This window comes from Dechloromonas aromatica RCB (genome assembly GCF_000012425.1).
This window is the reverse complement of the sequence record NC_007298.1, coordinates 1105687-1219229: the sequence shown is the minus strand read 5'-3', so window position 1 is coordinate 1219229 and position 113543 is coordinate 1105687. Positions and strand designations below refer to the sequence as shown.

General features: G+C 59.9%; 108 protein-coding genes, 3 tRNA genes and 1 pseudogene (1 of these 112 running past the window's edge). 60 read left to right on the top strand and 52 right to left on the bottom strand.

The genetic code is table 11. From position 1 onward, the window contains the following. Positions 1–88: 88 nt before the first annotated feature. From DARO_RS05795 to DARO_RS22175, 10 genes are all read left to right on the top strand, one after another. Positions 89–727: an energy transducer TonB gene (locus DARO_RS05795; RefSeq protein ID WP_011286881.1), complete on the top strand. Its 639-nt coding sequence runs from the start codon at positions 89–91 to the stop codon at positions 725–727. Positions 728–730: 3 nt separating this feature from the next. Then, positions 731–1474, top strand: a complete 744-nt coding sequence (locus DARO_RS05790; protein ID WP_011286880.1) for a MotA/TolQ/ExbB proton channel family protein — start codon at positions 731–733, stop codon at positions 1472–1474. 1 nt (position 1475) lies between these two features. Then, positions 1476–1901, top strand: coding sequence for an ExbD/TolR family protein (locus tag DARO_RS05785; protein WP_011286879.1), 426 nt, complete (start codon positions 1476–1478; stop codon positions 1899–1901). 121 nt (positions 1902–2022) lie between these two features. Beyond that, the gene (locus DARO_RS05780; RefSeq protein WP_011286878.1) at positions 2023–2568 is read left to right on the top strand and encodes an iron transporter; all 546 of its coding nucleotides are present in this window, start codon (positions 2023–2025) and stop codon (positions 2566–2568) included. Positions 2569–2570: 2 nt separating this feature from the next. After that, complete coding sequence (locus tag DARO_RS05775; RefSeq protein WP_011286877.1) at positions 2571–4043, top strand: carbohydrate porin; 1473 nt, start codon at positions 2571–2573, stop codon at positions 4041–4043. A 9-nt stretch (positions 4044–4052) separates the two neighbouring features. Next, the gene (locus tag DARO_RS05770; RefSeq protein WP_011286876.1) at positions 4053–4385 is read left to right on the top strand and encodes a cupredoxin domain-containing protein; all 333 of its coding nucleotides are present in this window, start codon (positions 4053–4055) and stop codon (positions 4383–4385) included. Between the two features lie 27 nt (positions 4386–4412). After that, entirely contained in the window at positions 4413–5216 is an 804-nt protein-coding gene (locus tag DARO_RS05765) for an FTR1 family protein (RefSeq protein ID WP_011286875.1), read from the top strand. Further along, on the top strand, positions 5209–6600 hold the full coding sequence (locus tag DARO_RS05760) for a 4Fe-4S binding protein (RefSeq protein ID WP_011286874.1): 1392 nt from the start codon (positions 5209–5211) through the stop codon (positions 6598–6600). The genes DARO_RS05765 and DARO_RS05760 overlap by 8 nt, the downstream gene beginning before the upstream one ends. Positions 6601–6683: 83 nt before the next feature. Then, the gene (locus tag DARO_RS05755; protein ID WP_011286873.1) at positions 6684–8465 is read left to right on the top strand and encodes a nuclease-related domain-containing DEAD/DEAH box helicase; all 1782 of its coding nucleotides are present in this window, start codon (positions 6684–6686) and stop codon (positions 8463–8465) included. A 50-nt stretch (positions 8466–8515) separates the two neighbouring features. Beyond that, entirely contained in the window at positions 8516–10291 is a 1776-nt protein-coding gene (locus tag DARO_RS22175) for an AAA family ATPase (protein WP_011286872.1), read from the top strand. Positions 10292–10375: 84 nt separating this feature from the next. On the opposite strand, the gene DARO_RS05745 is transcribed toward DARO_RS22175, so the two are convergent. Next, positions 10376–10624 carry a hypothetical protein gene (locus tag DARO_RS05745; protein WP_011286871.1) on the bottom strand — a complete coding sequence of 83 codons (249 nt, stop codon included), beginning with the start codon at positions 10622–10624 and terminating at the stop codon, positions 10376–10378. 63 nt (positions 10625–10687) lie between these two features. Here DARO_RS05745 and DARO_RS05740 point away from each other — a divergent pair, with 63 nt between their 5' ends. Together DARO_RS05740 and fliD are read left to right on the top strand one after the other, a co-directional pair. After that, a complete protein-coding gene (locus DARO_RS05740) occupies positions 10688–11632 on the top strand; it encodes a leucine-rich repeat domain-containing protein (RefSeq protein ID WP_011286870.1) in 945 nt (314 codons plus the stop codon). 964 nt (positions 11633–12596) lie between these two features. Continuing rightward, positions 12597–13595, top strand: a complete 999-nt coding sequence (fliD, locus tag DARO_RS05735) for a flagellar filament capping protein FliD (protein ID WP_011286869.1) — start codon at positions 12597–12599, stop codon at positions 13593–13595. Between the two features lies 1 nt (position 13596). Here fliD and DARO_RS05730 read toward each other — a convergent pair whose 3' ends face one another. From DARO_RS05730 to DARO_RS22740, 3 genes are all read right to left on the bottom strand, one after another. Then, positions 13597–13989: a glutathione S-transferase N-terminal domain-containing protein gene (locus DARO_RS05730; protein WP_011286868.1), complete on the bottom strand. Its 393-nt coding sequence runs from the start codon at positions 13987–13989 to the stop codon at positions 13597–13599. An 88-nt stretch (positions 13990–14077) separates the two neighbouring features. After that, a complete protein-coding gene (locus DARO_RS05725; RefSeq protein WP_041224236.1) occupies positions 14078–14725 on the bottom strand; it encodes an HD domain-containing protein in 648 nt (215 codons plus the stop codon). A 444-nt stretch (positions 14726–15169) separates the two neighbouring features. After that, positions 15170–15346: a hypothetical protein gene (locus tag DARO_RS22740; protein ID WP_157037146.1), complete on the bottom strand. Its 177-nt coding sequence runs from the start codon at positions 15344–15346 to the stop codon at positions 15170–15172. Positions 15347–15514: 168 nt separating this feature from the next. Here DARO_RS22740 and curR point away from each other — a divergent pair, with 168 nt between their 5' ends. The 5 genes from curR (at position 15515) to DARO_RS05695 (ending at position 20480) form a co-directional block, all read left to right on the top strand. After that, positions 15515–16099 carry a TetR family transcriptional repressor CurR gene (gene curR / locus DARO_RS05715; protein ID WP_011286865.1) on the top strand — a complete coding sequence of 195 codons (585 nt, stop codon included), beginning with the start codon at positions 15515–15517 and terminating at the stop codon, positions 16097–16099. 100 nt (positions 16100–16199) lie between these two features. After that, entirely contained in the window at positions 16200–17282 is a 1083-nt protein-coding gene (locus DARO_RS05710) for an alkene reductase (RefSeq protein ID WP_011286864.1), read from the top strand. A 64-nt stretch (positions 17283–17346) separates the two neighbouring features. Further along, positions 17347–18264, top strand: coding sequence for an EamA family transporter (locus tag DARO_RS05705; protein WP_011286863.1), 918 nt, complete (start codon positions 17347–17349; stop codon positions 18262–18264). Next, a complete protein-coding gene (locus DARO_RS05700) occupies positions 18261–19265 on the top strand; it encodes an LLM class flavin-dependent oxidoreductase (protein WP_011286862.1) in 1005 nt (334 codons plus the stop codon). Before DARO_RS05705 ends, DARO_RS05700 begins: the two co-directional genes overlap by 4 nt. Positions 19266–19280: 15 nt before the next feature. Further along, on the top strand, positions 19281–20480 hold the full coding sequence (locus tag DARO_RS05695) for an MFS transporter (protein WP_011286861.1): 1200 nt from the start codon (positions 19281–19283) through the stop codon (positions 20478–20480). Between the two features lie 168 nt (positions 20481–20648). On the opposite strand, the gene DARO_RS21580 is transcribed toward DARO_RS05695, so the two are convergent. Both DARO_RS21580 and DARO_RS05685 read right to left on the bottom strand, forming a co-directional pair. After that, positions 20649–21389: a dienelactone hydrolase family protein gene (locus DARO_RS21580; protein ID WP_049758540.1), complete on the bottom strand. Its 741-nt coding sequence runs from the start codon at positions 21387–21389 to the stop codon at positions 20649–20651. A 218-nt stretch (positions 21390–21607) separates the two neighbouring features. Then, on the bottom strand, positions 21608–22255 hold the full coding sequence (locus DARO_RS05685) for an HD domain-containing protein (protein WP_011286859.1): 648 nt from the start codon (positions 22253–22255) through the stop codon (positions 21608–21610). A gap of 173 nt (positions 22256–22428) precedes the next feature. On the opposite strand from DARO_RS05685, the gene DARO_RS05680 reads away from it, so the two are divergent. Together DARO_RS05680 and DARO_RS05675 are read left to right on the top strand one after the other, a co-directional pair. Continuing rightward, positions 22429–22737, top strand: coding sequence for a hotdog family protein (locus DARO_RS05680; protein WP_497463031.1), 309 nt, complete (start codon positions 22429–22431; stop codon positions 22735–22737). A gap of 256 nt (positions 22738–22993) precedes the next feature. Next, the gene (locus DARO_RS05675) at positions 22994–23374 is read left to right on the top strand and encodes a hypothetical protein (protein ID WP_011286857.1); all 381 of its coding nucleotides are present in this window, start codon (positions 22994–22996) and stop codon (positions 23372–23374) included. Between the two features lie 36 nt (positions 23375–23410). On the opposite strand, the gene DARO_RS05670 is transcribed toward DARO_RS05675, so the two are convergent. Beyond that, entirely contained in the window at positions 23411–23641 is a 231-nt protein-coding gene (locus DARO_RS05670; protein WP_011286856.1) for a DUF2789 domain-containing protein, read from the bottom strand. A gap of 54 nt (positions 23642–23695) precedes the next feature. Then, positions 23696–24178 carry a glutathione peroxidase gene (locus DARO_RS05665; protein ID WP_011286855.1) on the bottom strand — a complete coding sequence of 161 codons (483 nt, stop codon included), beginning with the start codon at positions 24176–24178 and terminating at the stop codon, positions 23696–23698. A gap of 213 nt (positions 24179–24391) precedes the next feature. Here DARO_RS05665 and DARO_RS05660 point away from each other — a divergent pair, with 213 nt between their 5' ends. From DARO_RS05660 to DARO_RS05575, 18 genes are all read left to right on the top strand, one after another. Further along, the gene (locus tag DARO_RS05660; protein ID WP_011286854.1) at positions 24392–25048 is read left to right on the top strand and encodes a Crp/Fnr family transcriptional regulator; all 657 of its coding nucleotides are present in this window, start codon (positions 24392–24394) and stop codon (positions 25046–25048) included. A gap of 79 nt (positions 25049–25127) precedes the next feature. Continuing rightward, on the top strand, positions 25128–25424 hold the full coding sequence (cowN, locus tag DARO_RS05655) for a N(2)-fixation sustaining protein CowN (protein WP_011286853.1): 297 nt from the start codon (positions 25128–25130) through the stop codon (positions 25422–25424). Positions 25425–25947: 523 nt separating this feature from the next. After that, positions 25948–26040 carry a K(+)-transporting ATPase subunit F gene (gene kdpF, locus DARO_RS22735; RefSeq protein WP_041224234.1) on the top strand — a complete coding sequence of 31 codons (93 nt, stop codon included), beginning with the start codon at positions 25948–25950 and terminating at the stop codon, positions 26038–26040. Next, on the top strand, positions 26037–27815 hold the full coding sequence (kdpA, locus tag DARO_RS05645; RefSeq protein ID WP_011286852.1) for a potassium-transporting ATPase subunit KdpA: 1779 nt from the start codon (positions 26037–26039) through the stop codon (positions 27813–27815). The genes kdpF and kdpA overlap by 4 nt, the downstream gene beginning before the upstream one ends. A gap of 18 nt (positions 27816–27833) precedes the next feature. Continuing rightward, a complete protein-coding gene (gene kdpB, locus DARO_RS05640; RefSeq protein ID WP_011286851.1) occupies positions 27834–29900 on the top strand; it encodes a potassium-transporting ATPase subunit KdpB in 2067 nt (688 codons plus the stop codon). A gap of 11 nt (positions 29901–29911) precedes the next feature. Continuing rightward, positions 29912–30487, top strand: a complete 576-nt coding sequence (gene kdpC, locus DARO_RS05635) for a potassium-transporting ATPase subunit KdpC (protein ID WP_011286850.1) — start codon at positions 29912–29914, stop codon at positions 30485–30487. A 17-nt stretch (positions 30488–30504) separates the two neighbouring features. After that, entirely contained in the window at positions 30505–31323 is an 819-nt protein-coding gene (locus tag DARO_RS05630; protein ID WP_011286849.1) for a TorF family putative porin, read from the top strand. A gap of 115 nt (positions 31324–31438) precedes the next feature. Further along, positions 31439–31900, top strand: a complete 462-nt coding sequence (locus tag DARO_RS05625) for a PTS sugar transporter subunit IIA (protein ID WP_041224233.1) — start codon at positions 31439–31441, stop codon at positions 31898–31900. A gap of 207 nt (positions 31901–32107) precedes the next feature. Further along, on the top strand, positions 32108–32407 hold the full coding sequence (locus tag DARO_RS05620) for a hypothetical protein (protein WP_157037143.1): 300 nt from the start codon (positions 32108–32110) through the stop codon (positions 32405–32407). 203 nt (positions 32408–32610) lie between these two features. Continuing rightward, entirely contained in the window at positions 32611–33576 is a 966-nt protein-coding gene (gene corA / locus DARO_RS05615; RefSeq protein ID WP_011286846.1) for a magnesium/cobalt transporter CorA, read from the top strand. A 10-nt stretch (positions 33577–33586) separates the two neighbouring features. Next, positions 33587–36295, top strand: coding sequence for a two-component system sensor histidine kinase KdpD (gene kdpD / locus DARO_RS05610; RefSeq protein WP_011286845.1), 2709 nt, complete (start codon positions 33587–33589; stop codon positions 36293–36295). Further along, on the top strand, positions 36296–36988 hold the full coding sequence (gene kdpE, locus DARO_RS05605) for a two-component system response regulator KdpE (RefSeq protein WP_011286844.1): 693 nt from the start codon (positions 36296–36298) through the stop codon (positions 36986–36988). It begins immediately after the preceding gene. Between the two features lie 319 nt (positions 36989–37307). Next, positions 37308–37772, top strand: a complete 465-nt coding sequence (locus DARO_RS05600; protein ID WP_011286843.1) for a PaaI family thioesterase — start codon at positions 37308–37310, stop codon at positions 37770–37772. A 271-nt stretch (positions 37773–38043) separates the two neighbouring features. Further along, positions 38044–39255 (top strand): MFS transporter, encoded by a 1212-nt coding sequence (locus DARO_RS05595; RefSeq protein WP_011286842.1) that lies wholly within the window; start codon positions 38044–38046, stop codon positions 39253–39255. Between the two features lie 88 nt (positions 39256–39343). Further along, on the top strand, positions 39344–39988 hold the full coding sequence (locus DARO_RS21575; RefSeq protein WP_011286841.1) for an SOS response-associated peptidase family protein: 645 nt from the start codon (positions 39344–39346) through the stop codon (positions 39986–39988). A gap of 52 nt (positions 39989–40040) precedes the next feature. Next, positions 40041–40451: a phage holin family protein gene (locus DARO_RS05585; RefSeq protein ID WP_011286840.1), complete on the top strand. Its 411-nt coding sequence runs from the start codon at positions 40041–40043 to the stop codon at positions 40449–40451. An 11-nt stretch (positions 40452–40462) separates the two neighbouring features. After that, positions 40463–41248: an NAD(+) diphosphatase gene (gene nudC, locus DARO_RS05580; RefSeq protein WP_011286839.1), complete on the top strand. Its 786-nt coding sequence runs from the start codon at positions 40463–40465 to the stop codon at positions 41246–41248. 15 nt (positions 41249–41263) lie between these two features. Beyond that, entirely contained in the window at positions 41264–42073 is an 810-nt protein-coding gene (locus DARO_RS05575) for an alpha/beta fold hydrolase (protein WP_011286838.1), read from the top strand. Between the two features lie 160 nt (positions 42074–42233). Here DARO_RS05575 and DARO_RS23270 read toward each other — a convergent pair whose 3' ends face one another. Next, positions 42234–42338: a hypothetical protein gene (locus tag DARO_RS23270; RefSeq protein ID WP_497463030.1), complete on the bottom strand. Its 105-nt coding sequence runs from the start codon at positions 42336–42338 to the stop codon at positions 42234–42236. On the opposite strand from DARO_RS23270, the gene DARO_RS05570 reads away from it, so the two are divergent. Further along, a complete protein-coding gene (locus tag DARO_RS05570; RefSeq protein WP_041224232.1) occupies positions 42333–42767 on the top strand; it encodes a hypothetical protein in 435 nt (144 codons plus the stop codon). The genes DARO_RS23270 and DARO_RS05570 overlap by 6 nt on opposite strands. Positions 42768–43013: 246 nt before the next feature. Continuing rightward, positions 43014–45689: a chemotaxis protein CheW gene (locus DARO_RS05565; RefSeq protein WP_011286836.1), complete on the top strand. Its 2676-nt coding sequence runs from the start codon at positions 43014–43016 to the stop codon at positions 45687–45689. 87 nt (positions 45690–45776) lie between these two features. Here the strand turns inward: DARO_RS05565 and DARO_RS05560 are convergent, their stop codons facing one another. Beyond that, entirely contained in the window at positions 45777–46721 is a 945-nt protein-coding gene (locus DARO_RS05560) for a GlxA family transcriptional regulator (protein ID WP_041224231.1), read from the bottom strand. A gap of 91 nt (positions 46722–46812) precedes the next feature. Between DARO_RS05560 and DARO_RS05555 the strand changes: the two genes are divergently transcribed. From DARO_RS05555 to DARO_RS05545, 3 genes are all read left to right on the top strand, one after another. After that, positions 46813–48021, top strand: a complete 1209-nt coding sequence (locus DARO_RS05555; RefSeq protein WP_011286834.1) for an MFS transporter — start codon at positions 46813–46815, stop codon at positions 48019–48021. Positions 48022–48185: 164 nt separating this feature from the next. Further along, complete coding sequence (gene feoB, locus DARO_RS05550; protein WP_011286833.1) at positions 48186–50135, top strand: ferrous iron transport protein B; 1950 nt, start codon at positions 48186–48188, stop codon at positions 50133–50135. Next, a complete protein-coding gene (locus DARO_RS05545) occupies positions 50132–50389 on the top strand; it encodes a FeoA family protein (protein ID WP_011286832.1) in 258 nt (85 codons plus the stop codon). Before feoB ends, DARO_RS05545 begins: the two co-directional genes overlap by 4 nt. Positions 50390–50405: 16 nt before the next feature. On the opposite strand, the gene ccoG is transcribed toward DARO_RS05545, so the two are convergent. Then, positions 50406–51761 carry a cytochrome c oxidase accessory protein CcoG gene (gene ccoG / locus DARO_RS05540; RefSeq protein WP_011286831.1) on the bottom strand — a complete coding sequence of 452 codons (1356 nt, stop codon included), beginning with the start codon at positions 51759–51761 and terminating at the stop codon, positions 50406–50408. Positions 51762–51965: 204 nt separating this feature from the next. Here ccoG and DARO_RS05535 point away from each other — a divergent pair, with 204 nt between their 5' ends. Together DARO_RS05535 and DARO_RS05530 are read left to right on the top strand one after the other, a co-directional pair. Next, complete coding sequence (locus tag DARO_RS05535; RefSeq protein ID WP_011286830.1) at positions 51966–52571, top strand: cytochrome c oxidase subunit 3 family protein; 606 nt, start codon at positions 51966–51968, stop codon at positions 52569–52571. 3 nt (positions 52572–52574) lie between these two features. Further along, positions 52575–52883 carry a hypothetical protein gene (locus tag DARO_RS05530; RefSeq protein ID WP_011286829.1) on the top strand — a complete coding sequence of 103 codons (309 nt, stop codon included), beginning with the start codon at positions 52575–52577 and terminating at the stop codon, positions 52881–52883. Here DARO_RS05530 and DARO_RS05525 read toward each other — a convergent pair. Continuing rightward, positions 52878–54290: an aminotransferase-like domain-containing protein gene (locus DARO_RS05525; protein ID WP_011286828.1), complete on the bottom strand. Its 1413-nt coding sequence runs from the start codon at positions 54288–54290 to the stop codon at positions 52878–52880. The two genes, DARO_RS05530 and DARO_RS05525, sit on opposite strands and share 6 nt — an antisense overlap. A 143-nt stretch (positions 54291–54433) precedes the next feature. Here DARO_RS05525 and bfr (DARO_RS05520) point away from each other — a divergent pair, with 143 nt between their 5' ends. Both bfr (DARO_RS05520) and bfr (DARO_RS05515) read left to right on the top strand, forming a co-directional pair. Further along, complete coding sequence (bfr, locus tag DARO_RS05520; RefSeq protein WP_011286827.1) at positions 54434–54919, top strand: bacterioferritin; 486 nt, start codon at positions 54434–54436, stop codon at positions 54917–54919. 9 nt (positions 54920–54928) lie between these two features. After that, entirely contained in the window at positions 54929–55411 is a 483-nt protein-coding gene (bfr, locus tag DARO_RS05515; RefSeq protein WP_011286826.1) for a bacterioferritin, read from the top strand. Between the two features lie 57 nt (positions 55412–55468). Here bfr (DARO_RS05515) and DARO_RS05510 read toward each other — a convergent pair whose 3' ends face one another. Further along, a complete protein-coding gene (locus tag DARO_RS05510) occupies positions 55469–56542 on the bottom strand; it encodes a Ppx/GppA phosphatase family protein (RefSeq protein ID WP_011286825.1) in 1074 nt (357 codons plus the stop codon). Then, positions 56539–57114, bottom strand: coding sequence for a DUF4337 domain-containing protein (locus DARO_RS05505; protein WP_011286824.1), 576 nt, complete (start codon positions 57112–57114; stop codon positions 56539–56541). Before DARO_RS05505 ends, DARO_RS05510 begins: the two co-directional genes overlap by 4 nt. Before the next feature lie 165 nt (positions 57115–57279). Here DARO_RS05505 and DARO_RS05500 point away from each other — a divergent pair, with 165 nt between their 5' ends. Then, positions 57280–57483 (top strand): (2Fe-2S)-binding protein, encoded by a 204-nt coding sequence (locus DARO_RS05500; protein WP_011286823.1) that lies wholly within the window; start codon positions 57280–57282, stop codon positions 57481–57483. 74 nt (positions 57484–57557) lie between these two features. Here DARO_RS05500 and DARO_RS05495 read toward each other — a convergent pair whose 3' ends face one another. The 10 genes from DARO_RS05495 to hemN all read right to left on the bottom strand — a co-directional run bounded on the left by DARO_RS05495 (position 57558) and on the right by hemN (position 69965). Next, on the bottom strand, positions 57558–58697 hold the full coding sequence (locus tag DARO_RS05495) for a DUF1513 domain-containing protein (RefSeq protein ID WP_198134105.1): 1140 nt from the start codon (positions 58695–58697) through the stop codon (positions 57558–57560). Positions 58698–58710: 13 nt separating this feature from the next. After that, positions 58711–59724, bottom strand: a complete 1014-nt coding sequence (locus DARO_RS05490; protein ID WP_011286821.1) for a Fe(3+) ABC transporter substrate-binding protein — start codon at positions 59722–59724, stop codon at positions 58711–58713. 19 nt (positions 59725–59743) lie between these two features. Beyond that, positions 59744–61912, bottom strand: coding sequence for a TonB-dependent receptor (locus tag DARO_RS05485; protein WP_497463029.1), 2169 nt, complete (start codon positions 61910–61912; stop codon positions 59744–59746). Positions 61913–62134: 222 nt separating this feature from the next. Further along, the gene (gene selD, locus DARO_RS05480) at positions 62135–63181 is read right to left on the bottom strand and encodes a selenide, water dikinase SelD (protein WP_011286819.1); all 1047 of its coding nucleotides are present in this window, start codon (positions 63179–63181) and stop codon (positions 62135–62137) included. A gap of 35 nt (positions 63182–63216) precedes the next feature. Beyond that, a complete protein-coding gene (locus tag DARO_RS05475) occupies positions 63217–63423 on the bottom strand; it encodes a cation transporter (RefSeq protein ID WP_011286818.1) in 207 nt (68 codons plus the stop codon). A 4-nt stretch (positions 63424–63427) separates the two neighbouring features. Next, positions 63428–65086, bottom strand: a complete 1659-nt coding sequence (locus DARO_RS05470) for an EAL domain-containing protein (RefSeq protein WP_198134104.1) — start codon at positions 65084–65086, stop codon at positions 63428–63430. 95 nt (positions 65087–65181) lie between these two features. Continuing rightward, a complete protein-coding gene (locus DARO_RS05465) occupies positions 65182–67389 on the bottom strand; it encodes a heavy metal translocating P-type ATPase (protein ID WP_011286816.1) in 2208 nt (735 codons plus the stop codon). Then, complete coding sequence (locus DARO_RS05460; protein ID WP_011286815.1) at positions 67386–67811, bottom strand: universal stress protein; 426 nt, start codon at positions 67809–67811, stop codon at positions 67386–67388. Before DARO_RS05460 ends, DARO_RS05465 begins: the two co-directional genes overlap by 4 nt. A gap of 14 nt (positions 67812–67825) precedes the next feature. After that, positions 67826–68497, bottom strand: coding sequence for a sulfite exporter TauE/SafE family protein (locus DARO_RS05455; protein ID WP_011286814.1), 672 nt, complete (start codon positions 68495–68497; stop codon positions 67826–67828). Between the two features lie 64 nt (positions 68498–68561). Beyond that, the gene (gene hemN, locus DARO_RS05450; RefSeq protein WP_041224228.1) at positions 68562–69965 is read right to left on the bottom strand and encodes an oxygen-independent coproporphyrinogen III oxidase; all 1404 of its coding nucleotides are present in this window, start codon (positions 69963–69965) and stop codon (positions 68562–68564) included. An 85-nt stretch (positions 69966–70050) separates the two neighbouring features. Between hemN and fnr the strand changes: the two genes are divergently transcribed. Continuing rightward, positions 70051–70794 carry a fumarate/nitrate reduction transcriptional regulator Fnr gene (gene fnr, locus DARO_RS05445; RefSeq protein WP_011286812.1) on the top strand — a complete coding sequence of 248 codons (744 nt, stop codon included), beginning with the start codon at positions 70051–70053 and terminating at the stop codon, positions 70792–70794. Positions 70795–70798: 4 nt separating this feature from the next. On the opposite strand, the gene DARO_RS05440 is transcribed toward fnr, so the two are convergent. The 5 genes from DARO_RS05440 to DARO_RS05420 all read right to left on the bottom strand — a co-directional run bounded on the left by DARO_RS05440 (position 70799) and on the right by DARO_RS05420 (position 76518). Then, complete coding sequence (locus DARO_RS05440; RefSeq protein WP_198134103.1) at positions 70799–71236, bottom strand: DUF302 domain-containing protein; 438 nt, start codon at positions 71234–71236, stop codon at positions 70799–70801. Between the two features lie 105 nt (positions 71237–71341). Then, positions 71342–72592: a porin gene (locus tag DARO_RS05435; protein WP_011286810.1), complete on the bottom strand. Its 1251-nt coding sequence runs from the start codon at positions 72590–72592 to the stop codon at positions 71342–71344. A gap of 336 nt (positions 72593–72928) precedes the next feature. Then, positions 72929–75109 carry a TonB-dependent receptor gene (locus DARO_RS05430; protein WP_011286809.1) on the bottom strand — a complete coding sequence of 727 codons (2181 nt, stop codon included), beginning with the start codon at positions 75107–75109 and terminating at the stop codon, positions 72929–72931. A 171-nt stretch (positions 75110–75280) separates the two neighbouring features. After that, the gene (locus tag DARO_RS05425) at positions 75281–76198 is read right to left on the bottom strand and encodes a cation diffusion facilitator family transporter (protein ID WP_497463028.1); all 918 of its coding nucleotides are present in this window, start codon (positions 76196–76198) and stop codon (positions 75281–75283) included. 244 nt (positions 76199–76442) lie between these two features. Then, positions 76443–76518, bottom strand: a tRNA-Gly gene (locus DARO_RS05420). Positions 76519–76809: 291 nt separating this feature from the next. Here DARO_RS05420 and DARO_RS22730 point away from each other — a divergent pair. From DARO_RS22730 to DARO_RS05400, 6 genes and pseudogenes are all read left to right on the top strand, one after another. Continuing rightward, positions 76810–77112 (top strand): hypothetical protein, encoded by a 303-nt coding sequence (locus DARO_RS22730; RefSeq protein ID WP_011286807.1) that lies wholly within the window; start codon positions 76810–76812, stop codon positions 77110–77112. An 84-nt stretch (positions 77113–77196) separates the two neighbouring features. Continuing rightward, entirely contained in the window at positions 77197–77820 is a 624-nt protein-coding gene (locus DARO_RS05415) for a hypothetical protein (RefSeq protein WP_041224227.1), read from the top strand. Between the two features lie 63 nt (positions 77821–77883). Continuing rightward, positions 77884–78672, top strand: coding sequence for a hypothetical protein (locus DARO_RS05410; protein WP_011286805.1), 789 nt, complete (start codon positions 77884–77886; stop codon positions 78670–78672). Positions 78673–78765: 93 nt separating this feature from the next. After that, positions 78766–80142 (top strand): replication initiation factor, encoded by a 1377-nt coding sequence (locus DARO_RS05405; RefSeq protein ID WP_198134102.1) that lies wholly within the window; start codon positions 78766–78768, stop codon positions 80140–80142. Next, a pseudogene (locus tag DARO_RS23265) lies at positions 80060–80287 on the top strand (helix-turn-helix domain-containing protein); the annotation flags it as partial. The gene DARO_RS05405 and the pseudogene DARO_RS23265, both read left to right, overlap by 83 nt. Positions 80288–80343: 56 nt before the next feature. After that, positions 80344–81360 (top strand): site-specific integrase, encoded by a 1017-nt coding sequence (locus tag DARO_RS05400; RefSeq protein ID WP_011286802.1) that lies wholly within the window; start codon positions 80344–80346, stop codon positions 81358–81360. 79 nt (positions 81361–81439) lie between these two features. Here the strand turns inward: DARO_RS05400 and DARO_RS05395 are convergent. The 14 genes from DARO_RS05395 to DARO_RS05330 form a co-directional block, all read right to left on the bottom strand. Beyond that, positions 81440–81515 (bottom strand) — tRNA-Gly (locus DARO_RS05395). A 6-nt stretch (positions 81516–81521) separates the two neighbouring features. After that, positions 81522–81597, bottom strand: a tRNA-Asn gene (locus DARO_RS05390). Positions 81598–81699: 102 nt separating this feature from the next. Further along, positions 81700–82437 carry a Crp/Fnr family transcriptional regulator gene (locus DARO_RS05385; RefSeq protein ID WP_011286801.1) on the bottom strand — a complete coding sequence of 246 codons (738 nt, stop codon included), beginning with the start codon at positions 82435–82437 and terminating at the stop codon, positions 81700–81702. Between the two features lie 154 nt (positions 82438–82591). Next, on the bottom strand, positions 82592–83068 hold the full coding sequence (locus tag DARO_RS05380) for a hypothetical protein (protein WP_011286800.1): 477 nt from the start codon (positions 83066–83068) through the stop codon (positions 82592–82594). Positions 83069–83216: 148 nt separating this feature from the next. Then, on the bottom strand, positions 83217–83864 hold the full coding sequence (locus DARO_RS05375) for a DsbA family oxidoreductase (protein WP_011286799.1): 648 nt from the start codon (positions 83862–83864) through the stop codon (positions 83217–83219). A 5-nt stretch (positions 83865–83869) separates the two neighbouring features. Then, the gene (locus tag DARO_RS05370; protein ID WP_011286798.1) at positions 83870–84973 is read right to left on the bottom strand and encodes an FUSC family protein; all 1104 of its coding nucleotides are present in this window, start codon (positions 84971–84973) and stop codon (positions 83870–83872) included. 409 nt (positions 84974–85382) lie between these two features. After that, positions 85383–86060 (bottom strand): phospholipase D family protein, encoded by a 678-nt coding sequence (locus DARO_RS05365; protein WP_011286797.1) that lies wholly within the window; start codon positions 86058–86060, stop codon positions 85383–85385. A 300-nt stretch (positions 86061–86360) separates the two neighbouring features. Continuing rightward, positions 86361–87257 (bottom strand): alpha/beta fold hydrolase, encoded by an 897-nt coding sequence (locus DARO_RS05360; RefSeq protein WP_011286796.1) that lies wholly within the window; start codon positions 87255–87257, stop codon positions 86361–86363. A gap of 51 nt (positions 87258–87308) precedes the next feature. Beyond that, entirely contained in the window at positions 87309–87956 is a 648-nt protein-coding gene (locus DARO_RS05355; protein WP_011286795.1) for a response regulator, read from the bottom strand. Next, a complete protein-coding gene (locus DARO_RS05350; RefSeq protein WP_198134101.1) occupies positions 87953–89380 on the bottom strand; it encodes a histidine kinase in 1428 nt (475 codons plus the stop codon). The genes DARO_RS05355 and DARO_RS05350 overlap by 4 nt, the downstream gene beginning before the upstream one ends. A 2-nt stretch (positions 89381–89382) precedes the next feature. Further along, positions 89383–91692, bottom strand: a complete 2310-nt coding sequence (locus DARO_RS05345) for a TonB-dependent receptor domain-containing protein (protein ID WP_011286793.1) — start codon at positions 91690–91692, stop codon at positions 89383–89385. Further along, positions 91689–92396: an energy transducer TonB gene (locus DARO_RS21570; protein ID WP_011286792.1), complete on the bottom strand. Its 708-nt coding sequence runs from the start codon at positions 92394–92396 to the stop codon at positions 91689–91691. Before DARO_RS21570 ends, DARO_RS05345 begins: the two co-directional genes overlap by 4 nt. Next, complete coding sequence (locus tag DARO_RS05335; protein ID WP_011286791.1) at positions 92393–93331, bottom strand: quinoprotein relay system zinc metallohydrolase 1; 939 nt, start codon at positions 93329–93331, stop codon at positions 92393–92395. The genes DARO_RS21570 and DARO_RS05335 overlap by 4 nt, the downstream gene beginning before the upstream one ends. After that, complete coding sequence (locus DARO_RS05330) at positions 93328–94098, bottom strand: quinoprotein dehydrogenase-associated SoxYZ-like carrier (protein WP_011286790.1); 771 nt, start codon at positions 94096–94098, stop codon at positions 93328–93330. Before DARO_RS05330 ends, DARO_RS05335 begins: the two co-directional genes overlap by 4 nt. Before the next feature lie 171 nt (positions 94099–94269). Here DARO_RS05330 and DARO_RS05325 point away from each other — a divergent pair, with 171 nt between their 5' ends. The 3 genes from DARO_RS05325 (at position 94270) to DARO_RS05315 (ending at position 96757) form a co-directional block, all read left to right on the top strand. Next, positions 94270–94506, top strand: a complete 237-nt coding sequence (locus tag DARO_RS05325; protein WP_041224223.1) for a hypothetical protein — start codon at positions 94270–94272, stop codon at positions 94504–94506. Between the two features lie 16 nt (positions 94507–94522). Further along, on the top strand, positions 94523–96304 hold the full coding sequence (locus DARO_RS05320) for a PQQ-dependent methanol/ethanol family dehydrogenase (RefSeq protein WP_011286788.1): 1782 nt from the start codon (positions 94523–94525) through the stop codon (positions 96302–96304). A gap of 75 nt (positions 96305–96379) precedes the next feature. Further along, positions 96380–96757 (top strand): c-type cytochrome, encoded by a 378-nt coding sequence (locus tag DARO_RS05315; protein ID WP_011286787.1) that lies wholly within the window; start codon positions 96380–96382, stop codon positions 96755–96757. A gap of 239 nt (positions 96758–96996) precedes the next feature. Here the strand turns inward: DARO_RS05315 and DARO_RS05310 are convergent, their stop codons facing one another. The 4 genes from DARO_RS05310 to DARO_RS05295 form a co-directional block, all read right to left on the bottom strand. After that, positions 96997–98388, bottom strand: coding sequence for a 3-oxoacid CoA-transferase (locus tag DARO_RS05310; RefSeq protein WP_011286786.1), 1392 nt, complete (start codon positions 98386–98388; stop codon positions 96997–96999). A gap of 72 nt (positions 98389–98460) precedes the next feature. Beyond that, entirely contained in the window at positions 98461–98964 is a 504-nt protein-coding gene (locus DARO_RS05305) for an acetone carboxylase subunit gamma (RefSeq protein ID WP_011286785.1), read from the bottom strand. A 36-nt stretch (positions 98965–99000) separates the two neighbouring features. Beyond that, entirely contained in the window at positions 99001–101325 is a 2325-nt protein-coding gene (locus tag DARO_RS05300) for a hydantoinase B/oxoprolinase family protein (protein ID WP_011286784.1), read from the bottom strand. Positions 101326–101336: 11 nt separating this feature from the next. Next, complete coding sequence (locus tag DARO_RS05295; RefSeq protein ID WP_011286783.1) at positions 101337–103484, bottom strand: hydantoinase/oxoprolinase family protein; 2148 nt, start codon at positions 103482–103484, stop codon at positions 101337–101339. 356 nt (positions 103485–103840) lie between these two features. On the opposite strand from DARO_RS05295, the gene DARO_RS05290 reads away from it, so the two are divergent. After that, complete coding sequence (locus tag DARO_RS05290; RefSeq protein WP_041224222.1) at positions 103841–105838, top strand: sigma-54-dependent Fis family transcriptional regulator; 1998 nt, start codon at positions 103841–103843, stop codon at positions 105836–105838. A gap of 200 nt (positions 105839–106038) precedes the next feature. Here DARO_RS05290 and DARO_RS05285 read toward each other — a convergent pair whose 3' ends face one another. Next, on the bottom strand, positions 106039–108375 hold the full coding sequence (locus DARO_RS05285; protein WP_011286781.1) for a PBP1A family penicillin-binding protein: 2337 nt from the start codon (positions 108373–108375) through the stop codon (positions 106039–106041). A 271-nt stretch (positions 108376–108646) separates the two neighbouring features. Between DARO_RS05285 and DARO_RS05280 the strand changes: the two genes are divergently transcribed. Further along, positions 108647–110080 carry a DHA2 family efflux MFS transporter permease subunit gene (locus DARO_RS05280; RefSeq protein WP_041224221.1) on the top strand — a complete coding sequence of 478 codons (1434 nt, stop codon included), beginning with the start codon at positions 108647–108649 and terminating at the stop codon, positions 110078–110080. A gap of 64 nt (positions 110081–110144) precedes the next feature. Here the strand turns inward: DARO_RS05280 and DARO_RS05275 are convergent, their stop codons facing one another. Then, complete coding sequence (locus tag DARO_RS05275) at positions 110145–110705, bottom strand: 3'-5' exoribonuclease domain-containing protein (protein ID WP_011286779.1); 561 nt, start codon at positions 110703–110705, stop codon at positions 110145–110147. 213 nt (positions 110706–110918) lie between these two features. On the opposite strand from DARO_RS05275, the gene DARO_RS05270 reads away from it, so the two are divergent. Then, positions 110919–111176 (top strand): hypothetical protein, encoded by a 258-nt coding sequence (locus DARO_RS05270; protein ID WP_011286778.1) that lies wholly within the window; start codon positions 110919–110921, stop codon positions 111174–111176. Between the two features lie 32 nt (positions 111177–111208). On the opposite strand, the gene DARO_RS05265 is transcribed toward DARO_RS05270, so the two are convergent. The 3 genes from DARO_RS05265 to DARO_RS05255 form a co-directional block, all read right to left on the bottom strand. Further along, complete coding sequence (locus DARO_RS05265) at positions 111209–112213, bottom strand: hypothetical protein (RefSeq protein ID WP_011286777.1); 1005 nt, start codon at positions 112211–112213, stop codon at positions 111209–111211. Then, positions 112180–112494: a DUF5710 domain-containing protein gene (locus tag DARO_RS05260; RefSeq protein ID WP_011286776.1), complete on the bottom strand. Its 315-nt coding sequence runs from the start codon at positions 112492–112494 to the stop codon at positions 112180–112182. Before DARO_RS05260 ends, DARO_RS05265 begins: the two co-directional genes overlap by 34 nt. A gap of 235 nt (positions 112495–112729) precedes the next feature. After that, positions 112730–113543, bottom strand: the end of a protein-coding gene (locus tag DARO_RS05255; protein ID WP_011286775.1) for an immunoglobulin-like. It continues 980 nt past the right edge of the window; only the last 814 of its 1794 coding nucleotides appear in the window; its start codon lies beyond the right edge, outside the window; its stop codon occupies positions 112730–112732.

Genomic DNA, 113543 nt, shown 5'->3' with positions numbered 1-113543 from the left:
AAATCTCTCGTTCCCATAGCCAGCCAGTGAAACGCCAGCCAGCCAAGGTTTTTTTGCCGAACGTTCGGAAGAAACTGAATATAAATTGATGAGCTACGTCCTTTCCCGACCTTCTTCAGCCCAGCGCAGCGGCTTGCTCGGCATTGTGATCGGTGCTCACATTGCGGTCTTCCTGCTGGTTATCGCGGCCAGAACGGTCGTGCCACAGATCATGGAAATACCGCTGGTTGTCGATCTGCTTGAACCGGCTCCGGTCGCCCAGAAACAACCTGAAGCAAAAGCGCCGCCCATTGCCAAGCCACAGCCGATCCGTCAGTCAGCGCCAAAGATACCGGCACCAGTGATCGAAGCCACCCAGAGCAATGCTCCAGCCCCGTCGGCCCCTGTAGCAACGCTGCCCGACGTCAAACCAGCCCCGCCAGTCGCACCGGTTGCCGAGGCAATCAGCCAGGCACGTTTCGATGCCGACTACCTGCGCAACCCTGCCCCACCCTACCCGCCACTCTCCCGCCGCATGGGCGAAGAAGGCAAGGTCATCTTGCGCGTCTCGGTCAATCCGCAAGGTGCCGCCGACAGCGTTGAGGTCAAGACCTCCTCCGGCAGCCAGCGCCTTGACGATTCGGCCCAGAAGACCGTGCGCAACTGGAAATTTGTGCCAGCCAAACGAGGCGACACCGCCATCCAGAGCTGGGTACTGGTGCCCATCATTTTCAAATTGGAGCAATAACAAATGCAGGAAACAGCACAAAATGCCTTCGGCTTTGCCCACCTTTGGGCCAGCGGTGACCTGATCTCCCATGCCATTGCCTGCATTCTTGCCGTCATGTCGATCGCCAGCTGGTATCTGATTCTGGCCAAAGCCTGGGACTGGTTCCGGGCCCGCCGCGCCGCCAAGGCCATGGCCGCTTTCTGGGCCGCCAGCAGTGTCAGCGAAGGCATCGAACAACTGCGCAAGGCAGGTGAAGACAGCCCGTACGCCCAGTTGGCCACCCAGGCGAATTGCTGCAACCATGACTGCGAAGCGGTTACCGGCCGCCTGGCTTCCCGTTTCGACCCAGCCGAGCAGATGGAACGCGCCCTGCGCCAGCAACTTTCCGCCACCCAGGCCCGGATGGAAAACGGCCTGACCCTGCTCGCGACCACCGGTGCGACATCACCGTTCGTCGGTCTGTTCGGCACCGTCTGGGGCATTTATCACGCCTTGGTCGCCATCGGCATTTCCGGCCAGGCCGCGCTGGAAAAAATCGCCGGCCCGGTCGGCGAAGCGCTGATCATGACCGCTGCCGGCCTCGCCGTTGCGTTGCCTGCCGTCTTTGCCTACAACGCCTTCACCCGCGCCAACCGTGTCCTATTGGCGGATCTCGACGCCTTCGCCCACGATCTGCACGCCTTCTTCACGGTCGGCAAGCCATTTGTCGCCAACAGTGCGCAGATTCACCCGATGCGCGCCCGCGCCGCCACGGAGGCTGCATAACATGGCCATTGGTAGCTTCAGTTCGCAAAATCACCAGATGCCGACCGCCGAAATCAACATGACGCCGCTGGTGGACGTGATGTTGGTACTACTGATCATCTTCATGATCACCGCACCGCTGATGACGCATTCGGTCAAGGTCGAACTGCCGCGTGCCTCCAGCACGCCGACGCCGGAAAAGCCGATGACGCTGCAGGTCTCGATCAATGCCGAAAACACGGTTTTTGTCGGCACGCAGGCGGTCGACCGCAACAGCCTCGAAGCCAGGTTCGGCGAAGCGGTGGCCCAGGATGCCAATGTCGAAATGCACTTGAAAGCCGACCGCGCCACCCGGTACGAAGCCGTCGCCGAAACGATGAGTGCCGCCCGCCGCGCCGGGCTGACCAAGATCGGCTTCGTCACGCAACCGGGAAGCGACAAGCCTTAACCCTTTTTTCCTTTATTCAAATTTAACCATCCTCAAGCCAGCCAGCCCGACGCCAGCCAGCTATTTCGGATAGCCCACCGCGTTGTGGTCAGCGAGCCAGAGACTTTCAGGAGTCAATGCCATGTTGTCCACCAAAAAACTTATCTCCGCTCTGGCGCTTTCTGCAGCCCTGGCCGGCCCCGCCCTGGCCATCGAATACCCGATCGGCGTGCCGCAGCAGCGCAACGGCATGGAGATCGCCGCCGTCTATCTGCAACCGGTTGAAATGGAACCGGAAGGCATGATGAAGAAAGCGAGCGATTCCGACATCCACCTCGAAGCCGACATTCACGCCCTGGCCAACAACCCGAACGGTTTCGAGGAAGGGGCCTGGATGCCCTACCTGGCGATCAAGTTCGAAGTTTCCAAGATCGGCGGCGACTTCAAGGTGAGCGGCGATTTCATGCCGATGGTCGCCAACGACGGTCCGCACTACGGCGACAACGTCAAACTGGCCGGCCCCGGCAAGTACAAGGTGAAGTACACCATCCTGCCGCCGTCGGCCAACCCGCACTCCCATTTCGGCCGCCACACCGACCGCGCCACCGGCGTTCGCCCGTGGTTCAAGCCGTTTGAAGTCGAGTACGAATTCACCTACGTCGGCATCGGCAAAAAGGGCGGTTACTAAGCATGCAACTTGCCAAACTGACCGCTGCGCTGGTCGCGGCGGGGCTGGCCCTGCCTGCCCTCGCCGCACCTGACGCAGCAACGCTGCAAAAACTGGTCGAGCGCATGGAAAAGCTCGAAGCCCGCAACGCCGAGCTGGAAAAGGAAGTACAGAGCCTCAAGGGCGAAAGCACCAAGCTCAGCCAGGCACTGGAAAGCCCGCGCCTGTCCGAAGATGAGCCGGAACTGACGGTGCGCCTGAAAGCCGTCGAAAAAGACGCGCTGAACATGAAAAAGGCCGCAAAGATTGCCGAAGGCCTGGACGGCATCAAGGTCGGCGCCGCGCTGGCGACTGTTGCCCAGCAGGCACGCGGCCTGCCGGACGGCATCGAAAACGGCCGCAGCCAGCTGAATTACCGCGCCGATGTGTCGGTCGAACTGCCACTCAAGCCGCTCGGCGACATTGAACACAAGCTGTTCGCCCACTTGCGCATGGGCCAGGGCCTTGGCCTGAACGCCGCTTTCTCCAACCTCGGCCACTTCGCCAGCGCCCCCAATGCCCTGGCCTTCCGCGCCTCGGGCAGCAGTCCGGACGACTCGGTGACCATCCTCGGCGAAGCTTGGTACCAGGCCAACATTCCGCTGCCTTTCCTCGGCTTCAAGCCCTATTCGCGCGAAACCCTGCAACTGACCTTCGGCAAGATGGACATCTTCGGCTTCTTCGACCAGAACGCAGCCGCCGGCGACGAAGCCAAGCAGTTCCTGAATTCCGTTTTCGTCCACAACCCGCTGCTTGATGCCGGCCGGGAAGTCGGCGTCGATGCCAACGGTTTCCAGCCAGGCTTCGTTGCCTCCTACCTGAACTATTTCGACAAGACCCAGCCGTGGCGTCTGTCGGTTGGCATGTTCGGGGCTGGCGACCGGGGCTCGAACTATCAGCACAGCCTGTCTTCACCCTTGCTGATGGTTCAGGCCGAAAAGCAGCTGAAACTATTCGGCGGCCTGACCGGCAATTACCGGATCTATGGCTGGAACCGCAGCCAGGCCGCCGATTACACCGGCGAATTGCACAAGCACACCGGTATCGGCGCTTCGATCGACCAGCGCGTTGGGGATGGCATCAAGCTCTTCGCCCGTTACGGCAAGCTGGTCAGTGGCGAGTTGCCGTTCAACCAGGCGATGACAGCCGGCGCCGAGTTCTCGGGCAGCTACTGGAATCGTGGTGCTGACTCGATCGGCATTGCCGGCGCCTGGCTGCAGTCGGGCAAGGGCTACCGGACCAGCACGGCGACGGCTTATCTCGACGATGCCCAATCGCAGATCGCCTACAGCTTCACCCCGCAAGGCGCCGAGAAACTGACAGAAATTTATTACCGTTACCGCCTGTCGCCGCAATTCGAGTTGTCGCCTGACTTCCAGTACGTCACCAATGGCGGTGGCAATAGCGATGCCAAGTCGGTCAAGGTCTTCGCCCTGCGCGCCAACATCGCCTACTAAGGAAATTGTATGAAACACGCTCTCTATTCCGCAGCTTTTGGCCTTTTCCTGGCGTCGACCACCGCCGTGGCCGATGACATGCCGACTTTCAAGCTGTTGATGAAGGAAGGCCGACTCTTGCCCGAAACGATTGAAGTTCCCGCCGGCAGCCGTTTCCGGCTGGAGGTGAAGAACGAAGGGCCGGGCGCTGCGGAATTCGAGAGCCTGGAATTGAAGAAGGAACTGGTGCTCGCCCCCGGCGTCACCCGCAGTCTGGTGTTTTTCCCGATGAAACCCGGCAGCTACAAGTTCTTTGACGATTTCCACCCGGAAACCGGGCAAGGCAAGATCGTCGCCAAATAACGATAACGAACCGCAACGGAGCACAGCATGGGTAACGCATTTTTTGTCGTCTGGCGCGAGAGCCTCGAAGCCTTCCTGATCGCCGGCATCCTTTACGCTTGGCTCAAGGCCAATGACGACAGCGGCAGCGGCAAGCGCGCACTGTTTCTCGGACTGGCAGCCGGTGTCGGGCTGGCGCTGCTTCTCGGCTGGGCGCTGCTCGGCGTGCAGGACGGACTGAGCGGCGATGCGCTGGAAATCTTCCAGACTGCAACGCTGTTCGTCGCCGCCGGACTGATTACCCAGATGGTGCTGTGGATGAAGAAAAATGGCCGGCAGATGAAGGCCATGCTGCATGCCGAACTGAGCAGCGCGGCCGAACGTTCCGGTCACCTCGGCGTCGCCGTGGTGGCGGCACTGGCCGTGGCCCGCGAAGGGGCCGAAACGGTCATCTTCCTCTACGGACTGGCCCAGGGCGGCGAAATGCAGGCGCTGGCCTTTGGCTGCTTCTTCGGCCTTGCCGCCGCCGGGCTGACCGCCTGGCTGGCGGCACGCAGCCTGGCCAAACTCAACATTGCCCTGCTGCTCCGCCTGTCGTCCATCCTGCTGCTCGTCCTGGCTTCAGCCCTGCTCCTTTCCGGCATCGACCGGATGATCGGTGCCGGCTGGCTGCCGCCACTGCTCGACCCGGTGTGGGATACCTCCATGCTGCTCGACGACACCACCAAGGGCGGCAAGATTCTGGCCGATTTCACCGGCTACCGCGCCCGCCCGGCCCTCAGCGATCTGCTCGCCTGGGCCTGCTACTGGGGGGTTGTCATCGTCGCCCAACGGAGAATCGCCCGTGGCTGAACACGTCATCCAGTTCCACGCCAAGGCCGAGACTAGCCGCATTGCGCGGATCGGTCTCTTTCTGCGTAAAAACCGCCGACTGATCATCGCCATTCAATGGGTGATCGTCGTTCTCTACGCGGCGATGGTCATCATCCCCGCCTTCATCCCCCTGCCGGCCGAAGACGCTCATATCTGGGACAACCTGCGCCTGTTCGCCCAATTCTGTTTCTGGGGTCTGTGGTGGCCGGGCGTGATGATCGCCACAGTCACCATGGGCCGCGTCTGGTGCGGCCTGTTCTGCCCGGAAGGCGCCATTTCCGAATGGGTCAGCCAGTACGGCCGGGGCAAGGCGCTGCCGCGCTGGCTCAAATGGACCGGCTGGCCCTTCGTCGCCTTCGTCTGCACCACGGTTTACGGACAGCTGGTCAGCGTTTACGAATACCCGCAAGCCGCCCTGCTGGTGCTGGGCGGCTCGACCGTTGCTGCCATCGGCATCGGCCTGCTCTATGGCCGCGAGAAGCGCATCTGGTGCCGCTACCTGTGCCCGGCCTCCGGCGTCTTCGCCGTGCTGGCCAAAATCGCCCCGCTCCACTACAAGGTCGACCGCGACGCCTGGGACAAGCATCAAGGCGATTTCGAGCCGGTCAATTGCGCCCCGCTGCTCGACGTCCGCCGCATGACCAGTGCCTCGGAATGCCATAGCTGCGGCCGCTGCGCCGGCCAGCGCGATGCCGTCACCTACTCCACCCGCTCGCCGTTCAGCGAAATCCTCGATTTCAACAACCCGGCCAAGACGCCGGATGCGCTGACACTGGTCTACGGCGTGCTCGGCGTTGCCACCGCCGCCTTCCAATGGACGCTCAGCCCCTGGCTCCTCAGCGCCAAACTGGCTGCCGCCGAATGGCTGGTCGACCACGACCACTTCGCCCTGCTCGACAACGACGTACCGTGGTGGCTGCTCACCCACTACCCGGAAGCCAGCGACCTGTTTACCTGGCTCGACGGCGCGCTGATCCTCGCCTACCTGCTCGGCGGCGGCTTCCTGCTCGGCAGCCTGCTGCTGATCGGCCCGGCCATCGCCGCCCGCGTACTCAAAACCGAACACCTGACCTGGCAACGCTTCACTCTGGCACTGACGCCACTGGCCGCCGCCAGCGTCATCCTCGGCCTGTCGATGCTGACCGTCACGCATTTGAAAGCCGAACACCTGTGGCTGGGCTGGTTACCGTATTTCCGTATCGCCCTGCTGACGTTAGGTTGCCTCGGTAGCCTGTGGCTGGCCTTCCAACTCGTGTTGCGATCAACCGGGAATGTCGGCCAAAAACTGCTTGCTGGAATCGCGATGCTGTCACCGGTCGGGCTGATGGCGATGGTTTGGACGCTCGTTTTCTTTGTCTGGTAATTCACGAACAAGGCAAATTAGCAAAACTTGCTATAGCTTTTGAATGGCATAATCGGCCAAATACAAAAGCATAGGGGGCGGCCTTGGCTGCGCTGATACCGGCAATCGGCACCTGCGTCTCGCGCATGACAGGCGGTGAGCGCCGCCTGGCATACCGCCTCGAACAAAAGCTCGAAGACGACTGGCTGCTCTGGTACGACGTACCGCTCGGCCCGCGCAATGTGCATCCCGACTTTGTGGTCTTCAATCCGCGCCGGGGCGTGCTGGTGCTTGAGGTCAAGGACTGGAAGCTCGACACCATCCGCGACATCGACCGCCAGAGCGCCAGCATCCTCACCAGCACCGGCCTCAAGCGCGTCTCCAACCCGCTCGAACAAGCTCGACAATACGCCCACGAAGTCAGCAATCTGCTGCAACGCGACCCGCAATTGACCATCAACAGCGGACGCATGCAGGGAACGCTACTCTTCCCGTGGAGCTACGGCGTCGTGCTCGCCAACATCAGCCGCAAGCAATTTGACAGCACCAACCTCGCCGACGTCATCGAGCCTCACCGGGTTATCTGTCAGGACGAAATGACCGAAAGCGTCGATGCCGAAGCCTTTCAGGAACGGCTGTGGGGCATGCTCCCCTTTGCCCGCAGCGTGCCGCTCTCACTGCCGCAGATCGACCGCATCCGCTGGCACCTGTTTCCCGAAATCCGCATCGCCGCGCCAACCCAAAACGGCCTGTTCGATGATCAGGAACCGGAAATCCCCGACATCGTCCACGTCATGGACCTGCAGCAGGAGCAACTCGCCCGCAGCCTCGGCGAAGGCCACCGCGTCATCCACGGCGTGGCCGGCAGCGGCAAGACGCTGATCCTCGGCTACCGGGCCGAACACCTGGCCAAAGTCTGCGCCCGGCCGATCCTTGTACTCTGCTACAACCGCACCCTCGCCAAACGGCTCACCCGCACCATGGCTAGCAAGGGGCTGGCCGACAAGGTGCACGTCCACACCTTCCACCAATGGTGCCGGGCGCAACTCGTTGCCTATAACGCCGACCTGCCGGAAAGCGGAAAAGGCAGCGATATCTACGCCGCCGAACTGGTCGACCGCCTGATCCGCGCCGTGGACGCCAACATCATCCCGGCCGGCCAGTACGACGCTGTGCTGATCGACGAAGGCCACGATTTTCAGCCCGAATGGCTCAAGCTCGTCGCCCAGATGGTCAACCCGAGCACCAACTCGCTGCTCGTCCTCTACGACGACGCCCAATCCATCTACGGCAATGGGCGTCACAACAAATTCAGCTTCAAGAGCCTCGGCATCCAGGCCCAGGGCCGCACCACCATCCTCAAGATCAACTACCGCAACACCCAGGAAGTCCTCGAACTGGCCAGTGGCATCGCCAGCGATCTGCTCAAACCCAGCGCCTCGGACGAAGACGGCGTACCGCTCGTCGCCCCCATCAGCGCCGGCCGTCACGGCCCCAAACCGCTACTGATCAAGCTACCCAGCATCCAGGAAGAAGCCGACTACATCGCCAAACACCTCAAGGAAGCCCACAAAACCGGCACCCCGTGGAGCGACATGGCCGTCATCTACCGCGACTACGGCATCGGCAAACCGGTCCTCGCCACGCTAAGAAAAGCCGGCATCCCGGTGACCTACCAGGACGACATCACCTTTGCGGAGAAGGAAGACACCGTGAAGTTCCTGACCATGCATAGCTGCAAGGGGCTGGAATTTCCGCTGGTGGCGATACCGGGGGCTGGTCGGGCGGTGGATGAAGGGCGGAAGGATGAGGAGGCGCGGTTGTTGTATGTGGCGATGACTAGGGCGACTAGGGAGTTGGTGGTGGTTGGCGGTGAAACCAGTTAACTCTGGCCCTATTTATATTAACTTGAAAATTTCATGAATAAGGTTATTAAATGGCTGTCCTTCGTATAACCAGTGTTCGATTTAGTAGATATAAGGCTTTCGATGATTTTCAAATAGCCCTGCAGGATTTTAATGTCTTGGTTGGGCCAAATAACGCAGGGAAGTCCACGATTATCAGTGCATTTCGTATTTTGGCAGAGGGGATGCGGCGTGCAAGAGCAAGAAGTCCGGAGCGAATTGATGTACCCACCTTTTCCGGCTTGGGTTACAGGATAAACATAAATGAACTCCCGATTGCTTCGGAAAACATCTTCTTTGATTATGACGATAGCACCCCAGCTCAGATCAAGTTCCGACTTTCAAATGGAAACCATCTAAGGCTTTTATTTCCAGAGCAGCGGTCATGTATTTTGATTGCTGAGTCCAATGGAAAACTTCCTCGCACCCCTTCTCAATTTAAGGCTGATTTTGACTTTGAGATTGGTTTTGTCCCAATTCTAGGCCCTGTGGATCAGAAAGAGTCGCTATATGCGAAAGAAGCTGCCCGTTTGGCGCTATTAACATCAGGTGCCTCCAGAAATTTCAGAAACATTTGGTATCATTACCCTGAAGGTTTTGACTCATTTCGCCAACTGATAAAAACAACTTGGCCAGGGATGGATATTGAACCTCCTGAGCTATCTCCAAATCATCGTGATCTTGCTATGTTTTGCCCAGAAGATCGCCACCCTCGTGAAATATGTTGGGCAGGCTACGGATTTCAAGTTTGGTGTCAGATGCTGACTCACGTCGTAAAAGCGTCAAAAGCATCTTTACTAGTTATCGATGAACCAGATATTTACCTTCACTCTGACCTCCAGCGTCAATTGGTTTCACTGCTGCGTGAATTAGGGCCAGATATTCTAATTGCCACTCATTCAACAGAAATAATTGTTGAATGCGAACCAAACAATCTCGTTAATATTAGCAAGAAAAACAAGAGCGCTCAGCGCGTAAAGGACATCTCACAGCTTAAGCTTGTATTCTCAGCCCTTGGTTCTAATCTGAATCCAATTCTTACTCAGCTCTCCAAAACAAAACGTGTGGTTTTTGTTGAAGGGCTTGATTTTCAAATTATTAGCGTCTTTGCAAGGGTACTTGGTTATCAAAGAGTGGCCAATCGTTCAGATTTTGCAGTTGTAAAAATTGAAGGATTCAATCCAAAGAGAGCTGTTGACCTTACTTCCGGCATTGAAGCTACTGTAGGTAGTAACATTGCGCGCGCTGTTATTCTTGATCGAGACTATAGACCAGAGTCAGAAATTATTGACGTAACGAAAGAACTGCAAAAACATGGATTTATGGCTCATATCCACAAACGCAAGGAAATTGAAAATTATCTTCTGGATAAAAATGCATTGGAACGTGCAATTGATTCCCGTTTGATCGAACGAGCTCGACGATCTGGAACAGCAAAACAAGAATTGCCAGATGTCGAAAAAATTATCGAAGATGCGATGAAAACGTGCAAGCATTCAGTATTTGGACAAATTCAAGCTAGAGCAGTAGAGTTTTCTCGGAAGAAAACACCTCATATTGATCAAGCCACAATTACTGAGGAAATTTCTAGAGAATTTGAAGAACAGTGGTCCTCTAGTGCAGGCCGCTTAGCCTTGGTACCGGGAAAAGAAGTATTAGCATCAATTAATGCTGCGCTTCAGTCATCTGTCGGAATTTCGGTATCTGATGGTCAGATCGTGGGAAGTTTCAAGCCGACTGAGGTACACCAAGACATTAAGAACCTTATCGATGAATTAGGAAAATTCTCAACATCCAATAACCAATAGCTAAAGGGGTCAGAACGAATTGGTTTTTCTGACTCCCACGGTCAACCGCAACAATAGGGGTCAGACCCCTGTCGTTTAACTAGCTCAGCCTTCGATCAGCTTACCTGCGTCAGCGATCAGTCCAGTCACCAGCGCGCACAGTTCGGCGATGGCGGATTCTTCGATCTCCAGAAACCCCTCGTATTCGGCAAGATTCCTTTTCTGGTGGGCGTTATCCAGAATGCGCCATTGGACGGCGGACCAACCCAGCGTGTGGGGCAGGCATTGAAATACCGTGTAGCGGTTTTCGCTGCGGAAAGCGAACCAAAGGGGTCGGAGACAATTTATTTTCAATAACGATAGGGTTCATACCCCAATTGTTTTTTGGCCGCAGCCTGCAATGAACCGGGAGATTTCATGAGCCTGTCGATGGACGAATTCCGCAAGCAGCTTCAGGAAGCCGTTCTTGCCGCGCAGGAGCAGGCAAGGCGGGCCGGCCCACAGCCCTGGCACGGCTTCTGGCATCACCGGCCGGACGAGAATTTTCCGCCCCGCAGCGTGCGCCGGCCGGAGGACTATACGGGCGGCGAAAACCTGGCCATTGCCTGCACCCAGACCGAACTGCCGGCCAAGGCCCAGAAGGCGCTGGTACACAGTTGGTGCGAGTTCCTGCCGACCCTGAATGGCGTCCGCTATCTGTGGTTCCAGTCGCGCACGCCGCAGGAGCTTTTCGACGCTGCCTGCCACATACCGTCGCTCGAAGGCCTTTACGTCAAATGGAGCGGCATCACGTCACTGACCGCCCTGCCGGCGCTGGGCGGGCTCCAGGCGCTGCATCTCGGCAGTTCGCCGGGTGTGACGAACATCGACGTACTTGGCGAAATGCACTCGCTGCGCTGGCTGGAACTGGACAATCTCAAGGCCATCACCGACCTCTCGCCACTGGCCTCCCTGACTGATCTTGAAGGTCTCGGCTTTTCCGGCGCCGAAGGCAAGCGCCAGACGCTGGCCACGCTGGCTCCGCTCGCCAACCTGACCCGGCTGCGCTGGCTGCATCTCGGCGCGATTCATGTTGCCGATGGTTCGTTGCACCCACTCGGCAAGCTGAAGGCGTTGCGCTGGATAGGACTGGGCAATTTCTTCGACGTCAGTGAATTTGCCTGGCTGGCCGCCGCGCTGCCTGAAGTGACGTCGGACTGGACGAAACCCTATCTCGACTTGAGCCACCTCGGCATCCGCTGCAAGAAGTGCCGCACGCACGCCATGGTGATGCTGTCCGGCAAGGGGCGCGGCACGATCTGCCCGGAATGCGATTCCGCGAAGCTGCAAAAGCAACTGGCTGCCTTTCTTCCGGCCCCATAGGCACCGCGAAAAGAAGCTTGCGTTATGCAGTGAATGCTTCTTTTTGTTGCATCTGAAAACTTACAAAGTCATGGTTTTCCGGCTTTACCGAAGAGGCAACTTCAATTGAACAGCCTCTGCTACAGGGTCAATAGAGGTTAGAGCGGTAGTATTTGCAGATCGGATATGCGGCTGGCGCGGCGAATTTTCTGACGATCAGCCTGCCCTGCCTCGAGGCAGCAGCGTGATTCAAATTCACGTATACAACATCAGTTTAACCAGCGATAATCTAGCTCCCCTTGGGCGCCTGGCGTCCGACCGAACATGATTGATTCGGGTGGAGGAGACAAATCATCCGAGAGCCCGCACTAGACGGGCTTCTTTTTTGTCCTTGCGAATGGCGCAAAAGCCCATCTGTTCGCCTGCGTGTGATTCATCCGGACAAAAAAATGCCCGCTCTAGGCGGGCATAAATCCATTTCTTGGAGGAGATGGAGGAGACAGCCGCTATTGTCTCAGAAAAATGCTGCATTGCAACAAATGATGTGTATCGTTTTGTAATTGGCACGTAGCGGCGTGCGTATCGGGGATTTTTCCCCTTTCATTTTTCACGCTTTTTGCCGCTTGACCAAGGAAGCCTCCATTCGGAAAGCTCTGGGTCAGCTCCCCATTACTATTCAGTCAGCTGCCAAAAATAGCCCAAAAATCGGCCCGTTTCTTCCTGCTTGGTCTTGCCGCTTAGCCGGCAAAAATCACCTGCTTGCCAGGAACGTGTCGGCTGGTTTCAGGTCTGTCATTGACCATGGAAGTTTTGCCCGGCACGTTCCGTTGCCTTCGGGTTCCTTGTGCTGCAAGCGGGCCGACAGGAAGGTTCTGCTTTGCGCCGCTACGCCCCAAGGCCGTGCGGAAGATCGGTGTGATTGTTGCTTGTAACTGGACATGAAGCAGGACGAGGGCCTTTGGCCTTCGAAACAGTTGGAGGCGTTATGTCGGTTAATGGAATTAACAGCAATAGTTTCGATTTTTCAAAACTTCTGGGCGGCAAGGCGACGACGCCGGCGGCTGGTTCAGCGGGGGCGGTGGATTTCTCGTCCGCGCTGAAGTTGCAGATAGCCAGTATTGAATCGCAAACGGTTGGTTCGCTGGTTTCGGCTGCGCTGGGTTCTGGCAAGGTGTCGGGCGGGGTGAACTTTGCCGATATTCTCGGGGCCGGCAAAACGGCGGGTGCTTCGCCTCTAGATGCCCTGCTGGCCAGCGCCGCCAGCATGAGTGGCACGAATGGCGTTTCGGCGGCGGGGCGCAACATGGCGCTGTTCGATCCGGAGTCGGCCTACCGGATGATGACGAATATCAACGCCAAGGCCGTCGCCTACAAGGCCGAAGCGTCCGAAATGGGCGATATGAAATCCTACGTCTCGACGCTGCAGCAGGAGGCTAGCAAGCTGGGCAGCACCGATGTATCGACCGGCGGCGAAGAAATCCGGTCCCGCGTGCAGGCATTTGCTGATGCCTACAATGGCTGGATACAGCGCTTCGGCAGTGAGTTGCAGGATGGCGGCATGCTGGCGGACACGCAGGCGGCCAGGGTGTCGCAGTGGGAACTGGAGCAGAGCATCGCCAATCCATTCAATGGTGCCAAGGACGGGCTGCACGGCATGGCTGACCTTGGCCTGAGCATTGATCCGGTAACCAAGCTGGCGACCGTGGATAACGCTCGGCTGGATGCCGCGCTGGCCAACGACAAGAAGGCTGCGGTTGGTGCGCTGCACGAATTCACCGCCAAATTCGCCAAGTCGGCTGAGCTGTTGAATTCAGCCGGCAACTTCATTGCCAACCGGTTGGACAATCTATCGCGCGCGATTAGCTACATCGACACCAACATGACGTCCTTGCAGGCCGAATTCGGCCTGGGTGACCCGGCGAGCCCGACCGGGCAGGTGGCCAAGGCTTTGGCCAAATACAACGCGACTCACGGCATGGGGTGAATCAGGCTGTGGCGAATCGGCTGCGCAAATACTTGATGATCTCGCCGGATTCGTAGAGCCACTGCGTCTTGCCGGCCGGATCGGTGATTTTCAGGCAAGGCACTTTGGCCTTGCCGCCACCGCTCACCAGATCCTCACGGTTTGCCCCCGGTTGTTGCGCATCAAGCTTTTGCACGGTGAGGGCCAGACGCCGCATTTCCTGGCGCACCTTGATGCAAAACGGGCAGGTTTTGTACTGATAGAGGACGATGCTGGCGCACTGTTGATCGACTTCGGCCTGACTGGCGGCTGACCGCAGCACACCCTTCGGCCGGGTGACGAATTCACCGAGCAGCATGAAGGGACCGATGACGACACGAAGGGTTTTGAAGAAGGCTCTGACGACTGTTTTCATGAGTGGTGACTTGATTCCGTTGAATGATGGGCTTAAGGCAGTCTAACCGCTGTGGAGTTCCTGGCGGCCCAACTTGGCGTGTCGGCCTTTACCCAGCCACATTCCATTCCGCCAGAAACTGCGCGACGAAATCTTCCATGAATTGGTGGCGCGGTTCGGCCAAAGCGCGGCCGGTCGGTGTGTTCATGCGCTCCTTGAGCAGGAAGAGTTTTTCGTAGAAGTGGTTGAGGCTGGCGCCTTTCGAGGCTTTGTAGGCGGCTGCAGTCTGGTGCATGACCGGCGCTTCGTCGGGGTCGTGCATCAGGCGGCCGGCGTGGCCGCCGTAGGCAAAGCAGCGGGCGATGCCGATGGCGCCGATGGCGTCCAGCCGGTCGGCATCCTGCACGCATTGACCTTCCAGCGTTTGCATGGCAGTCGTTACGCCGGCGCCTTTGTAGGAGATGGTGGCGACGATGTCGACCACCGCTGCGATGACTGCATCCGATGCGCCTTCGCGGAGGAGCAATATTTCGGCTTCGCGCGGCCCGACGCTATCGTCGCCATCGTGGAATTTCCAGTCGGCGATGTCGTGCACCAAGGCGCCGAGTTCGGCGATTTCGCGATTGGCGCCTTCCTGCGCGGCGATCTGGCGGGTAAGTTGCCAGACGCGGTTGATGTGGTGCCAGTCATGGCCGGAGCTTTCGGCCAGGAATTTGGCCTTGATATGGGCGGCAACGCGTTCGACCAGAGTTTGCATGGGGTTCCTTGGGCTTTGGGGCGATTTGAATGGGTGCGAAGTGTAGCGACTAGCAGCCGGTGGCGGAATTTGCATGTTGGGAGACCTGGCAAACAATGATCGGTAACGGCTGCCTCCGTTAGGCTAGTCTTTTGCGAATAACAGAGAGACAACATGCAGGCATTTCAGGATTACTACCCGGAGGCTTTGGCGCATTGCTACGGTTGCGGCCGCAACAACGAGCACGGGCATCAGATCAAGATCTTCTGGGATGGCGACGAAACGGTGACGCATTTCCAGCCGCGCCCGGAGCACACGGCGATTCCCGGATTTGTCTATGGCGGCCTGCTGGCCTCGCAGATCGATAACAATAGGGGTCAGCCCCCTATTGTTATCGCCAAAGCCCCCCCGGGATCTCCGCATGCCGCGTGGAGGACCGGGGTTTCTTTCTGGTGGACTAAACGCTCAGTGGCGGGCGGTAGCCACCGGGTCCGCGGCTTCCACGACCCGGACTTCGCTGGCCGGATAGAGTTCCTTGGCGAGCGTCATCCAGTCCTCAACCAATTCTCCATTTTCCTTGACGCCATCGACAAGCTGAATCCAGTTGCCGCTGGGGGTTTTGACTTCAATCGCAACAGACATCGCCGACCCCGCTTTCTGAAATTGTTGGTAGGTCGAAACATGCTAGCCGAGGGAGCGAAAACCCCTTGTGAGAAAACTCACGGCGAGGATTTCCGGGCAGACAATACCGTTCATGGACGGAAAAATACCTACTAGACGACCGGTCTAATTTGTGACAGACTGCCCTTCATGAACAATCGTCACGACAATACCCGCCAGCACATTCTCGAAACCGGCCACCGCATCATCGCGGGCAAGGGCTTCGCGAGCGTCGGGCTGAACGAAATCCTCACTTCGGCCGGCGTGCCCAAGGGTTCGTTCTACCACTACTTCGAATCCAAGGAACAATACGGCCAGGCTTTGCTGCAGGAGTATTTCGACCATTACCTGGCCGATCTCGACGAACTGTTCGCCGCCGATGCCGCCTCCGGGCACGAGCGCCTGATACGCTACTGGCAGCGCTGGCTGGGCAAGCAACTCGAGGCCTGTGCCGAGCAGAAATGTCTGGTCGTCAAGCTGGCCGGCGAAGTGTCCGACCTCTCCGATGCCATGCGCATCACCCTGCGCGACGGCACGGACCAGATCGTCAAGCGCATCGCCCGCATCATCGAAGCCGGTGTTGCCGATGGCTCGGTGCCGCCGCTCGACCCGCAGATGACCGCCCAGACCCTGTACCAGATGTGGCTGGGCGCCAGCCTGCTTGGCAAGTTGCACCGCGACACCGCGGCGCTGGAAAACGCCATGGTCTTCACCCGAAAACTGCTGTCCCGCTAAGCACATGCAAACGTCAATGGCCGCCTCCATAGCGGCCATTTTTTGAACCCTATCACTAGACGACTGGTCTATTTAGCCAACCACTTCAGAGGAGCACCGTATGACTACCTTGTTCGATCCAATCCAGATGGGCGACATCGCCCTTGCCAACCGTATCGTGATGGCTCCGCTGACGCGCAACCGCGCCATCGAGGGCAACAAGCCCGGCCCGCTGACCGTCGAGTACTACCGCCAGCGCGCCACGGCCGGCCTGATCGTCGCCGAAGCCAGCCCGATCAGCCCGACCGCCCAGGGGTACCTCGACACCCCGGGCATCTGGTCGGCCGAGCAGGTCGTGGCCTGGCAGGCCGTAACCAAGGCCGTGCATGCCGAAGGCGGCAAGATCGTGCTGCAGCTCTGGCACGTCGGCCGCATTTCGCACATCTCGCTGCTGCCGGCTGGCGAAGTGCCGGTGTCGTCCACCGACAAGGTGGCCGATGCATCGACCTTTACCAGCGAAGGCTTCATCCCCGTGTCCAAGCCGCGCGCCCTGCACGACGACGAAATCCCGGCGCTGATCGAGGACTACCGCAAGGCCGCCCGCAATGCGATCGCCGCCGGCTTCGACGGTGTCGAGATCCACGCCGCCAACACCTACCTGATCGAGCAGTTCCTGCGCGACAGCGTCAATGACCGCAGCGGCCCGTACGGCGGCAGCATCGAGAACCGCACCCGCCTGTTGCTCGAAGTCACCCGCGCTGTTGCCGGCGAAATCGGTGCTGGCCGCACCGGCATCCGCCTGAGCCCGATGACCACCTTCACGGCACCGCTCGACAGCAACCCGCAGGCGCTCTACGGCTATGTCGTCGAGCAACTGGCCCCGCTCGGCCTGGCTTACCTGCATGTAATCGAAGGCGAAACCGGCGGCACCCGCACGCCGGAGGGCAAGCCTTTCGACTACGCGGCCCTGCACCGCGCCTACCCCGGCGTCTGGATGCTCAATAATGGCTACGACCGCGACCTGGCGCTGCAAACCGTCGCCGACGGCAAGGCCGACCTGATCGCCTTTGGCCGTCCGTTCATCAGCACGCCCGACCTCGTCCGCCGTCTGCGCGACGGTGCGCCGTTGAACGAATTGCGCGCCGACAAGCTCTATGGTGGTGGCGCCGAGGGTTACACCGACTACCCGACGCTGGCCGGCTAACAACAACAAACCCCAACCCCAGGCCGCGCACCGGAAAATCCGGGCGCGGCCCACAGAGAACCGCATGAATTCCTACCGCCGCTGGCTTCCAGCCATCGCCCTCGCCGTCCTGTCCCTGACCTGGGGCTACACCTGGGTGCTCGCCAAACAGGGCCTGGCCTACGCACCGCCCTTCGCCTTTGCCGCTGAACGCTGCGTCGGTGGCGCGCTGTCGCTGCTCGTCGCCCTCAAGCTGACCGGTCGCCGGCTGACCCTGGTCGCCCCCTTCCAGACCCTCGGCATCGGCCTGACCCAGGTCGCCGGCTTCATGATCTTCCAGACCTGGGCGCTGGTCGAAGGCGGCCCGGGGAAGACCGCCGTGCTCATCTTCACCATGCCGATCTGGACCCTGCTCCTCGCCTGGCCGCTGCTCGGCGAGCGGGTGCGTGGCAAGCAGTGGCTGGCGGCGGCCAGCACGCTGACCGGCCTGCTGCTGATCATCGAACCGTGGGACATGCACGCCAGCCTGTTCAGCAAATTCCTCGGCCTGATGGCCGCCCTGTGCTGGGCCAGCGGCACCATCCTGATCAAGCGCCTGCGCGCCGTGACGCCGGTGGACCTGCTGACCCTGACCGCCTGGCAGATGATCCTCGGCGCCGTGCCGCTGGTCCTGCTCGCCCTCGTCGTGCCCGAACCGGCCACCCACTGGACGCCCGCCTACGTCGGCCTCCTGCTCTTCATGTCGGTGGCCAGCACGGCGATGTGCTGGTGGCTGTGGATCTATATCCTCGACCGCGTGCCAGCCTGGGAAGCCAGCCTGTCGGTGCTCGGCACGCCGGTCGTCGCCATCCTGTCGTCGCGCCTCACGTTCGGCGAATCGTTCAAGGGCACCGAGATCGCCGGCATCCTGCTCATCGGCGGCGGCCTCGCCCTGCTCTCGCTGCTTGGCTGGGCGGCCAGCCGGCGCAATCCGGCGCTCACCCACCCCAAGGAACGCACATGAACCCGCTCGCCAATCTCAAGCTCTCCATGCTCGATCTGGTCGCCGTCCGCGAAGGCGGCACGGTGGCCGATGCGCTGGCCATTTCGCTGCGCACCGCCCGCCATGTCGAAGCGCTCGGCTACACCCGCTACTGGCTGGCAGAACACCACAACATGCCGGGCATCGCCAGTTCAGCCACCGCCGTGCTGGTCGGCCACATCGCTGGCAACACCCAGCGCATCCGCGTCGGCTCGGGCGGCATCATGCTGCCCAACCACGCCCCGCTCGTCGTCGCCGAAGCCTTCGGCACGCTGGCCGAGCTTTACCCCGGCCGCATCGATCTCGGCCTCGGCCGCGCCCCAGGTACCGACGGCCTGACCATGCGCGCCCTGCGCCGCGACCGCATCGAAACCGAAGCCGACTTCCCGCGTGACGTCGCCGAACTGCAGCGCCTGCTCGGCCCCCGCCAGCCAGAGCAGCAAGTCGTCGCCGTGCCCGGCGCCGGTACCGAAGTGCCGATCTGGCTGCTCGGTTCCAGCCTGTTCTCGGCCCGCCTGGCGGCCGAACGCGGCCTGCCCTACGCCTTTGCCTCGCACTTCGCCCCGGCGCTGCTGCTGCAGGCCATCGAGCTTTATCGGCACAACTTCAAGCCGTCGGACAAGCTCGACAAGCCCTACGTAATCATCGGCGTGCCGCTCATCGCGGCGCCGACCGACGACGAAGCCGAATTTCTCGCCACCAGTACCTTCCAGCGCGTGCTCGGCATCCTGCGTGGCGACCGTCGCCCGTTGCCGCCGCCGGTCGAAGGTTTCCTACAGAGCCTCCACCCGCGCGAACATTCAGGCATTGCCGATTTCCTCGGCGCCGCGGTCATCGGCGGCCCGCAACGCGTCCGCGACGGCCTACGCGATCTGCACGCCGCCACCGGTGCCGATGAAATGATGTTCGTCAGCGATGTCTTCGATCCCGAATTGCGCCTGCGCTCGTTGGACATCGCCACCCGCGCCTGCTGGCAGCCCTGAGCCCGACCTGACGCCATGCCCGAAGCTCCGGAAGCCCAACACCGCCGCGCTGTCATGCTGCTCTCCGTCGCCGCCTTCGCCAGCGCGGCGGCAGCGCGGCTGTGCGACCCGATGCTGCCCGACCTCGCTCGCAGCTTCACGGCCAGCCCGACTGCCGTCGCCTCGGTCATCTCCTCGTTCGCCATCGCCTATGGCCTGACCCAGGCCATGTTCGGCCCGCTCGGCGACCGCCTCGGCAAATACCGCCTGATCGCCCTGACCACCCTGCTCAGCACGCTGGGCGCACTCGGCTCGGCCATCGCCTGGTCGCTCGATGCGCTGGTCGTCTCCCGCGTGCTGCTCGGCGCCACGGCGGCCGGCATCATCCCGCTCTCCATGGCGTGGATCGGCGACACGGTGCCCTACGAACAACGGCAAGCCACGCTCGCCCGCTTCCTGGGCGGGCAGATTCTCGGCGCCATCGGCGGCCAGTTCATTGGTGGCGTGTTCACCGACACGCTCGGCTGGCGCTGGGCCTTCGCCTTCCTGGCCGGGCTCTACCTGATCATCGGCGCCGTCGTCCTGCTCGAATCGCGGGCCAACCCGAGCACCCATCACCGCCATGCCGATACCCCCCGCCAGGGCATTCTCGGCCAGGCCGCGCAGGTCTTCGCCCAACCGTGGGCCCGGGTCATCCTGAGCATTGTTTTCCTCGAAGGCATGCTGGTGTTCGGTGCCCTGGCCTTCGTGCCCTCCTACCTGCACGAACATTTCGGCCTCAGCCTCACCATGGCCGGCGCCGCCATGGCCTTCTTCGGCCTCGGCGGCCTGTCGTACATCCTTGCCGCCCGGCATTTTGTCCGCCTCCTCGGCGAAGTCGGGCTGGCCACCGGCGGCGGCATTCTCATCGCGCTCGGCTGGGCGATGCTGGCCTGGGGCACCACCTGGCTATGGGCCCTGCCGGCCAGCTATTTTGTCGGCCTCGGCTTCTACATGCTGCACAACACCCTGCAGACCAACGCCACCCAGATGGCCCCCGCCGTACGCGGCACCGCGGTCTCCTTGTTCGCCTCCAGTTTCTTCCTCGGCCAATCGCTCGGCGTCACCCTCGCTGCCCACATCCTGGCCGCATCCGGCATCCTCCCCATGCTGCTGATCGCTGCCATCGGCACACCGCTGGTTGGTGGTACGCTGGCCTGGCTTCTCTCCCGGCACCACCGCATACATTCCGCCTAGCTTATCGACGGATTGACACTACACCGGTATTGGCCAGGCAGCGTGATCCCGGCCCGCCTAAGCTCAGCGCCGCCGGCCGCACGGCTCCGTCAGCAATGGGCTCGACAAAACTGCGGAATCCATGCCCTCGGATTATCTGAATGGCAATTGGATCCGTCCCGATTATGCTCATTGCTCGGTGTTTGCTTTCAGGAATTCTTCGACAGCCTGTCTGGCTGGCGGCTCAAAGGTGTCATGCTCACTACCCGGGAGGGTGACTTGACGAGAGCCGCTGCGCTGCCCGAAATATTCGCCACAATGCCGCCCTTCGCCGTCGGGATACCATGAATCACGCTCGTGATCGATCGCGAGAATGGCCATGTTTTCCGGCAAACGCAGTCCGTTATTCTCGGGAAACCTGAGAGAGTTGCACAACCATGCCGAGATCACAGCACCTCGAAATCCCGTCCCTCCGTAGAGCGCAACCACCCGCCCCCCTTCGCTATGCCCCATCAGAAAGATATTGCGCTGATCGACCCACGGAAGTAAGGCAAGCCGATCGAACGCATAGCGCACCTCGTCATGCCTGAATTTGACCACCCCCGGGAACATCCCGCCGCGCTTGGTGCGAGGATCGCAACTTTGCGGGCGACTCCGCGCAAAGCTGTCAGGCAGAACAACGATATAGCCCTTGTCCTTCAGAAAACCGGCCCAGGCCGATTCGGTTTTCTGTAACCCATTACAGCCATGCATCAGCAAGACCACGGGCATCGGCTTGTCGACCTGCACGCGGTCAACCTTGGTCGAGAGCAACTTTCCGGGAACGTGAACCACCGCACTGTCCCAACTCTTGCCGACATCCTCAGGTCCGGCATCGGACCAACTGAAGGCCGAGGTGCCGCAAGCAAAGAAAAAGACCAGAACCTTCAAGCACCGATTGCACGTTTTCATGATCACCCCCCCCAAACACCCATTTGCCATAACCTTACGAATTCAGCATAGACCATTGAAATCCGGCTATTCAAGGATGGCGGGGATGAAATAGGCCAGGACGACCGACTCGGCTGGTTATCGAGCGCAACAGATCGCTAGGCCCGCCTTTGCCAGGTGATGAAGCAATCAGTGCTGCCTAAAACGAATTCATGAAGTCACGCCTCAACATTCCATTCCGCAAGAAACTGTGCCACGAACTCTTCCATGAAGCGATGCCGGGGTTCGGCCAGCGCTCGGCCGGTTGACGTGTTCATTCGATCCTTGAGCAGGAAAAGCTTTTCGTAGAAGTGGTTGAGACTGGCACCTTTCGAGGCTTTGTAGGCTGCTGCAGTCTGGTGCAAGACCGGCGACTCGTCCGGGTCATGCATCAGGCGGCCGGCGTGGCCGCCATAGGCGAAACAGCGGGCGATGCCGATGGCGCCGATGGCATCGAGGCGGTCGGCATCCTGCACGCATTGCCCTTCCAGCGAACGCATGGCCGTCGTGACGCCGGCGCCCTTGAAGGAAATAGTGGCGACAATGTCGACCACTGCCACGATCACCTCCGCCGGGGCGCCTTCGCTGCGAAGCAGTAATTCGGCCTCGCGCGGCCCTACGCTGTCGTCACCGTCGTGAAATTTCCAGTCTGCGATGTCGTGCACCAAGGCGCCGAGTTCGGCAATTTCCCGGTTGGCGCCTTCCTGCGTGGCGATCTGGCGGCTGAGTTGCCAGACGCGGTTGATGTGATACCAGTCATGGCCGGAACTTTCGGTAAGGAATTTGGCCTTGATGTGGGCAGCTACGCGGTCGACCAGTGTCTGCATGATGTTTCCTTGGGCCGTTGGCCTGTTTGAATAGTTCAGGAGTGTACCGGCCACCGGCAGATGGCGACGCTAGGTTGCTCGTTTCAAATCGCAGGAAGAAAGCATGCAGGCTTTTCAGGATTACTACCTGGAGGCGCTGGCCCATTGCTACGGCTACGGCCGCAATAATGAGCATGGCCATCAGATCAAGATCTTTCTGGGATGGCGACGAAACCGTCACCCATTTCCAGCCGCGCCCGGAACACACGGCTATTCCCGGTTTTGTCTATGGCAGCCTGCTGGCTTCGCTGATAGATTGCCATGGTACCGGGACGGCGGCAGCGGCAATCTATCTGGCCGAGTCCTCGATATTCGCGGCAAGGTCAAAGGAAATCAAGGGGCGCAACGTGGTGGTCGAAGCGACGGTATATGCCGAGGGCGAGGCCACCGCACGCGGCGAAGCGGATGCCCTGCAGATACCGGATAGCTTCGTGGCGAAATAATCGCGAACACCCTGACATCGCGGCGGCGGGGCTGTCGGGGGCTGATGCCGGTTGATTCTGGCTGTCCCCAGCAGCGTTCATCGGAAATCACTGCGACATCAGCCCCAAACTGCAAGTTCGGCAGCAATCAGGACTGACCGTTACGACTGGAATTACTACCGACCCTCCGTCCGGTAGCACTACCTCATCGCAAGGCAAGCTTTCTCAGCGCCCGCCCTTCTGCGAAAATCGCGGCTTTCCTGACGCCAGCCCAACCATGATCCAAGGCCAATTCCGCTCTTCCATCCTGCAGGTGCCTGCCGAGGTGACGCCGCTCAAATTGCGCGGCTATCTGCGCAAGGAGATCGAGGCGGTGCAGGCGACGGCGCAGAACGAGGAGGACATCATCGTCGTCCGCCTGTTCGTACTGGAAAAAGTGCTGTTCGGCCTGGGTGAAAAAAAGGTCGACAGCATCCTGCAGGGCGTTGTCGGAAAATGTCCGAATATTCAGCGCATCGAACTGGAAGCGCTGGTTCGCCCCTTGACCGAAAATGAAATGCAGGAAGCCGCCGCCGAGGCGCAAGCAACACTGCAGGCGCTGAGCAATCGGGTGATGGCTTCGGGCGGCAAGCTGGGGCCGGACACCAGTTCGAACTAAACAGCGGCCGGCACTAGGCGATTGATTCGCGGCGGCCTATCTCAGGCGCCCGTTGAGTTCATCGATCACCGCCGACCAATCCGCATCTTCGATGATTTCCTCCTTGAGAAACGCTCTTTGCGCAGCGCTCCAGAAGGGCGCCCGATAGAGGGCAACACCATTTTCCAGCGGGCGGTGGGTGGCGATGAAGTTCTCAACAGCAGCCTGTTCACTGGGCAAGCCGAGTTGGGCAAACAGGTTGCTCATGGTGTGCTGTTGGGCGTGCATGGCGAACTCCTTTTCCGGGCAGAGGTTATCTGTTCGATGAATGCTGGCAGCGTCTTACAGTTGGGCTTCGACCGCTTCCACCAGTTCGTCCGGCCGGGTGGCCGGGGCGTAGCGGTGGACGACCTTACCCTCACGGTCGATCAGGAACTTGGTGAAATTCCATTTGATGGCCTCGGTGCCAAGGACGCCGGCTGCTTCGTGCTTGAGCCAAGTGTAGAGCGGATGGGCGCTGTCGCCGTTGACATCGACCTTGGCGAAGAGCGGAAAGGTGACATCGAAACGGGTCTGGCAGAACTGGCCAATGGCCTCGGCGTCACCGGGTTCCTGTCCGCCAAACTGGTTACAGGGGAAGCCAAGGACGACGAATCCTCGGTCCTTGAACATCCAGTAGAGCTCTTCAAGGCCGGTATATTGCGGGGTGAAGCCGCATTCACTGGCGGTGTTCACAATCAGCAGTACCTTGCCGCGGTAAGCTTCGAAGTCCTGCGGTTCACCGTTCAGGCGCTGGGCGCTGAAGTCGTAGAGAGTTTGGCTCATTAAATTTGATCGCTCCGGTTTCAGTCAGATGGCTGCACTAATCATATGGCCTTTGAGTGCCGATATCCGGCTTGGTTCGACGATTCGTTGCCTCCCTTTGTCAGACTTGCCATCGCGGCCTGTCGCAAAACCGGCATTTGCGCTGACCAGAAAAATTTAAATCATTGGAATCAACAATCTGGCCTTGGGCATCGCTCTTGCATGAATCAATCCATGCACGCTCACGCCCATCTCGCCAGACCCGACCTCGCCGCCACGGCGCATGAAGCACTGCTCGCCGGTTTCACGCTGCGCGAGTTGCCCAAAGGCTACCTGCTCTCGACGCCGGAATCCCCTCACAACCAGGTGCTGATGGTCCATTCCGGGCGTTTACGCGTTTATCTGGCCGGCGACAACCGGGAACTCAACCTGAGTTTTCTTGAAGCCAGTGACATCTACACGACCCACACGCCGACCTATGTCGAAGCCGTTGTCCCGAGCAGCATCTGGCTGATCGACACGCCGACATTCGCCCGCAAGCTGGCCACCGATCCCTCGGTAACGCCAGCCATGATGCGGGTCATGGGGCGCCTGCTGAGCAATGCAGTCGGCCTCATCGAAGACCTCGCCTTTCGCGAAGTGCCAGCCCGGCTCGCCCGCTTTCTCTGGCAACTGGCCGAGCGGCGCGGCCATCGGCTGGAACACGGCTGGCTGGTACCGCTCGATTTCAGCATGCAGGACATCGCCAGCCTGCTCGGCACGACGCGGCAGAGCGTTTCCTCGCTGATCAACCAGTGGGAGCGCGAGGGTGTGCTGCAGCGCCAAAGCCGACGCAGCCTGCTCGTCCCATCGCTCGATAGCCTGAAGGCACGCAGCACTCCCGTTCCTTGAGCCAAAACGTCGGCCAGCCGACGGACAGCAGCGCGCCGTGCCGGCTAAAGTTGTTCCAGACAACTTTCAGGAGAACGCCATGCCTCAAGACTGCGCTTGCCGCAAGACCGACCGCTACGTCAGCTTTCAGGACATCGACTGCACCGGCAATGCCCGCCGACTCATGGAACATCTCGACCGGCAACTGAGCATCCCGGGCCGTAGCACTGCCTTCTGGGAATATTTCGCCAAAAAGCGGGCTGGCAGCGCTGCCGCCAAACCCGACGACCTGTTCCTGATTCATTCCAACATCAACCAGTTCCGCGAATTTTTCGAACAATGGAACGACAGCGACGCGCTGAGCCTGTTACTGCAGATCGAGGAAGAGTGCTGCTGACCCCGGAATCCACTGGAAAAATCGCCGACAAATAAAAGGATATCCGGAATGTAGTGTGGAACGCCCATTGCCGCGGAGAAGGTCGTCGGGTGCCTTCCATAGCGAAACCGGATGGTCTGCAAGGCGCCCACAACGGACTGATGATGTTTGCAAGCGCAATGGCGGCTTTACGATCGTAAAGCCGCCGGTCTCGGGAGCCTGATCTCTGTTTGCTGTCCGGTTAAACCGGCAATCCAACCAGCAAGGGCGGCGACTGCGGTTTGGGCGGTGAAGCAGCCGCTCATAAGGAGTGGGCCGAGGATCGAAAGTCTCAGCACATGGATTTGAAACGGATTTTTACCGTTTCTTTATATTTTCCCCCTCATATTTCTCGAAAATTTTAATAGAGCATTTCCTAGTATGACCATGTCGCAATACCAACATGGGGTGTACATATGGATCTCGTCTATCTCGCCGGTATCGGGCTGTTCTTTGCCCTGATGCTTGGTCTCGCTGCCGGCTGTGCCCGGCTCGGGGGTGCCAAATGACCTGGCTTTTCATTCTCAGCGGCGCTGTCGCCGCCGGCCTGCTGGTCTATCTGATTGCAGCGCTTATTAATCCGGAGGACTTCTCATGAGCAATCATGCCTGGATTCTGCTCGGGATTTTTCTTGTTGTCCTGTTACTGACCGTCAAACCGTTGGGGACTTACATCGCTAACGTGATGGAAGGTCGCTTCCGTCTGGCCGGCAAGATCGAAAGCCCGATCTATCGTCTGTGCGGCATCCGTCCGGACGAGGAAATGGGCTGGCTGAAGTATGCCTGCGCCATCCTGCTTTTCAATGTGCTTGGTGTCTTGGCCGTTTATGCCCTGCAACGTTTGCAGGCCGAGCTGCCGCTCAATCCGCAGGTTTTCCCGGCGGTCAGCCCGGACTCCGCCTTCAACACGGCGATCAGCTTCGCCACCAATACCAACTGGCAAGGCTACGTCGGCGAAGCGACGATGAGCTATCTGACGCAGATGCTGGCTCTCGCCGTACAGAATTTCTTCTCGGCCGCCACCGGCATCGTTGTCGTCATTGCGCTGATCCGCGGTTTCGCCCGCCATACGGCCAAGACCTTCGGCAACGCCTGGGTCGACCTGACCCGCATCACGCTGCACGTGCTGCTGCCGATTTCGATCATCTATGCGGTTTTCCTGACTGGCCAGGGCGTCATCCAGAATTTCAATGCCTACAAGGACGTGACGACGCTGGAAGTAACCAGCTTTGACAATCCGAAGCTTGATGATGCAGGTCAGCCGCTGAAGGACGACAAGGGCGCCGTCGTGACCGAACCGGCGCAGACGCAAACCCAGACGCTGGCCATGGGCCCGGTTGCTTCGCAGGAAGCGATCAAGATGCTTGGCACCAACGGCGGCGGCTTCATGAACGCCAACTCGGCGCATCCCTACGAGAACCCGACGCCGCTGAGCAACTTTATCCAGATGCTGTCGATCTTCCTGATCCCCGCCGCGCTGTGCTTCACCTTCGGTCGTATCGTCGGCGATACGCGCCAGGGCTGGGCGGTGCTCGCGGCAATGACGCTGATGTTCGTCGCCCTGGCTTATACGGCGATGCATTTCGAACAGCAGGCCAATCCGCTGCTGACCCAGCTGGGCGTCGATCCGGCATCCGGCAACATGGAAGGCAAGGAAACCCGCTTCGGCATTGGCGATTCCGGCCTGTTCGCCACGATCACGACACTCGCCTCCTGTGGCGCAGTCAACGCCATGCACGATTCGTTTACGCCGCTCGGCGGCCTGGTGCCGCTGATCGACATGCAGCTCGGCGAAGTCGTCTTCGGCGGCGTCGGTACCGGCCTCTATGGCATGCTGGTCTTCGCCATCATGGCCGTCTTCATCGCCGGTCTGATGATCGGCCGGACGCCGGAATACCTGGGCAAGAAGATTGAAGCCTTCGAGATGAAGATGGTGTCCATCGCCATCCTGGTCACACCGCTGCTGGTGCTGGTCGGCACCGCCATCGCGGTCATGCTTGCCGACGGCAAGGCCGGTATCGCCAACCCGGGCGCCCACGGCTTCTCGGAAATCCTTTATGCCTTCACCTCGGCCGCCAATAACAACGGCAGCGCCTTCGCCGGGCTGTCCGCCAACACGCCGTTCTACAACGTGATGCTGGGCATCGCCATGTGGTTCGGCCGCTTCGGCGTAATCGTGCCGGTACTCGCCATCGCCGGTTCGCTGGCCGCCAAGAAGCGCATTGCCGTCGGCGCCGGCACCCTGCCGACCCATGGCCCGCTGTTCGTCACGCTGCTGATCGGCACCGTGCTGCTGGTCGGCCTCCTGAACTACGTCCCGGCGCTGGCCCTTGGCCCCGTCATCGAGCACCTGGTGCTCTGGGCCGCTCACTAAGCGCTTGGGGAGAAAACCATGACACGCAAGACTTTTACCCTGTTCGATCCGACGCTGGCCCTGCCGGCGATCGCCGATGCTTTCCGGAAACTGAATCCGGCCGTGCAATGGCGCAATCCGGTGATGTTCGTCGTCTACGTCGGCAGCATCCTGACCACCATCCTGTGGGTGCAAGCCCTTGGCGGCCAGGGCGAGGCGCCGGCCGGTTTCATCCTGGCCATCACCATCTGGCTGTGGTTCACGGTGCTCTTCGCCAATTTTGCCGAAGCGCTGGCCGAGGGGCGCAGCAAGGCGCAAGCCGCGTCGCTGCGCGGCCTGAAGAAGGAAACCTGGGCCAAGAAGTTGGCTGAACCGCGTTTCGGCGCTCAATGGCAGATGACCCCGGCCGCCGACCTGCGCAAGGGCGACGTCATCGTCGTCCAGGCTCAGGAAACCATCCCGGCCGACGGCGAAGTCATCGAAGGTGTCGCCTCGGTGGACGAATCGGCGATCACCGGCGAATCGGCCCCGGTCATCCGCGAATCCGGTGGCGACTTCTCGGCCGTTACCGGCGGCACCCGCGTGCTGTCCGACTGGATCGTCGTCCGCGTCACCGTCAATCCGGGTGAAACCTTCGTCGACCGCATGATTGCCATGGTCGAGAATGCCAAGCGTCAGAAGACGCCGAACGAAATCGCCCTGACCATCCTGCTGGTCGCGCTGACCATCGTCTTCCTCGGTGTCATCGTCACCCTGCTGCCCTTCTCGATGTTCAGCGTCGAAGTGGCCGGCGCCGGCACGCCGATCAGCATCACCGTGCTGATCGCGCTGCTCGTCTGCCTGATCCCGACGACCATCGCCGGACTGCTGTCGGCCATTGGCGTCGCCGGCATGAGCCGCATGATGCAGGCCAACGTGATCGCCACCTCCGGGCGCGCCGTCGAAGCGGCCGGCGACGTCGATGTGCTGCTGATGGACAAGACCGGCACGATCACGCTGGGCAATCGCCAGGCGTCGGTTTTCCTGCCAGCCGATGGCGTCAGCGAAGCCGAACTGGCCGATGCCGCCCAACTGGCCTCACTGGCCGATGAAACGCCGGAAGGCCGCAGCATCGTGGTGCTGGCCAAGCAGCGCTTCCAGTTGCGCGAGCGCGACATCCATGCCCTTGATGCCCACTTCGTGCATTTCTCAGCACATACCCGCATGAGCGGGGTGGATATGGCCGGTCGCCAGGTGCGCAAGGGTGCGGCCGATGCCATCAGGAAACACGTTGAAGCGCTGGGCGGCAAATTCCCGGCATCGGTGTCGGGCTATGTGGATGAAGTCGCCCGCCGTGGCAGCACGCCGCTGGTCGTTGCCGATGGTACCCGCGTCATGGGCGTCATCGAGCTCAAGGACATCGTCAAGGGCGGCATCAAGGAGCGTTTTGCCGAACTGCGCAAGATGGGCATCAAGACCGTCATGGTGACCGGCGACAACCGCGTAACGGCCGCCGCCATTGCCGCCGAGGCGGGGGTCGACGATTTCCTGTCAGAAGCGACGCCGGAAGCCAAGCTCGCGCTGATTCGCAAGTACCAGGCCGAGGGCCGGCTGGTCGCCATGACCGGCGATGGTACCAACGACGCTCCGGCGCTGGCCCAGGCCGATGTCGCAGTGGCCATGAATACCGGTACGCAAGCCGCCAAGGAGGCCGGCAACATGGTCGACCTGGATTCCAACCCGACCAAGCTGATCGAGGTGGTCGAAACCGGCAAGCAGATGCTGATGACGCGCGGCTCACTGACCACATTCAGTATTGCCAATGACATCGCCAAATACTTCGCGATCATCCCAGCCGCCTTCGTGACGACCTACCCGCAACTCGCCGCGCTCAACGTCATGGGGCTAGCCAGCCCGGCCTCGGCCATTCTGTCGGCAGTGATCTTCAATGCCCTGATCATCGTCTTCCTGATCCCGCTGGCGCTGAAGGGCGTCAAGTACCGCCCGCTCGGTGCCGCGACGCTGCTCCGCCAGAACCTGGCGATCTACGGCCTGGGTGGCGTCATCGTTCCCTTTATCGGCATCAAGCTGATCGACTTGGCGATTGCCGCCGTCGGCCTGGCCTGAGGAGAAAACTCATGAAAACCCTATTACGTCCCGCTGTCAGCCTCTTCGTCCTGCTCACCGCCGTCACCGGCGTAGTTTATCCGCTGGCTGTCACCGGCATCGCCAAGGTTACCTTTCCGGAGGCGGCTGACGGTAGCTTGATCGTCAAGGATGGCAAGACTGTTGGCTCCAGTCTGATCGGGCAGAATTTCAGCGACCCCAAGTATTTCTGGGGCCGACCGTCAGCCACCAGCCCGATGCCATACAACGCATCGTCTTCCAGCGGCTCCAACCAAGGGCCGCTCAATCCGGCCTTGGTTGATGCTGTCAAAGTGAGGATTGAGGCTTTGAAGGCGGCCGACCCCGACAACAAACTGCCGATCCCTGCTGATCTGGTCAATGCCTCGGCGAGCGGTCTCGATCCACACATCAGCCCGGAAGCAGCGGCCTATCAGGTGACTCGCGTCGCCGGCCAGCGCCATCTGCTGCCGGCCGACGTCAAGGCACTGGTCAGTCAGCACACCGAAGGTCGCCAATGGGGTGTCTTCGGCGAACCCCGGGTCAATGTGCTGCAACTCAACATTGCGCTTGATTCCGTTAGCAAATAAACCATAGAAAGACTCTTATGAAAAAAATCTCCGTGTCCATCCTGGCTGTTGGTGCCGCCGCCCTGGGTGCCGCCTTTTCCGCTCCGGCTTTTGCAGAAGAAGCCGCTGCATCCGCTGCTGAAGTTCCCGCCCTGACCGGCAACCTTGGCCTGTTCTCCAGCTACCGCTTCCGTGGTATCGATCAGACTTTCGGCAAGCCGGCCCTGCAAGGTGGTTTTGACTACGCCCACTCCAGCGGTGTCTATGTCGGCAACTGGAACTCCAACGTCAATTCCGGTGCCGGCTACCCGGAAGGCAATCTGGAAATGGACTTCTACGGTGGTTACAAGCAAGCCATCGGCGATTTCGGCATTGACGTCGGCGGTCTGTATTACTACTACCCGGGCTCCACCTACCTGAACAAGACTGTCAAGAACGGCGAGTTCTACGTCGGCGCCAGTTGGAAGTTCGTCACCCTGAAGTACTCCTACGCGGTGACCGATTACTTCGGCGCCAAGACCAGCACCGGTGGTGACACCAAGGGTTCCAGCTACATCGACCTCAGCGCCAACTACGATCTGGGCGGGGGCTGGGGCATCAACGGCCATGTTGGCCACCTCGACTTTGCCAAGATCAGCAACGGTTCTTACACCGACTGGAAGATCGGCGTGACCAAGGATCTGAGCGGCTGGGTTGTCGGTCTTGCCTATATCGGCACCGATGCCAAGGGCGACTGTGCTGCCGCTGAGTTCTATTGCTTCTCCAGCGACCTGAGCCCCGCAGGAGTTCAGACGGGTACGAAAACCAGAGATGCCGGTCGTGGCACCGCCGTTCTCTCCGTAACCAAGAGTTTCTAAGTCAAGGCAGATGCCAGCGCTTAAAACAGTGCGATGGGGAGCGGGCCGTTCCGCTCCCTTTTACCGCCAGTGGATCGAGCGATGGCGGGTACATCACCCAATCGAGGAATATCAATTGAATACCATCGCCGATCTACTCCGGGCAGAAGACATTCTTCTCAATCTCGACGTTGCGACCAAAACCCAGCTTATTGAAGAAATCGGCCGGCACATGCAGGCGAGACATGGCATGCCGAAAGATTGGGTCATCCTCAGCCTCTCCCGGCGGGAAGAAGTCGGCTCAACCGGCCTGGGCGAGGGAGTAGCCATTCCGCATGCCCGAATCAAGTATCTCGATCGCATTCAGATCGCCTATTTCCGCCTGGCATCACCGATTCCTTTTGCCGCCCCGGATGACAAACCGGTGTCCGACATCCTTGTCCTGCTCGTGCCGAAACAGGCGATGGAAGAACACCTCAACATTCTGGCCGATGCAACGCGGATGTTTTCCAATGCCCGCTTTCGCGAGCGCCTGCACTTGTGTGAAGACGCATTGGCAGTACTTCAACTGTTCGCCAGCTGGCCGCACCTGTCCTGACTCGACAAGCTCAATTTATATGTTCTTTTTATAGCGAAGCACCAATATTTTTCAGAATCTTGAAATCGTTTTTCCTAGTATTCGTGATGTACCAGACCTGTTGAACCGAAAGAATATGGATGCCGTGAATTTTCTGCTGGCCGTTGCCGTCATCCTCATTCCCCTTGGGCTGGCCTGGCTGTATATCAATCGAAAGTGAAGGACACCATGAGCTCAGATTTATGCATCGGCATCGCCTCGACCAATGACTCGCTGGAAATCGCCGCACTGGAACCCGGCAAAGCTGCCGTGGTAACGAAATTTCCGGCAACGGGAATGGGGATTGAAGGCATCAGGGCCTTTCTGTCCTGTTACGCAAATCCGGTGCGGATGGCCGTGGCAGGTGTCGCGGCCTTGAGTCTGGCGCTGAGTCTGGGCAATGTTCGCGGTCGGGAAACCTTCATCGTTTCTAGCGCTATCGCCGATCAGGCGGTAGCCCTGGCCCGTTATGCCGAACATGCTGCATAACCTGTCATGGCACTACACACATGTCCGGTATGTGGTGATCGACATGAGGTTCACCCGGTACTCAACCGTCTGGCCTATGGTCGGCAATTGACCTGTTCCCCGCACTGCAAGTCGGTCTTCCCGGGGTTGATTCGGGCGCGCGTGCTCGCTGAAATGGCTAAAAGCGTGCAGGATAGGGTTGTCGAAACGCAGGGGGATATTGAATGCTGATCAATTGTGTTGCCTATGAGAACGGCTCGCGCCTGGCCGACTTGGCAGTTGAGGAAATCAGCGACTATCTGGCCAAACCGGATTGCTTCGTCTGGGTAGCCCTACGCGATGCAACACTGCAAGAGCTCGACAAGATGAAGGAAGAGTTCTCGCTGCACGAACTGGCCGTGGAGGATGCTCGCCATGGTCACCAGCGACCGAAGATCGAGGAGTATGGTGATTCGGTATTCGCCGTCATGCACCTACTCGAAGATGACAAGGGCGAGTTCAATATCGGGGAGGTCAATGTCTTCGTCGGTCAGAACTACATTCTGTCGGTCAGAAACCATAGCCAGCAGCATTTTCTCGGGGTGCGCGAACGCTGCGAGCGGGAGCCGCACCTGCTCAGTCACGGGGCGGGCTTCGTCCTCTATGCCCTGATGGATGCAGTCGTCGATCGCTACTTTCCGATCATGGACCGGCTGGAGTCGGAACTCGAAGAAATCGAGGAGCAGATCTTTACCAAGGGCGCCGCCCGCAGCAATATCGAGCGGCTTTACGACCTGAAGCGCAAGATTACTTTGCTCAAGCATGCCGTCGCGCCAATGATGGAGGCCACTGGCAAGCTTTCAGGTGGCCGTGGGCCGGCAGTCTGTGCCAACAGCCGGGATTACTTTCGCGATGTCTATGATCACCTCGCGCGGATCAACGCCTCGCTGGATACGATCAGGGACACCATTGGTACCGCCATTCAGGTCAACCTGTCCATGGTGACCATTGAAGAAAGCGAAGTGAACAAGAAGCTGGCGGCATGGGCTGGTATTTTTGCCATCGCCACCGCTTTTGCCGGCATCTGGGGAATGAACTTCAAGGCAATGCCCGAACTGCAATGGGAGTACGGTTACCCGATGGCGCTTCTGACCATCAGCGCGGCCTGTGTTGCGCTATATGTCCACTTCAGACGCGTCGGCTGGCTATAAGGATGGATTGATGGCTGATCAAAGACCCGACCCCGATCAACTGCTCAACCGCGTGAATGCGGAAGAAGCCAGGTCCAAACGCGGCAAGCTGAAGATATTTTTCGGCGCCTCAGCCGGGGTCGGCAAGACCTACGCCATGCTGGGCGCAGCGCGGCAGCAATTGCTGGCCGGGGTGGATGTCGTCATCGGCATCGTCGAGACCCATGGCCGGATGGAAACGGAAGTCATGGCTGACGGCCTGGAATACCTGCCATTAAGGGATATTCCCTACCGCGACCGCCTACTCAAGGAATTTGATCTGGACGGCGCCCTGGCCCGCAAGCCGCAACTGATCCTGATGGACGAACTGGCCCATTCCAACGTCGCCGGTTCGCGTCATGCCAAGCGCTGGCAGGATATCGAAGAATTGCTGGCGGCCGGCATCGATGTCTATTCGACCGTCAATGTCCAGCATCTGGAAAGCCTGAACGACGTGGTCAGCGGCATTACCGGCATCCGCGTTTGGGAAACGGTGCCGGACAAGGTGTTCGATGCCGCCGATGAGATTGTCCTGGTCGACCTGCCACCCGATGAACTCCTGCAACGCTTGCAGGCCGGCAAGGTCTATCTGCCCAATCAGGCAGAACGGGCGATTCGCAACTTTTTCCGTAAGGGCAACCTGATTGCCTTACGCGAACTGGCGTTGCGCCGCACGGCCGACCGGGTCGATGACCAGATGCTGCAATACCGGCGCGATCAGCTCGTGTCGCCGGTCTGGCAAACCCGGGATTCCCTGCTCGCCTGCATCGGAACTGGCGCGGGAGGGGAAAAGATCGTCCGCACCACGGCCCGTGTTGCCAACCGGCTGGAAGCCCCTTGGCACGCCATTTACATCGAAACCCCGGCGTTGCAGCGGCTGTCCGAGAACAGTCGCCATCGGATCCTGCGCAATCTCAAGCTGGCCGAGGAACTGGGTGCCCAGACGGCTACGCTATCGGGCAACGATGCTGAAGGGGTCGCAGTCAAATATGCCCGCGATCACAACCTGTCGAAAATTTTCGTCGGCCGGGATCACCCGCGCCCCTGGCGTCCCTGGTACCGATCCTTCGCCGACCGCCTTGGCCAGCGAGCGCCCGACCTCGATGTACTCCAGGTGGCGCGCGCCGATATCGACCGGGAACCCGGGCAAGCAGCCCGGGAGAGCATTGGCGACAGCATTTTCGACCAGTGGCCGGCTTACGCGAAAGCAGCCGCAGGTTGCGCGCTGGCTGGGGTTGCAGCTGCCGCGCTGTTCCCGATTGTCGACCTGCCCAACATCGTCATGGTCTTTCTGCTCGCGGTGGTGCTGGTCAGCGTGCGCTACGGCCGCGGCCCAGGCGTGTTGGCATCCTTCCTTTCCGTTGCGATTTTTGATTTTTTCTATGTCCCACCGCGCTTTTCCTTTGCGGTCAGTGATGTGCAATACCTGATGACTTTCGCCGTCATGCTCGCGGTTGGCCTGATCACCGGCCAGTTAACCGCCGGCTCCAAATACCAGGCCAAGGTGGCGACGCGCCGGGAACAGCGCGTCCGCTCGCTCTATGAAATGTCGCGCGACCTTTCAGCGGCGCTGATGCCCGACCAGATCACTGAAATCGGCGAACGCTTCATCGTTGCTGAACTGGGGGCCAAGGCCGCTTTCCTGCTAACCGACGACAACGACCGCTTGCAGCCGGCTCTTCCCTCGGCCAATGGCCTGCCGGCTGTCGACATGGGTATTGCCCAGTGGGCTTTTGATCACGCCGAAGCAGCAGGCCAAGGGACCAATACGCTGGCGGCCAGCCCAATTCTGTATTTGCCATTGAAGGCGCCAATGCGCCAGCGCGGGGTGTTAGCGCTGGAAATGCGCGATACGGACCGCCTGCTCATCCCGGAGCAGCGGCGCTTGCTCGACACCTTTGCCTCTCTAATTGCCATCGCACTGGAACGGGTGCATTACGTTGAGGTCGCCCAGAACACGACCGTGCAAATGGAATCGGAGCGTCTGCGCAACTCCGTGCTCTCGGCCATTTCCCATGATCTGCGGACCCCGATGAGTGTCTTGGTTGGGCTGGCCGATTCGATGTTCCTGACCCAGCCGCCACCGACCGGACCGCAGGCCGAAATTGCCCACTCCCTGAAGGAAGAGGCGCTGCGCGTCAGTAGCCAGGTCAACAACCTGCTCGACATGGCCAAGCTACAGTCAGGCCGGGTGGAGTTGAACCGGCAATGGCAGCCGTTGGAGGAAGTGGTTGTCAGCGCCCTGAAAACACTGGAGCGGGCCTTTGCTGAGCATCAGATCAGCGTCTCGCTCGATGAAAACCTGCCACTGGTCAACATTGACTCCGTGCTGATGGAGCGAGTTATCTACAACTTGCTGGAAAACACAGTCAAATACACGCCGCCGGGCAGCTTGGTCGAAATCGGTGCCAACGTCACAGAAAGGATGATTGAGGTCTGGGTTGAAGATAACGGCCCCGGATTGCCCGAAGGGAAAGAGGAAATTATTTTCAAGAAATTTGAACGGGGGCAGCCGGAAAGTGCCACCCGGGGCGTCGGTTTGGGACTGGCCATTTGCCGGGCTATTGTCGAAGCGCATGGTGGAGAAATTTATGCTGTGAATCGGCCGCAAGGTGGTGCGCGTTTCATGTTCACCCTGCCAAGGGGCAATCCGCCATCGCTTGATGCTGAGGAAATGCCAGCAGACGAGGAGGCTCATTAAATGACTACCACTACACCAATCGTGATCGTCGTTGAGGACGAAGCCAAGATACGTCGCTTCATCAAACTGGCTCTGGAAGCGGAGCAACTGGAGGTATTCGAGGCCGATTCAGTGGCTCGCGGCCTGATCGAGGTTGGCACCCGCCACCCCGATCTGGTGGTGCTCGATCTCGGCCTGCCGGATGGCGACGGCATCGACCTGATCCGCGACGTGCGGACCTGGTCGGACATCCCCATCATCGTTCTTTCAGCACGCACGGCCGAAGGCGACAAGGTGGCCGCACTTGATGCCGGCGCCGATGATTACTTGATCAAGCCGTTCGGTGCAGCTGAACTGCTGGCTCGCGTCCGGGCCCATCTGAGGCGGCGTTTCCGGGCCGGAACGACAGGTATGACGGTCTTTGAGTTCGGCAATGTTCGCGTCGACCTCGGCAAACGTATCGTTGAAAAGGATGGACAGCAGATACACCTGACACCGATCGAGTTCCGCCTGCTCGCCTACCTGATCGCCAATCCGGATTCCGTCCTGACCCATCGTCAGCTATTGAAGGCGGTCTGGGGGCCATCCCATATTGAGGACAGCCACTACGTTCGGGTTTACATGGGACATGTCCGGAAAAAAATCGAGGATGATCCTACGCGCCCCAAGTTCATACTGACGGAATCTGGTGTTGGTTACCGGTTTGTGAGCTAGCGATATTGACCCGACAATCGACGATTCAGCTTGGAAGCGAAAGTCTGCATTCTGATCACTTAGCTGCCGTTTGGATTTCTTGGTTTTGACCTGCCTGAATGACCGCCTCTGGGCCGAAGGCGGCCTCCCGACTTTCAGAAAATGTGCAGAACAGCGCCTACCGTACCTCTTGAATAGCAGGTTCCGGATACCCGAATTGAATGCCGACGAATGGCCTGAGGCCCCAATGGCTGAATTTGCATGCACTCTGTCTGGCTGAACAGTAGCCGCCGTTCAACGGCCAGCCTACGATGCCGTTTTGCCAATAGAAGGAAACAGCATGCAGGCGTTTCAGGATTACTACCCGGAAAATCTGGCGCATTGCTACGGCTGCGGCCGCAATAATGCGCAGGGGCATCAGATCAAGACCTACTGGGAAGGCGACGAAACCGTCACGCATTTCCAGCCACGCCCCGAGCACACGGCGATTCCCGGCTTTGTCTATGGTGGCCTGCTCGCTTCGCTGATCGACTGCCATGGAACGGGGACGGCCGCTGCCGCAATGTACAAGGCCGAAAACCGCAGCATGGACAGCCTGCCGGCCTTTCGCTTCGTCACCGGCTCGCTGCAGGTCAGTTACCTGAAGCCGACGCCGCTTGGGCCAGTGCTCGAGATACGCGGCAAGGTAAAGGAAATCAAGGGTCGCAAGGTCGTGGTCGAAGCCACGGTATACGCGGATGGCGTTGCCACGGCACGCGGCGAAGTGATCGCCCTGCAAATGCCGGATACCTTCGTGGCAAGCTGATCCTGGCAGCTTTTAACTTGGCGCTGACTGGATACGCCCGCCCCCTCCTCCCGGCTCCCACGGCGGGCTTTGCATAGCCCGCCGGCTGCGCTGGCGTAAAACCTTGCTTCACGAAACCCCAACCTCGCCCCGTTAAGCGGGAAGGGTGTGGAGGGGTTGAGCTGCTGGTCAACTGCGCTTTCCTTGAATTATTCAGCGCCACGCGGTCGAAGCTATCAACTGCCGTCCCGGGCAGCGTATCCTTGGCGCCCACGCCAGACTTTGCCGCCCCATGACCACCACGCTTTCTCCCCGTGCCGAACGTTTCTTCCTGCTGACGCTGGCCGGCATCCAGTTCAGCCACGTGCTGGACTTCATGATCATGATGCCGCTCGGGCCGGTCCTGATGGCGGCCTTTGGCATCGGCACGCACGAGTTCGGGCTGCTGGTGGCCTCCTACAGTTTCAGTGCGGCGGTTTCCGGGATACTGGCGGCGACCTTTGTCGACCTGTTCGAGCGCAAGCGGATGCTGCTGGCCAGCTTCACCCTGTTTGCGCTGGCGACGCTGGCTTGCGGCCTGGCGCCGAGTTATTCGATGCTGATGCTGGCGCGCGGTCTGGCCGGGATCTTTGGCGGCATCATGGGTGCACTGGTGCATACGATGATCGGCGATGCCATTCCTTTTTCCCGGCGAGCCAAGGCAAGCGGCATAGTTTCCAGCGCCTTTTCGGTGTCGACGATTGCCGGTGTGCCTTTGTCGCTGTGGCTGGCCAACCATCTCGGCTGGCGGGCGCCGTTCATGTTCATCGCTACGCTGAGCGTGGGCTTTCTGGCCATCGGCCTGCGCTTCCTGCCGGAGTTGCGGCACCACCTGAGCGACGAGAAGCGCGCCCATCTGTTCTCGGCCACCTTCAGCGTGCTGGGTGACAGCAACCATCTGCGCGCCCTGCTGTTTTCGGCGCTGATCATTTTTTCGGGCTTTACGGTCATTCCCTACATCACCGTCTATGCAGTCAATAACGTCGGCATCGCCCAGCAGGACATTCCCATCGTGTATCTGGTCGGCGGTTCTGCCACCTTCATCAGCGCCCGGCTGATCGGGCATTGGGCCGACAAGCACGGCAAGATCGAGGTTTACCGCCGGGTAGCGCTGCTCGCCATGCTGCCCTTGCTGGCCGTCACGCATGTCGGGGTACTGCCGCTATGGATCTGGCTGATCTGTACCACCAGCTTTTTCGTGCTGACCTCGGGGCGGATGATCCCGGCCATGGCGATCATCTCTTCAGCTGCCCAGCCCAAGCTGCGCGGCACTTTCATGTCGCTGAACGGCACCGTGCAATCGCTGGCCATGGGCCTGGCCACCACGCTGGCCGGGTTTGTCACCTCGCTCGATGCCAGCGGCCGCATCGTCGACTACCCCTTGGTCGGCTATGTGGCAGTCGCGGCCAATCTGCTGGCGGTATGGTTTGCCTCCCGCATCGTTATGCACGGGCGGCATGCCTAGGCACGGCAGTCCGAAATCCGGAAGCCGCCTTGTTTACCCGGAAAATACTGTATAAACTACTGTATATCGTATCACCGGAGACGCCGCCATGTGCGGAAGCTACGAACTCAGGGCCAAGGCCAGAGCGCTGAACAGGCAATTCCCGCCGCTTCACCTCGGCCTGCCTGACATGCCCCACAGCGTCGAAATGCAGCCCGCCGAGCCGGTGCTGATGATCACCGCCGGCGCCATCGGCTATCTGGGCAACAAGGCCCGCTGGGGACTGGTCGGGAGTTTTCTCGACCGGGAACCGCGCAGCCCACCGCTCACCATGCCGAGCGAAGGCCTGGTCACCAAACCGTTTTACAGCAAGATCCTGAAGCGAAACCGTTGCCTGATACCGGCCACAGCCTTCCATGAATGGCAGTCGCTGGCTGGCCGCTGGCAGAAAATGCGGATCAGTCACGCCAAGGGAAAAACGCTGATGTTCGCCGGTATTTTTGACCATCACCCGCTGGCCGGAACGACCTGTGCCATCCTGACCACCGCTGCCGATGAAATGCTCGGCGGCATTCAAGCGCGCATGCCGCTCATTCTGGAGCGAGAGGAATGCCAGTTCTGGCTGGAAGACCATGCCGAGTTTCCGGACGAAGCCTTCGAAATGCTTCTGCACAACCCTGCGCCACCGCCGTTGATGATGGAGGCAGTCGTCGAAGAAGCGCCTTCTCCGCAGTTGTCGCTCGCCTTCGCTTAAACTGCTCGCTGACTGCCGATCCGGCAGCGCTAATCGCAACGAAAGTAAGGACATGTTCGACAACCTGGCAGGTTTTTTCATTCAGTGGGGCATCACCGCCCTATCCCTGTGGGGCGCCAGCCTGGTCTTCAAGGGCATCCGCTTTTCCAGTAAATCGTCGCTGATTGTCTCTGCCCTGCTCCTCGGCTTTGCCAATGCCGTTCTCCGCCCGCTGGTGGTCTTTCTGACCCTGCCGCTGACACTGATCACACTCGGCTTTTTCCTGCTGGTCATCAACGCGCTGATGCTGTTGCTGGTCGCCAAAGTGGTCAATGGCTTCACCATCTCCGGCTTCTGGACAGCCTTCTTTGCCAGCATGTTCATTTCCATCCTGGGCATGGCGCTCGGCACGCTGGCACCGAACGCCGAAATGACGATTTACCGCCTGCCCGAGCATGGCTCGGCACAGACAATCTCCATTTAAGTGACCTCAGCATGACTCAAACCAGTTACTGGATTCTGCGCTCCGAACATCGCCTGCTGACGATCACCGGCCATGGGGCGGAGGCGATTTTCCCGTCTGCCCTGCCAGCCGATTTCAAGCATCCGGCCAACGCACTTCCTGTCGGACAACTCAACGGATGCCCATGCTATGCCGCCGATGTCGAGCATCTGCCGGCCATCCCCGGCAGCGAGCCAACGCCGTTGCGCACCATCTTCCAGCTGGCCGGAGCCGAAACCTTCGCGCTGGCCGGTCGCGCCACGCAATTGCTGGACTGGCAGAACAACCACCGTTTCTGCGGCAAATGCGGGACGCCAACAGCCATGAAAACCGGCGAGCAGGCCATGCAATGCCCGGCCTGCGGACTACTGGCCTATCCACGCATCTCCCCGGCGGTGATGGTGCTGGTGCGCGATGGCGACAAACTGCTGCTCGGCCGTAGCCCGCACTTCAAGCCGGGCGTCTTCAGCGCCCTGGCCGGTTTTGTCGAACCCGGCGAAACGCTGGAGGAATGCGCCGCCCGCGAGGTTCGTGAGGAAGTCGGCATCGAGATCGCCAACCTCCGCTATTTCCACAGCCAGCCCTGGCCTTTCCCCAACTCGCTGATGGTCGCCTTCTTCGCCGACTACGCCGGCGGCACGATCACGCCGGATCCGAACGAGATCGAGGCCGCCGACTGGTTCCCGCTCGATGCCCTGCCCCTTCTGCCGGAGCCGATCAGCATCTCGCGACGATTGATCGATACAGCCCGAAAACAGACCGATAACGCTAATAACTAAGCAGGAAACAGCAAAATGACCCGACGCAAAACCAAGCTTCACCACCACCCCACGACTCGCCCGGCCGCACGGGCCAACCTGCTTTTTGTGCATGGCGGCTACGTTGATTCAAGTTGTTGGCAACATAACTTCATCCCGTTTTTCCAGCGCCATGGCTACAACTGCTATGCCGTAGACCTGGCCGGACACGGGGCGAGCGACGGCGGTGAGCGCATCGACGATTTCGGCATCGACGATTACGCCGCCGATGTGGCGCACGCCATCGAGCAGATTGACGGGCCGGCCATCGTCATCGGCCACTCGATGGGTACGATGGTGCTGGATCGCTATCTCGAAAAAGGCGAAGCGATTGCTGCCGCCCTTCTTTCGCCCGTACCCCCGACCGGCACGCTACCCAGCGCAATCAGCTTGACGACCCGCTTTCCCGGTTTCCTGCAAGCCATCGAAAAAGTGCTCAGCGGCCAGAGATCCGATGACATCGAGGAAGTCTTGACCCGCGCCTACTTCGCCAAGGACATGACCGTCCAGGAAGCCAGGCGCTTTATGGAAATTGTCGTGCCTGAATCGCAGAAAGCGATCGCAGAAATGGCAACCGTCTTGATGCAGCGGCCAAAATCGCGGCAGAAACTTCCTGTGCTGGTCATGGGCGGAGAAGAAGACGCGGTATTTTCAAGTTCGATGCTCTATTTCTCAGCCGTGCCATGGCGTGCCGAAGTGCGGCGCTTGCCCAATCTCGGTCATGTCCTGATGCTTGATACACAGTGGGAGTCAGCGGCCAACGCCCTGCTTGAATGGATGGAAAAGCTGCTTCCGGCAAGCGCTTAAGCGATCAACCCAAGCCGTCACACTGGCTTGAGACCGGGTATTAAAGCCTACAGCATCGCTTCACTTGAACGCTGAGCGTCGGCTTTGTTTGAGGCTGAGCGACCTCATCGGGCTGCATGCGTTGGGTTAATCCGCCTGAAGCGCTTTCGCGATCCACACCTTACCCCCGGCGCAAGGCCGATGGCGGCATCCCCCTCAGCCTGAGAAACGCTCGGCGCATGGTTTCCGGGTTGGTGAAGCCGCAGTGGCGGGCGGTGGTTTGCACTGCACCGCCGCTCTCCAACTCGCTGGCGGCGGCTTCGACGCGCAGGCGTTCGACGGCGCGGGCACGATGGATGAACTGCGCTCTGTCCCCGCGGTGCCAGCGAGACTTGAAAACGCTGACCGGTGGTCTGCCTATATCGACCCGAGCATGGGGAGCATAAGAAACCTAGCTGGAATGCACCCTCGCCTTGATAAACAGGCCGGACTGCTCGCTGGATTGGAAAGTATCAAGGCGCAAGACTTTCAACAGGCACCATGCGCCCTTCAGACGCCCCCTGAAGTCAGCGTCGCGACGTCAGGACATAGTACTCAGGCAGCCAATAGTGAATCAGGCCAACTTCGACAGAGCGGCGACGGTGCAGCGCTCAATATTGGCAGCAGCTTCACCAACCCCAAAGAATTCTTGCTTGCCGTCAAGCAACGCCCCTAACGCCAGTACGGATCAACGAATCGCATCTGCATTCGAAATACCTGGTCCGAACTAGAGCATAAACATGCAACTTGGAAAAAGTTGCACCAAGTTGGGGCGTGGCGAAAAGTGCAAACTAATCAATCGTTATATACAGCGACACAAAGCGCTTTACTGTCATGTGCTTAGAATGCATTTGCCAGGTCTGGCACTTCTCTTGCTGAATTCAAGGTAACCAGAATTGAAATTGCAGAGGAACAAGCCAATATGAGAAAACGCAAGAAGTCGTATGCCAAGGCCGACTTGAGTTATCTATCTCGCTTTATGGGGGCTCTTGTCCCAGACCAGAAGCGCCTGGGGGAAATCCAGGCTGTCTATGACAACCTGACTTTGCTTGGTCAGTTGCTCGGGGCAGGTACGGATATCAGCAGCATGCGCCAGGATTTTCAGCACTTGGCGACTGTTCTCCTGGAGCAACTCGCCAAGGAGCACTACAAAAAAGCCGCGCTCAATCTCGGTTCATGTGCGCGGGTGGCCATTGATGTGCTCACGCGCAATCTGTTTGAGCGAACTGCTGACATCGGATTCTTGGCGACTGACACTCAAATTTGCTCATTCGCCGAGGCGGTTGAGGCAAATCCCGAGGTCAAGAACGACCCCGGTTGGCGGTTAGAGCTTCAGAAGCACTTTGCAGAGTACGTCAGTAAATATTCGGTCTATCACAACATCATTCTATTGTCGCCCACCGGCGAAGTTCTGGTTCAGCTTGAAGGTAACAATCCGGTGACCCAGACAACGGACCGATTGCTGGATGACGCATTAACGACAACCGAGGGATATATCGAAGTATCTCGGCCGGTCGACCTGCTTCCCAACGACGCGACTCCCCTGATTTACGCGTACCGGGTCATGTCGAGCGATGGTAGTCACCCGGTCGGCGTGCTGTGTCTGTGTTTTAAATTTCAGGACGAGTGCCAACGAATCTTTGAGAGTCTGGTTGCTGAAGATGACTGGAGCGTTTTAACGCTGCTCGACGCCAACAACACGGTTATTTCAAGTAGTGACCCCTACCAGTTTCCTGTGGGAGCCCGTCTGGAACCCATTGCTGACGATGCCTGCCACATCATTCGCTTTAGTGGCCGCGAATACCTCGCCACCTCGCGTAAAGCGCACCCGTATCAAGGCTATGCGGGACCTGGCTGGGTTGGGCACGCGTTGGCCCCGCTCAATCATGCCTTCGACATATCTGAATCGTTGGAGCTGGAAGGCGTTTCAGAAGACTACATTCAGAGCGTACTCGACGTCTCGACGCTGTTTACCCATGAACTGCGTAATATCCCCGTCCGGGCGGAAACTATCCAACAGGAACTCAATCGGGCCGTATGGAACGGGAATATTTGGCTGGCCCGGGATAACAATGCGCATAACTCGGAGTTTGCCAAGGTGCTTCTACGTGAAATAGGGAGCACCGGTGCCCATACGCGTGATGTGTTTAGCGAAGCGACCGCCAATTTATACAAGACAGTCATTTCATCCGTACTGTTCGATTGCGGAACGCAGGCTGCACTTGCTATCGACATCATGGACCGCAATCTCTACGAGCGCGCTAACGATTGCCGGTGGTGGGCACTGACCAAAGAGTTCCGGCACGAACTGGCTTGCGTCGACCTTGCGGATTCAGAACAGCAGAAGCGCCTGAGGGATATCCTGCGGCGCATCAACTCCCTGTATACGGTTTACAGCAACATGGTCCTTTTTGACCGAAGCGGTCGCGTAGTCGCTCTTTCCAATCCGGCCTATAACGACTGGATAGGGAAGCCAGTGAACGAAAGTTGGGTGCGTGAGACGCTGGGGCTCAAGGAAGCGCAACTTTATTCAGTATCCGATTTCGCGAATAGCGAGTTGTATGCAGGCCATCCTACTTATGTCTTCACCGCCGCCGTGCGAGCGCCGCAAAGTAGTGAACCGGTCGGGGGTATCGCGATTGTGTTCGACTCAACTTCACAATTTAAAGCGATGCTGGACGACGTATTGCCAAGACAAGAAAACGGTGACTTGGTCGAAGGGGCCTTTGCGGTATTTGCCGAAGGTGATGGCAAAGTTGTTGCCAGCACCCATCCGGAAATTGTGCCCTGCACCCGACTGGAAATTGGACGTGAATTCTTGACCATTCAGCCGGGTGACGGTGTCACCAAGATAGTCGAGCATCATGGCAAATACTACGCTGTGGGGTCCTGCATGAGCGCTGGCTATAGGGAATACAGTGCGACCGGCACAGGCAAATCAGTCGGCGTCGTTGCCCTTGTCTTTACGCCGCTGTCGGACAGCATTGCCACTGAACAGCGACGGCCACCACTACGCGCATCCAATAATCGCCTCAGGACAGTGCCAACCCGCGGCGTCGAAACGGTGGATATTGCGAGTTTTTATATTGGTCAAAGCTGGTACGGTCTAAAGCCGTCCTCTGTTATTGCTGCTGTCGATGCCGAACGTTTGACCCCCATGCCAGGAACGTCAGAGTTTGTAGCGGGCTGCTTGATGTTCGACGAACGGGCCATTTCGGTATTTGACCTCTCTTCGATACTAAGCCCCGTCAGGCCGGATGAAGAACGGCGGAAACTGCGAAGTAGCACAGGAAAGCGCCAGATTCTTATCTTGAACTCGCAGCATTACCAGACGCAATTTGGAATTCTGGTGGACAATCTCGCTGAAATCACCGAAATCGCTTCGCATCGCATCGAGCCCGTACCCGGCATGATGTCGGATGGGAATTCGCTAATTGATAGTCTCGTCAAGCCAATGGAAAATGATGCTGAGCGGAGAATTCTCATCGTTCTCTCCACAGAAAAACTCGCGAAGCGCTTTGCGGCGCCTGCTGCGATTACAGTGACGCCTGTGCATCACTCTGTCGATTCATTGCAGCGAATTTGCGCTATAGCTTAGGCGAGGTATTGTTAGTTGGATTTGAGGTCAGAAAGGCGGCTACAAGCCGCCTTTCTTGCGCAAAGACTCAAGGCCACAGCTAACGCCTTACCCTCGTCGCAAGGCTGATGGCGGCATGCCTCTCAGCCTGAGAAAAGCACGACGCATGGTTTCCGGGTTGGTGAAGCCGCAGTGGCGGGCGGTGGTTTGCACTGCGCCGCCATTTTCCAACTCGCTGGCGGCAGCTTCGACGCGCAGACGTTCGACGGCGCGGGCCGGAGAGGTTCCCGTTTCGGCCGTGAAGCTGCGGGCAAAATGACGCGGACTCATGCAGGCGCGGGCGGCGAGGTCTTCGACGCTGAGCGGCTGGTCGAGATGGCTGCGGATGTAGTCGAGCAGTTCGGCAAAACGTCCCCGGCCGCCACTTAATTCAAGCAGCGCCGAGTATTGCGACTGGCCACCGGGGCGCCGGTAATAGACCACCAGTTGGCGGGCGACCTGACGGGCGACCTGCTCGCCAAGATCGGTGGCAATCAGCGCCAGCGCCAGGTCGATACCAGCAGTGATGCCGGCCGATGACCAGACCCGGCCGTCGTTGACGTATATGCGATCCGCCTCCAACTGCACGCCAGGAAAGCGACGGCGGAAATCGTTGCTGCGCTTCCAGTGAGTCGTCACCGTTTTGCCGTCCAGCAGGCCGGCGGCCGCAAAAAGAAAAGCCCCGGAGCAGATGCTGGCCAGCCGCTCGGCCTGGACGGCCCTCGTCCGCAGAAATTCGAGAATAACGGGGTCTTCACTGGCCGCATTGATGCCATGGCCGCCGACTGTCAGCAGCGTGCCGCCCGCCTGGGCGAGCGTATCCGTTGCACCAAAAGATTGGGTCGGCAAGGCGATGCCGGACGAACTGGCAACCAATCCGCCCTGCTGACTGCACAGGCGGACTTGATAGCTGCCCGGCGCCTGTTCGTTGGCCGCCTCAAAAGCAGCGACCGGGCCGGCAACATCGAGTAGCTGAAAATTGGGGTAGAGGACGAACAGCAGGATTTTTTGCATGGCACAAATCGTGGGAAAGTTGTCATTTGAGACATTAATCCTTTTCGGCAAGATGGGAAACACCTAATCAAGCCTGCCAAGGAGAACCCCTATGTCGATCCAGCCTGAGCCTTCCCCACGCGTTGTCATGCGCCGCAATGTCCTGCTGCTTGCCCTGTCGCAGGCGGCAGTGATGACCAGCATCAGCCTCGTGCTGGCTTCTTCGGTGCTGATCGGCGTGCAACTCGCTTCGCCGGCGCTATCGACCTTGCCGCTGGCGCTGCAGTACCTGAGCACGATGCTGGTGCTCTACCCGGTGGCGCGGTTGATCAGCCGCTACGGGCATCGCCCGGTATTTTTCGGTGGGGCGCTGTTGGGCGCACTGGGTTTGGCGATCGCGGCGGCCGGTATCTGGCTGGGCAATTTTGTGCTGTTCGCCCTGGCTGGTGGGCTGATCGGCATTTTCAACGCGGTCAGCCAGTACTACCGCTTTGCTGCCGCCGACGCGGTGCCGGTTGAGCGACGGAGTTCAGCCATTTCCCTGACCTTGAGTGGCGGCGTGCTGGCGGCGCTGGCCGGCCCGAGCCTGGCCCGGTGGACCAAGGATGCGCTGCAGCCAGCCTTTGCCGCCAGTTTTCTGGCCCTGGTGGGCGTTGCCCTGCTCGCCGCCTGGCTGGCGACCCGTTTGCGCCTGGCGCCACCGGCAGTGACCGATCAGCAGCGCCCGCCGGCACCGTTCGCCCCGCTCCTGCGCCAGCCGGATTTCCTGCTGGCGGTAGTCGTCGGTGTCGTCGGCTATGCCTTGATGAACCTGCTAATGACGGCAACGCCGCTGGCGATGATGTGCAGCCACCTTGGCTTTGCCGAGACGGCGACGGTAATTCAGTGGCACGTCGTCGCGATGTTTGCGCCCTCCTTCTTCACCGGGGCATTGATCCAGCGGATTGGCGTGCTGCCGGTGATGTTGCTGGGTGGCGCTGGCCTGCTCGGTTGCATCGCGGTCGCGGTTAACGGCGACAGCCTGCCGCATTTCGAACTGGCGCTGATCATGCTCGGCATCGGCTGGAATTTCCTTTACGTCGGTGCCACGACGCGTCTGGTCGAAATCTGCCCGCCCGAGCAGAAAGCCCGCGTCCAGGCGTTTAACGACAGCCTGGTCTTTCTCGCCATTGCCGGTGTGACCTTCAGTTCAGGCAGCCTGGTCGACCGCTTCGGCTGGCCGGCACTGAATCTCTACGCCGCAATTCCGGTGCTGCTGATCATGCTGGCGATCCTCGGTCGCTGGCTTGCGACAGGGCGCCGGCAATGGCGGGTCGCATGAGTTGCTTCCCGTCGCCCCACCGTTCAGCGCCGGTTTTCCCATTTGCTAACGCGTCGCAATTGCAAAAACTTGGGCCAGATCATCAAAAGCTGATGTGATCCGGCGTAAAGTAACGCTCGGCCCGGCACCTGCCGGGCATAGCGCAACGCCAGAACCCATTGAACGTGACTACTTCTTCATCCGCCGCCAACGCCATTCTGCTCGTTGGCCACCCCAACGTCGGCAAATCGGTCCTTTTTCACCGCCTGACCGGCGCCTACGTTAACGTTTCGAACTACCCCGGCACCACCGTCGAAGTCACCCGGGCCAGCGCCCGCTTCGACCGCGAGGCGATGCTGCTCGACACACCCGGCGTGCTGGCCCTGCCGTCGCGCAGCGATGACGAACGGGCGACCATGCGCGCCCTGCTCAACGAGTCGTCGCGCTGCCTGGTTCAGGTCGGCGATGCCAAGAATCTGCGCCGGACGCTGACCTTGACCGCCCTGCTGGCCGAACTCGGCCTGCCCATGGTGCTGGCGCTGAACATGCACGACGAGGCGGCCGCCCGTGGCGTCATGGTCGACATCCCGGCGCTGTCCGAAGAACTGGGCATCCCGGTGCTGGCGACCGTGGCCACCGGCGGCGAAGGCATCGGCGAACTGACCCACGGCCTCGGCCACGCCCAGCGAGCCGAAGCCCTGCTCCGCTACGACCCGGAAATCGAAGCTGACATCGAGCGCATGGCCGACGCCATTAGCCGCTACGCGCCGCACCCGCAAATGGCCGCCCGTGGGCTGGCCATTCTTTATCTGGGCGGCGATTCGGTCGTCGCCGACTGGCTGGCCGGGCATGCCGGCGACAAGCTGCCGCAACTCGAAGCGCTCCGCCAGTCTGCCACCGAACGGGCCGAGGGCGATCTCCCCGCGCTGCTTGCGCGCGAACGCACCGAAGCCGCCGATACCCTGGCCGCCAGCGTGATCCAGCGTGCCGTCAAAAGCAGTCCCTTGCTGTCGCAACGGATTGGCCAGTATGTCGTGCATCCACTGTGGGGCGTGCCCATCCTGCTCGCCGTGCTCTACGCGGTCTATCAGTTCGTCGGCGTCTTTGGCGCCAGCGTGCTGGTCGGCCTGATGGAGAAGGATCTGTTCGAAGGCATTCTCAATCCGGCCTTCACCAATCTGGTCAACGCCGTCGTAACCGCGCCCTGGCTCAGCGAATTGCTGGTCGGCCAGTACGGCCTGTGGACCATGGGCATGACCTACGCGCTGGCGCTGATCCTGCCCATCGTCACCACCTTCTTCTTCGCCTTCGGCGTGCTCGAGGATTCCGGCTATCTACCGCGCCTGACCGTGATCGCCAACCGCCTGTTCGCACTGATCGGCCTGAACGGCCGCGCCGTACTGCCGATGGTCCTTGGCCTCGGCTGCGTGACGATGGCGACGCTGACCACGCGCATCCTGCACAGCCCACGCGAACGGCTGATCACCATCTTCCTGCTCGCCCTGGCCATCCCCTGCTCGGCGCAACTGGGCGTCGTGCTCGGCATGCTCGGCGGCGTCTCGTTCGCAGCCGTCGTCGTCTGGGCCATCGCCATGGTCGGCATCCTGCTGCTGGCCGGTTTCCTGGCGGCCAAGCTGATCCCCGGCCGGCGCATCCCGCTGGTCACCGAACTGCCGCCGATGCGCCTGCCGATCATCGCCAATGTGCTGAAGAAGACCGGCGGCCGGCTGAAGTGGTATCTGATCGAGGTCATTCCCCTGTTCCTGCTCGGCACCTTCATCATGTATGCGCTGGACAAGAGCGGCGCCCTGCCCGCCATCATCGAAGCCGGCGAACCGCTGGTGTCCGGCTGGCTCGGCTTGCCCAAGGAGGCCTCTGCTGCCTTCGTGATGGGTTTCCTGCGCCGCGACTTCGGCGCCACTGGCCTGTTCACGATGGCGCACAGCCTGAGCCCGATTCAGGCCGTCGTCGGCATGATCACCATCACCCTGTTCATCCCCTGCTTCGCCAGCCTGATGATGATGGTCAAGGAACAAGGCACCAAGGTCGCGCTCGGCATGGTCGCGGTGATCGTGCCCTTCGCCTTCTTCATCGGCGGCCTGTTCAACCTTCTTCTCCGAGCCATCTGGTCATGAGCCCCGCCCACGAAGCCCGCCTGCCCCTCGCCTTCATTCCGCCCGGCAGCGAAGTCCGCCTCGCCGCACTGGGCGAGGAAATCGACGCTTTGCAGCGCGAACAGCTGACCGCCTACGGCCTGGCCGAGAACCGCCCGATCCGGGTGCTCCAACAGCGGCCAATGACCGTCATCCTGGCCGACGAAGTGGAACTGGCACTCGAACATGCGGTGGCCCGGCATATCTGGGTGGAAAAGCTGCCAACCACCGTTTAACGCGAGGCTGACTGCCTTAGCGACCCAGCGCGAAACTGCTTTTCTCGACGACGCTGGCCGCCGCATCCTGCCTGGCGGCGATACGGAAACTGATCGGCTGAATACCGCCCAGCGTGCCATCGCCCGGGGCCGAAACGGTCAGCGATACCGCCCGGATGCTGCCCGGCTCAAGCGCAAACTCACGCTCACCTACGATCTCCAATCCCGGCAGCCCGTACACCTCGACCGTGAAGTCACGTGGCGCTTCGACCAGGTTCATCAGTTTCAGCGTGTAGGCATTTTCAATTCGCCCCTCCGCCGTCTCCCGCAGCAGGGCGCCCCGGTCGCGCAACACATCGACCAGCAAGAGCGGGCGCTTGGCGGCGGTCAGCGCGAAAAATCCGGCAAAAATCACCAATAGCCCGGCGTAGACCGCCACCCGTGGCCGCTCTCGCCAGCCTTGGGCTTTAGGGCGCCCGGCCAGCTCGCGCTCCGAAGCAAAGCGGATCAGCCCCGTCGGCGAACCAATCTTCAGCATCACCTCGTCGCAGGCATCGACACACAGCCCGCAATTGATGCACTGGTATTGCAGGCCATCGCGAATGTCGATGCCGGTCGGGCAGACCTGCACGCAGATGCCGCAATCGATGCAATCGCTGCGCTGCTGGTCGTAGCTGACCGAGGCGGTGGTCTCATCGAACATCACCCCCTGAAACCGCGAATAGGGACACATGTGCTGGCAAACCGCCTCACGGGCCAGACCGGCCTGCACGTAGGTGAAAGCCGCATAGAAAATCAGCCAGAAACCCTCCCAGGGGCCGACATCCCAATTCAAAATCGAGGGGACTAGCTGGCGAATCGGCGTGAAATAGCCGACGAAGCTGATCGCCGTCCATGCCGCCAGCACCAGCCATAGCCCATGCTTGATCGAGCGCAGCAGGATCTTGCGCCCGCTGAGCGGGCTTTGATCGAGCTTGAGGCGGGCCAGATGATCGCCCTCCACCTTGGCCTCGATCCAGCTGAAGATCATCGTATAAACCGTTTGCGGGCAGGCGAAGCCGCAAAACAGCCGCCCGGCCATGGCCGTGACCAGAAACAGCCCGGTCGCTGCCAGAATCAGCACGATGGCCAGCAGCAACGCGTCCTGCGGCCAGAGCACGAGGCCGAACAGATAGAACTTCTCGTGCGCAATATCGAACAGCACGGCCTGCCGGGTCAGTCCGTTGCTCTCCCAGCTCAGCCAGCAGCCGCCGTAAAAAACAATCTGGGTCAGCCAGACGATCACCCAGCGCAGGGTATTGAAGCGGCCGCTGGTCGCCTTGGCGTGGATTTTCCCTTTCTTGCGGTAAAGCTCCAGCTTGGCAGCCCGAACCTTGCTGACGGATTGATTCATTTTGGTGTTTCCCATGGCTACGACAGGGAAGCGAGTAAAACACCGGGGCGCCGATAGAAACAGTTTCAGATAAACGAATTTCTTATAGGAACAGATTTAAACCCTCCGATATCTGTGCCTATCGAAAACAAGCTTTTCTGTTTCTGTGCACAAATCACGGAACTGAAACAATACGCCGATCAATTTCCACCCTGAAAAAACACCATGAGCGCTGCCACCCTTGCCTTGGACATGCCCCCCAGCCAGCCACTCGCCAGCGGACGAATCCCTGGCAACAAGGGAATCTGGGTCGGCATTTGCTGCGAATTTGTCGAGTTCCTGGTGCTCTTCATCGTCTACTTTGTCGCCCGCTCGCATTTTCCGGAATCCTTCGAGCAAGGGGCCGACCGCCTTTCACGCCTATCGGGAACGCTCATTACCTTGCTGATGGTGACCAGCAGCTTCTTCATTGCCTGCTCGGTCAACACCATGCGCGCCGGGCAGCGCCATCGCTCCATCTACTGGCTGATCGCCGGCCTGATCGTGGCGCTCGGCTATCCCGTGGCTAAAGTGCTGGAGATCAACTGGAACTTGGCGCACGGCATCAATGGCGAATCCGGCATCTTCTTCACGGTTTATTACTACCTCACCTTCAACCATCTGGTGCACGCCACCTGGGGCATCCTCGGCATGCTTTGGGTGCTCGCCCGCCATCTGGCCGGCGGCTACAGCAGCGACGATTATGTCGGCCTCGAAGCGCTGGCCAGCTACTGGCACGCCACCGACATCATCTGGCTGGTCATTTTCCCTTTCTTCTACGTCCTGGCCTGAATCATGAACACAAGCAACGCGACACCTGCCGCCAATCTTCGCCCACTCGCCACCGCCTGGCTGGTACTGGTCGCCCTCACCTTGCTCAGCCTCGGGCTGGGTCAATGGTTTCACGGCGCCCCATGGATGCCCTTACTGGTCGCCGCCATCGTCTGGATCAAGGGGCTGCTGATCGCCCGTCAATTCATCGAGGCCAGGCTGGCCCACGCCTTTATTGCCCGGGTACTCCGGGGTTTTATCGCCTTTACGCCCATTGCACTGGTGCTGACCGCCTTCTTCGGCAGTCAGTTTGCCCGCTGGGCCAGCTTATAACTGGGCAGCAACCAGCTGGCCGAGCGTGGCAATCGCCGCCTGCTGCTCCGGCGAATCCGGATGACCAAAGTTGAGGCGCAGGCGGTTGGCAAACTCGCGCTTGGCCGAAAAAATCGGGCCGGGTGCGGTGCTGATGCCGCGCTCCAGGGCCTGCCGATGCAACAACAGCGCATCGACCGAACGGGGTAACTCCAGCCAGAGAAAATAGCCGCCCAGCGGCCGGGCCAGACGGGTGCCGGCCGGAAAATGCTGCTCGACCGCAGCGGTGACCGCGGCCTCCTGATTGGCCAGCGTACGGCGCAGGTGGCGCAGATGATTCTCGTAGCCGCCATGTTTCAGGTAGTCGGCCAGCGCGATCTGCACCGGCACCGTGGTCGCCAGACTGGTCGATAGCTTCTGACGCTGAATGGCCTTGGCGTAACGGCCGGCCGCCACCCAGCCGAGGCGATAACCAGGCGCCAGGCACTTGGAAAAAGACGAGACGTGCATGACCAGCCCGGCCTGGTCTTCGGCCTTGCTGCACAACGGTGCCTGCGGGCCAAAATAAAGCTCGGCATAGACATCGTCCTCGATCAGCGGCACATCGTGGCGCTGCAACAGGGCCAGCAGCGCCTTTTTGCGCGCATCCGAAACCAGGCTGCCCTGCGGATTGGCAAAGTTCAGCATGAACAGACAGGCCTTGATCGGGTGCTGCTGCAAGGCTTCTTCCAGCGCCGGCAGGCTGATTCCCTCACGCGGATGGGTCGGAATTTCGATGACCTTGAGCCCGAGCCGTTCGCTGGCTTGCAGGCCGGCGTAAAAAGTTGGCGATTCGATGGCAATCAGGTCGCCCGGCCGGGTGACGGCCTGCAGACACAGGTTCAGCCCCTCCATCGCCCCGGAAGTGATGATGATCTCCTGCGGCGCGACGGTTGCACCGTGCGCCAGATAACGCAGGGCGATTTGCCGACGCAGTTCCTCGTTGCCGGGCGGCAGATCGGTTACGGTCGCCAGCGGGTCCAGCTTGCGCGCGGCATTGGCCAGGAAGCGCCCGAGCTTGGCGAGCGGAAACAGGTAAGGACTGGGAAAACTGGAACCGAGCGGCACCACCGCGGGGTCCTTGACGCTTTCGAGAATCTGGAAAATGAAATCGCTGACCTCAAGCTGCGTCGAGTCGCCGAGTGGCTGCGTCATTTCCGGCTCGGGCAGGCGTTGGCCCAAGCGTGCACGAACGAAATAACCGGACTTCGGCCGCGCTTCGATCAAGCCCCGGCTTTCCAGCAAGTAATAGGCTTGGGTCACCGTTACCGGGCTGACATCATGGCTGCGGCAGGCCTGGCGCACGGAAGGCAGGCGATCACCGGGACGCAGCACGCCATCGGCAATGAGTTTTTCTGTCTGCTCGGCAAGATCCTGATAGCGGCTCATGGATGGATGTTATCAGCCCGTTGCGGCGAGATTGATTTTACTGTTCTGGTCAGCACCGCTCTCCTCGCCTAGAATGGAAGTTCAGGCAAGCCAGCCGATTTTCGCCAGCCAGCCTCCCGATACCACGACCTCCGGAGAACGCCATGAAGGGCGACAAGAAAATCATCGACATTCTGAACGATCTGCTGACCGGCGAACTGACTGCCGTCGATCAATACCTGATCCACGGTGAAATGTATGCCGACATGGGCCTGACCCAACTGGCCGAGAAGTCGATCCACGAATCCGATCATGAACGCCAGCATGCGCGCGCCCTGATCCAGCGCATCCTCTTCCTCGAAGGCAAGCCCGACCTCAGCAAGCGCGATGCCCTGAAGATCGGCAAGACCGTGCCGGATATGCTGAAATCCGACCTGGCGCTGGAATACAAGGTGGACGGCGATCTGAAGAAAGCCATGGCCGCCTGCGAAAAGGCCCAGGATTACGTCAGCCGCGACATGCTCGGCGTTCAGCTGGAAGATACCGAAATGGATCACGCCTACTTCCTCGAAAAGCAGATGAAACTGATCGAGCTGGTCGGCCTGCAAAACTACCTGCAGAGCCAGATGGGCTCCGGCAACCCGGCTTAAGGAGCGACCATGAAAGGCGACAAGAAAGTCATCGAAGCCCTGAACAAGGTGCTGAAGAACGAGCTGACCTCGATCAACCAGTATTTCCTGCATGCCCGCATGTTCCGCAACTGGGGCCTGGAAAAGCTCAACGACTACCAGTACAAGCAGTCGATCCGCGTCATGAAGGAAGCTGACGAAGTGATCGAACGCGTCCTTTTCCTCGAAGGCCTGCCCAACCTGCAAAACCTCGGCAAGCTGCTAATCGGCGAAGATGTGGTCGAGTGCCTGCAGGGCGACCTGAAATACGAGCGTGAAATCCAGCGCCCGTTGCTTGTCGAATCCATTGCCCTGTGCGAAGAGCTGCAGGATTACGTCAGCCGCGACCTGCTCGAAGAACTGCTCGAACATTGCGAAGAAGCCATCGACTGGCTGGAAACCCAACAAAGCCTGATCGAGAATGTGACCCTGCCGAACTATCTGCAGGCCCACATGGAGCCGGGCGGCGACTAATCCCTCACGCCTCCCGTGCCAGCCGCAGCGAATGCTGCGGCTTTTTTTACACCTGAATCATGGGCAAGTCGCCGGATCGCTGGCGTAGGTATCCAGACCAAGACTACGCAGGCGCTCCAGATAGCAGCCATAGTGCTTTTGCCAGGCAAAAGCATGATCGTCAGCGAGCAGCCCGGGCAGGTTGGTCAAATCGATTTCGGCCACCTGCAGGCGCTCCCCGCCGGTCGCCTGGAGCAGGCCTTCGACCAGCAGCATGTCGGACAGCAACCAGGCCAGATGCCCAGAACCACCAAGCTCGGCGGCCGTTTCCTCCTGACTCAGGCGAGCCAGACGTTCGATGGCCGAAGTCAGTTCAGCGCGTTGGAAACCTTTTTCCTCGCTGCTTGCCGCCGATAGTTTGCGAATAGCCGGCAACACGCCACGGCTGACCGGGCGACTGATCGCCGTCATGCTGACTGGTTCAGGCAACGCGCTGGCAACCCCGGTCAGCTTTTCGGCCAGCAGGCTGCGCGCCATCGCCAGTTCGTCGCCGGTCATTGGCTGCAGGGTGCAGGGCGTCGATTCCGAATTGCGTATTTCCCGACAAAGGTGACGGTGCCAGACCTTCTGGCCCAGTGTTTCGCCGAATGAGGTCTGATCCCCGGCAATTTGCAGGCTGCCACCACCGATATCGAGCACATGCGTCGTTTTCAGGGCGTCCCCAAGCAGTTGGCGCGCCCCGAAATAGCCGTAGGCCCCTTCCTTCAATTGCGGGATGACCAGAACCGCCACCCCACTCGCTGACCAGATTCTCTCCAGAAGACGGGACAGATCGCCCGCCCCCTGCGCCATGGCGAGCCGCCAGGCCGAAAAACCTCCGCCAACACGCTCACATTCCGGTGAAAACCCCGCTTTCTCCGGCAAATCACGGAGTGCCGTGATCGTTGGCGCCACCGTTTCTTCCAGGCCATGCCCGGCCCACAACGGAGCAAGGTAATCGATATCGCCACGCGCCGTGACGCTGCTGTTGTCAGCACCGGCCCGAATACCGGAGGAACCGATATCGAATGCGACGCGACAAGGCCCTTCTGCCGCAGCCGTTGTCGCCAGCAGGGTAAAAACCAGCCCGGCAAGGAGGCGTCGCGCGATCAAAGGTGCAGGTACCCCATCACACCGGCCAGCACGCCCAGACCGGTCGAGCCATAAACACCAACCAGGAGCCAGCGCTTGCGGGTCAGCAGGGTAATCGCCGCCAAAGCGATGGAGATTTGCAACAAGGTCGTGGCCAGCGCCCAGCGCTCATGCACGTGCATTTCCGCCTCGCTGTGGTGGTCGGCTTCCTTGGCCGCCGCTTCAAGCTTGTCCGCCTCGGCCTTGATTTCCTCTTTTTCCTTCTTGTAGCGCTCGACGGCGTCCTTGAATTTCTGCTGGTCTTCGCCCGTCGTCAGCGTGACCGACAATTCGGCCAGATTCTGCTTGTTGCTCTTGGCCTGGTAATAATTCCACTGATTGGAAGCTGATGTTTTCTGGATCGCCGCCTCATTCTTGTAAAGCAGCGCCGCATTCTGCGAATGGCCGCCCATGTAGCCAAAAATGGCGCCCACCGTAGAAAGGATTGCCGTCAGCACCGCCAGGCGTGATGTGAAACTGTCACCGCCATGCTGGGCAACGTGCTCAACCTCGTGATCGTGCGGTCCATGGACATGAAAACCGTGCTCTGACATATTGATTTCTCCTTGTATCTGCTGGGGACCACGCAAAGTGGCAGGGCGAATTCTAGCGCCACCAGCATAATATTTTCGGGAAAAACAAAAAGCGTATTGACATTCATTCTCATTTAAATAGAATGAGAATTGTTCTCAACCAATACCGTTCGTGGAGTCCCGTTCATGTACGTATGCGTCTGCCAGGCAGTCACCGACCGCCAGATTCGTGAAGCCGCCCAAGGCGGTGCCCGCACGCTGAAGGATCTGCGCCGAGATCTCGGCGTGACCCGCGATTGTGGCCGCTGCGCTTCCTGCGCGCACGACTGCCTGCGTGAAGTTCATGGTGATTCGGCCAAACCCGGCAAGGCCACGCGCCGCGCCGCCTGATTTTCACAAACAGTTGTCAGCATGAACAACGGGAGCCGATTGGCTCCCGTTTTGTTTTACACCCAATGTCCCGCTCAGGCCTCGCCGATCAAGGCCCAGTGGTTATCCAGCGCCATTGGCTTCGGCCAGGCCAGGAAGACCGGCTTGGCCGACGGATGCCAGCGAACGAGTCCCAGTGCCGTCGAGACAAGAACGCCACCGCCCGGCTGGGGACCATTCCATTCGGCCATGGCGTAGGCTTCCTCCAACTGGACAACGGGTGTCAGTTTGTCCGGCGCCCCGGGATGCCAGAGTTGGGCCAGACCGGCCTGATTGCTGGAAACCACGAAGCCACCGTTGTACGCGGCGGCGATGTCTCCGCCGTAGCCGAAACCGTCGTTGGCCCGCGTCGGCACGATCAATTGGTCTTCTTCCAGAACGGCAAGCAGCGGAGCGCGGCTGCGCTGTGCCGCCTCCCCGTGCTCGGCCTGCATGGCGATACCCAGGCGCCGCTCGCCGTTCGGCGCAGTGCTCCAGGCAATATGGCGCAGGCTCAGACGACTGTCGTCCACCGTCCACTGGCGCAACAGCTTGCCGTTACGGGCATCGAGGCGAACCAGCGAGGAATCCATGCGCGCCAAGTCAAATTTCTTGTCGGCACGGTTACGCGGAATGCCACCGTTGGCGACCATCAGGTTACCTTCGGCATCGAGCAGCAACTGGTGCGGCTCCATGCCGCCGGTGTCCCACTCGTCGATTTTCTTCAGCGTGATGCGGTCACGTACGCCGATCTTGCCTCGCCCGGAGGCAAAGTCAGTTTCGGTGGTGAACACCAGATCGCCGGCCTTGCCGACGATGGCGTGACCGTTGAGCAGCACATTGGCGGAAGGCTCGATATCGAGCTGACGGACGGGTTTGCCTTCCGGGTCGATGCGCATCAACCAGGTGCCTGGTCGCACGCCGGTCACCAGCAGGCTGCCATCCTCCTCTGGCAGCAAACCGTGCGGCCGCGTCGGCAGCGGCGTGGCATGGCGGATATCCAGCTTCTTGCGCGCCCAGTCGGCGACTAGGACGCCGGCGTAATAAGTGTCAGTCGGGTTCGGGCCGCGCCAGGCAGCGGCGATCAAGGCGCGTTGCGGCTCGCTCTCGCTGGCCGCCATGGCAATACCGCCCTGGGCGAGCAAGCTGCAGGCGCCGGCCAGCTTGAGAAAATCACGGCGATGCATGTTTTTCATTTCCATGCCCCGCTTAACGATAACCGGCGCGGTCGAGCAGCTTTTGCGCCGCCACGACATTTTTGGCCAGCACGCCGATTGGCAGGGTGTCAGCCTTGAACTTGCCCATCGCCTCCAGCGCCGGATTGCCGGTCACCACGCTGGCCACCACCGGCCATTCATTGTTGCCGTCGGCGAAGTAGCGCTGAGCCTCGTCGCTGGCCAGGTATTCGAGGAACTTCACAGCCGCCTCGACGTTCTTCGAGGTCTTGACCACGCCGGCACCGGAAATGTTGATGTGCGTGCCGCGATTGGCCTGGTTCGGCCAGACGATGCCGACGCGCTCCATCATGCGGCGCTCATCGACCTTGTCGGAACGGATCAGGCGGGCCAGGTAGTAGGTATTCGACACCGCCACGCCGCACTCGCCGAGGGCGACCGACTTGATCTGGTCGGTATCGCCGCCCTTAGGCGCCCGGGCGAAATTGGCGACCATGCCCTTGGCCCATTCCTCCGTCTTCGCTTCGCCGTCATGCGCGATCAGCGAGGCAACCAACGACAGGTTGTACGGATGCGAACCCGAGCGGCTGCACAGCTTGCCCTTCAGCTTCGGGTCGGCCAGCGACTCGTAGGTCGCCACATCCTCGGCCTTGACCGCGCTGCGGTTGTAGATGATGACGCGGGCCCGGGTCGAGAAGGCAAACCAGGTGTCAGTGTGCAGGTGGGCCGGAATGCGCCTCTCCAGCAGCTTTGACTTGACCGGCGCAAACAACCCGAGGGCATCGGCATTGGCCAGACGGGCGGCATCGACAGTGATGAACACGTCGGCCGGGCTGTTGGCGCCTTCGTTGCGAATGCGCTCCATCAGCTCGTCTTCCTTGCCATCGATTCGGTTGATCTTGATACCGGTCTGCTTGGTGAAGTTGTCGTAGAGCTTCTCGTCCGTCTGGTAGTGGCGGGCGGAATACAGGTTGAGGACTTTCTCCTGCGCCTGCGTTGCGAAACTCGCCAGCACAGCCAGCGCGACCAGGGCTAATTGCTTTTTCATGAATGTGACTCCGTTGCGATCAGAATTTGTACTCGGTGCTCAGGATGAAACGGCGTGCCTGGCCGGGCACGGTAAAACCGCCGTTGTCATACAGGGCGTCGTAATACAGCTTGTCGAAAATGTTCTGGACGTTGAACTTGACCGTGTACTTGGGCTGGTCGTAGGAGACCATCGCATCCCAGCGGGTATAGGACGGCACCCAGTTCGGGTTGAAAACCGCCGTACCGGTCGGCGCCCCGCCGTAACGCTGGCTCTTGTACTCCATGCCGCCACCAACTTTGAAGCCATAGGGCAACTGGTAGGTCGACCACAGGTTGAAGGTCTTCTTCGGCGTATTGCGCGGCATCTGGCCGATGAAATTCACATTGCCGTTGCCCGGCGCCACTTCAAGAATCTCTGCATGTATCAGCGACAGGCCGCTGAACACTTCCCAGTTGTCGGTAATCCGGCCGGCCACTTCGAGTTCGACACCGTCCGACTGCCGCTTGCGGGTCAGGATGGTCGCCGTCGATTCGAGGTCGGTATTGCGTTCCCAATCCTTGATGGCGCGGTAGAGCGAAGTGCGCAGGGAGAGGTTGCCATCGGCCAGCAGCCACTTGCTGCCCAGCTCGAACACCTTCGATCGCTCGGCCGGATACTGGTTACCGGACAACTGATAAAGATCGGCCGTCGGGCTGAACGAATCGCTCCACCCGGCGTAGTAGTGCTGCGCCGCGGTCGGTTGCCAGGACAGGCCAGCCCGGTAGCTGTTCTCGGCAAAATTGCCGCTAAAGGCCGTCGTCGTGAAGTATTCGGACTGCATGATGTCGCGGCGGATGCCGAGCGTCATCTTCCAGTCCGGAATGAACTCGAGGCTATCCTGCACGTAGGCGCTGTAGGTTTCGCCCTTGTAGGTAGCCGGCGCCGCCGTCGTATATTGACCCGGCTTGTACAGTGGGTTGTTGGCCGTACCCAGATTGCGCAGCGCCCAGCGGATCGAATCCTCGTTGAGGTATTCGACACCGGTGATCAGTTCGTTCTTCAGGCCGAACAGCGTAAAGGCCGTGTTCAGATCGCTCTGCAACACGTAATTATCGGTCTCGAACTCACGGGTTTTGGCTTGTCCCGCCGTGCTGTTCGCGGTCAGGACGCCCTGCCCGGCCACCGCCCAGTAGGAACGCTTGTAGTTGGCCGCCCGCATCACAGTTCGCCACTGGGTATCCGGCGAAATCTTGAACAGGTAATTCAAGGTGGAGATATTCGTCTCACTGTCGTCGAAGTTGGCATCGACGCCGTAATAGTTTCCGGCTTTCGCCATATCCTCGTTGGGCTTGCGATTCACGAAAGGAACGCCGTAATCGGCGCGATCCTGCGTTTTGACCCACAAATGGCTCAGCGTGACTTCGTGGTTGGTCCCCAGTCCGAACGAAACGCTCGGTGCGAAGCCCATGCGATGGATTTCCGGTTCAGTGCCGGTATAGGGATTGCTGCGCGCACTGCCTTCATCGCGATTCATCACGTTGATACGGAAGGCCGTGGTATCGCCGACCCGCTGGTTCAGGTCGGCCTTCACCTCCTGGAAGCCATCGGTGCCGATACCGATGCCGACCTTGTTGATGCCGTACAGCATCGGCGTCTTGCTGACCTGATTGATCACGCCCCCTGCCTGGCCGCGCCCGAACAGCATGGCCGCTGCACCGCGCAACACATCGACCTGCTCGAGGTTGAACAGTTCGCGGTTGTACTGGGCCGTATCGCGAATACCGTCGAGATACATGTCGCCAAAGGTATAAAAACCGCGCAGATTCATGTTGTCGCCAGAACGACCGCCCTCGGCAGCGTTGAAGCTGAGACCGGAAACGTTGCGCAGTGCTTCGCGCAGGGAGTTGGCTTCCTGCTCCTCGATCAGCGCCCGGGTCACCGTGGTGATGGCCTGAGGGACGTCATGCGGATCCTGCACCACCTTGCCGACGCGGGTCTTCGTGGCGCGGTAGCCATCCGGCCCATCCTGGGTTGCCGTCACCGTTACCGCAGACAAGGTCTTGTCTTCTTCGGCAAACGCCCCATCCGCAGCGCCCAGCAAACCTGCAACGACGGCCGCCCCCAGCGGCAAAAACCTACTGCGGCGCGCCATCGAGCGTTTGGCGAAAACGGCAGGGCAGGCAATCCGGGTCTTTTGCCCCGGCAAGATTCTTTTTTTCACAGGCATACCTCTATGGAGTCAGTCATGGTGGCTGGCTGGCATAAAGGCTGGCTTGCCGAACGTTAGGTTCGCGTCAGGAATAGCCGGCGGGGCGGAAGGCCGAAAATACCGCCCCTTGAATTATTCGCAAACGATAATGCGAATATATCTCATTTACAAAAGAGAAACAACTTGCCCGAAGGCCCGTTTCTCAAACTGAGAAACGTGTTGTTTATTGCGTCAGGAACGTTAAATGACGTCGATGCCCGGTTCGCCTTCGGCCATTTCGCCGATCACCGAAACGTGGGGGAAGCCGTGCTGCAGGAACAAGGAGAGCACTTCCGTCACCGTTTCCGGCGAGCATGAAACCAGCAAACCACCGGATGTCTGGGGGTCAGTCAGCAAGGTCTGCGCGATGCCTTCGAGGCCGTCGGCGATACGCACACCTTCGCCGTAGCTCGCCCAGTTGCGTCCCGAAGCGCCGGTCATCAGTCCGGCCTGCATGAACTCGCGAGCTTTGGGCAATACCGGCAAATCCTGGTAATTCACTGTCGCCCGCAGGCCGCTGCCCTTGCAGACTTCCAGCAGATGACCGGCCAGCCCGAAGCCGGTGACGTCGGTCACGGCATGAACACCATCCAGACAGGCCAATACCGGCCCCGGCGTATTGAGCTGGGTTGTGGTCTCGACCATGGCTTCGTAATCCTTGGCCTGGAGTTGATCCTTTTTCAGCGCCGCGCTGTAGATCCCCACACCGAGTTGCTTGCCAAGGATCAGCTTGTCCCCGGATTTGGCGCCGGAATTGCGCTTCAAATGTTCCGGGTTGACCAAGCCGATGGCCACCAGGCCATAGATGGGCTCAACCGAATCGATCGTATGGCCGCCGGCAATGGGAATGCCGGCTGCCCGGCAGACGTCCTCACCGCCTTGCAGAATCTGGCCGATGGTTTCCAGCGGCAGGACATTGACCGGCATGCCGACTAGCGCCAGCGCGAACAACGGCGTCCCGCCCATGGCATAAACATCCGAAATGGCATTGGTCGCCGCGATGCGCCCGAAATCGCGAGGATTGTCGACGATCGGCATGAAAAAGTCGGTCGTCGCGACAATCGCCTGCTGCGCGTTGATCTGGTAGACCGCAGCGTCGTCGCTGGTCTCGGTACCGACCAGTAGCTGCGGCGGAATGATGCTGCCCGTGGTGCCGGCCAGAATTTTCTGCAATACGGCAGGCGCGATCTTGCAACCACAGCCACCACCATGGGAAAGCTGGGTAAGTCTGATTTTTTCTTCCGGCACGGCTGTTCTCTCGGGAAAGGCAGGTTGATTATTGTTTATTCGGCGTCGAAGCCGGCATCCTCGATGGCATTGACCAGCGCGTCGCGGGTCACCACCTGCGAATCGAAGGCCACGCGGCCTTCGGCAGCTTCCAGCGAAACCTCGACGCTGCTCACGCCTGCCATGGCACTCAGCACCCCGGTGATGTTCTTGACGCAGCCCTGGCAGCTCATGCCGCCAATCCTGATCACGGTGTTTTCCATTGCTTTACCTGTTGATGAATGGTTGAAGACGCAGCATATCGGCCATTCCATCCGCCGACATCGGGCGACTGAAATAGTAGCCCTGCGCCATGTCACACCCCATTTTACGCAACAGCGCCAATTGTTCGACTTTTTCTACGCCTTCGGCCAGCACTGTCATGCGCAGACTGCGCCCCATGCTGACGATGGTCGACGCAATCGCCCAGTCATCCGGGTCGGTTTCAAGGTCGTTGACGAAGGAACGGTCGATCTTCAGTTTACCGACCGGAAAACGCTTCAGATACGCCAGCGATGAATAACCGGTGCCAAAGTCATCAAGCGAAAGCTCAACCCCCATCCGGTGCAAGGCCGACAAGGTGCCCATGTTGATATCCGCATCGTGCATCACGGTGCGTTCGGTCAATTCAAGCTCAAGGCGGCTGGCATCCAGCCCGGATGTCGCCAGCGCGCCCGCCACCATCTCGACAAAGCCGGCCTGACGGAATTGCACCGGGGCCACGTTGACGGCCATGCAGATCGGGGGCAACCCGGCATCGCACCAGGCCTTCGCCTGCCGACAGGCTTCGCAGAGCACCCAATCACCAATCGGATTGATCAGCCCGGTTTCTTCGGCCACATGAATGAAGCGGTCCGGCATGATCAAGCCTAGCTCCGGGTGCAGCCAGCGGATCAACGCCTCGACACCAATGATCAGGCCGGTTTCCAGATTCACCAGCGGCTGGTAATGCAGGATAAATTCGTTCTGGACCAGCGCCCGCCGGAGATTGCTTTCCATCAGCAAGCGGTCGAGCGTCGTCGTATTCATCTCGCTCGAATAGAACTGGAAGGCATTGCGGCCCATTTCCTTGGCCCGGTACATGGCCGTATCGGCATTACGGAGCAAGGTTTCCAGGTCACGACCATCGTGGGGGTAGATGCTGATCCCGAGCGATGGCGTCACGGTCAACTCGTGGCCGGCCACCTCGAACGGCCGGGAGAAAACCTCAACCAGCCGCCGTGCCACTTCAACAGCCGCCGCGGTATGGAAACCAGGCATGGCAAAAATGAACTCGTCGCCCCCCAGCCGGGCCAGGGTATCGATGCGCCGGACCACACTATCCAGACGCCGGGCCACTTCGCACAACAACTCGTCACCGACGCTGTGCCCAAGCGAATCATTGACCCGCTTGAAATGGTCGAGATCGAGGAAGATGACGGCAATCTCGGATTTCTCTCGCTCAGCCGCAGCGAGCAATTGCTCGAAACGCTCGCGCAGCAATCGGCGATTGGGCAAGCCAGTCAATACATCGTAGTCAGCCAGTTCGCGGATTCTTTGCTCGGCTGCTTTCTGCGCAGAAATATCCAGCACGGTGCCGACGGAAGCCGGCAACCCGCCAATCACCGATGGCGACCCGAGCACCATGATCGGCAAGGTCGAGCCGTCCTTGCGTAATCCGGTCAATTCATAGTTATGTCCAAGGACACCGGCCGCCCGTAACTGCATCTGCTCGATCACGAATGCGTGCTGCTCGGGCAGGATGAGGTCAAGCGGCCCCATCTGCTCAAGCAACTCCTCGGCAGAATAGCCAAACATGCCCACAAGGAAGGGATTGACGTACTTGAAGCGCTGATTCTGAAGCACGAAGATACCGACCTGCGCGGCCTCCATTGTGCTTCGGAACATTGTTTCCTGCTCGGTCATCGCCGTAGCACTTCCCGCCGCTCCCACCTTGCTATCAGAAAACAATTGTTCAATTATTTCTTCCCCGACCCCTCTGGTCATCGAGACTCCATTCCCTGCCGCCCAGCCCTGTCTTTGGGTCGCCAACGCTTGAGCAGAAGCGAGTTCGAAACCACTGAAACCGAACTCATCGCCATCGCCGCTCCCGCGACCACCGGGTTAAGCCACCCCAAGGCAGCCAGCGGAATTCCCAAAACATTGTAAATGAAAGCGAAGAAAAGATTTTGGCGGATTTTCCCCAAGGTGGCCGCCGATAGGTCAATTGCATCAAAAACACCGAGCAGGTCGCTGCGTATCAATGTTAAATCCGCAGCCTCGATAGCCGCATCCGAACCAGCCCCGATCGCGAAGCTGACATCTGCCGCCGCCAAAGCAGGCGCATCGTTGATTCCGTCACCGACCATCGCCACAAGCCCACCGCCAGCCTTCAACTCCTGAACAGCCGCTGCTTTGTCGCCGGGCAGGATGCCGGCCCGATATTCATCGATACCGGCTTCGGCAGCGATTGCTGCTGCTGTTGCCACATTGTCACCAGTTAACATCACCACCCGGATGCCGCGTTCGCGCAAACGACTGACAGCGAGCCGCGAACTTGGCCGCAAGGCATCGGCCACGGCAAAAATGGCCAAGGTCGAATCACCCTCGTTCAATGCGACGACAGTTTTGCCGGCCTGCTGCAACTCACCGACGGCCAGGTCGGCCGCCAGCCCCAACCAAGTGGGCGAACCGAGGCGCAATACCCGCCCATCAATCTCGCCTTCGACGCCACAACCGGGAATTGCCTTGAACGCAGCTACTTTTCTATCGTCTCCACCAGACTGAACTGCCCCAGCCGCCGCAACAATCGCCCTGGCCAGCGGATGCTCGGAATTCTGCTCAAGCAAGGCGGCCAGACGGAGCGCTTCGTTGCCAGCCAGCACACGCGGCACGACATCGGTCACCTGCGGCAGGCCGCAAGTCAGTGTGCCGGTCTTGTCCAGCGCCAGCACAGTGATGCGCTCAGCCCGTTCGAGCGCCTCGGCATTTCTGACCAGAATGCCGGCCCTGGCCCCCTGCCCGGTTCCGACCATGATCGCCGTCGGAGTGGCCAGCCCCAACGCACACGGACAGGCAATGACAAGCACCGCCACGGCATTGACCAGGGCCTCGGAAAAATCGCCGGAATAAATCCACCAGCCGGCAAAGGTCACGAGCGCGATGATGCACACCGTCGGTACGAAGATCGATGAAATCTTGTCCGCCAGACGCTGCACCGGCGCCTTCGATCCTTGCGCCTCGCCGACGAGCCGAATGATGCCGGCCAGCAAGGTGTGCTCGCCCACGCCGGTGGCCCGACAACGCAGGGCGCCCTGCCCGTTGGCCGTAGCGGCAAAGACCCTGTCGCCGGCCCGCTTGCCTAGCGGCATGCTTTCACCGGTCAGCATGGCCTCGTTGACACTCGATTCGCCATCGACCACCTCACCGTCGACCGGCACGCTTTCGCCCGGACGAACCAGAAAGATATCGCCCGGCATCAGCGCCTCGACGGCCATTTCCACCCACTGGCCATCCCGTTCAACGCGCGCCGTCTTCGGCTGCAGGCGGATCAGCGACTCGATAGCTTCGGAGGTTCTTGCCTTGGCCCGAGCCTCAAGCAACTTGCCAAGCAGGACCAGCGTGATCACCGCTGCCCCGCCCTCGAAATAGATGTGCTGATTGAGGCCAAACAGCGTCACCACCGTCGAAAAGCCCCAGGCCATGCTGGTACCGAGCGCAACCAGCACATCCATGTTGGCGCCACCACCACGCAGGGCCTTGTAGGCGCCATCGTAGAAACGCCAGCCAATCCAGAACTGGACCGGTGTCGCCAGCGCCAGTTGCAACCAGCGCGGCATTTCGTTGAGGTGGCCGTGTTCGCCAAACATGAACAGCATCTGCCCGACCAAGGGCAGGGTGAGCGCCACGGCAATCCAGAAGCGTCTGATTTCCCGCTGATAGACACGCAGCTTTTCGGCCTTTTCGCGTTCGCGTGTCTGGCTATCGACCAACTCGGCCGTGAACCCGGCCTTCGCTACGGCCGCGACCACGGCGGCCTCATCGGCCATTGCCGAGAGTCGCACCCGGGCGCGCTCAGCCGCCAGATTGACATTGGCTTGCATGCCGGCTTGCCGGTTCAGGACTTTCTCAAGACGGGCCGAACAAGCAGCGCAGGTCATGCCGCCAATGGCAAATTCAACCACCCTGCCCCGGTCAGCCTCGTCGCTCATTTGACCAGCAACACTGGACAGGGCGAGAGGTGCAGTACGCGCGTCGCCACTGAGCCCATGACGATCCCCGCCGCCACGCCACGACCATGCGTCCCCATCACGACCAGATCACAGGCCAGGTCACCAGCCATTTTGCTGATCACCTCGGCCGGCTGACCGACATGAATATGGGTTGTATGAAAACGCCCGGCCGCATCCAGTTTTCTCTGGGCTTCGACGAGCTGCTCCTGCCCTTCTTCCAGATAATAGGCATGCAGCGTTTCCTTACCGACATGGGCTTGCACCCGCCCAATCGGGATCGGCGCATGAACATGCAACAAGTGAATCTCCGGTACATCGCGGAACCAGGCCGCATGGCTAATCAGGTGATCAACGGCGCGCAACGCACAGGCCGAACCATCCACTGGCAACAAGATTTTCATGGTGTTTTCCCATCCTAAAGCCCGCCTGACAGACGCATCAGGCCCAAGAGTCCGTATAAGCCAAAGCCTAGCACCAACAGGCCGGAGAGGGTACGCACAATGGGGCGACGAACGAATCCGTTGAGCCGGGCCAGCACGATACCGGCCAGCAGGAGGTTGGGCAAGGTACCGAGGCCAAAGGCCAGCATCGTCAAGGCACCCCGCCCGGCCGAACCGGTGCTCAGCGCCGTCGCCAATGCGCTGTAAACCAGACCGCATGGCAGCCAGCCCCACAGCACACCCAGAGGAAAAGCCTGGGCCACGCTGCGCACCGGCAGGAAACGTCGGGTCAAAGGTTGCAGGCGCCGCCACAGGCTCTGCCCGGCACGCTCGGTAAACGCCAGCGCCTTGGTCACGCCAAGCAGATAGAGGCCCATCGCCACCAGCATCAGGTTGGCGACGAAATAGAGAATCAGACGGGCTGGAACCTGGCCTTCCAGCCCCATGCTGGCTGCACCCAACGCCCCGGCGATAGCCCCGGCCGCGGCGTAGGAAAGAATACGCCCGCCGTTGTAGGCAAGGTGCATCGACCAGCGCGCCTGCCCCCCCATCGAGAGGGCGCCGACGATGCCGCCGCACATACCGACGCAATGCGTACCGCCGAGCAGACCAACGAGAAAAAGTGCGAGATAGCCGGAATCAGGCATCGTGCAAACCAGAAGTCACCGAAGCGTGCAGTTTACTCTGCCCGCCCGGTGCCGCACACGATGATCAGATGACTTTGGAGTAGGTTGCCCGCTGGCGCCCTGCCCGCAGATAGCGATCAAAAACCATGGAAATGATGCGAACCAGCAGGCGTCCTGGTGGCAGTACGGTGATCCACTCGCGATCGATCTTGAGCAAACCGGCCCGCTCCATTTCCTTCATGTCTTCCAGTTCGGCTGCGAAATACTTGTGGAAGTCGATCAGATGGGCGCTTTCGATGCTCTCGATGGACAACTCGAAATGGCACATCAACGCCTGGATGATCGAACGACGCAGGATATCGTCAGCCGTCAGCTCGATACCGCGGAAAACCGGCAGCGTATCGGTATCCAGACGATCGTAGTACTCGTCCGCCGTCTTGACGTTCTGGTAATAGGTCGGCCCGACCTTGCTGATCGAAGAGATGCCGAAAGACAGCATGTCGCAATCGGCGTAAGTCGAATAGCCCTGGAAATTACGGTGCAGGCGGCCCTGACGCTGGGCAACTGCCAGTTCGTCATCCGGCTTGGCAAAGTGGTCCATGCCGATGAAGACATAACCCGCATCGGTCAGTTTCTTGATCGCCAGCGCCAGAATCTGCAGCTTGGTATCGGCTGAGGGCAGATCACCTTCGTTGATCCGGCGCTGCGGCTTGAACATGCTGGGCATGTGCGCATAGTTGTAGATCGACAGACGGTCAGGATCCATCGCCAGAACGCGCTCCAGCGTCCGGTTGAACCCCATCACCGTCTGATGCGGCAGACCGTAGATCAGGTCGACAGAAACTGACTTGAAGCCGTTGGCCCGCGCATCACGGATGACGCTGTAGGTTTCTTCCTCGCTCTGAACGCGATTGACGGCAACTTGTACCTTTTCGTCGAAATCCTGAACGCCGACGCTCATGCGGTTGAAACCCAGCTCACCCAGCAGAGCGACCGTGGCCGTATCCACCTTGCGGGGGTCGACTTCAATCGAATATTCGCCGCCATCGAGCAACTTGAAGTGCTTGCGGGTTTCGCCCATCAACTGGCGCATTTCGCTGTGCGACAGGAAGGTCGGCGTACCGCCACCCCAATGCAACTGGATGACCTCGTGCTCACCGTCGCGGCCTTCCAGTGCCGCCGCCTGAATCTCGAGTTCCTTGGCCAGATATTTCAGGTATTTGGCGCTGCGCCCATGATCCTTGGTGATGATCTTGTTACAGGCGCAGTAATAGCAAATAGTGTTACAGAAAGGGATGTGGAAGTATAATGAGAGCGGTCGGCTGATCCCGCCAATATTGCGCTTTCCGAGCCACAGCTTGGCAGCCTCCGAGTCGAAAGCCTCAACAAAGCGATCAGCCGTTGGATAGGACGTGTAGCGCGGGCCGTTGACGTCGAAGCGGCGAATGATCTGCGGATCGAAGACGAGGTTTTCTGTTGCGAAGTTCATTAGGCAAGCCATTAAAATTTGTTCGAATTATGTTCGGATGGCATGCTTTTGCGGTTGACTTGGATCAAGCTAACGCAGGTTGCCAATGGCACAAACACACCCATTAAATCAGGAAATCTCGCTATCTGTCATCAAGACAGCCTGCTCCAATTGCAACCTGCGCGAACTATGCCTGCCATTTGGGCTCAGCATTGAAGAACTGGAGCGCCTCGACGACCTGGTTTCGACTCGTCGCCGCATAAAACGCGGCGACCATCTTTACCGCGCCGGTGAAGGCTTTGACGCGATTTACGCTATCCGCAGCGGTTTTTTCAAGACCGATGTGCTGCTTGAAGATGGCCGTGACCAGGTCACTGGTTTCCAGATGGCTGGCGAGCTGCTCGGGCTGGATGGTATCAGCACCGAATACCACACCTGCAATGCCATCGCGCTCGAAGACAGCGAAATTTGTTCGATTCCGTTCTCGCGACTGGAAGGCCTGTCGCGCGAAATCCACACGCTGCAACACCACTTCCACAAGGTCATGAGTCGGGAAATCGTTCGCGATCATGGTGTGATGATGCTGCTCGGCACCATGCGCGCCGAGGAGCGACTGGCCGCTTTCCTGCTCAATCTGTCGCAACGCTTCACGGCGCGCGGCTTCTCGCATGCCGAGTTCTACCTGCGCATGACCCGCGAGGAAATCGGTAGCTATCTCGGACTGAAGCTGGAAACCGTCTCCCGTGCCTTCTCGAAATTTCAGGAAGAAGGCCACATCGCCGTTCAGCAGAAACACATCCGGATTTTGAACGTCAATGGGCTGAAGGCCCTGATGAGCCACCGCAGCTGACGCTTTACCAACGCAGTCTTGCCAGTTCTGCGGCCCGTTCGACCAGCCTGAACAGCAGCGCCTCGGCTTTGATGCGGGCCGGTGTCGCGCCCCCTGTCGAGCGGTAGACCATGGTCACTCGACCAGGCTCGGCTGCCGTCACATAGATGGCGACCGACAAGGGACAAAAAGCAATCTGACCAGGATCTTCAACCACCATCTGCCAGGCTAATCCGGCACTGCAGAACTGGACAATCTCGGCCTCGACCAACGGATTCATCTCCGCCTCTAGTGCGCCGGCTGTTCGATCAAGCATCCGGCCAAACGGAATAACCGCCCCGACAATCAGCCCCTCTGCCTCCACCGCCTCGACAAGCGCCTCGTGGGTTGAGCGAAAATCGCCAGCCTCGACCACCCTGGAAACAACCCCGTCGGCAGCATGACTACAGTCGATCCGGGCCAATAAAAATATAAGCAGCAGCAATGAAAAAAAACAGGACACCCCGGAGGGTGTCCTGAACAGATGCGAGGAAAACATCTGACGCAAGAAATACGGGAGCTGTGGCGATCAGAAGAAGATCAGGCCGCCAAACGAAAGGGTACGGTTCTTGTTGTCGTAATTGGTATCGGCAACGTTGGTGATCTTCTCCTGGTTGTACTCACCGACCAGCGTGATGTACTTGTTCAGCGAGTGATAGACGCCCAGCGTGACTGCACGGTTCTTGATCTGGTTATCCGGTGTGGCACGCAGGACACCGTTGATCGTCCGGGTGTTGTCCAGCGTGTAACCATCCTTGTCCTTGTTCTCGCCGAAATTGATACCGACCTTGGTCGCACCGAACTTGTAGGTACCCTGCAGGAAATAACCCTGCGAATCGGTCTTGTTGCCAGCGCCATTGCTGCCGCCCAGGAATTGGGCGCCAATGGTCGACAGACCCAGACCGTTACCCTTGAAGCCGTAGGCAACCGCTTCGAAGTCGCCGAACCCGGCCTTGGCGCCGATTTCATAGCCCGTAGCGGTGAAGGACTTGGTCGCGCAAGGATCAACCGAACAGCTGGTCGACTGGGTCACCAGGCCGCCCCAGACCTTGCCCGGCACCTTGCCCTTCCAGTCGTAATCAATCTTGGCCTGGAAGCCCGGCGCCTTGGTTTCGTTACCAGCGAAGCTGCTCGGCTGGAAGATGCCGGCCGCGCCCTGCAGACCGCCTACCGACGGTGTCGTGTAAGTAATCTGTGGCTGGAAGCCGGTATACATGTAGCCGTGACCGATCATGCCGAAGGTGGTGTTGTACGGGATGCCGGCATTGCTGGTACCACCGACGCCAAGCAGGGTCATGTCGGAGAGGATGATGTTCTGGCCGAACAAGCCGATGTCACGACCGAATTTCAGCGTCCCCCAGCTGTTGTTGCCGAACTGGAAATAAACGTTGCGGGTATCGATCTGGCTGTATGGATTGGTGTTGCCGGCACCGCCGGCATTATTGCCGATCGGCAAACCGATCACGGTCGAGTTGTTGTTGATGCCGGGGGCAAAGCTGATGTGTGCCTTGATGTCCTGGCCGTTGGCCTGCGTGGTGGCGACAAAATTGATCCAGCCAGGCAACAGGCCATTGGTTAGCGCGCTGTTGTTGGTCGTGGTGGTACCGCCACCAGGGGCGCGATCGATCGTCTTGGCTTCGCGATTGACGTAGAAACCGTTGATGGTGCCGTTGATGTCGAGCGTGACATCATTCTGCGTGAAACTGACGGCGTGGCTGGCGGTGCTGCCACAGGCCAGCAGAGCGAGAACCAGAGGACGAACGGACGGGATTTTCTTCATGAAAAGTCTCCAGGTGTTTTTCGTTGATATGTGCCGCCCGGGTTTTATCCCCGGACAATTTCCCCCGCTGCCATCGCTTCCGATGACATGGAACCCCCTTGTTTGCGAAGCGCGTGCCAACTTCGGAAACAAAGCTGCACATTTCAGCCAAAGCCAGTCACGGCAATGACTTCGGGAGATTCTACGCACCATGCATCGGTCACTTTTTCGGGCGAAAAGTCGTTCATTTTCTGGACAATTGCTGCACGCCTGAGCCAAAACGAAGCAGCAAAACCATGGAGCAATCAACAAAAAAGCCCGGCTCGGCCGGGCTTGGGTAGGGGGGAAAACAGAGGCTCAGAATGTGTAGCGGGCACTGACTCCGGCCAGCCAGGCACGCCCCGGCGCCGATTCATAGAAGCGATTGTTGCTGTCGCCAACGATGACCGAACCGACATACTGGCGGTCAAAAATATTGTCGAAGCGCAGGAAACCGCGCAGGCTGAGCGGGCCGTACTTGCGATCGATACCGAAGCGAATATTGGCGATGGCATAGCCCGGTGCTGCTTTCTGAAGGTTGCTATCCTCGACATAAACTTTGCTGCGGATGATGCCTTCGACCGCAGCATGCAAACCGGTCGACTGATGCTTCCAAGCCACTTCACCAAACAGGTTCTGGGCGGCCACACCGGGCAGGCGACTGCCAGCGCTGACCGCGCCAGTCGAGGCAGTGAATCGCTCGGCATAATGGGCATCAAGGTAGGTATAGGCCAGTCGACTGCTCAGTTGCTCGGCCCAGCGGCTATCGAGTGCCAATTCCAGGCCGCGCCGCTCGGTCTTGCCGGCGTTCTGGTAGGCCGTGCGACCACCGCTGCTCGACGACACCACCAGTTCATCTTGCGTCTTGATCTCGAACAGCGCCACATCGAGACGGCTAGCATTGCCGAGCATGGCTTTGAGCCCGGTTTCGTAGTGTGTGCTGGTCGCCGGTTTCAGCGAGAAATTGAACGAACCGCCAGCATCCGAATAGAACATTTCGTTGAAGGTCGGCGCCTCAAAGCCGCGCGCTGCGCTGGCGTAGAGATTCACGCTGTCGGTCAGGCGATAGAGGGCTGCGACCGTCGGCGTCGTTTTGTCATAGCTGACGCGACCGCTGTCGTCACCATTGCCGGCCACAATGTAGCGATCATCCACTTTGAATGCGATGTGGCTATGGCGCAAGCCGCCGCTGAAGGTCCAGCGCTCACCCTGCCATTCGGCCTGAGCATACTGATCGAAGGTGGCAACGCTGTCCTCCTCATTGCGCCGCAACCGACCGGCCACACCACAGATATTCGAAATACAGTTGGGCACCAGCCCACTGCCAACGTAGTTCTCGTAGCCCTGGCGGTCATCGGTGGCCTGCTCGTAATCAAAACCGACCGTGGTGGTCAGGCGACCGCCAGCCAGGCCGAAACGCCCGGTCCAACGACCAGACAGTCCGGCAAAGTCACGATCGAAGTCGATGATGCCACCCGACTGTTTTACGTTCGATGCCTTGTATGCCACTGACTGGGTAGAAACTGGAATTGACTGATATTGCGTCGTCGAGCGCTGCCCGGCATAGGCCGAAACCTGCACGGTCTGATCGCCGAAACGATGCTCGTAGGTCAGGCCACCCTGCGTATGGTCGATGCTCTTGCGCGTATCGTAGGCCAGCGCCGGATAAATGTTCTTGTTGGTACCAGGGTCCCAGGCTACGCCGCGCGGATTGGCCTGAAACTCCTTCCACTGCAACCCTTGCGGATCCTGCGCATCCTGCCTGAAGGTGTTGGCAATCAGTGTCAGCTTGCCATCCTGACTCGGCCGAAAGGTCAGCTTGGCCATCGTCTGGTCGCGCTCGGCAGCACTATGGTCGCGATAGCCATCGGTGGCAAAACGCGATGCGTCGATGACGTAGCCAACACCGCCAACCTCGCCCTGAGCGCTGACATCACTTTTCCAGGTGCCATAGCTGCCGGCGGAGAACGCGCCCTCAACACTCGGCGCCCCCTTGCCATCCGGCGTGAACATCTGGATGACGCCGCCCGCATGGTTGCCGTAGATGGCCGACATCGGCCCGCGCATGACTTCGATCCGTTCGGCCCGGTCGAGGTTGAAGGTGGCGGCTTGCCCCTGCCCATCCGGCATCGATGCCGGGATTCCATCAGAAACCAGGCGGATACCGCGCACACCGAAAGCCGAACGGGCGCCGAAGCCACGCGAGGAAATCTGAAGATCCTGCGCGTAATTCTGGCGGTTTTGCACCGTGATACCGGGCACCGAGGCCAATGCCTCGGAGGCATTGACTCGCGCCTGATCGGCGCCGATTCGGCTGGCGTCGACGACATCTACTGCCGCCGGCAGGTCGAAGCTGTTGTGTTCGACGCGGCTACCAGTGACAACGACCGAATCCAGCATCAACGAAGGCTCGGCCATGGCCAGACAGGGAAAAGCTGCCGCCAGCAGGGTGACAAGATGGCAAGGCCGGGCAAGTTGGAAAGGAAGGTGCTTTGTCATTTTGTCTCCAGGGTAGGCGAGGCAACCCCTCTGTTGCCCCGGAGACAATTATTCGCAAGCGCCGAAAGCAGCACATCCGGACTATCGCCCGAATTGGCTACAGAAAATCATGAGAACGTCTGCATGGCTCGACCTGAACTCCAGCTCAGCCCCTCCGCAGACGAATCGCCCTTATGGCCGATCCAGCTCCTGATCGGTCATTGAAACCGGATCTTCGAGCGGCTCGATATGGGTAGTGATGTGCGCATTGGCTAGTTCCCGGCGAATCTCGGCTTCAATTTTTTCCGACCAGTCATGGCCAATTTGTATGCTCCAGTGCCCAGGCATCAGCAGATGGACACTGATGAAAGCGCGACTACCAGCCTGCCGGGTACGCAAGGCATGAAAGGCGATGCCTTGCGACTCAAACGAGGCCAACACGCCTTCGATTTTCTTCAGGTCGTCAGACGGCAACGAGGAGTCCATCATTCCAGAGGCAGAACGATGCATCAGGTGCCAGCCTGTCCAGATGATATTGATCGCCACCAGCAGCGCTATGGCCGGGTCCAGCCAGATCCAGCCGGTGACAGCGACCAAGCCGACTCCGGCAATGACCCCAACCGAAGTCCAGACGTCGGTCATCAGGTGGTGCGCATCCGCTTCGAGCGTAATTGAATTGTGTTTTTTTCCGACCGCCATCAAGGTTCGCGCCGTCAGGAAATTGATCACTGAAGCCAGGACCGAGACCAGCAAGCCAACGCCGACTGTTTCAAGCGGCTGAGGATGGATGAATCGATCAATCGCCGTGTAAGCAATGCTTCCCGCAGCCAACACGATCAAAAACCCCTCGAAGGCGCTGGAAAAATACTCTGCCTTGCTGTGTCCGTGCGTATGCTCATCATCGGCAGGCAAAGCAGCGACGGTGAGCATCCACAAGGCCATCAGTGCGCCAGCCAGATTAACGAATGACTCAATCGCATCGGACAGCAGACCGACCGAACCGGTCAGTTTCCAGGCCACCCCCTTGAGAAGAATGGTGGAAATCGCGGCGGCAATGGATAGCCAAGCATAGCGTTGCAATGCTGGCGGCGCGCTTGAAGTATTGATCACGACTGATCCCAGAAGCTTGAACATAAAAAGATGGCCACTACCCACACCGATACCTCCCAGTGAGCAGCAACACCATTCGCCATTTTGCCTGCATTGGATAAACTCAGCTAACCCCCAAGCAGGCCCCACGGCAAGAATTCGTACTCCTTGACGACGGCAGACCAGAAAAGCAAAAAGCCCACTCCGAAGAATGGGCCTTTTGGCAGCATCGACGACGATGAAGAATCGTCGCCAACGCGATGTCTGGAGCGGCAGAAGAGTCTCGAACTCTCGACCTCAACCTTGGCAAGGTTGCGCTCTACCAACTGAGCTACTGCCGCTTTTTTGGCTCCCCGACCTGGGCTCGAACCAGGGACCTACGGATTAACAGAATCACTAGCCAATAGCTGAATCCATATAAATCAGCACCTTGCAATACTCGCCAAACCCTAAATCAGTGCCAGACAGGCCATAAAAGCCCCGAATCAATGGAGCGTAGCTACGAAATGGCTACACTTCGCGGGCAGCGGGCCAGAAGCGGCCTGTCAGGTCTCAATTCTGGCAGCGGTCTTGCGCTATCATATGTCATAACAAAAATGACTATGATTCAATATCAAGGTTAAAAGTCCGACATGAGCGCCACCAATTTCATAATCATAACAACAGTGATAATTCTATTTGGCATTGGAGTGACCAAATCCTATCAATCAACTCGTTATAGAAAACAATCACTAAAAAGAGTGGTTATTGGAGTGATGATTCTTTCACTTGCTTTAGCTTTTTTATGCTCCACGGTTTTTGGTGGAGCGAGCGGATACGGTAGTTTTTTGTTTGTTATATGGTGTGGTTTTTTTGAAATAGTTTCATTTATTGGAGTATCAGCTGGAGCGATTGCCGGCCATATACTTAGTAAGTATAAAAGCAAGGATAATTGAAAAATAATACGCAGTTGCAGACTGCGCGGCAGAATTCATTTCTTCGGAATTCGCCTAATCACGTCACTCTCGGTGGTAATCATTATGTCTATCAAAAAAATGCGCACTATCGGATTTTACATTCCAAGAAAATATATTCTCGCCTTCCTTTTTGCCGTTGCCCCGGCTTTCACAGTCGGCGCGGCGGATGCAACCAGCGAAATCAATGGTGCCTGGATACTCGACGCCAATGCAACTAAAGAGGCCATTCTTACCACACCACCTCCTCCGGATTCCGAAAAACTTGCACAATGGTTTTTATTTATATCTGGTTATCTAGCCGTTGTTACTTACGAATTCGAAGGTAACTTAGCTAAAGCAAGCGTATTCCGTGGAAAAAGGGTGCAGGAGTTTGAACTTATGTCCAACGATGCCTCGGATTTTAAATACGTGCTGAAAAATACAACTACCCCAAAAACAATATCGGTTTCAATATTAAATAACGGAAAAATTAAGATTGTTCCATCCGATAGTCCAGAGTTCAATTTTCTGAGATGGAAGCATGGGCAGTTAAAGACTGAAACAGCAACCTCTGACGAGGTAAAGGCTGCGATAAGCACTTGGCTCGTTTCATTACAAGCTATTCAAGATGCTCTCCATAAACCATTCAGTACCTCTATTGATATGGCGCCCGACAAGCCGAGCTCTGGCGTTCAGTTTCAACGCTAAGTCGCCGCGTACTCAAAACCCGACCCTCCGCAATGGGCACGTTGCCGACATTTAGTTAAGAGAATGAAAAAAGAATTCGGAAAACTCACCAATGACCAGTTCGCACGCCTGGTCAAGACACTCCCCGAACTTCGAACGCAATCAAACGAACTGACAAAGATTTACCAAGAGAACCCTAAGCGACTCAATGAGTTGCTCGGTGATGGTCCCGTATCTTGGGGGGAGATTTACGAAAGGCCATTCCTGGAGCAAATGGCCATCCTAACCGTCCTGCTCCGGCTCCATGTTCCGCTACATGAGGCAGCACAATCCCTGGATCCTCAAGAACAAATCTTGCGCTGGCTCGATAACGATGGGCCACTTGACGCTTGGTATGAAAGCGTCAAAGACACTATGGAGTGGAAATATCTGATCTGGCTCTGTGTGGTTTTACAGCGCAACATCCTGTCGATAATGCTGTTTCACCAATCACTTGGAGGGTTGGTCGAAGCGGTTAGAAACGGGGATGACTCTGCCCTCTTCAAAGCTGTGCGAATAGACAAGACGGTTCTCCTGGCTCCAACTTGCGCGGACCGTTTGTCACGCGCCGAACTCATCAACGACAAGGCATTTTTCGGCCATCTGCGCAGCGCTATAAAAGGGCCAACCCAGAAGCATATGGTCGCCATACAGGACTTACGCTATTCCATCGTCGCACTACGGGAGTGTGGATTTGACCGCTTCAATGACAAAGACCTTGAGCAACTCTTCATTCGCACCCGGTTGTATCCCAACAGTGCGGGTGCTCTAAAGGCCCTTAGAAAACACCTCAACCTGGCGAGAAAGATACAACCACCTCAAAAGCTGATTTGAGGTGGTGGGCTCCTGTTGGCCTGATCTATTTAATCCATATCCGTTCCAGGAAGCCACAGCGGCATGCCTGGCAAGTCCCAAAAGGAAACGGATATGTCGAAGCACCAAGAGAATGGCCGCGATGGCCTCACCGAGCAGCAACCCCAAAACCTGACCGCCACTTCCCTGGCCGCCGCCCGCACCGCGCGCGAGGCGCGGGCGGACGGTGGACAAGAAGTGGCGGAACCTGCCTTTGAGGGTGCGCTCCCTAGTAACACAGCACCCTATAACAGCAATACAGGACAGGAATGGTTTAAAGCCCTTCGTTGGGGCGTTGATAGCTTGTACCTTTCCTATCCCGGCGAACTCTCCCGAGAGTCAGACCTTCGCCTCAAGGAACTGAAGCAATTCGCACAATCCAATGATCCCGGCGAGGTAGCAAAGGCCCAGTTGCCACTGGCTGGTCATATCTTCGAGGTGAAGGAAAAAGGCGCGTCGCTATTCCCCTACATCCTGGAAGATGGCGCTTTCCGTATTCAGCTTTCCCGGCCAGGCCACAAAGCCCCGATGGCCTATGTGAAGGTATCGGCCAAGTTCCTGGCCCATGTCGGCCCGGTCGGAGCCGAACGCCAGCTGTATGCCTTGCTCTCCGAGTTGGGCGAGCTCAAGGAATCGGCCAACGTCAGCCGAATTGACCTGTTTGTCGATTTCCAAAGCGGTTTCGATATGGAAGGCTGGGATCGTCATGCCTGGGTGACGCGGGCCTCCTCGATCAACAGCTATGCCGTGTCCGGGCAGTTCTCCGGCTGGTCAGTGGGTCTTGGTGGGAACATCTCGGCCAGGCTCTATAACAAGCTCCTGGAGATCGTCGTCAGCGGCAAGGAATGGATCATTCCCCTATGGCAGAAATCCGGTTGGGATGCCTCGGCTCTGGTGTGGCGTCTGGAGTTTGAGATCAAGCGGGAAGTCCTGACTCAGAAGGGCCTTTCCAAGCTCGCTGAGGTGATGAGCAACTTGAACGGGTTATGGGACTACGCAACAACGGAATGGCTGCGCCTGACGCTGCCCAATGCGGAGGACAAGACCCGTTCCCGGTGGCCGATTCATCCTCTGTGGCTGTATCTATCTGCCGTCGATTGGGAGAGCAAAGGCGGCCCCCTGGCTAAACGTTTCAGTCCGAGCCGCAGCCCCAATGACGACAAGCTATTCCAGATCGGCTACAGCGCGATTCTGTCGTACATGGCCAAGCATGGTTTCCCAGCTTCGGAGTTGTACGAAGGCTGCGAGGATTTCCTGGCCAGTGCCTATGCCTATCACGAGCAGAAGGCGCTTGACCTGGGCCTGCCCTTCGAGGACTTCATTGCTGAGAAGCTGGCCCTGAAGCATCGCCAGTACAACACGGCGGTCAATGATCCCGACCAGGAAGCCAAGCGCAAGGCCAAGGCCCTGGAGGATGAAGCCAGGGCTTACCGGAAAGCCTCGGGGGGCTGATATGGATTCGCTCACCCTGCAACAGGCTGCCACTTTCCTGAAGATTCACCCGGTCACGCTGCAAGAGAAGGCCCGAGCCGGTGAGATACCAGGGGCTAAGATCGGGAAGTGTTGGGTCTTTCTGGAAATTGACCTGGTGGACTACGTCCGGTCACAATACCGGCGGCGAGCGTTGCAGGGTGCGCATGAAAGGAACATCACATGTCACTCTTCAAACGCAAAGACTCGTCCTGCTGGTGGGTCAAAATCATCATCGACGGACGAAAGGTACAACGCAGTACTGGGACTGACGACAAAATCAAAGCCCAGGAATTCCACGACCGGCTAAAAGCCCAGATGTGGGAGCAGAATCGCCTCGGAGTAAAAGCCAGGCGATCCTGGAAGGAAGCGGTAGTTCGTTGGCTGGAGGAAACTTCGGAGAAGGCCACGCACAACGAGGACAAGCGCAAGCTGATCTGGCTTGATACCTACCTCGGGAAACTGATGCTCGATGAGATCACCCTGGATGTGATCGACAGTGTCAGGGCGGCCAAGCTCAAGGAAGCGGCCAAGGCAACGACGAACCGTTATTTGGCACTGATGCGCTCGATTCTCCTTCGCGCCAGAGATGAATGGGAATGGATCGACAAGGTGCCGAAGGTAAGGCTCTTTAAAGAATCTGCAAGCCGTGAACGTTCTCTGACCCGAGAGCAGGCGGGCAAGCTGTTGGAGGAGTTGCCGCAACACCAGCGCGATGTGGTTCTGTTCGCCCTGGCGACCGGCCTTCGCCAGAGCAATGTCCTCCAGCTCGAATGGTCACAGATCAACCTGGAACAACGCCATGCGTGGATTCATGCCTGGCAGTCGAAGAACCGGCGACCCATTTCCATTCCGTTGAATGAGGCAGCGTATAGCGTCCTCATCCGGCAGAAGGGGAAACATGAGAGTCGAGTCTTTACGTTTCGGGGCAAGCCATTGGAGTCGGCCAATACCCGTGCCTGGCGTAAAGCCTTGCTACGGTCGGGGATCGATAACTTCCGTTGGCATGATCTGAGGCATACCTGGGCAACGTGGCAGCGACAGGCTGGAACACCGACGCATGAGCTACAACGCTTGGGCGGTTGGCGGACAGGGGCGATGGTGGAGCGCTATGCTCACCTGGCTCCCGATCATCTGGCGGAAGCGGCCTCCCGGCTAAATTCGGTAATCCCTGGCTACGTTTCAGCTACGGTGACCTAGAAAAGCAAAAAGCCCACTCCGAAGAATGGGCCTTTTGGCAGCATCGACGACGATGAAGAATCGTCGCCAACGCGATGTCTGGAGCGGCAGAAGAGTCTCGAACTCTCGACCTCAACCTTGGCAAGGTTGCGCTCTACCAACTGAGCTACTGCCGCTTTTTTTGGCTCCCCGACCTGGGCTCGAACCAGGGACCTACGGATTAACAGTCCGGCGCTCTACCGACTGAGCTATCGAGGAAAAGGCGCGCATTATAAATCGCTCTCGCAGCTTTGCAAGCCCCATCGCAAGTAAATTGATGCTCTGTTCGAATATTTATCCGGATCAGACCTTGCTTCTGGCTCAGGCCAGTTGATGCGTTCTCAACTTCGGAACGCTCGGGATGCGAATTCGCTTTCCCTCAACCACAATCAAGCCAAGGGAACTCAGGTCATGCAGGATGCGCGAGAAATGTTCCTGGGTGAGATTAAGACGGGAGGCGATCACCCCTTTGTTGGCCGATAGCTCCAGCACCACGTTGTCATCGTTTAGCTGGCTCTCGGCCAGTTCGTGCATCAGGAAACCAATCACCCGTTGCGTACCGGAATGCAATGAGTAGGCTTCGACATCGGTCATCAGCTGATGCAGGCGCATGGCCATGCCGGCCAGCATTTTTCTGACGAAGGCGTGGTCATTCTCCAGTTCTTCGTAGATGGCCGCCTTCGAGACATGCAGCACCAGTGAATCGCTCAGTGCCTGGGCGAAGACGAAATAAGGCTTCTCCATGAACATGATGGCCTCACCGAAGCTCTGCCCCGGCTGAATGATTTCAACCACCTTCTCGGTTCCCTGGACGGACGAGAGCGCCAGCTTCATCTGCCCATACACCAGCACATGAAATCCGGTTGATGGATCACCCCGGCGGAACAGGGTTTCCCCCTTGCTGATGCGTACTTCACGGGTACTTTTCGCCAACCTGGCGAGTTCATCCTCGGAAAGACCTTCAAACAAGGGAATACGACTCAAAAGGCTGACTATTTGCACCGGCTGATAATCCCGCACACGCTCTCCTCTCAAGGAACTCTGGTTATCGACATCCATCAGGCATAACTCCGGAAACATTGTGCATTTTGACACGAATCAAATCAATTAATTCCGGATAGGATAATTCAGAAGTTTTATTTCCCTTTCCAGGAACACTGAAAACAGAAAAACCGCGCTTTCAGAGCACTGGCCTGAAAGGTGATTCTGGCCTTCAGCCTTTGGCTATTTTCCAGCCGGGATGCTGAAAATACTTTCCATACGACTTCAAGGCTTCAAGCACCCTTACAGCGCCATCATGGCGCGCCTGCACTGACTTTCCTTCCATGATCTCGGCCCCGGCCATCAGTTCGGCGATGATCAGATGCAGCATGGCGTCGGCTTTCGGATCCAGTTTGCAATGCTCTACCGCATAGCCCACCTTGGCACTGACCGTCGCCGCCAGGGTCTGATAATCCCCATGACCAAACTGATTCGTGTGAATCGCTGGTAAAGCATTGGACATGGCTTGATTGATGTCGTTCATGGCTAGACGCAAATGCTCGTCGGTGGCCCATTTTTTCCCAGAATTGAGCTGAAGTTTCGCCGGCTCGGCACCGCCATGATGGTGATGGTGCGCTTCAGCCGCCTGGATGTTCGATGCAGCAGCCAGCGCAAGTGCGACAAGAAGAACTGAAAGTCTGGTTTTCATTGCGTTTCCTTGAGTGAACGGAGAAGAATACCCGAGTAGTTTAGTCGGCTAATCTTAACGAATACTTAATGGACCGCATTCCGCCGCGCGAGTGCACACCGGAATAGTCCCCTCGCCCCCGCCCCGCTCACCTTGAGCAGGCAAACGCTTATCCGCGTTCGGCCAGCACCTGGCGAATAGCACCAGCCAGTATCGACGGATCTTCAGCCCCGACGACGACCATTTTCCGGTCGACGATGAAGGTCGGCACCATCGAGATGCCGGCGGCCCGCACTTCCGCCTCCATCGCCCGCACGGTGTCGGCATCTTCGCTCGAGGCCAGGTAATCGGCGACCGTTGCGGCCGGATAGCCGCATTCGGCGGCAAGGCGGACCAGAAGCGCGGGGTCACTGACGGCCTCACCCCGCTGGAACTGGGCAACGAACAGGCGTTCGACCAGCCGTTCAGCATCGCCGTGTTGCTGCGCCCAGTGGATCAGGCGGTGCGCCTGCAGGGTATTGGCTCGTCGCTCGATTTTTTCGAAGGCGTAATCCAGCCCATAGGGCCGCCCAGCAGCCCGGACCCGTTCGAACAGCGCCTCGACCGGTGCCCGCCCGCCAAATTTCTTTTCCAGGAACGGCAGGTAGGGTTCCCCCTCGGGTGGCGTATCCGGATTGAGGAAAAACGGCCGCCAGCGCTTCGTGCAGGAAAAATCGGGAATCTCCTGCCGTACCTGGGCAATGGCCAGATCCAGTCGGCGCAGGCCGATGAAGCACCAGGGACAAACGATGTCGGAAACGATCTCGATAGTCAGCATGATGATTAGGCCCCTTGTTTCAGTAGCCGGGATGGCACCAGGCGTCGAATCTGCCGGCCGACGACCGCACGGAATCGTGGGCTGTGCAGGCAGATGCCCCCGACCAGTCCGACCAGACAGCCAAGCACTGTATCGAAAAATCGCGCCTGAATCAGCACGTTTGGCGAGGCATGACCGAGCGTGGTCGCCTCGACCAACAGGATGGTCATCGGCGTAATGAAGATGGCGGCAATTGCGTAGTGCCGGACGACCAGGATCTCAATCAGGAAGGCGAGCACGATCATGACGAACGAGATGCTCCATTTGTCGAGCGGCAGACTCAACAATCCCCATGCCAGCAAAAGACCGACACAGGTGCCGACCACCCGGTGCACCTGCTTGTTCCAGACCGCGCGCAGGGACATGCCTTGAATGACCGCCAGGCAGCTGACCGGCACCCAGTAGGCCTGTTCCAGTTGCAGCGCCTGGGCCAGCGCCAGGGAGATGCCGACGAAAGCACCGACAATGATTGAGTCGAAGACCACAAAATCGAAAGTCGGCGCCGGCAAGGGTGTCACCGGCTTGGGCGGCACCCGGCGCAGCATGAAGAGGCTGTAGAAAAAGGCAATCAGGCAGGCCAGCAGGCTGCCCATGGTCAGCAGGCCGACCTTGAGCGGAACCTGCAATACCTCGCCAGGCGAATTGGCGCCGATCGAAGCGGCCATAATGAAGAAAAGACTTCCGGGTGGCCCCAGGCTGTAATAGCGACAGACCATCGTGACCAGGATGGCGGTGAAGGTCAGCACCAGCATCATCAGCGGCGGAAAAAAGTGACTCATCACACCGAGGGCATAGCTGGCGATCATGGCAAAGGCGCAGGCCATCAGATACACCATGCGGTGATACATCGGCGTTTCAGGCAGGTAGAGGAAAACCAGGCCGCCCAGTGAAGAGATCAGGCCATAGTCCATACGATCGAAATAAGCACCGACCATCAGCGGCAACCCGGAAGCCAATGCCGCAGCGAAGGGCATTTGCCAGCGCCGGTCGCTGACATTGATGGTGGTCAGATGCTGCAGTTCGGCCTGCATCAGCATCTTCAATCTTGCCCAGCGAGATGAGCTCGTCATGGTTCTGCCTCTGAACGGTGGCGGTTACTCGCATCAAAGGCGAGAACGAATTGAAGCCATTTTACTGTGAAGAACCGGGCGGCTGGCTTTGCAAAAGATGGCGGCAAGCGCTTTGAGCGAGGAAGAAAATAGGTGTCCATCACCAAAGACAAGTCGAACCTTCATTTACGCCCCAGTGCCAATTCGAAGCTCTCGGTTGTCCAGAAAAGCACGGGGAATCCGAAGGTGCCTGAATAAACTGCCACTTCGTGCCTCAAACGGAAGTTCAATCTGTGTCGACTGTCTGACTGTTTTGTCAGGGCAAAGCAGCCATACACTCAGGAACACCGAACAGACGATTGCCGCTTTTCCTGAATATCACTGCTATCAGGGACTAATCAGCCGTACAAAAGAGTCTCTACTAGATACGCTAAGCTGTGGACTTGAGTGGTAGGGGAATGGCCTTTGTCGGCAATCCCGCCGGGATGTTTTGAATGAGTTGGCTAATCTGCACGTAGATATTTTTGTGAAAATCTTTAATTTTCGATTTTTTCATGGCTTCACGGTAAAGCGGGTGAATTGCCTTGGAGAAATTGCTCAGTATTAGCGCGTCTTGGTCCGTTTGGTTATCCACATAGACATCCAGTTCGTAGTTCGAGCCGTGCCTAGCTGAATCAGAGAAATTTGTGCTTCCAAAGATGGCAGCCTCCATCTTTTCGAACCTCTCGCCGTAACCCGTGATGGCAATTGCCTTAGCGTGCCACTTTTCCGCCGCGTAGAAGCGCACATTGGGCTTTAGTACAGCCATCTTTCCAACTAACGGCGCCATCGCATTTACATATAGGTTGGCTAGTACCCCCTGTAGCTGTGTCGCCACCGCTATACTTCCCGGCTGGTCGAAAATTCCGACCAGAACGATAAGTTCCCGCTCTACCCCGCCGGCCACCCACTGCAATATCTGGCTGAACTCTTGGGAAAGTTGCGTGGTCGGCCACGGTGTACTGGCTGTGCAGAGGTAGATTCGTCCAGCAGACCGAGTCAAAAGTCCCCCAAGCTGTTTGGTGGAAAACTTTTTCGTTGGGCTCTGCGGCAAGAATAGAAAGCTCATACTGTTACCTGCTTATTATTAAATGTGTATGGGCAAATGGTACCCACGTGCCGCGCCATCATATACACAGGCATGCCATACACCTACCGTCGCACTTTTCTTTGAGAAAGTGTTCTGGCATCAGCGCCTTCTGGTTTGCTTTCGTCGGCTATTGCAGTGGGGCCCCCTCTATTTTTGCGTATAGCACCTCTTGAACTGCAGCTATCCATCCTATTGCTGATCGACGTGATTTGATCAGCGAACTGCGACAATTGGCCGGAAGCGAAAATGGCAATTTTCCATACTCGGCTCGCCTAGCCTTTAATCAACTGTTTCAACGCACTCAGCGACCCAACCTAGCGCCTTGATACAAGCTCTGGCGATTGGCGGGGCCAGTACGTCGTGGCCGGCATTGGCCACGGGAAACCAGGTTGCCTCCGGCCAGGCGCGGTGCAGCGCTTCGGCGGAGTGGGTCGGATAGAGCGGGTCGGCCACCCCTTGCACGATGGCGGCAGGCAAATGGCGCAGATGCTCGACACCGGCCAGCAATTGGCCCGGAGCGATAAAGCAGTCATGGTGCAAGTAGTGCATCTGCAGGCGGGCTGTCGCCAAGGCCAAACTGTCCGGCCAGGCCGGCAGCGGACCCTCGTTGCGCAGGGCTCGCCCGTAGTTCAGCCAGGCATGGCTGGCCAGGTTCGCAGTGGCCAGGTCTGCGCCGAGAATTCGACTGGCGTAGGCGGCCAGCAAGTCGTCGCGCTCGTTTTCGGGAATGGCGACGGCGAATTGCCGCCACGCGTCGGCCTGACCGGCCGGTGCCGCCTGAAGCAGCGCTTCGACCTCCTGGCGCGAACCGAGAAAGATGCCGCAGAGCACCAGCCCGCACACCCGTTCGGTAAATAATTGGCTGTAGGCCAGGGCAAGCAGGCTGCCCCAGCCGCCGCCAAGGACGATCCAGTTCGAAATACCCAGTGCATCGCGCACATGTTCGAGGTCGACCACCAGATCGGGCGTGGTATTGGCGCCCAACTCCCCGCTCGGCAGGCTGCGGCCGGCCCCGCGCTGGTCGATGAAGACGATACGAAAACGATGGGGGTCGAACAGACGGCGGTATTCCGGCTGGCAGCCATTACCCGGGCCATCATGCAGGAAAAGGACGGGCAGGCCGTCAACCGGGCCGCATTCCTCGATATGCAGGATATGCCCGTCACCGACCGCCATTTGCCGGACGCAACTCGGCCGGCATTCGGGATACAACGGATCGCTCGCCAATCAGGCCTCGAGCAGCCCGTTGCGGACAGCGACCAGAGTCAGCTCGGCCGCGTTCTGGACATTGAGTTTCTGCTTGATGTGGTAAAGGTGAGTACCCACCGTGCTCGGGCTCAGGCAGAAGTCATCGGCCACTTCGTTGACCGAACGCCCCTCGGCCAGTTTCAGGAAAACCGCCAGCTCCTTTTCAGTCAGCGTTTCGACCGGGTTGGCCGAGCCGGAAAGCTGGGCCAGTGCCACGGCCTGCGCCAGTTCCGGGTCGATGTAGCGCTGATCGGCGGCGACCTGGCCAACCGCACGCAGGAACTCCTCCGGCGCCGCCCGTTTGCACAGATAACCCCGCGCCCCGAGACGCAGCGCGCGAATCGGCACGATATCGTCGTTATGGGCCGAGAGCATCAGCACTCTCGCCTTGGCCTCCCAGACGAGCAGACGCTCCAGAGCCACCAGGCCGCCGATACCGGGCATCGAGACATCCATCACGACAACATCGGGATTCGTTTCGGCATACAGGCGAACCGCGCTCTCGCCATTGTCGGTTTCGGCAATCACCGTGGCGCCGGCGCCCTCGAGCAACAGGCGGAAACCAAGGCGAACCACCGCGTGATCGTCGGCGAGCAGGATGCGCTTGCCTTGCAGGGACTTGTTCATGCGAATTCCTCCTGAAGATGATGGATATGAACGTCCGGCAGGCGGACATCAATGCAAAAGCCCTGGCCGAGCGGGCTGGACAAGCGGAGATGCCCGCCAATGGCGGAGATGCGCTCCGCCATGCCGGTCAGCCCGAGTCCGCAGCCGGCGTTGGTTGATTTTTCGACCTGACCTCGGCCGTTATCGGCCAGCGACAGATGCAGCCAGCCGGCCTCGCGGAACAGACGCAGTTCGACCCGGCTGGCGGCGGCATGGCGAACGACATTGGTCAGCCCTTCCTGCACGCAGCGCAGCACGGTGGCCGCCAGATCGTCGGCGACTGGCCGGTCGACGATCGCCAGATGGCTGAGCAATTCAACATCGGGATGCTGCAGGCGCCAGTTGCCGAGGTGACGATCGAGCGCGACCACCAGCGAACTGCCCACCGGTGGCCGCAGGCGATGCAGGATATTGCGCACGCCGTCCTGCATCTCGCCGGTCACGGCGACGATGCTCTGCGCCGGAATATGCAGCGCCGGCTCATCCGGCGTGCGCTGGACAATCGCCCCGGCCAGCGCGCGAACGGCGGTAATGCCCTGGGCCAGCTCGTCATGCAGTTCGCGGGCGATCACCTGCCGTTCGGCCTGCAGCCCGGCTTGCATGCGCTCGGCGACTTCGCGCTCGGTATCGAGCCTGACATTCTCGTCGACCGCCGCGCTCAGGCGGTCGGCCATGCCATTGAAGGCGCGGGAGATGCGGCCGAGTTCCGGGGTGGCGAATTGCGGCAGGCGTGTGTCGAAACGGCCGCGGCCAGTCCGGTCCAGTGCCCGCATGATCTGATCGAGCGGCCGCAAAGCCCGGGCCAGCGCACCGCAGGCGGCGACGAACAGGCAAACGAGCAGCGCCAGCGCCCAGCCGGCCAGCGCCAGCAATTCATCCCAGGCATCGAGCACGGCGCGTGAGTCGTCGGGGCGCAAGCTGAGCCGGAACTCGCCAACACTCATGGTACGCACCGGCAGATCGGCAGAGAGAAGGCGAGCGAACCAAGCCGGAGCAGCGCGACCGGCCTTGTAAGTCGGTGCCGGAGAAACATAGAGCAAGCTGCCATCCGGGCTATGGACTTCCAGCTCGTTGGCGCGAATCCGGCCGATGGCGCGCGCCACGCCAAGCAGTCGTTCCGAGCGCTGGCTGGCCGGCAAGGCGTGCAGATCGCCAACGACGACTTTCAGCCATTGTTCCGACACCCGGCTGGCCGCCTCGACTTCTTCGTGGATCGAATTGCGCGTGCCGTGCAGCCACAGGCCGCCGAGCACCAGCAACAGGCTGGCAGCCAGGCCGGTCAGGACGAGGCCGACGCGGGTACGCAGGGTCAGCCGATGATTGCGGCGACCCAAGCCAGACGCCATCGGGGCGCGGTCACGTCGAGCGCTAGGCCAGAATCGCATGGTCATTTTCCACCAAACACGTAGCGCAGGCCGAGCCAGCCAGCCCGTGGCGCACCGGGCGCGACGAAGGTTTCGCGATGCCAGTCATCGGGATTTGCCTGAAAACTGCCGCTGGCGAACGGGTTTTCAGCCAGCGCGCCAGCCGTGGCGTAGCGCTTGTCGAAAACGTTATTGATCTTGGCAAAGATCTGCCAGCCACCACCCAGACGAGCTTCGGCATTGAAATTCAGGATCGCATAACCGCCGACCTTGCCCGAGCCAGCGAAGGTCCGGGTGTTGCCATTGATGTCGGTGTAGGTGCCGCTCTGGTGCTGGTTGTTCTCGTTGCCCCGCACGTACTGGCTGGAGAAGGCCTGCACATCGCCGCCCAGCCGCAGCCAGTCGGTGGCCCGCCAGCTCAGGCCGAGCTTGGCGCTGTGCTCGGGCAGGCCGGGCAGGCGATTGCCCTTCTTGACCAGAATTTCGTCGTCCTGCCCGGCCCCGGTGCATTCCGCCGCCGTGCCGCGCGTGCTGTTGTTGGCGCCGAGCAGGCAGGCTTCGGAACGAAAGCTGGCCTGCAGCCAGCTGTAGTTGGCATACCAGTCGACGCGGTGCAGCTTGCCGTTGAGGCCGAGTTCCACGCCCTGGCGCTGCGTCTTGCCGAAATTGGTGAAGTAACCGGCGCTGGTCGAGGTGCCGACAAACAGGATGTCGTCGCTGCTCAGCGTGCGATAGACACCGGCATTCCACTGGATGTCGCCTGCCACCTGGCCGCGCAGCCCGGCCTCGACGGTGCGGGCGACGACCTGTTTCAGATAGGGATCGGAAGCCATCGAGTTGGGCAGGGTGCACGGGTTGGCCGGGTCGGCACAGCCGAGTTCGATCGGCGTCGGTACGCGGTTGCCCTGGCTGAAGCCGGCGTAGGCATTGAGCGCGGGGACGACCTGCCAGGCCAGCCCGAAGGCCGGGTTGAGCTTGGTGTAGCTGTGGTCGCCATCGAGATTGGGCGGCGCGCTATTGAGGTCGTCGTGTGTCCGGACCCGGCTCGCGTTGTAGCGGGCCGAAGCGGTCAAGTGCAGGTCGGAACGCAACGCGATGGTATCGGTGACATACAGGCTGGCCGTGCGGGTCGAGCCGTGCAGTTTGTTCTCGTCGGTGACATCGCCCAGCTGGTCGATACCACGCGTGCCGTCGATCTGGCCGAGTTGCCGGGTCTGCAGGAAGCGGATGCGGGCCTGGTCAATCGAGCTGCCGACAGCCAGTTGCTGGCGCTGGGTGCTCAGGTTCCACTGCACCGCAGCACCGGTGGTGTTCTGATGCGTGCTGGTGCGGTTGTGGGCGCCACTTGGCGTGTTCGGATCGAGCAGAAAATCGTTTTCGTACGCGTCGTTCATGTCGCCGTTCAGCGTCCGCGTCCGGGTGTAGCGGTGATATAGATTGGCGCTCAGGCTTTGCGTGTCGCTCAGCCACAGCTTGCCGTTCAGGGCCAGCTGGGTCAGGTCGTTGCGGGTGATGTCCGGGTGGGTGAAGATCTGGTCGCGACGCTCGGACAGCATCGACAGCGGCAGCAGGCCGTTGCCGATCAGCCTGGTCCGCGCCTGAGTCAAAGCCAGATCAAGTTCGCCGGCGGCGCCGCGCGCCGACAGCTTGCCGTAGAACTGCTTGACGTCGGACTTCGAGTAATCGCGCCAGCCATCCTCGCGGAACCAGTCGCCGGCCGCATACCAGCCCAGGCCGTTCTTGTTGCCGCCATGCTCGACTTCGATATTGCTGCGCCCGAAGCTGCCACCGGACATTTCGAGCTTGCTGCCGGCATCGCTGAAGCCATTCTTGGTCCGGATGGAGAGCGCCCCGCCCAGCGTATTCAGGCCAAAAGCCGGATTGGAGCCGGGAATCAGGTCAATGCCGGCAATGGCCGAACGCGGCAGCAGATCCCAATTCACTGTATCGCCAAAGGCTTCGTTGACCCGCACGCCATCGACGTAAACCGACAGCCCCTGCGGCGTACCCAGCAGCGGCGAGGCGGTGAAGCCACGGTAATTGACGTCGACCTGATACGGATTGCCCTGGATTTCATTGACCGTCACGGCCGGCAGCGCGCGCACCATGAACTCTGGAAGATTGAGCGCCTCCAGCGCTTCGAGCTGATCGTCGCTGATCGACTGGACGTTGGACGGCAATTGCTGGCGCGGCACGCCGATGCCGGACAAGGGCGTGCTGCCGATGACTTCGACCGTGGCCGTCTGGACGATGCTCTCGGCGGCAAAGGCCGGCACAAATGCGGTGGCAATAGCCATCGCCAGCAGGCTGCGACGAGGGGCTTGTCTCTTCATGTTGTTTTTTTGAGTTTGTAGTTGATGGGGACGACAACTTGTATTTCGTTGCTTTCCAGCGCATCCGGCAGCGGCGGCAGGCTGGCCAGCGCTTCAAGCATGGCCAGCGCATGCTGATCGAGCACCTCGAAGCCACTGGAACGGTCGAGCTGAACCCCGAGCAGATTCCCCTTGCGCGCCACTTTCAGGCGCAGCCGGACCTCACCTTCCCAGCCACGTAGCGCAGCAATGCGGGGGTATTCCTGGTGACGGGCGAACAACTGGCCCAATCGCTGGCGATAGTTGTCGAGCAATTCGCTTTGCGGAGGTGCCGCAGGCGCTGGCGTCGCCTGAACCGGGGCGGCCGGCGGTACAGCCACGGCTCCCCCGCCTTCAACCGCCGCCACCACTTGCGGCGAAGCAGCTTGGGCCGGCGCATTGGCCGGCCCGGCAGTCTGCGTCACACGCGGAGCCGACCGTTGCTCCGTGCGTTGTGGGTTCTGCCGGGCCTTCTGGGGGACGGTTGCCGGCGCTGGTGCAGGCGCACCGGCGGCAACCGATCCGGATTCGGAAACAGCGATCAGGCGGATCGAGGCGAGGATCGGTGGCAAGGCGACCGGCGCATGCTGGCGCTGGCCTGACATGATGGCGAACAGGGTGGCATGCAGGGCCATCGACAGGACGAAAAGCGCCCAGAATTTGCTGTGGCCGATGGGACTCATCATTTCCCGCCCCCCAGCACAGCCTGCTCGGCCGCCGGAAACAGATGGCCGACCGAACGCCGGTATTCGGTCTCCGCCATCGGCAGGTCGGCGAATTCCGCCGGTAGCGGGCGGGCCAGCACATCGTTCATGTCCAGCCCGGCGCTGGCCGATTCGCGCATGGCAGCGGTCAACCAGTTCAACCAGGCCCGGGTCTGGCGGATTGGCGTGGCATCGCTCGTCACAGCCCCGTGCCCCGGCACCAGCACCTTGAAACCGGCCTCGCGAGTCAGCGCTTCAAGGCGGTCAAGCCCCGCCAGCCAGTGCGCGATATCGGCATGCGGCGTGGTCGGCGCCCGGCCGTTGAAGACGAGGTCGCCAGCGAACAGCACCCCGCTCGCTTCGTCGACAATGACCAGATCGGCCCCGGTATGGCCGTCCAGCGCGACCAGTTGCAGACGCCGGCCGGCGACGTCGAGCTGGCCTGCTGTCACGGTCTGCGTCGGCACCTGCACTTCGGTGCCCTTCATCCAGTCACCGCTCATCCGGAACAGGTTCTCGGCGAAAGCATTGCCATCGGCGCCGATCCCCGTTCGCGTCTCGGCCAGTGCGGCGATCGGCACATCGGCAAAGGCCTGGTTGCCGAGAAAATGGTCGGGATGGTGGTGGGTGTTGATGACCAGCGCGATGGGCCTGCTGGTCACCGCCGCGATGGCCCGGCGCATCTGCTGGCCATAGCGCAGCGAGGGGCCGCTGTCGATGACGATGACCCCCTGCGGAGCCACGATGAAAGCGGTGTTAACGATGTTGCCGCCGTTGGCGGTCGTGAAATCCTCGGTCTGGCCGATGAAGGCATAGACATCCCTGGCAATCGGACGAGCGTTCAGGCGATAGTCGAAATCGGCGGCGCCAACCTGGCCGACGACGACAAGCCACAGTGCGCCGAGCAGCCGCTTCACGGCGCGATCCTCGCCTTGAAGGCATTGCCGTTATTGTCGCGACCGTTGGCTTCGACCGGACCATCCGCCACGTTGCGGTTCAGGGTGAACACAGGATTCTCGCTGACCGGCTCGTAGGTCTGCACTCGCATCAGGCGCTGGCCGGCGGCATCGGTGAAATTGATCTCCTCCAGGAAGAAGGCCGGTGTCCCGGCCACCAGCCCGGTATCCATCGGATGCACGATACGCAGGCGCAAGCGGCCTGCGTTCGGCCCTTCCGACCACTGGCGGCCGCTCACTTCGTTGAGATGCTGCTGCCAATCCTTAGAGGCACCGCCTGCCGACGATGCTGTGCAACCACCGCCGACGGTATTCACCCAAGTCCCGCCGACATGCCAGACGCCATCGGCCGTTCTGGCCGCCGCGCGAACCGGCGTCGATTGCTGCAGCTTGACGCGAAAGCCGAGCGAGGCCTGTGCCCCCTCCGGGAAAAAGCGCAGCACCTGGACGATCGGATTGAAGTCGGCGAAGACCACGACTTCAAGCACACCGGGCAGCGCAGAAGCATCGACCGTGACCGGCACCTGCATCGGATTTTCTGCAGTTGATGGTGCGATGACCTTGACCCGCGGGTCGAACAGCACCGGCGCTCCGGCCAGGAACGCCTTCTGCATTTCCGACCAGCGCGCCGAGGCGAGCGGATCACCGCTATCGCGCAGGGCGGCGGCTTCGGCCGGCGGCATCAGGGCCGCCAGGGCAATCGCCGCAATGGTCAGAGGGTATTTCATCTTGTCTCGCTCCTTTTTTGCCACGTGGGCTGTTTGGCGAGAATGGTGTGCAAGCGGCGTGCCAATACCCGGCCAAAGCGGGCAAACAACGGAACGGCAGGCCTTCCCGGCCCGGAGCAAAACAAACCATGGCGAACTGAACACCCCGACTGTGCAACTTTGGAGCAGCTGATGACATTTGAAGCAGGCATCGGTCAGCCGACTGCGCAACAGGGACAAAACCCGATTTCCCCCGCCGCCCCCGGCCAGCAGGCCGAAACCACTTTCAGCCAGGGCATGGCACAAGCCTTGCAGAACGGGTTCCCTGCCAGCGAGTCGATTCAGGGAAAGGAAGGCGACTCGCCGGTGCGTCAGTCCAATCCGCAGCCCACGCCCAGCGCGGCCGGCGGATCAGGAAACATTGGATAACCAAGGAGACAAATCCATGCACAGTCATACCCCCAAGCGGAGTGCCCTCACACTTGCGCTGATCGCCGCCGCCGTTCTGGCCGGCGGGCAGGCTCTGGCCGGCGTCACCGATGCCGACATCCTGAACGATGCCAAGACCACCGGCGACGTCGTCAGCTTTGGCCTCGGCACGCAGGGCCAACGCTTCAGCCCGTCTACGCAGATCAACACCAAATCCGTGAAGAACCTGGTCCCGGCCTGGTCGATGTCCTTCGGCGGCGAGAAGCAGCGCGGCCAGGAATCGCAGCCGGTCATCCACGACGGCAAGATGTTCGTCACCGCCTCCTACAGCCGCCTGTTCGCCATCGATGCGAAGACCGGCAAGAAGCTGTGGAAGTACGAGCACCGTCTGCCGGACGGCATCATGCCCTGCTGTGACGTGATCAATCGCGGCGCCGCGCTGTACGGCGACCTGGTCATCTTCGCCACGCTGGATGCCCAACTCGTGGCCATGAACCAGAATACCGGCAAGGTCGTCTGGAAGGAAAAGCTCGGCGATTACGCGGCCGGCTATTCCGCCTCCGCCGCCCCGATCATTGCCAAGGGCAAGCTGATCACGGGCATCTCCGGTGGCGAATTCGGCGCTGTCGGCCGCATTGACGCCCGCGACCCGCTGACCGGCAAGCTGCTGTGGACCCGTCCGACCGTCGAAGGCCACATGGGCTATCGCTACGACGCCGACGGCAAGGCTATCGAAAACGGCATCTCCGGCACCCTCAACGCCACCTGGAGCGGCGACCTCTGGCAAACTGGCGGCGCAGCAACCTGGAACGGCGCCACCTACGATCCGGAAACCAACCTGATCTTCGCCGGCACCGGCAATCCGGCCCCGTGGAACAGCCACCTGCGCCCGGGCGACAACCTGTTCTCGTCGTCCACCGTTGCCATCGATGCCGACACCGGCAAGATCGCCTGGCACTTCCAGGGCACCCCGCACGACGGCTGGGACTTTGACGGCGTTAACGAGTTCGTCTCCTTTGACCTCAAGGACCCGAAGACCGGCAAGATCGTCAAGGCAGGTGCAAAGGCTGACCGCAACGGCTTCTTCTTCGTGAACGACCGCACCAACGGCAAGCTGCTCGGCGCCTACCCGTTCGTCAAGAAGATCACCTGGGCTACCGGCTTCAACCTCGAAACCGGCCGTCCGAACTACATCGAAGAAGGCCGTCCGGGCGACCCGAACGCCAGTGCCGATGGCAAGAAGGGCAAGGTCGTCTTCTCGGCTCCGTCCTTCCTCGGCGGCAAGAACCAGCAACAAATGGCCTACAGCCCGCAAACCGGCCTCTTCTACGTGCCGGCCAACGAGTGGTCGATGGATATCTGGAACGAACCCGTTTCCTACAAGAAAGGTGCGGCTTACCTCGGCGCCGGCTTCACCATCAAGGCTCTGAACGACGACTACATCGGCGCCCTGCGCGCGGTCGACCCGGCTACCGGCAAGATCGTCTGGGAAAACAAGAACTACGCTCCGCTGTGGGGCGGCGTCCTGACCACCGCCGGCGGCCTCGTCTTCTACGGCACCCCCGAAGGCTTCCTGAAGGGTGTCGATGCCAAGACCGGCAAGGAACTGTGGTCCTTCAACGTCGGCACCGGCATCGTTGCACCACCGGTCAGTTGGGAGCAGGATGGCGAGCAGATGATCGCCGTCACGACCGGCTGGGGCGGCGCCGTGCCGCTGTGGGGCGGCGACGTCGCCAAGCGCGTGAACTTCCTCGAACAGGGCGGTTCCGTCTGGGTCTTCAAGCTGCACAAGGGCTAAACGCATCACCATGCCGGGCCGCTTCAGCGGTCCGGCATTTCATGTCTCAATCCATACCCATAACGGAGAACATCCATGTTCCGTCACCGCAAACTCATCGCACTGCTCGCCAGCCTGGCGCTCAGCCCGCTCGCCATGGCAGACGCCAAGAACGACGTCGACATGAAGAAGCTAGCCACCACCAGTGGCTGCATGACCTGTCACGGCATCGAAACCGACAAGCCTGGCCCCGATGGCCTGAAGCCGATCGGCCCAGCCTGGGTCAATGTCGCCAAGCAATACAAGGGCAAGCCCGGCGCCGCCGAATTCCTGACCCGCGTCGTCCTCGAAGGCTCCAACCCCTACAGCAGCCACTGGAAGGGCAAAGTCAGCGGCCTCTCCATGCCGCCCAATGCCGTGGCAATCACCGAAGGCAATGCTCGCCTGCTGGTGAACTGGATTCTGGCGCTGTAAGCCGAACAATCAGCAAGAAACAAAAACCGGCCTACGTGGCCGTTTTTTGTTTTTATCGCCTCCGAAATGAGAAGGCCCAGCAACTTTCCGGGGTTCTACGCCGAATAAGCATTGCAGGCCACAGCGGGGCCGGGCCAGCTTCCCGAGTCAATGGCAGCGCTCAATATCCCGTAGTTTGCCGACTGAATCTATCGTTTCACGCGAGGGCCGGGCACCGCCCACCCTCGCCAGTTCTGCCTTCATGACACAGCTGCAAGCTCCGTGACATGCTCGGTGCAGAGTTCCGGTGCCACGGCGAAGCTGCACGCTGTGTTCGCCCTGACCTCGTCCACCGAAACACCGGGATGCAGCTCGCTCAGGGTCAGGCCGCCGCCCGGATTGACGGTGAAGACGCAGAGATCAGTAATGATCATATCCACCACGCCCTTGCCGGTCAGCGGCAGGCTGCACACCGGCAAAATCTTTGGCGCCCCGTCCTTGGCGGTGTGTTCCATCAGGACGATCACGCGCCCGACCCCCGACACCAGGTCCATTGCCCCACCCGGCCCCTTGACCATCTTGCCGGGCACCATCCAGTTGGCCAGGTCACCGTTCTCCGAAACCTCCAGACCGCCGAGGATGGACAGGTTGATGTGGCCACCGCGAATCATCGCGAAGGAATCGGCGCTGGAAAAGAAACTGCTGCCGGGAATGCTGGTGATGGTCTGCTTGCCGGCGTTGATCAGGTCGGCATCGACGTCTTCGCTGCCGGGAAAGGGGCCGATGCCGAGCAAACCGTTTTCCGACTGCAGCGTGACATGGATGCCCTCGGGAATGAAATTGGCGACCAGCGTCGGGATGCCGATGCCGAGATTGACGTAATAGCCGCTGCGCAATTCCTGTGCGGCCCGCCGGGCCATCCGTTCGCGCAACGGATCCTGCTTGCCCGGCGTCGCGCCGCCGGCCGTGGTGCGGAACTCGATACGTTTCTGATAGCCGGCGCCCTGAATGATGCGGTCCACATAAATGCCTGGCGTATGGATCTGGTCCGGATCGAGTTCGCCCGGCGCGACCAGTTCCTCGACTTCAGCCACCGTGACCCGGCCGCAGGTGGCGATCATCGGGTTGAAATTTCGCGCCGTCTTGCGGAAGACCAGGTTGCCTGCATGGTCGCCCTTCCACGCCTTGACGATGGCGACGTCGGCCCGGATGGCCGGTTCCAGCACGTATTCCTGGTCGTCGAAATGGCGGGTTTCCTTGCCTTCGGCCAATCGGGTGCCAAAGGCAGTCCGCGTGTAGAAGCCCGGGATGCCGGCCCCGCCAGCGCGCAGACGTTCAGCCAGGGTGCCCTGCGGCACCAGTTCGAGCTCCAGTTCGCCGGCCAGCACCTGGCGCTCGAATTCCTTGTTCTCGCCGACGTATGACGCGACGACTTTCTTGACCTGCCGCGTCTTGAGCAACGGCCCCATGCCGAAGTCGTCGACACCGGCATTGTTGCCGACGATGGTCAGATCGCTCGTGCCGGCGCGCAGCAGGCCGTCGATCAAATTTTCCGGAATGCCGCACAGGCCGAAGCCGCCGGCGGCGACGGTCATGCCGTCGAAAAGCAGGCCGTCCAGTGCGGCCTCGCTCGTTGCATAAACCTTGTTCATGTTGTGCTGTTCCCTCTTCTGGTCTTTGGGGCAAGCGGGGAGCGAGCAATCGCTCCCCGCCAGGCTCAGGTCTTAATCAACCCGCTCCGGTACCGGCAGATGCACCCATTCCTTGTAGAAGGCCTCGATGTCCGGCTCGAAGTCGTGGATCACCGGATACCACGGGGTCGGGGCCTCGACATCGTGCAACGTGCCGCAGGTCGGGCAGTAGTACTCGCGATAGACCTGCCACTGGGTATCCGGCGCCATGAGCTTGGGATAGACCTCGGTCATCGCCTCTTCGGTGTCGCGCACGTAGATCGAGGCGTGCAGCTTCCAGTTCTCCTTGTAATCGCAGAACTCGTGGCCGCAGTCGCACTTGATCAGCCACTGCTTGGTCTTGGCCGATTGCACGATGTACATGTGCGGGGCCAGCGGCAGGACGATGCGGTCCTTGAACTTGACCTTGGCCTGCAGCGCCGCGAGGTACTGCTCGAAGCGGCTGTTGTCCTTGGGCATCGACAGCATGCGGAAGGTCGTTTCCCAGTCCAGCGAGCCTTCGACCAGATGAGAAACCTGTTCATTGGTATATGACATTTTTGTCTCCTTGATTCAGATAATCGATTGCGCTGCTTACTCTTCGACCTGGACGACGGTCTTCACGTCGGGCATCAGCGAGAGATCCATGCGGTGCTTGGAACCGTAGGTCGGCACGCCCAGTTCGTCTTCGAGCAATTGCCAGTCGGCCGGCAGGCTCCAGAAGTCCTTGAACTCCTTGGTGAACTTCTCGGACAGTCCGAAGCTGGTGGCGAACATGTGCTGAACCTGCACCGCGGCATGCTTGTTGATGATGCGTTCGCGTTCTTCCTTCATCCACTCGCGGGTCGGCAGGGCACGGGCCAGACGTTCCTTGCGGATTTCCGTGCGACGCTGCTTGGTCAGGTCGGCATCGATGCTGAACACGCCCTTGGCATCCTGGGTGAACACGGCACCGTAGACCTTTTCGGCAAATTCCGGCAGCAGGAACTTCTGATTGAGATCGTTCTCGATGGCACTGATTTCACGATCGATCGGATCGCCGAAGCCCGGACCGCCACGCAGATAGTTTAGATAGAGGTCGTGGTTGTCATAGCAGTCCTCGGTCGTCATGCACTGCTTGTCGCGCTTGACCACGGCCGTCGCGTCGAGGTGGCGCTCGTAGTCGGGGGCACCCGGATCAATGTCGCCGCCCAGCGGCAGCGAGTCGCCGATGGCGATGCGCTCCTTGAGACCGGTGTTGTGCGCTTCGAAACGGTAGCCGGTGGCTGATGGGTAGCCGCCCATCATGCCCCAGTCGCTGTTCATGTAGCCATTGCCCATGAAGAACATCGTCCAGTCCTGGGCGTTCCAGACCATGCGCAGGGTCTCGAAACCACAGCCGCCACGGTACTTGCCGTAGCCACCGGAGTTGGATTTGACGTTGCGCCCCAGATAGAGCAGCGGCTCGGCCATTTCCCAGATTTCGATGTCGCCCATGTCGCCTTCCGGATTCCAGATGGCGGCGGCGTGGTTAAGACCGTCCTTGACGGCGCAGGCGCCGGTGCCGCAAGACGAGGCTTCGAAGCTGTTCACCGCGTGGATCTCGCCATCCTGGTTGATGCCGCCGCCCTGCAGCCAGTTCGACGTGTTGGCGTTGCCGGCATTGACCTCTTCGAGATAGCCGCGGCTAAAGTAGGACTGGCTCAGGCCGCGCCACAATGCCGCCCAGCCGGAGACCAGGAAGTGCCAGGCATAGGCGTGGCCGGTGCGGCGGTCGTCCGGATTGCACCAGGTGCCCTTGGGCAGGTGGAACTCGGTGGCGAAGTAGGCACCGTCGTTGATGCGCTGGGTCGGCACCAGCGTCTGCGACATCATGACCCAGATGCCCGAGGTGAAAGCCACCTGGTGGGCATTGAAGGTATGCCAGCCCCAACGGCTGGCGCCTTCGAAGTCGAGACGCCACTTGCCGTCCGGCTTGATAGTCATTTCGACCGGCGAGTGCATGATCGAATCGAGCTTGGCGAAGGCGTTGGACACCTGAATGTCCTCGTGCTTGAACGGCACATCGACAAAGGACACCTTGCGATATTTGCCCGGCAGGGTCATCGCCTTGATCCGGCTCATCAGGCCGCGGCGGCCTTCCTCGATGACTTCGCCCGAGAACTTCTCGTAGGCCTCCAAGCCATCGGCCCGGATCACTTCCTCGACCAGTTCGCGGATCATGTGGCAACCGGCGATGCGGGTCTTTTCGTCGAGAATCCAGTATTTCGGCGTGCGCACCGAGCGCTGCGACTCGTGCAGCCAGTCGCGCAGCGGTTCGTCGTTCACCCCGGTCTTGCGGCAGGTGATCATGTAGCCGTCGCCGAAACGCTGGGTCTGGCCGGTGGACATCGAGCCCGGCGTCACGGCGCCGGTATCGATAACGTGGGTGACGCCGCCGACCCAGCCGATCAGCTTGCCGGCCCAGAAGATCGGCACGATGGTGGCGATGTCGCAGGGGTGCACATTGCCGATGGCGCAGTCGTTGGTCGTGAACATGTCGCCGGGGTTGATCGTCGGGTTGGCTTCCCAGTTGTTCTCGATCATGTACTTGATCGCCGCGCCCATGGTGCCGACGTGGATGATGATCCCTGTCGACGTCAGGATGCAGTCGCCGGCGGCGTTGTAGAGCGTGAAGCAGAGTTCGCCTTCCTGCTCGACGATGGGGCTGGCGGCAATCTTCTTGGCCGTTTCCCGGGCATGGACCAGGCCGCCGCGCAGCTTGGAAAAGAGCTTCTCATAGCCGATCGGGTCGGAATCGCGGAATTCGAGTTTTTCCAGGCCGTTGTAGTAACCGGTCGTCTGGGTGCGCTCGAGGATGGCATCGCGGTGCTGCTTGAGCGTCATACCGCTGGCCAGCAGGTTGCCGAGGCCGATTTCTTTTGTGCTCATCATATTCATGGTGGGTCTCCTCACTTGACTTCTTTGAGATGGAACAGGCGATGCTTGTCGATCGTGGTTTCGAAGCCGTCGGGCACGACGAAGGTCGTTGCGTCGGATTCGATGATGGCCGGGCCGAGGATGTGGTTGCCGGCCTTCAACGATTCCATCTTCCACAGCGCCGCTTCCACCCACTTCTTGTGGCGGTAGAAAGGACGCGTGCCGAGATAGGCCTCCTTGGGCGGCGTCGGTCCGGCATCCGCGTCTTCCGGCAGCACCGGCTTCTGGGTCACGACCATGCCGCGCAGGATGGCGCCGGTGACCGAGAAACCCAGTTCCGGCGAGCGTGCCGAATTGGCGTAGACGCGGCCATAGGTGTTCTCGAAGGACTCGATGATCTGCTGCCAGTCAGCGGCAGTCGCGGCGCTGGTCACCGGCGAGACAATTTCGAGGTCGTTCAGTTGGCCCATGTACTGCATCTTGTAGCCGGGGATCAGCAGCACGTCTTCCGGCTTGTAGCCATTGATGACGAACTCGTCGATGACCTTGACCGCCAATTCGCCCCAGGCTTCCTGCAGGGTCGCGCAAGCGGCCGCTTTCTGCTCGTCGCTGGCAAACTGGGCAACGCCCAGATCGACCGACTTGTCGTAGCGGTACTCGAAGTCGGCACAGGCGCAACCGAAGGCCGAGAAACCGGCCGCCCAGGCCGGGACGACAACGTCCTTGAAGCCGACGCCTTCGGTGTAGCCATAGGTATGCACCGGGCCGGCGCCACCGTAGGAGAAGCAGGTGAATTCGGCCGGGTTGTAGCCCTTGGCGCTGATATTGGCACGCAGGTACTCAGACAAGGTCAGGTCGAGCAGCTCGATGACGCCAGCCGCTGCATCTTCAACCGACAGGCCGAGCGGATCGGCGATCTGCGCCTTGATATGGTCACGAGCGCGTTGCACATCGAGCTTGATGGCGCCGCCGAGGAAGTTGCCCGGATTCAGGTAGCCGAGGACGACGTGGCAGTCGGACACCGATACGGTATCCAGTCCACTTTCCGGCCAGCAGGTGCCGACACGATAACCGGCGCTATCTGGGCCAAGCTTGATCGACTTGCTGTACGGGTCGAGGCGAACGAAGCTGCCGGCGCCAGCACCGACCGAGTCCATGGCGACCAGCGGCAGCGAGAGGACCAGGCGAGCCATGTCCGGGTCGGACTTGATGGCGAAGTTGCCCTTGGTGATCAGCGCCACGTCGAAGCTGGTGCCACCGATGTCGGAGCAGGCGATGTTCTCGTCGCCGAGGTATTCGCCGAGCAGCTTGGAACCGATGACGCCGCCGATCGGCCCGGAGACGATGGTGCGGGCGAGTTCTTTGGCCTTCCAGCTGATCGTGCCGCCGTGCGTCGCCATGACGCGCAGGTCGAACTTGGCGCCATGCTTCTTGAAGCGGTCGCTGACCTTCTTCAGCGTCTGGCGCGACGGTTCGGCGCCGTAGGCTTCAAGAATGGTGGTGTTCATCCGGTGGCTTTCCTTGCGCGACGGGTAGTAGTCCACCGAGGCGAAGACCGGGATGTCCGAGTTGAGCTTTTTCAGTTCATCACGCACCAGATCGCGCGCCCGTTGCTCGCTAAGTTCATTCTTGTGCGATTGCAGCAGGCAAATGACGATGGCCTGGGAACCGGCCTCGACCAGTTCGCGGGTGGCCTGGCGCACTTCTTCTTCGCGCAGCGGAATGACGATCTTGCCCTGTACGTCGGTCCGTTCGGTGACGCCGCGGGTGCGGGAAACCGGCACCAGCGGCTCGTCGTAGCGGTGGGTGTTGAGGTGGATGCGATCTTCGAGGGCGTAGCCGAGATAGCTCTGCAGCGCCCGGCCCATCGAGTGGATCTGCTCGAAGCCCTTGTTGCAGATCAGGCCGACATCAAGACCCTTGCGCATCAGGATGCGGTTGAGCATGGCCGTGCCGGAATAGACGCAGGTCGCCAGTTCAGGATAGACGTCGTCAACGTTGCGGCCCCAGTGTTCGAGCGCATCGACCGAAGAGTTGTAGATGGCGAGCGATTCGTCGCCGGGATTGCTTTGTGCCTTGCCGACGACGAAACGGCCGTCGGCCCGGACAAAGAAGGTATCGGTCATCGTGCCGCCGGCATCGATGCCCATCACCTGTACGCTTGACTGCTGGATTTGCATATTTGTCTCCTGTCATTGGTATGTTGTGGGGAGTGATCCCACGCCGACTTAATGGCAAGGGCCGGGCCAGGCCGCATAAAAACTGCCAATTCACGGAAATTAGCCAACAAATCATTGACTTGGCGAAAATTTTCGGAAAATGACCACTGTCCGGAGAAACAGCTAAAAATGTCCTGAATAACGACGCCAATTGCGAACTGTCCGAATTCCGGACACTTCACAAGTTATTTGCTGCGGCGCACAACCCATTGATCTACAACGATTTTATTGACTTGAAATCCATCGTCGGCTACGGTTATGATTAGGTTGATTTATTGTTTTTCCATAAATACCCCGGAGCCCGCCACGAGCCCAATGTGACTGCCAACAGCAATTTTCTTATTCCACGAATCGGCGACGAGTCGGCTGTAGCCCGTTCATGGGAACGATTCCTTGAGAACCGGCCATTGCCCGGTGTTGGCGTGCGCAATGTGGTACTCGACTCCTGGCGGCGCAGCCGTTCGGAGTCCGTCGATCCAGGCATCGGCAGTGCCCCGACGGCTAATGGCGACAAGATTCACCAGTTGCGGGCGCGCTCCCATGATCTATATGAGGCGGCCAAGCCGGTGCTCGAAACCCTGCGCGAAATCCTGCGCGAATCAGGCACACTGATCATGCTCAGTGACCCAAGCGGGACCATTCTCGACCTCAATGGCGAATCCCGCGCCCGCGATGCGGGCGAGCAGATCAACCTGGCACCAGGCGGTTGCTGGAGCGAAGACCTGATCGGCACCAATGCCATCGGTACGACCATTGCCACGCATCAGGCCGTGCAAATCTACGCCAGCGAACACTACTGCATCGATGTCAAGCACTGGACCTGTGCCGCTGCCCCCATCCTCGACCCGCTGGGCAGGAACCTGCTCGGCGTCGTCGATGTTTCCGGCGTCAAGGAGACCTTTCACGGACATACGCTGGGCCTGGTCATCTCGGCGGCCAAACAGATCGAAGGCATCCTGGCCCGCCGCGACGCGGAACAGCATGGCCGTCTGCTCGAACACGCCACGGACAGTTTCAGCCGTTATGGCAACGATTGTGTGGTGTTGTTTGATCAGCGCGGTCGTATCGTCAAGACCTGCGGCTGCATGCAACAGGCCCGCAAGATGTACGGTGTGCGCCTGCCTTTCGAGGTTGGCAGCCAGGTCACCGCCCTCGACTTCGCCGTGCATCCCGACGAGCGCCTGAGCCAGACGCCGCTCTGGCTACGCCCGGAATGGCTGCACCCGGTACGTTCCCGCGATGGTGACCTCGGCACCCTGCTGGTCATCCCCATCGGCACATCGGCACGACAATCAGTCAGCATCCCGCCCCCGGCGACCAGGACGACGGATGAGGTCTTCGCTGAAATCATCGGCACCAGCCAGGCCATTTCGACAGCAAAAGCCCGCGCCAAAAGAATCGCACCACTCGATCTGCCCGTCCTCTTGCTCGGTGAAACCGGCGCCGGCAAGGAGGTTTTCGCGCGCGCCATCCACAAGGCGAGCAGCAAACCGGAAGGGCCTTTCATCGCTGTCAATTGCGGCGCCCTGACCCGCGAACTGCTGGCCAGCGAATTGTTCGGCTATAGCGAAGGCGCATTTACCGGCGCCCGTCGCGGTGGGCTGCCCGGCAAGTTCGAACAGGCTGACGGCGGCACCCTGTTTCTCGATGAAATCGGCGAAATGCCGCTCGACATGCAACCTCATCTGCTACGTGTGCTGCAGGACGGCGTGGTCGTCCGGCTCGGCGACACCAAGGAACGCAAAGTGGCAGTGCGCATCATTGCCGCGACCAATCGCGACCTGCAAGCGGATTCCAGCACCGGCCGTTTCCGCGAAGATCTTTTCCACCGGCTCTGCGTCGTCAGCCTGCTCCTGCCGCCCTTGCGCGAGCGCCCAGAGGATACCGAAGCGATCATCGGCCATCTCAACCAGCGCTTGGCCCGCAAATACGGCTGCCCGCCGAAGAGCCTGGCCCCCGAAGTCCTGCACCATCTGCTGCGCTATCGCTGGCCGGGAAATATCCGCGAATTGCAAAATGTGTTCGAAGCCATGTTTGCGCTAAGCGATAGCAACCGCATCGATGGCAGCCTGCTCCCGCCGCATATAGCCGCTGCCGCAGTCGATGCGGTGCTGGCGCGCGGTGAGGTAACGCAGGCCATGGCAGCCGGTCGCCTGGCCGAAATGGAGCGGGCCGCAATCAATGCCGCCGTGGCCAACAGCCACGGCAACCTGTCGATGGCGGCCCGAAACCTGGGGATTTCACGCAGCACGCTCTACGTGAAGCTGGCCGCCATGCGTGAGGTACCGACAGCAGGATCGCTGTCGTTATCGTAGGGGTGAGTAACGCGTTCTGAATTTCAGCCATTCGAGCGTCTGCTTAGCGACAAATATCAGCCCTGTTCAGCGGCGAGATCGATCAGCTGCATCTGCAGCATCGGCCGGCAAGGACGCCGCCAGAGCGCTTCCGGCGAGCGAGTGGCGACTGGATCGATACCTTCGCCAGAGCCCAGGCGGCGACTGAAATTTATCCCGCTTCAGCCGCCGAACGCCTTCCGTAGCGTCTCAAAGATGGAGTTGAGCGGTGACACCTCCACATCCAGAGCCTTGACTCCCTCATCACCCTTGAATTCATCGTAGAGCCAGTCGCCATCGACGAAAGAGACGCCCGGTGGCGGTTTTCTGTCGCTGGGCGGCTTGCCGGACAAGGCTTGGCGCATATAGTCGATCCAGATCGGCAGCGCCAACGTTGCACCGAATTCCCGACCTCCGAGCGATTTGGGCTGATCGTGCCCCATCCATGAGACCGCGACGACATTCCCCGCATAGCCGGCAAACCAGCCATCGACCGCGTTGCTGGTGGTGCCGGTCTTGCCCGCCAGATCGTTGCGTCCCAGGCGCTGGCTTGCCTGGGCGCCGGTGCCGCTTCTGACCACCTCGCGCAGCATGCTGTCCATGATGAAGGCATTGCGGGGGTCGATGGCCCGTTGCTCCTCCTGCCGAGCCGGCGGCGGCGGTGCTTCCCACAGCACGGTGCCGTGGGCGTCGGTAATTTTCTGGATCAGCCGGGGGGTGACTCTGAATCCGCCATTGGCAAATACCGCGTAAGCAGAGGCCATCTGCAGCGGGGTGACCGAGCCGCTGCCCAGCGTCATGGTCAGGTTGGCCGGATGTTTGGCGGCATCGAAGCCGAAGCGTTGCAGGTAGTCGCGCCCATATTGCGGCGTGATGGCTTGCAGCAAGCGGACCGCGACGACGTTCTTCGAGCGGGCCAAGGCCTGGCGCAGGCTGATCGGACCATCGAAGCCGTCGTCGTTGCGGGGCTCCCAGGCCTGGCCGTTTTCACCGCCGGGCAACGACAGCGGCGCATCGTTCATCAGGGTGGCCGGCGAAAACCCCTTTTCCAGCGCGGCCGAATAAACGAAGGGCTTGATGCTCGATCCCGGCTGGCGCCAGGCGCTGGTGACATGATTGAACTGATTGCGGGCAAAATCGAAGCCGCCGACCATGGCCCGATAGGAGCCATCCTCGGCATTCAGGGCGACGAACGCGGCATCGACTTCCGGCATCTGACTGATAGCCCACCGGCCCTTGCTGTCCTGGCTGACGCGGATCACCGAACCGACCCGAATCTTGAGATTTATGCTGGCGTTCGCTTGCAGGGCGCGGGCGGCGAAACGCAGCCCCTCACCCTTGATTTCGATCGTGTCGCCGGAGGCGGGTTCGGCCCTGACAAGCTTGGCCGAGACTTCGGTGACGACGGCCGAGATCAGGTTGTCGCTGGCGGGATGCCTGGCCAGGATCCGGTCGATGGCTTCATCCTGTTCGTCCACATTCGCCGGCAGATCGACAAAAGCTTCCGGCCCGCGGTAGCCGTGGCGCTGGTCGTAGGCCAGCACATTGCGCCGGACCGAGTCGTAGGCAGCGTTCTGCTCGGCCTTGTCGAGCGTGGTATAGACCTTGAAGCCCTGGGTATAGGCATCGCCCTTGTATCGCGCATAGAGCTCCTGGCGCACCAACTCGGCGACATGATCGGCATGCGCCTCGAACTGCAGGCTGCGGCTGATCTTGAGAGGCTGACTGACGGCCTCGGCATATTGCGCCTGATCGATCTTGCCCAGCTGCAGCATGCGCTTCAGCACCAGTTCCTGGCGTGCCTTGGCCCGGACCGGACTGACCGCCGGATTGCGCTTGGCCGGGTTTTGCGGGATGCCGGCCAGCATGGCCGCTTCCGCCAGGGTCAGGTCCTGCAGGCGCTTGTTGAAATAGGTGCGGGCCGCGCTGGCAAAGCCATGTGTGCGCTGTCCGAGGTAGATCTGGTTCATGTAGAGCTCTAGGATCTGGTCCTTGCTCAACGCCGATTCGATGCGGTAGGCCAGCACCACCTCGGTCAATTTGCGCTTGACGGTTTTTTCCTGCGACAGGAAGAAGGCACGTGCCACCTGCATCGTGATCGTCGAGGCCCCCTGGCGGAAACCGCCGGTCAGATCGGCCGCCAGCGCCCGCAGGACGCCTCGGTAATCAACGCCACTGTGCTCGTAGAAACGCGCATCCTCGATCGACAACAGGGCATCCTTCAAGACCGGAGGGATTTCCTTGATCGGCGTGAAGTCCCGGTGTTCGTCGCCGAACTCCCCCAGCAGCGCGCCATCAGCCGTATAAATCCGCAAGGGAATCTTCGGGCGATAGTCGGTCACGACATCGAATGCCGGCAGGCTGGGCAGAACAGTCAGCAGCATGGCGCTGACCAGCACCAGCAGCATCAGGGCAGCATCGGCGCTCAGCGCCAGGAGGGTGCGCCGCAAATCATTGCGGTAACTGGCTGTCGCAAAGGGTAAAGCAAGAAAATTGACGGCTGTTGAGAATAAGCTCACGTACTGGTCCTGGCTGAGGCGCCACCTCGGGCGCTTGAAGGTGCTGGCAAGCCAGTCACCGAAAGGCGTAGTTTAGCTGCAACGGTGGTGAGAAAGCTGCCCCGACGGGCAGCCTCGAAAACGGGGTAGCGGTGTGGCGCACCTGCAAGGCCGGTTCAGTCGCCACCGCTCGCTCATGCCACAGCGCTCAGGCAAAATAACCAAAAAGGCACTTGCCTCATCCGAGGCACCGTATACTTTTTTACCAGCCAACGAGCAGCCGACAATTCCGATGCGACGCCTCCGCCCAGCAACAAGCTTTGACACGCTTTCCCAACGTTATGGGGAACGCTACAAATGGATGGTGCTGTTCATTCTCGCGCTGGGTACCGTGGCCGGGGTTCTTTGCACCTCCAGCTTCAATGTGGCCGTCCCGGCCCTCTCCCGGCACTTCCGGCTTGGGCAGGACCAAGTGCAATGGGCCATGACCGGATTTCTGGCGGCGATGACCGTCGGTATGCTGCCGACCTCGTGGTTACTCGACCGCTTGGGCTTTCGCATTATTTTCCTGCTTTCCCTGGCCGTCCTGACACTGGCCAGCGTGGGTGGTTACTTTGCTCCCAGCTTTACGCTCGTCGTCGCGGCCCGCATTCTGCAGGGCCTGGCTGCCGGGGTGCTGCAACCGATGGGCGCATTGGCGCTGATGCGCCTCTTTCCGCCGGAGATTCAGGGAAGAGCTTCCGGAATACTGATCTTCAGTATCGCCCTGACCCCGGCCATCGCGCCCTCGTTGGGCGGCGCCTTGCTGGATCGCTTTGGCTGGGAGTCCATTTTTCTGCTGGGCACGCCATTCGCCGTCATTGCGGCGCTGTGCGCCATTTATCTGTTACCGGCACCACGGGAGATCAAACGCAAGCCGTTCGACTGGCTGGGGCTGGGCTGGCTCACGCTGGGCGCCATCGCCCTGATCGAAAGCGTATCGAGTCTTCAACACAGCGGCCTGGCCTCGCCGTGGACAATGGGCCAGTTTGCCCTGGCTTTCGTCGCGTCGGCGCTGTATTACCGGCACGCCAGGCTGCGCAGCGACCCGCTGATCAACCTGGATTTGTTTCGGCAACGCACCTTCGCCATGGGAACGCTGGTCTCCTTTGCCTATGGCTTTGGCCTGTACGCATCGACCTACCTGATTCCTGTCTTTCTCCAGAATGCCTTGTCGTTCAAGGCGGGTGCCGCCGGCATGGCCTTGCTGCCTTCCGGGATCGCACTCGTCGTGATGCTGCCATTGGCCGGGCGCATGGCGGACCATTACTCGCCCAAATGGATCACCTTGATCGGACTCGTCGCCTTCGGTGCCTCCTTCCTCATTTTTTCCATACGGGGCGGCGCCATTCAGTACGCCGAAATCATCGCGGCCACCATCATCGGCCGCATCGGACTCGGCATGATTCTGCCGGCACTCAACCTCGCGACGCTGCGTCACATGGAACCCCACCAACTGGGTCAATCCTCGGTCGTGACCAGCTATGCCCGGCAATTGGGCGGTGTCATGGGAGTGGCGGTGCTGGCGGTCTTTGTCGAATGGCGCGAAACCGTTTACGGCACAGTACCGCCGGGGATTTACTCGGCGTATTCCCAGGGCTTCCTGCTCCTCACCGCCGTTTTTTCGCTTGCCGTGCTGGCAGCTTGTTTCATGAGGACAGAAGGTAGCCGTCCTTCCCCAAAATAACCGCTATCTGGAACACCCACGTTCAGACTGGGCGCGCGCTACCGGCCACTGGCAGTGTAGTCAGTCAATCCGTTGCGGCGAGATTCACTTGCAACATGTTGCAGAACAGACGCCCCTGCTCAATCGCATCATCCAGTGCAACGTGGGTATGAGGCGCCGGGTCGAACCACGCAGTCGGCATCGACTGTTTACCGCAGGTTCGATAAGGCTTGCGCAGCAGCGCCATCGCATAAGTCTTGATGTCGATCACCGAATAGCCGAAAGGGTTTTCGCCAGTGAATTCCAGCAGGTACCAATAGACGAAGGGAAAGTCGAAGGCACTGGGATAGGCCACGAAGACCGGTTGCCCGGGGAGCGACCTTAGCCAGTCAAGGTAGCGCTTCATCGCGTTCTGCGGTGTCTCCAGGTTCTGCCGACACGCTTTCCAGGCCTCAGGCTGCGTTGCCCACCAGGCGACCGTCTTGGGGTCAGGGAGCGCCCCCGGCAAGGTCTCGAGATTAGCGGAAAATGTCCCCAGCAGTGTCTTGTCAGGGCTGAAAGCGGCTGATCCCAGGCTCAGCATGGAGTGCTTTCCGGCCACCGGGCCATCCGTCTCGACATCGGTACTGACGTAAATTTCCTGCATTGCCCTATCGCTCCAAATTCAGTCCTTGAGCTTACCGGGAAGACGGACGTTCTGCATCCCATCGTCAAGGCCACCACACACCGCACGCCTGGGAAATTGCTCAACAAGCAGCCTGGCCTGAAATCCCCATCAATAATTCGCCCGCTGGCCTAAGTATTGCTCTGAAAAGGTCGTAAACAATGCTGAACGCCCTGTCGTTCATCGGAGCCAATCATGAAATATCACTGTACCCAGGCAACTGATCTTGAAGAGCTGATCGGTCATGAACTATCTGCCGCCAGTGGCTCTACCTTTGCTTACGGCCCCGTGCCGCAGGCCATGCTCAACGATGAGGTGCTGGTGCTGGAAAACAGTGCGGCCCTGCCGGTGATGATGGCCGCCAAACTGAAGGCGATCGGGGTATCGCTGTTCATCGCCGAGGCGGCGACCAGTATTCAGGCCGGAGCGCATTTCAGGCTGATATTGCAGTAGGCGTTACGGCAAATTTTGCCCTCCCCTGCCACCTAGTCCGTCGTGGGCATATCGCGGCAAAACGCCACGGCCCTGGCAGTTAAGACCTTTTCCAGATAGAGGACGAATTCGGGTGAGTAGGCGGCACATGAAAGCCGCTGCTCGCGGATAAAGCGTCCGTGTTTTTCCAGCGCCCAGCCGATGGTGGCCTCCCATTCCCGGTTGCCGCGAGTCAGGCTAAACAAGGACTCGAGAAGATTGACCGCCAGGTTTTCTTTCCAGTAGCGGGTTTCCTTCCTGGCGTTTCTGGCAATCGGCGCATTGACCTGCAGCAGCAGGTCGTTGTAACGCAGGAACAGTTCGACAGCCCGCGCATTCACCTCGGCGGTTTTCGCGTCCCGCGCCTGCAATAGCGCGTATTTCTGGGCGGCAATCAGGTCGCGCTGACGATTTTGCGTCTCGATGAATTGTGCCCCGCCAACGGCCAGCGCCAAGACGATAGCCAGCGATGCGGCGATGGAGCCAATCTGTACGCCAATCCGGAGGCGGTTTGATCCGCTTGCGGCCTGGCTGGCGGCTAGCGGGTCAGCGGCCTTTTCGGAGACAGCCGAGCGCAGCCCGGCAGGCGGACGCGGCGCGGCGGCGATGGGCGGCGCCACCGCTGCCGGGGCTGCGGCCAGTTCGCAGTGGCTGTCCGGGGTAGCGGCAGCTTGCGCCGGCAGCGGTCCGGCGAAACCTGAACCGTGGGGCATTTCGACAGGAACAAGGATGCCTGCCTGCGCCACGGCAGGCGCCAGCGAGGCTTCGGCGGATTGGCCCACCAAGACCATGGTCGGTTTGGCTACCCGCTTGCGTGGCGCCTTGCGGGCTTCGCCTGCGAGCTTTGCCGGCTCGGCGACCGGCGGCAGCGCTTCGACGGAAAATTCGGTCATCACAGCAGCAGGAACGAACTCGGCGACGAACAGTTCAAGTTCGGGCAGCGTGAGTTGTTCCTGTTTTCTGTTCGATCGTCTGGCCATCGCGCTCAAGGCTTGTTGCCCAAGGCGGTTGGTGCACATTTCTCGCACACATCCCAGGGCAGGCAGTCGCAGACGCGGACAGACTCGACATAGGCACTGCCGACGAAGACCTTGCCGCTGGCCAGTTGCATCGGAGCCCCCGCCTTGGCTTGCGGAGCGGGCGCATCCGGCCCGTCATGCGGCGTCGGCGACCATTTGGCGAAGGCGGCCGGATCGGCATCGGCGGCGATGTACCAGAGCTTGCGAGCGGCATCCCAGCGGGCACCGAGCTTTTTTGCCTGGTCCTTTTCGGCAAAGGGGACCTTCAGATTCATGCGCATTTCATTTCCCCTTGGGTAGTCGTTTCGCCGGTGTTGCGGCGCGTCGGCCAGCGACGAAGGGCGCGCATTATAGTGAAACTTGGGCCAAACTTGATCACCCCCCTCGTACTCAGGCAAGCCAAGCGCCTGCCCGGATCGGAAAACCGGATTTTGGCGTGGCGCCCGAATACCGTCTCCCGGCAAGGGAAAGCCGGCTCGCAGGCCGGCTTTGTTCCTTCAGTGGATCATCTTTCAATCAGCGAATGGGTTCGGGCCGTGTAGGTTTGGTCGCCATCATCACGCCGACTTGCGCGAGCTGGCTCTGAGCCGACACACCATTCTGGTCCTTGGCTTCGACGAAGTACGATGCACCATCAGCGGCCTGGATATTGCTGATCGTCAGCTGCGCCGTAGCCGATCCGGCGATACCGGAGCGCACACCGAACTGGCTGGCCATACCCCGACGGTCGGTCACCTGTACCTTGCCGCCAGTAACCGGCATTTTGTACCACTGATAAGCCAGCGTGCCATTGCCCTGGGCGATTGCCCTCAGGGTAATCGTCCGCCCCGGGAAGACCCTGAGGCTCGCCGGATTGAGCACGAAGACCGGGCCATTACCTGCTGCGCAACTGGCGCTTTGGCCATTGAACGGCCCGCAGGTCCAGCTCCACGGACCGCTGCCCGTGACCGCCGATGCAGAACCGACGAGACACAGGTTGGCGGCGGGGGCCGCGGCAAAGGAGCGCCCACTGGCACTGCCGCAGACCGGTCCTGTCGCCACGCTGCCGACATTGATCTGTTCGGGCGGCACCGTACGGTATTTCGGGCTGTTGCAATCGCCCCCCCACTCCCAGACCGTGCCGTCATTCTTGATCGCCACCGAGCACGACTTGGCTGCATCAATCGCCGTGATACCGCTCAGGCCGGCAATCTGGAGTGGCACGAGGCTGCGTATCACACTGTTGTCAGCCGCCAGGGCGCCACTGCCGTTGAAGCCCATGCCCCAGACCGTGCCATCGGACTTGAGGATGGTCGTATGGCTTTCACCCATGGCCACAGCGGCGACCCCG

What these genes read in the sequence shown, in the direction of transcription:
- DARO_RS05280 (WP_041224221.1), top strand. Translation starts at nt 108,647, where the DNA reads ATGCGACGCCTCCGCCCAGCAACAAGCTTTGACACGCTTTCCCAACGT.
- nudC (WP_011286839.1), top strand. Translation starts at nt 40,463, where the DNA reads ATGACTCAAACCAGTTACTGGATTCTGCGCTCCGAACATCGCCTGCTG.
- DARO_RS05365 (WP_011286797.1), bottom strand. Translation starts at nt 86,060, where the DNA reads ATGAGCTTTCTATTCTTGCCGCAGAGCCCAACGAAAAAGTTTTCCACC.
- DARO_RS05305 (WP_011286785.1), bottom strand. Translation starts at nt 98,964, where the DNA reads ATGTCATATACCAATGAACAGGTTTCTCATCTGGTCGAAGGCTCGCTG.
- DARO_RS05530 (WP_011286829.1), top strand. Translation starts at nt 52,575, where the DNA reads ATGAACACAAGCAACGCGACACCTGCCGCCAATCTTCGCCCACTCGCC.
- kdpC (WP_011286850.1), top strand. Translation starts at nt 29,912, where the DNA reads ATGAAAACCCTATTACGTCCCGCTGTCAGCCTCTTCGTCCTGCTCACC.
- kdpE (WP_011286844.1), top strand. Translation starts at nt 36,296, where the DNA reads ATGACTACCACTACACCAATCGTGATCGTCGTTGAGGACGAAGCCAAG.
- DARO_RS05585 (WP_011286840.1), top strand. Translation starts at nt 40,041, where the DNA reads ATGTTCGACAACCTGGCAGGTTTTTTCATTCAGTGGGGCATCACCGCC.
- fliD (WP_011286869.1), top strand. Translation starts at nt 12,597, where the DNA reads ATGTCGGTTAATGGAATTAACAGCAATAGTTTCGATTTTTCAAAACTT.
- DARO_RS05455 (WP_011286814.1), bottom strand. Translation starts at nt 68,497, where the DNA reads ATGCCTGATTCCGGCTATCTCGCACTTTTTCTCGTTGGTCTGCTCGGC.
- DARO_RS05665 (WP_011286855.1), bottom strand. Translation starts at nt 24,178, where the DNA reads ATGAGCCAAACTCTCTACGACTTCAGCGCCCAGCGCCTGAACGGTGAA.
- DARO_RS05705 (WP_011286863.1), top strand. Translation starts at nt 17,347, where the DNA reads ATGAATTCCTACCGCCGCTGGCTTCCAGCCATCGCCCTCGCCGTCCTG.
- DARO_RS05785 (WP_011286879.1), top strand. Translation starts at nt 1,476, where the DNA reads ATGGCCATTGGTAGCTTCAGTTCGCAAAATCACCAGATGCCGACCGCC.
- DARO_RS05260 (WP_011286776.1), bottom strand. Translation starts at nt 112,494, where the DNA reads ATGCGCATGAATCTGAAGGTCCCCTTTGCCGAAAAGGACCAGGCAAAA.
- corA (WP_011286846.1), top strand. Translation starts at nt 32,611, where the DNA reads ATGCTGATCAATTGTGTTGCCTATGAGAACGGCTCGCGCCTGGCCGAC.
- fnr (WP_011286812.1), top strand. Translation starts at nt 70,051, where the DNA reads ATGGCACAAACACACCCATTAAATCAGGAAATCTCGCTATCTGTCATC.
- DARO_RS05525 (WP_011286828.1), bottom strand. Translation starts at nt 54,290, where the DNA reads ATGAGCCGCTATCAGGATCTTGCCGAGCAGACAGAAAAACTCATTGCC.
- DARO_RS21575 (WP_011286841.1), top strand. Translation starts at nt 39,344, where the DNA reads ATGTGCGGAAGCTACGAACTCAGGGCCAAGGCCAGAGCGCTGAACAGG.
- DARO_RS05675 (WP_011286857.1), top strand. Translation starts at nt 22,994, where the DNA reads ATGATCCAAGGCCAATTCCGCTCTTCCATCCTGCAGGTGCCTGCCGAG.
- DARO_RS05680 (WP_497463031.1), top strand. Translation starts at nt 22,429, where the DNA reads ATGGCCATCAGATCAAGATCTTTCTGGGATGGCGACGAAACCGTCACC.
- DARO_RS05360 (WP_011286796.1), bottom strand. Translation starts at nt 87,257, where the DNA reads ATGGCGGTCGGTGACGGGCATATCCTGCATATCGAGGAATGCGGCCCG.
- DARO_RS05435 (WP_011286810.1), bottom strand. Translation starts at nt 72,592, where the DNA reads ATGAAGAAAATCCCGTCCGTTCGTCCTCTGGTTCTCGCTCTGCTGGCC.
- DARO_RS05385 (WP_011286801.1), bottom strand. Translation starts at nt 82,437, where the DNA reads ATGGATGTCGATAACCAGAGTTCCTTGAGAGGAGAGCGTGTGCGGGAT.
- DARO_RS05415 (WP_041224227.1), top strand. Translation starts at nt 77,197, where the DNA reads ATGTCTATCAAAAAAATGCGCACTATCGGATTTTACATTCCAAGAAAA.
- DARO_RS05555 (WP_011286834.1), top strand. Translation starts at nt 46,813, where the DNA reads ATGTCGATCCAGCCTGAGCCTTCCCCACGCGTTGTCATGCGCCGCAAT.
- DARO_RS05330 (WP_011286790.1), bottom strand. Translation starts at nt 94,098, where the DNA reads ATGAAATACCCTCTGACCATTGCGGCGATTGCCCTGGCGGCCCTGATG.
- DARO_RS05310 (WP_011286786.1), bottom strand. Translation starts at nt 98,388, where the DNA reads ATGAACAAGGTTTATGCAACGAGCGAGGCCGCACTGGACGGCCTGCTT.
- DARO_RS05505 (WP_011286824.1), bottom strand. Translation starts at nt 57,114, where the DNA reads ATGTCAGAGCACGGTTTTCATGTCCATGGACCGCACGATCACGAGGTT.
- DARO_RS05660 (WP_011286854.1), top strand. Translation starts at nt 24,392, where the DNA reads ATGCACGCTCACGCCCATCTCGCCAGACCCGACCTCGCCGCCACGGCG.
- DARO_RS21570 (WP_011286792.1), bottom strand. Translation starts at nt 92,396, where the DNA reads ATGATGAGTCCCATCGGCCACAGCAAATTCTGGGCGCTTTTCGTCCTG.
- DARO_RS05410 (WP_011286805.1), top strand. Translation starts at nt 77,884, where the DNA reads ATGAAAAAAGAATTCGGAAAACTCACCAATGACCAGTTCGCACGCCTG.
- bfr (WP_011286826.1), top strand. Translation starts at nt 54,929, where the DNA reads ATGAAAGGCGACAAGAAAGTCATCGAAGCCCTGAACAAGGTGCTGAAG.
- DARO_RS05575 (WP_011286838.1), top strand. Translation starts at nt 41,264, where the DNA reads ATGACCCGACGCAAAACCAAGCTTCACCACCACCCCACGACTCGCCCG.
- DARO_RS05320 (WP_011286788.1), top strand. Translation starts at nt 94,523, where the DNA reads ATGCACAGTCATACCCCCAAGCGGAGTGCCCTCACACTTGCGCTGATC.
- kdpF (WP_041224234.1), top strand. Translation starts at nt 25,948, where the DNA reads ATGACCTGGCTTTTCATTCTCAGCGGCGCTGTCGCCGCCGGCCTGCTG.
- hemN (WP_041224228.1), bottom strand. Translation starts at nt 69,965, where the DNA reads ATGAACTTCGCAACAGAAAACCTCGTCTTCGATCCGCAGATCATTCGC.
- DARO_RS05405 (WP_198134102.1), top strand. Translation starts at nt 78,766, where the DNA reads ATGTCGAAGCACCAAGAGAATGGCCGCGATGGCCTCACCGAGCAGCAA.
- kdpB (WP_011286851.1), top strand. Translation starts at nt 27,834, where the DNA reads ATGACACGCAAGACTTTTACCCTGTTCGATCCGACGCTGGCCCTGCCG.
- DARO_RS05380 (WP_011286800.1), bottom strand. Translation starts at nt 83,068, where the DNA reads ATGAAAACCAGACTTTCAGTTCTTCTTGTCGCACTTGCGCTGGCTGCT.
- DARO_RS05375 (WP_011286799.1), bottom strand. Translation starts at nt 83,864, where the DNA reads ATGCTGACTATCGAGATCGTTTCCGACATCGTTTGTCCCTGGTGCTTC.
- DARO_RS05470 (WP_198134104.1), bottom strand. Translation starts at nt 65,086, where the DNA reads ATGTTCCGAAGCACAATGGAGGCCGCGCAGGTCGGTATCTTCGTGCTT.
- DARO_RS05400 (WP_011286802.1), top strand. Translation starts at nt 80,344, where the DNA reads ATGTCACTCTTCAAACGCAAAGACTCGTCCTGCTGGTGGGTCAAAATC.
- DARO_RS05370 (WP_011286798.1), bottom strand. Translation starts at nt 84,973, where the DNA reads ATGACGAGCTCATCTCGCTGGGCAAGATTGAAGATGCTGATGCAGGCC.
- DARO_RS05315 (WP_011286787.1), top strand. Translation starts at nt 96,380, where the DNA reads ATGTTCCGTCACCGCAAACTCATCGCACTGCTCGCCAGCCTGGCGCTC.
- DARO_RS05685 (WP_011286859.1), bottom strand. Translation starts at nt 22,255, where the DNA reads ATGCAGACACTGGTCGACCGCGTAGCTGCCCACATCAAGGCCAAATTC.
- DARO_RS05630 (WP_011286849.1), top strand. Translation starts at nt 30,505, where the DNA reads ATGAAAAAAATCTCCGTGTCCATCCTGGCTGTTGGTGCCGCCGCCCTG.
- DARO_RS05710 (WP_011286864.1), top strand. Translation starts at nt 16,200, where the DNA reads ATGACTACCTTGTTCGATCCAATCCAGATGGGCGACATCGCCCTTGCC.
- DARO_RS22740 (WP_157037146.1), bottom strand. Translation starts at nt 15,346, where the DNA reads ATGTCTGTTGCGATTGAAGTCAAAACCCCCAGCGGCAACTGGATTCAG.
- DARO_RS05765 (WP_011286875.1), top strand. Translation starts at nt 4,413, where the DNA reads ATGGGTAACGCATTTTTTGTCGTCTGGCGCGAGAGCCTCGAAGCCTTC.
- DARO_RS05350 (WP_198134101.1), bottom strand. Translation starts at nt 89,380, where the DNA reads ATGCGATTCTGGCCTAGCGCTCGACGTGACCGCGCCCCGATGGCGTCT.
- DARO_RS05775 (WP_011286877.1), top strand. Translation starts at nt 2,571, where the DNA reads ATGCAACTTGCCAAACTGACCGCTGCGCTGGTCGCGGCGGGGCTGGCC.
- DARO_RS05770 (WP_011286876.1), top strand. Translation starts at nt 4,053, where the DNA reads ATGAAACACGCTCTCTATTCCGCAGCTTTTGGCCTTTTCCTGGCGTCG.
- DARO_RS05670 (WP_011286856.1), bottom strand. Translation starts at nt 23,641, where the DNA reads ATGCACGCCCAACAGCACACCATGAGCAACCTGTTTGCCCAACTCGGC.
- kdpD (WP_011286845.1), top strand. Translation starts at nt 33,587, where the DNA reads ATGGCTGATCAAAGACCCGACCCCGATCAACTGCTCAACCGCGTGAAT.
- DARO_RS05485 (WP_497463029.1), bottom strand. Translation starts at nt 61,912, where the DNA reads ATGCCTGTGAAAAAAAGAATCTTGCCGGGGCAAAAGACCCGGATTGCC.
- DARO_RS05490 (WP_011286821.1), bottom strand. Translation starts at nt 59,724, where the DNA reads ATGAAAAAGCAATTAGCCCTGGTCGCGCTGGCTGTGCTGGCGAGTTTC.
- DARO_RS05265 (WP_011286777.1), bottom strand. Translation starts at nt 112,213, where the DNA reads ATGTGCACCAACCGCCTTGGGCAACAAGCCTTGAGCGCGATGGCCAGA.
- DARO_RS05565 (WP_011286836.1), top strand. Translation starts at nt 43,014, where the DNA reads ATGAGAAAACGCAAGAAGTCGTATGCCAAGGCCGACTTGAGTTATCTA.
- DARO_RS05535 (WP_011286830.1), top strand. Translation starts at nt 51,966, where the DNA reads ATGAGCGCTGCCACCCTTGCCTTGGACATGCCCCCCAGCCAGCCACTC.
- DARO_RS05545 (WP_011286832.1), top strand. Translation starts at nt 50,132, where the DNA reads ATGAGCCCCGCCCACGAAGCCCGCCTGCCCCTCGCCTTCATTCCGCCC.
- DARO_RS05465 (WP_011286816.1), bottom strand. Translation starts at nt 67,389, where the DNA reads ATGAGCGACGAGGCTGACCGGGGCAGGGTGGTTGAATTTGCCATTGGC.
- DARO_RS05620 (WP_157037143.1), top strand. Translation starts at nt 32,108, where the DNA reads ATGAGCTCAGATTTATGCATCGGCATCGCCTCGACCAATGACTCGCTG.
- DARO_RS05345 (WP_011286793.1), bottom strand. Translation starts at nt 91,692, where the DNA reads ATGAAGAGACAAGCCCCTCGTCGCAGCCTGCTGGCGATGGCTATTGCC.
- DARO_RS05560 (WP_041224231.1), bottom strand. Translation starts at nt 46,721, where the DNA reads ATGCAAAAAATCCTGCTGTTCGTCCTCTACCCCAATTTTCAGCTACTC.
- DARO_RS05600 (WP_011286843.1), top strand. Translation starts at nt 37,308, where the DNA reads ATGCAGGCGTTTCAGGATTACTACCCGGAAAATCTGGCGCATTGCTAC.
- DARO_RS05740 (WP_011286870.1), top strand. Translation starts at nt 10,688, where the DNA reads ATGAGCCTGTCGATGGACGAATTCCGCAAGCAGCTTCAGGAAGCCGTT.
- DARO_RS05790 (WP_011286880.1), top strand. Translation starts at nt 731, where the DNA reads ATGCAGGAAACAGCACAAAATGCCTTCGGCTTTGCCCACCTTTGGGCC.
- DARO_RS05695 (WP_011286861.1), top strand. Translation starts at nt 19,281, where the DNA reads ATGCCCGAAGCTCCGGAAGCCCAACACCGCCGCGCTGTCATGCTGCTC.
- DARO_RS05295 (WP_011286783.1), bottom strand. Translation starts at nt 103,484, where the DNA reads ATGCAAATCCAGCAGTCAAGCGTACAGGTGATGGGCATCGATGCCGGC.
- DARO_RS05475 (WP_011286818.1), bottom strand. Translation starts at nt 63,423, where the DNA reads ATGGAAAACACCGTGATCAGGATTGGCGGCATGAGCTGCCAGGGCTGC.
- DARO_RS22730 (WP_011286807.1), top strand. Translation starts at nt 76,810, where the DNA reads ATGAGCGCCACCAATTTCATAATCATAACAACAGTGATAATTCTATTT.
- DARO_RS05700 (WP_011286862.1), top strand. Translation starts at nt 18,261, where the DNA reads ATGAACCCGCTCGCCAATCTCAAGCTCTCCATGCTCGATCTGGTCGCC.
- bfr (WP_011286827.1), top strand. Translation starts at nt 54,434, where the DNA reads ATGAAGGGCGACAAGAAAATCATCGACATTCTGAACGATCTGCTGACC.
- cowN (WP_011286853.1), top strand. Translation starts at nt 25,128, where the DNA reads ATGCCTCAAGACTGCGCTTGCCGCAAGACCGACCGCTACGTCAGCTTT.
- DARO_RS05780 (WP_011286878.1), top strand. Translation starts at nt 2,023, where the DNA reads ATGTTGTCCACCAAAAAACTTATCTCCGCTCTGGCGCTTTCTGCAGCC.
- DARO_RS05325 (WP_041224223.1), top strand. Translation starts at nt 94,270, where the DNA reads ATGACATTTGAAGCAGGCATCGGTCAGCCGACTGCGCAACAGGGACAA.
- ccoG (WP_011286831.1), bottom strand. Translation starts at nt 51,761, where the DNA reads ATGAATCAATCCGTCAGCAAGGTTCGGGCTGCCAAGCTGGAGCTTTAC.
- DARO_RS05595 (WP_011286842.1), top strand. Translation starts at nt 38,044, where the DNA reads ATGACCACCACGCTTTCTCCCCGTGCCGAACGTTTCTTCCTGCTGACG.
- DARO_RS05275 (WP_011286779.1), bottom strand. Translation starts at nt 110,705, where the DNA reads ATGCAGGAAATTTACGTCAGTACCGATGTCGAGACGGATGGCCCGGTG.
- DARO_RS05730 (WP_011286868.1), bottom strand. Translation starts at nt 13,989, where the DNA reads ATGAAAACAGTCGTCAGAGCCTTCTTCAAAACCCTTCGTGTCGTCATC.
- DARO_RS05300 (WP_011286784.1), bottom strand. Translation starts at nt 101,325, where the DNA reads ATGAATATGATGAGCACAAAAGAAATCGGCCTCGGCAACCTGCTGGCC.
- DARO_RS05460 (WP_011286815.1), bottom strand. Translation starts at nt 67,811, where the DNA reads ATGAAAATCTTGTTGCCAGTGGATGGTTCGGCCTGTGCGTTGCGCGCC.
- DARO_RS05500 (WP_011286823.1), top strand. Translation starts at nt 57,280, where the DNA reads ATGTACGTATGCGTCTGCCAGGCAGTCACCGACCGCCAGATTCGTGAA.
- kdpA (WP_011286852.1), top strand. Translation starts at nt 26,037, where the DNA reads ATGAGCAATCATGCCTGGATTCTGCTCGGGATTTTTCTTGTTGTCCTG.
- DARO_RS05430 (WP_011286809.1), bottom strand. Translation starts at nt 75,109, where the DNA reads ATGACAAAGCACCTTCCTTTCCAACTTGCCCGGCCTTGCCATCTTGTC.
- DARO_RS05270 (WP_011286778.1), top strand. Translation starts at nt 110,919, where the DNA reads ATGAAATATCACTGTACCCAGGCAACTGATCTTGAAGAGCTGATCGGT.
- DARO_RS22175 (WP_011286872.1), top strand. Translation starts at nt 8,516, where the DNA reads ATGGCTGTCCTTCGTATAACCAGTGTTCGATTTAGTAGATATAAGGCT.
- DARO_RS05495 (WP_198134105.1), bottom strand. Translation starts at nt 58,697, where the DNA reads ATGAAAAACATGCATCGCCGTGATTTTCTCAAGCTGGCCGGCGCCTGC.
- DARO_RS05795 (WP_011286881.1), top strand. Translation starts at nt 89, where the DNA reads ATGAGCTACGTCCTTTCCCGACCTTCTTCAGCCCAGCGCAGCGGCTTG.
- DARO_RS05355 (WP_011286795.1), bottom strand. Translation starts at nt 87,956, where the DNA reads ATGAACAAGTCCCTGCAAGGCAAGCGCATCCTGCTCGCCGACGATCAC.
- DARO_RS05725 (WP_041224236.1), bottom strand. Translation starts at nt 14,725, where the DNA reads ATGCAAACTCTGGTCGAACGCGTTGCCGCCCATATCAAGGCCAAATTC.
- curR (WP_011286865.1), top strand. Translation starts at nt 15,515, where the DNA reads ATGAACAATCGTCACGACAATACCCGCCAGCACATTCTCGAAACCGGC.